Source organism: Microbacterium sp. AG1240, assembly GCF_003635115.1.
Classification (GTDB): Bacteria; Actinomycetota; Actinomycetes; order Actinomycetales; family Microbacteriaceae; genus Microbacterium.
Window position 1 is genome coordinate 57,349 of record NZ_RBXJ01000004.1, and the last position, 109,760, is coordinate 167,108.

Annotated in this window: 120 protein-coding genes and 1 pseudogene (2 of these 121 only partly in view); 71 read left to right on the plus strand and 50 right to left on the minus strand. The window is 69.6% G+C overall.

The window, feature by feature from the left end:
- Both DEU34_RS15100 and DEU34_RS15105 read left to right on the plus strand, forming a co-directional pair.
- Positions 1-234: the end of a cellulase family glycosylhydrolase gene (locus DEU34_RS15100; protein WP_121151716.1), read on the plus strand. 1,422 nt of this gene lie to the left of the window's left edge; only the last 234 of its 1,656 coding nucleotides appear in the window; its start codon lies beyond the left edge, outside the window; its stop codon occupies positions 232-234.
- Between the two features lie 52 nt (positions 235-286).
- Positions 287-997 (plus strand): NAD(P)H-hydrate epimerase, encoded by a 711-nt coding sequence (locus DEU34_RS15105; protein ID WP_121151718.1) that lies wholly within the window; start codon positions 287-289, stop codon positions 995-997.
- A 4-nt stretch (positions 998-1,001) separates the two neighbouring features.
- Here DEU34_RS15105 and glgP read toward each other — a convergent pair whose 3' ends face one another.
- The gene (gene glgP, locus DEU34_RS15110; protein WP_121151720.1) at positions 1,002-3,548 is read right to left on the minus strand and encodes an alpha-glucan family phosphorylase; all 2,547 of its coding nucleotides are present in this window, start codon (positions 3,546-3,548) and stop codon (positions 1,002-1,004) included.
- 77 nt (positions 3,549-3,625) lie between these two features.
- Here glgP and DEU34_RS15115 point away from each other — a divergent pair, with 77 nt between their 5' ends.
- From DEU34_RS15115 to DEU34_RS15130, 4 genes and pseudogenes are all read left to right on the plus strand, one after another.
- Positions 3,626-3,853, plus strand: coding sequence for a response regulator (locus DEU34_RS15115; RefSeq protein WP_116648915.1), 228 nt, complete (start codon positions 3,626-3,628; stop codon positions 3,851-3,853).
- The gene (locus DEU34_RS15120) at positions 3,850-4,485 is read left to right on the plus strand and encodes a CYTH domain-containing protein (protein ID WP_121151722.1); all 636 of its coding nucleotides are present in this window, start codon (positions 3,850-3,852) and stop codon (positions 4,483-4,485) included. The genes DEU34_RS15115 and DEU34_RS15120 overlap by 4 nt, the downstream gene beginning before the upstream one ends.
- 54 nt (positions 4,486-4,539) lie before the next feature.
- Positions 4,540-4,668 (plus strand): annotated as a pseudogene (locus DEU34_RS16530) (bleomycin resistance protein); the annotation flags it as partial.
- 47 nt (positions 4,669-4,715) lie between these two features.
- Positions 4,716-5,162 (plus strand): hypothetical protein, encoded by a 447-nt coding sequence (locus DEU34_RS15130; RefSeq protein WP_147424084.1) that lies wholly within the window; start codon positions 4,716-4,718, stop codon positions 5,160-5,162.
- Here the strand turns inward: DEU34_RS15130 and DEU34_RS15135 are convergent.
- Positions 5,149-5,328, minus strand: a complete 180-nt coding sequence (locus tag DEU34_RS15135) for a hypothetical protein (protein WP_121151725.1) — start codon at positions 5,326-5,328, stop codon at positions 5,149-5,151. The two genes, DEU34_RS15130 and DEU34_RS15135, sit on opposite strands and share 14 nt — an antisense overlap.
- Before the next feature lie 164 nt (positions 5,329-5,492).
- Between DEU34_RS15135 and DEU34_RS15140 the strand changes: the two genes are divergently transcribed.
- Entirely contained in the window at positions 5,493-5,885 is a 393-nt protein-coding gene (locus DEU34_RS15140) for a hypothetical protein (protein ID WP_121151727.1), read from the plus strand.
- A 328-nt stretch (positions 5,886-6,213) separates the two neighbouring features.
- Positions 6,214-6,933, plus strand: coding sequence for a hypothetical protein (locus tag DEU34_RS15145; protein ID WP_147424085.1), 720 nt, complete (start codon positions 6,214-6,216; stop codon positions 6,931-6,933).
- Positions 6,934-7,293: 360 nt separating this feature from the next.
- On the opposite strand, the gene DEU34_RS15150 is transcribed toward DEU34_RS15145, so the two are convergent.
- The 3 genes from DEU34_RS15150 to DEU34_RS15160 all read right to left on the minus strand — a co-directional run bounded on the left by DEU34_RS15150 (position 7,294) and on the right by DEU34_RS15160 (position 9,223).
- On the minus strand, positions 7,294-7,635 hold the full coding sequence (locus DEU34_RS15150) for a hypothetical protein (protein WP_220659965.1): 342 nt from the start codon (positions 7,633-7,635) through the stop codon (positions 7,294-7,296).
- A complete protein-coding gene (locus DEU34_RS15155) occupies positions 7,635-8,072 on the minus strand; it encodes a hypothetical protein (RefSeq protein ID WP_121151730.1) in 438 nt (145 codons plus the stop codon). Before DEU34_RS15155 ends, DEU34_RS15150 begins: the two co-directional genes overlap by 1 nt.
- A 518-nt stretch (positions 8,073-8,590) precedes the next feature.
- Positions 8,591-9,223: a molecular chaperone DnaJ gene (locus tag DEU34_RS15160; protein WP_121151733.1), complete on the minus strand. Its 633-nt coding sequence runs from the start codon at positions 9,221-9,223 to the stop codon at positions 8,591-8,593.
- A gap of 27 nt (positions 9,224-9,250) precedes the next feature.
- Here DEU34_RS15160 and DEU34_RS15165 point away from each other — a divergent pair, with 27 nt between their 5' ends.
- Both DEU34_RS15165 and DEU34_RS15170 read left to right on the plus strand, forming a co-directional pair.
- The gene (locus DEU34_RS15165; RefSeq protein ID WP_147424086.1) at positions 9,251-9,571 is read left to right on the plus strand and encodes a hypothetical protein; all 321 of its coding nucleotides are present in this window, start codon (positions 9,251-9,253) and stop codon (positions 9,569-9,571) included.
- A gap of 80 nt (positions 9,572-9,651) precedes the next feature.
- Entirely contained in the window at positions 9,652-11,052 is a 1,401-nt protein-coding gene (locus DEU34_RS15170; RefSeq protein WP_121151737.1) for an HNH endonuclease signature motif containing protein, read from the plus strand.
- Positions 11,053-11,189: 137 nt separating this feature from the next.
- On the opposite strand, the gene lpdA is transcribed toward DEU34_RS15170, so the two are convergent.
- Both lpdA and DEU34_RS15180 read right to left on the minus strand, forming a co-directional pair.
- Entirely contained in the window at positions 11,190-12,587 is a 1,398-nt protein-coding gene (gene lpdA / locus DEU34_RS15175; protein WP_121151739.1) for a dihydrolipoyl dehydrogenase, read from the minus strand.
- A 9-nt stretch (positions 12,588-12,596) separates the two neighbouring features.
- On the minus strand, positions 12,597-13,259 hold the full coding sequence (locus DEU34_RS15180; protein ID WP_259460196.1) for a copper resistance CopC family protein: 663 nt from the start codon (positions 13,257-13,259) through the stop codon (positions 12,597-12,599).
- A gap of 82 nt (positions 13,260-13,341) precedes the next feature.
- Between DEU34_RS15180 and DEU34_RS15185 the strand changes: the two genes are divergently transcribed.
- The 3 genes from DEU34_RS15185 (at position 13,342) to DEU34_RS15195 (ending at position 15,185) form a co-directional block, all read left to right on the plus strand.
- Positions 13,342-13,842: an FHA domain-containing protein gene (locus tag DEU34_RS15185; protein WP_121151743.1), complete on the plus strand. Its 501-nt coding sequence runs from the start codon at positions 13,342-13,344 to the stop codon at positions 13,840-13,842.
- Positions 13,842-14,531, plus strand: coding sequence for a MerR family transcriptional regulator (locus DEU34_RS15190; protein WP_121151745.1), 690 nt, complete (start codon positions 13,842-13,844; stop codon positions 14,529-14,531). The genes DEU34_RS15185 and DEU34_RS15190 overlap by 1 nt, the downstream gene beginning before the upstream one ends.
- A gap of 108 nt (positions 14,532-14,639) precedes the next feature.
- Positions 14,640-15,185 carry a MerR family transcriptional regulator gene (locus DEU34_RS15195; protein WP_116648396.1) on the plus strand — a complete coding sequence of 182 codons (546 nt, stop codon included), beginning with the start codon at positions 14,640-14,642 and terminating at the stop codon, positions 15,183-15,185.
- Between the two features lie 190 nt (positions 15,186-15,375).
- Here the strand turns inward: DEU34_RS15195 and DEU34_RS15200 are convergent, their stop codons facing one another.
- Complete coding sequence (locus DEU34_RS15200; RefSeq protein ID WP_121151747.1) at positions 15,376-16,185, minus strand: ParA family protein; 810 nt, start codon at positions 16,183-16,185, stop codon at positions 15,376-15,378.
- A gap of 74 nt (positions 16,186-16,259) precedes the next feature.
- Here DEU34_RS15200 and DEU34_RS15205 point away from each other — a divergent pair, with 74 nt between their 5' ends.
- The 3 genes from DEU34_RS15205 to def are packed head-to-tail and all read left to right on the plus strand — an operon-like array spanning position 16,260 to position 22,054.
- Positions 16,260-19,667, plus strand: coding sequence for a pyruvate carboxylase (locus tag DEU34_RS15205; protein WP_121151749.1), 3,408 nt, complete (start codon positions 16,260-16,262; stop codon positions 19,665-19,667).
- 48 nt (positions 19,668-19,715) lie between these two features.
- A complete protein-coding gene (locus tag DEU34_RS15210; protein WP_259460197.1) occupies positions 19,716-21,560 on the plus strand; it encodes a MinD/ParA family protein in 1,845 nt (614 codons plus the stop codon).
- Positions 21,561-21,562: 2 nt separating this feature from the next.
- Positions 21,563-22,054, plus strand: a complete 492-nt coding sequence (gene def / locus DEU34_RS15215; protein ID WP_121151753.1) for a peptide deformylase — start codon at positions 21,563-21,565, stop codon at positions 22,052-22,054.
- A gap of 90 nt (positions 22,055-22,144) precedes the next feature.
- On the opposite strand, the gene DEU34_RS15220 is transcribed toward def, so the two are convergent.
- Positions 22,145-23,971: a long-chain fatty acid--CoA ligase gene (locus DEU34_RS15220; RefSeq protein ID WP_121151755.1), complete on the minus strand. Its 1,827-nt coding sequence runs from the start codon at positions 23,969-23,971 to the stop codon at positions 22,145-22,147.
- A gap of 138 nt (positions 23,972-24,109) precedes the next feature.
- Between DEU34_RS15220 and DEU34_RS15225 the strand changes: the two genes are divergently transcribed.
- From DEU34_RS15225 to DEU34_RS15235, 3 genes are read left to right on the plus strand one after another with little or no spacing between them, the layout of a single operon-like run.
- Entirely contained in the window at positions 24,110-25,045 is a 936-nt protein-coding gene (locus DEU34_RS15225) for an ROK family glucokinase (RefSeq protein WP_121151757.1), read from the plus strand.
- A gap of 2 nt (positions 25,046-25,047) precedes the next feature.
- Complete coding sequence (locus DEU34_RS15230) at positions 25,048-25,761, plus strand: 1-acyl-sn-glycerol-3-phosphate acyltransferase (protein ID WP_121151759.1); 714 nt, start codon at positions 25,048-25,050, stop codon at positions 25,759-25,761.
- Positions 25,762-25,770: 9 nt separating this feature from the next.
- Entirely contained in the window at positions 25,771-27,108 is a 1,338-nt protein-coding gene (locus tag DEU34_RS15235) for a class II 3-deoxy-7-phosphoheptulonate synthase (RefSeq protein WP_121151761.1), read from the plus strand.
- A gap of 123 nt (positions 27,109-27,231) precedes the next feature.
- Here the strand turns inward: DEU34_RS15235 and pknB are convergent, their stop codons facing one another.
- Both pknB and DEU34_RS15245 read right to left on the minus strand, forming a co-directional pair.
- A complete protein-coding gene (gene pknB, locus DEU34_RS15240) occupies positions 27,232-29,184 on the minus strand; it encodes a Stk1 family PASTA domain-containing Ser/Thr kinase (RefSeq protein ID WP_121151763.1) in 1,953 nt (650 codons plus the stop codon).
- Between the two features lie 85 nt (positions 29,185-29,269).
- A complete protein-coding gene (locus DEU34_RS15245) occupies positions 29,270-30,172 on the minus strand; it encodes a LysM peptidoglycan-binding domain-containing protein (RefSeq protein ID WP_259460198.1) in 903 nt (300 codons plus the stop codon).
- Between the two features lie 142 nt (positions 30,173-30,314).
- On the opposite strand from DEU34_RS15245, the gene DEU34_RS15250 reads away from it, so the two are divergent.
- Positions 30,315-30,656: an Rv2175c family DNA-binding protein gene (locus DEU34_RS15250; protein ID WP_121151767.1), complete on the plus strand. Its 342-nt coding sequence runs from the start codon at positions 30,315-30,317 to the stop codon at positions 30,654-30,656.
- A 13-nt stretch (positions 30,657-30,669) separates the two neighbouring features.
- Here DEU34_RS15250 and DEU34_RS15255 read toward each other — a convergent pair whose 3' ends face one another.
- Positions 30,670-31,767 (minus strand): polyprenyl synthetase family protein, encoded by a 1,098-nt coding sequence (locus tag DEU34_RS15255; RefSeq protein WP_259460199.1) that lies wholly within the window; start codon positions 31,765-31,767, stop codon positions 30,670-30,672.
- 63 nt (positions 31,768-31,830) lie between these two features.
- On the opposite strand from DEU34_RS15255, the gene DEU34_RS15260 reads away from it, so the two are divergent.
- From DEU34_RS15260 to DEU34_RS15305, 10 genes are all read left to right on the plus strand, one after another.
- Positions 31,831-32,217 carry a DUF3040 domain-containing protein gene (locus DEU34_RS15260; RefSeq protein WP_121151769.1) on the plus strand — a complete coding sequence of 129 codons (387 nt, stop codon included), beginning with the start codon at positions 31,831-31,833 and terminating at the stop codon, positions 32,215-32,217.
- A gap of 255 nt (positions 32,218-32,472) precedes the next feature.
- A complete protein-coding gene (gene mraZ, locus DEU34_RS15265) occupies positions 32,473-32,904 on the plus strand; it encodes a division/cell wall cluster transcriptional repressor MraZ (protein ID WP_121151771.1) in 432 nt (143 codons plus the stop codon).
- 101 nt (positions 32,905-33,005) lie between these two features.
- Positions 33,006-33,959, plus strand: coding sequence for a 16S rRNA (cytosine(1402)-N(4))-methyltransferase RsmH (gene rsmH / locus DEU34_RS15270; protein WP_121151773.1), 954 nt, complete (start codon positions 33,006-33,008; stop codon positions 33,957-33,959).
- Positions 33,956-34,528 carry a hypothetical protein gene (locus tag DEU34_RS15275; RefSeq protein ID WP_121151775.1) on the plus strand — a complete coding sequence of 191 codons (573 nt, stop codon included), beginning with the start codon at positions 33,956-33,958 and terminating at the stop codon, positions 34,526-34,528. The genes rsmH and DEU34_RS15275 overlap by 4 nt, the downstream gene beginning before the upstream one ends.
- Positions 34,529-34,532: 4 nt before the next feature.
- The gene (locus DEU34_RS15280; RefSeq protein WP_121151777.1) at positions 34,533-36,317 is read left to right on the plus strand and encodes a penicillin-binding protein 2; all 1,785 of its coding nucleotides are present in this window, start codon (positions 34,533-34,535) and stop codon (positions 36,315-36,317) included.
- A gap of 20 nt (positions 36,318-36,337) precedes the next feature.
- Positions 36,338-37,750, plus strand: coding sequence for a UDP-N-acetylmuramoyl-tripeptide--D-alanyl-D-alanine ligase (gene murF, locus DEU34_RS15285; protein WP_121151779.1), 1,413 nt, complete (start codon positions 36,338-36,340; stop codon positions 37,748-37,750).
- A 64-nt stretch (positions 37,751-37,814) separates the two neighbouring features.
- Positions 37,815-38,918 carry a phospho-N-acetylmuramoyl-pentapeptide-transferase gene (gene mraY / locus DEU34_RS15290; RefSeq protein WP_121151781.1) on the plus strand — a complete coding sequence of 368 codons (1,104 nt, stop codon included), beginning with the start codon at positions 37,815-37,817 and terminating at the stop codon, positions 38,916-38,918.
- Positions 38,915-40,471 carry a UDP-N-acetylmuramoyl-L-alanine--D-glutamate ligase gene (gene murD / locus DEU34_RS15295; RefSeq protein ID WP_121151784.1) on the plus strand — a complete coding sequence of 519 codons (1,557 nt, stop codon included), beginning with the start codon at positions 38,915-38,917 and terminating at the stop codon, positions 40,469-40,471. Before mraY ends, murD begins: the two co-directional genes overlap by 4 nt.
- Positions 40,422-41,627, plus strand: coding sequence for a putative lipid II flippase FtsW (gene ftsW / locus DEU34_RS15300; RefSeq protein ID WP_121151785.1), 1,206 nt, complete (start codon positions 40,422-40,424; stop codon positions 41,625-41,627). The genes murD and ftsW overlap by 50 nt, the downstream gene beginning before the upstream one ends.
- Positions 41,628-41,667: 40 nt before the next feature.
- Complete coding sequence (locus DEU34_RS15305; protein ID WP_121151787.1) at positions 41,668-42,741, plus strand: glycosyltransferase; 1,074 nt, start codon at positions 41,668-41,670, stop codon at positions 42,739-42,741.
- 7 nt (positions 42,742-42,748) lie between these two features.
- Here the strand turns inward: DEU34_RS15305 and DEU34_RS15310 are convergent, their stop codons facing one another.
- Positions 42,749-43,102: a GntR family transcriptional regulator gene (locus DEU34_RS15310; protein ID WP_121151789.1), complete on the minus strand. Its 354-nt coding sequence runs from the start codon at positions 43,100-43,102 to the stop codon at positions 42,749-42,751.
- Positions 43,103-43,202: 100 nt separating this feature from the next.
- Here DEU34_RS15310 and murC point away from each other — a divergent pair, with 100 nt between their 5' ends.
- The 9 genes from murC to DEU34_RS15355 all read left to right on the plus strand — a co-directional run bounded on the left by murC (position 43,203) and on the right by DEU34_RS15355 (position 50,768).
- Positions 43,203-44,615, plus strand: a complete 1,413-nt coding sequence (gene murC, locus DEU34_RS15315) for a UDP-N-acetylmuramate--L-alanine ligase (RefSeq protein ID WP_121151791.1) — start codon at positions 43,203-43,205, stop codon at positions 44,613-44,615.
- Positions 44,616-44,621: 6 nt separating this feature from the next.
- Positions 44,622-45,560: an FtsQ-type POTRA domain-containing protein gene (locus tag DEU34_RS15320; protein WP_121151793.1), complete on the plus strand. Its 939-nt coding sequence runs from the start codon at positions 44,622-44,624 to the stop codon at positions 45,558-45,560.
- 158 nt (positions 45,561-45,718) lie between these two features.
- Positions 45,719-46,882: a cell division protein FtsZ gene (gene ftsZ / locus DEU34_RS15325; RefSeq protein WP_121151795.1), complete on the plus strand. Its 1,164-nt coding sequence runs from the start codon at positions 45,719-45,721 to the stop codon at positions 46,880-46,882.
- A gap of 47 nt (positions 46,883-46,929) precedes the next feature.
- On the plus strand, positions 46,930-47,619 hold the full coding sequence (locus tag DEU34_RS15330) for a YggS family pyridoxal phosphate-dependent enzyme (RefSeq protein ID WP_259460200.1): 690 nt from the start codon (positions 46,930-46,932) through the stop codon (positions 47,617-47,619).
- Between the two features lie 31 nt (positions 47,620-47,650).
- A complete protein-coding gene (locus tag DEU34_RS15335) occupies positions 47,651-48,127 on the plus strand; it encodes a cell division protein SepF (protein WP_121151799.1) in 477 nt (158 codons plus the stop codon).
- Between the two features lie 6 nt (positions 48,128-48,133).
- Positions 48,134-48,433, plus strand: a complete 300-nt coding sequence (locus DEU34_RS15340) for a YggT family protein (RefSeq protein ID WP_116648424.1) — start codon at positions 48,134-48,136, stop codon at positions 48,431-48,433.
- Between the two features lie 146 nt (positions 48,434-48,579).
- Complete coding sequence (locus DEU34_RS15345; RefSeq protein WP_121151801.1) at positions 48,580-49,203, plus strand: DivIVA domain-containing protein; 624 nt, start codon at positions 48,580-48,582, stop codon at positions 49,201-49,203.
- A gap of 9 nt (positions 49,204-49,212) precedes the next feature.
- Complete coding sequence (lspA, locus tag DEU34_RS15350) at positions 49,213-49,845, plus strand: signal peptidase II (RefSeq protein WP_121151803.1); 633 nt, start codon at positions 49,213-49,215, stop codon at positions 49,843-49,845.
- Between the two features lie 2 nt (positions 49,846-49,847).
- A complete protein-coding gene (locus tag DEU34_RS15355; RefSeq protein WP_121151805.1) occupies positions 49,848-50,768 on the plus strand; it encodes an RluA family pseudouridine synthase in 921 nt (306 codons plus the stop codon).
- Positions 50,769-50,920: 152 nt separating this feature from the next.
- On the opposite strand, the gene DEU34_RS15360 is transcribed toward DEU34_RS15355, so the two are convergent.
- Complete coding sequence (locus tag DEU34_RS15360; RefSeq protein ID WP_121151807.1) at positions 50,921-51,394, minus strand: NUDIX domain-containing protein; 474 nt, start codon at positions 51,392-51,394, stop codon at positions 50,921-50,923.
- Between the two features lie 104 nt (positions 51,395-51,498).
- Here DEU34_RS15360 and dnaE point away from each other — a divergent pair, with 104 nt between their 5' ends.
- From dnaE to DEU34_RS15385, 5 genes are all read left to right on the plus strand, one after another.
- Positions 51,499-54,969, plus strand: a complete 3,471-nt coding sequence (gene dnaE / locus DEU34_RS15365) for a DNA polymerase III subunit alpha (RefSeq protein ID WP_396652138.1) — start codon at positions 51,499-51,501, stop codon at positions 54,967-54,969.
- 144 nt (positions 54,970-55,113) lie between these two features.
- Positions 55,114-56,274: a hypothetical protein gene (locus DEU34_RS16535; protein WP_259460201.1), complete on the plus strand. Its 1,161-nt coding sequence runs from the start codon at positions 55,114-55,116 to the stop codon at positions 56,272-56,274.
- Positions 56,275-56,306: 32 nt separating this feature from the next.
- Positions 56,307-57,608: a histidinol dehydrogenase gene (hisD, locus tag DEU34_RS15375; protein ID WP_121151811.1), complete on the plus strand. Its 1,302-nt coding sequence runs from the start codon at positions 56,307-56,309 to the stop codon at positions 57,606-57,608.
- A gap of 12 nt (positions 57,609-57,620) precedes the next feature.
- Entirely contained in the window at positions 57,621-58,106 is a 486-nt protein-coding gene (gene nrdR, locus DEU34_RS15380) for a transcriptional regulator NrdR (RefSeq protein WP_121151813.1), read from the plus strand.
- A gap of 23 nt (positions 58,107-58,129) precedes the next feature.
- Entirely contained in the window at positions 58,130-59,152 is a 1,023-nt protein-coding gene (locus tag DEU34_RS15385; RefSeq protein ID WP_121151815.1) for a quinone-dependent dihydroorotate dehydrogenase, read from the plus strand.
- Positions 59,153-59,158: 6 nt separating this feature from the next.
- Here the strand turns inward: DEU34_RS15385 and DEU34_RS15390 are convergent, their stop codons facing one another.
- A complete protein-coding gene (locus DEU34_RS15390; protein ID WP_121151817.1) occupies positions 59,159-59,731 on the minus strand; it encodes a DUF3043 domain-containing protein in 573 nt (190 codons plus the stop codon).
- Between the two features lie 45 nt (positions 59,732-59,776).
- Here DEU34_RS15390 and DEU34_RS15395 point away from each other — a divergent pair, with 45 nt between their 5' ends.
- The 6 genes from DEU34_RS15395 (at position 59,777) to DEU34_RS15420 (ending at position 65,713) form a co-directional block, all read left to right on the plus strand.
- Entirely contained in the window at positions 59,777-61,171 is a 1,395-nt protein-coding gene (locus DEU34_RS15395) for a dipeptidase (protein WP_121151819.1), read from the plus strand.
- Between the two features lie 69 nt (positions 61,172-61,240).
- Positions 61,241-61,606 carry an iron-sulfur cluster insertion protein ErpA gene (gene erpA / locus DEU34_RS15400; RefSeq protein ID WP_116648436.1) on the plus strand — a complete coding sequence of 122 codons (366 nt, stop codon included), beginning with the start codon at positions 61,241-61,243 and terminating at the stop codon, positions 61,604-61,606.
- A 207-nt stretch (positions 61,607-61,813) separates the two neighbouring features.
- A complete protein-coding gene (gene coxB, locus DEU34_RS15405) occupies positions 61,814-62,716 on the plus strand; it encodes a cytochrome c oxidase subunit II (RefSeq protein ID WP_259460202.1) in 903 nt (300 codons plus the stop codon).
- 5 nt (positions 62,717-62,721) lie between these two features.
- Entirely contained in the window at positions 62,722-64,488 is a 1,767-nt protein-coding gene (gene ctaD, locus DEU34_RS15410) for a cytochrome c oxidase subunit I (RefSeq protein ID WP_121151823.1), read from the plus strand.
- Entirely contained in the window at positions 64,489-64,920 is a 432-nt protein-coding gene (locus DEU34_RS15415; protein WP_121151825.1) for a cytochrome c oxidase subunit 4, read from the plus strand.
- Between the two features lie 4 nt (positions 64,921-64,924).
- Positions 64,925-65,713 (plus strand): PP2C family serine/threonine-protein phosphatase, encoded by a 789-nt coding sequence (locus DEU34_RS15420; protein ID WP_121151827.1) that lies wholly within the window; start codon positions 64,925-64,927, stop codon positions 65,711-65,713.
- On the opposite strand, the gene DEU34_RS15425 is transcribed toward DEU34_RS15420, so the two are convergent.
- The 5 genes from DEU34_RS15425 to DEU34_RS15445 all read right to left on the minus strand — a co-directional run bounded on the left by DEU34_RS15425 (position 65,683) and on the right by DEU34_RS15445 (position 70,714).
- Positions 65,683-66,132, minus strand: a complete 450-nt coding sequence (locus tag DEU34_RS15425) for a rhodanese-like domain-containing protein (protein WP_121151830.1) — start codon at positions 66,130-66,132, stop codon at positions 65,683-65,685. The two genes, DEU34_RS15420 and DEU34_RS15425, sit on opposite strands and share 31 nt — an antisense overlap.
- Before the next feature lie 148 nt (positions 66,133-66,280).
- A complete protein-coding gene (locus DEU34_RS15430; protein WP_121151831.1) occupies positions 66,281-68,092 on the minus strand; it encodes a cytochrome bc complex cytochrome b subunit in 1,812 nt (603 codons plus the stop codon).
- A gap of 44 nt (positions 68,093-68,136) precedes the next feature.
- The gene (locus DEU34_RS15435; protein WP_116648442.1) at positions 68,137-69,216 is read right to left on the minus strand and encodes a ubiquinol-cytochrome c reductase iron-sulfur subunit; all 1,080 of its coding nucleotides are present in this window, start codon (positions 69,214-69,216) and stop codon (positions 68,137-68,139) included.
- Between the two features lie 45 nt (positions 69,217-69,261).
- Positions 69,262-70,065, minus strand: coding sequence for a c-type cytochrome (locus DEU34_RS15440; RefSeq protein WP_121151833.1), 804 nt, complete (start codon positions 70,063-70,065; stop codon positions 69,262-69,264).
- 19 nt (positions 70,066-70,084) lie between these two features.
- The gene (locus DEU34_RS15445; protein WP_121151835.1) at positions 70,085-70,714 is read right to left on the minus strand and encodes a heme-copper oxidase subunit III; all 630 of its coding nucleotides are present in this window, start codon (positions 70,712-70,714) and stop codon (positions 70,085-70,087) included.
- Positions 70,715-70,884: 170 nt separating this feature from the next.
- Here DEU34_RS15445 and trpD point away from each other — a divergent pair, with 170 nt between their 5' ends.
- Positions 70,885-71,952, plus strand: coding sequence for an anthranilate phosphoribosyltransferase (gene trpD, locus DEU34_RS15450; RefSeq protein WP_121151837.1), 1,068 nt, complete (start codon positions 70,885-70,887; stop codon positions 71,950-71,952).
- Positions 71,953-71,979: 27 nt separating this feature from the next.
- Positions 71,980-72,972: a PHP domain-containing protein gene (locus DEU34_RS15455; protein WP_183042520.1), complete on the plus strand. Its 993-nt coding sequence runs from the start codon at positions 71,980-71,982 to the stop codon at positions 72,970-72,972.
- Positions 72,973-72,983: 11 nt separating this feature from the next.
- Here DEU34_RS15455 and DEU34_RS15460 read toward each other — a convergent pair whose 3' ends face one another.
- The 6 genes from DEU34_RS15460 to DEU34_RS15490 all read right to left on the minus strand — a co-directional run bounded on the left by DEU34_RS15460 (position 72,984) and on the right by DEU34_RS15490 (position 77,744).
- Positions 72,984-73,301, minus strand: a complete 318-nt coding sequence (locus DEU34_RS15460) for an SHOCT domain-containing protein (protein ID WP_121152058.1) — start codon at positions 73,299-73,301, stop codon at positions 72,984-72,986.
- Positions 73,302-73,430: 129 nt separating this feature from the next.
- Positions 73,431-74,093 carry a response regulator transcription factor gene (locus DEU34_RS15465; protein WP_121151841.1) on the minus strand — a complete coding sequence of 221 codons (663 nt, stop codon included), beginning with the start codon at positions 74,091-74,093 and terminating at the stop codon, positions 73,431-73,433.
- Positions 74,090-75,259, minus strand: coding sequence for a sensor histidine kinase (locus tag DEU34_RS15470; protein ID WP_183042521.1), 1,170 nt, complete (start codon positions 75,257-75,259; stop codon positions 74,090-74,092). The genes DEU34_RS15465 and DEU34_RS15470 overlap by 4 nt, the downstream gene beginning before the upstream one ends.
- Before the next feature lie 97 nt (positions 75,260-75,356).
- Positions 75,357-76,286, minus strand: coding sequence for a 5'-3' exonuclease (locus tag DEU34_RS15475; protein ID WP_121151845.1), 930 nt, complete (start codon positions 76,284-76,286; stop codon positions 75,357-75,359).
- Between the two features lie 157 nt (positions 76,287-76,443).
- Positions 76,444-76,935 (minus strand): hypothetical protein, encoded by a 492-nt coding sequence (locus DEU34_RS15480; protein ID WP_183042522.1) that lies wholly within the window; start codon positions 76,933-76,935, stop codon positions 76,444-76,446.
- Positions 76,936-77,213: 278 nt separating this feature from the next.
- A complete protein-coding gene (locus DEU34_RS15490) occupies positions 77,214-77,744 on the minus strand; it encodes a hypothetical protein (RefSeq protein WP_147424087.1) in 531 nt (176 codons plus the stop codon).
- Positions 77,745-77,837: 93 nt separating this feature from the next.
- Here DEU34_RS15490 and DEU34_RS15495 point away from each other — a divergent pair, with 93 nt between their 5' ends.
- Positions 77,838-78,428, plus strand: a complete 591-nt coding sequence (locus tag DEU34_RS15495; protein ID WP_121152060.1) for a nucleoside deaminase — start codon at positions 77,838-77,840, stop codon at positions 78,426-78,428.
- Between the two features lie 31 nt (positions 78,429-78,459).
- On the opposite strand, the gene DEU34_RS15500 is transcribed toward DEU34_RS15495, so the two are convergent.
- On the minus strand, positions 78,460-79,560 hold the full coding sequence (locus DEU34_RS15500; RefSeq protein ID WP_121151852.1) for a DUF4190 domain-containing protein: 1,101 nt from the start codon (positions 79,558-79,560) through the stop codon (positions 78,460-78,462).
- A gap of 88 nt (positions 79,561-79,648) precedes the next feature.
- Between DEU34_RS15500 and DEU34_RS15505 the strand changes: the two genes are divergently transcribed.
- The 5 genes from DEU34_RS15505 (at position 79,649) to DEU34_RS15525 (ending at position 83,246) form a co-directional block, all read left to right on the plus strand.
- Positions 79,649-80,071, plus strand: coding sequence for a YchJ family protein (locus DEU34_RS15505; protein ID WP_121151854.1), 423 nt, complete (start codon positions 79,649-79,651; stop codon positions 80,069-80,071).
- A 50-nt stretch (positions 80,072-80,121) separates the two neighbouring features.
- Complete coding sequence (locus DEU34_RS15510; protein WP_259460203.1) at positions 80,122-81,246, plus strand: NAD(P)/FAD-dependent oxidoreductase; 1,125 nt, start codon at positions 80,122-80,124, stop codon at positions 81,244-81,246.
- Positions 81,247-81,273: 27 nt separating this feature from the next.
- Positions 81,274-81,657, plus strand: coding sequence for a PPOX class F420-dependent oxidoreductase (locus tag DEU34_RS15515; protein ID WP_121151858.1), 384 nt, complete (start codon positions 81,274-81,276; stop codon positions 81,655-81,657).
- 3 nt (positions 81,658-81,660) lie between these two features.
- On the plus strand, positions 81,661-82,302 hold the full coding sequence (locus DEU34_RS15520) for an SDR family oxidoreductase (protein WP_121151859.1): 642 nt from the start codon (positions 81,661-81,663) through the stop codon (positions 82,300-82,302).
- A 167-nt stretch (positions 82,303-82,469) separates the two neighbouring features.
- A complete protein-coding gene (locus tag DEU34_RS15525) occupies positions 82,470-83,246 on the plus strand; it encodes an isocitrate lyase/phosphoenolpyruvate mutase family protein (protein ID WP_121151861.1) in 777 nt (258 codons plus the stop codon).
- 6 nt (positions 83,247-83,252) lie between these two features.
- On the opposite strand, the gene DEU34_RS15530 is transcribed toward DEU34_RS15525, so the two are convergent.
- From DEU34_RS15530 to DEU34_RS15540, 3 genes are read right to left on the minus strand one after another with little or no spacing between them, the layout of a single operon-like run.
- Positions 83,253-83,888: an LON peptidase substrate-binding domain-containing protein gene (locus tag DEU34_RS15530; RefSeq protein ID WP_121151863.1), complete on the minus strand. Its 636-nt coding sequence runs from the start codon at positions 83,886-83,888 to the stop codon at positions 83,253-83,255.
- Entirely contained in the window at positions 83,885-84,955 is a 1,071-nt protein-coding gene (locus DEU34_RS15535; RefSeq protein ID WP_121151865.1) for an FUSC family protein, read from the minus strand. Before DEU34_RS15535 ends, DEU34_RS15530 begins: the two co-directional genes overlap by 4 nt.
- 50 nt (positions 84,956-85,005) lie before the next feature.
- Positions 85,006-85,224, minus strand: coding sequence for a DUF2945 domain-containing protein (locus DEU34_RS15540; RefSeq protein WP_121151867.1), 219 nt, complete (start codon positions 85,222-85,224; stop codon positions 85,006-85,008).
- A gap of 117 nt (positions 85,225-85,341) precedes the next feature.
- Here DEU34_RS15540 and DEU34_RS15545 point away from each other — a divergent pair, with 117 nt between their 5' ends.
- Both DEU34_RS15545 and DEU34_RS15550 read left to right on the plus strand, forming a co-directional pair.
- A complete protein-coding gene (locus tag DEU34_RS15545; RefSeq protein WP_121151869.1) occupies positions 85,342-85,680 on the plus strand; it encodes a TraR/DksA C4-type zinc finger protein in 339 nt (112 codons plus the stop codon).
- Between the two features lie 19 nt (positions 85,681-85,699).
- Complete coding sequence (locus DEU34_RS15550) at positions 85,700-85,915, plus strand: SCO4848 family membrane protein (RefSeq protein ID WP_121151871.1); 216 nt, start codon at positions 85,700-85,702, stop codon at positions 85,913-85,915.
- A gap of 6 nt (positions 85,916-85,921) precedes the next feature.
- On the opposite strand, the gene DEU34_RS15555 is transcribed toward DEU34_RS15550, so the two are convergent.
- Positions 85,922-86,761, minus strand: coding sequence for a helix-turn-helix transcriptional regulator (locus DEU34_RS15555; protein WP_121151873.1), 840 nt, complete (start codon positions 86,759-86,761; stop codon positions 85,922-85,924).
- Between the two features lie 101 nt (positions 86,762-86,862).
- Between DEU34_RS15555 and DEU34_RS15560 the strand changes: the two genes are divergently transcribed.
- A complete protein-coding gene (locus tag DEU34_RS15560; RefSeq protein WP_121151875.1) occupies positions 86,863-87,627 on the plus strand; it encodes an SDR family NAD(P)-dependent oxidoreductase in 765 nt (254 codons plus the stop codon).
- 58 nt (positions 87,628-87,685) lie between these two features.
- Here the strand turns inward: DEU34_RS15560 and DEU34_RS15565 are convergent, their stop codons facing one another.
- Together DEU34_RS15565 and DEU34_RS15570 are read right to left on the minus strand one after the other, a co-directional pair.
- On the minus strand, positions 87,686-88,108 hold the full coding sequence (locus tag DEU34_RS15565; RefSeq protein WP_121151877.1) for an organic hydroperoxide resistance protein: 423 nt from the start codon (positions 88,106-88,108) through the stop codon (positions 87,686-87,688).
- 17 nt (positions 88,109-88,125) lie between these two features.
- The gene (locus tag DEU34_RS15570) at positions 88,126-88,566 is read right to left on the minus strand and encodes a MarR family winged helix-turn-helix transcriptional regulator (protein WP_259460204.1); all 441 of its coding nucleotides are present in this window, start codon (positions 88,564-88,566) and stop codon (positions 88,126-88,128) included.
- A 254-nt stretch (positions 88,567-88,820) separates the two neighbouring features.
- On the opposite strand from DEU34_RS15570, the gene DEU34_RS15575 reads away from it, so the two are divergent.
- Positions 88,821-89,471 carry an SGNH/GDSL hydrolase family protein gene (locus DEU34_RS15575; protein ID WP_121151879.1) on the plus strand — a complete coding sequence of 217 codons (651 nt, stop codon included), beginning with the start codon at positions 88,821-88,823 and terminating at the stop codon, positions 89,469-89,471.
- A 168-nt stretch (positions 89,472-89,639) separates the two neighbouring features.
- Here DEU34_RS15575 and DEU34_RS16540 read toward each other — a convergent pair whose 3' ends face one another.
- The 5 genes from DEU34_RS16540 to DEU34_RS15595 form a co-directional block, all read right to left on the minus strand.
- Positions 89,640-89,765 (minus strand): hypothetical protein, encoded by a 126-nt coding sequence (locus tag DEU34_RS16540; protein WP_259460205.1) that lies wholly within the window; start codon positions 89,763-89,765, stop codon positions 89,640-89,642.
- 14 nt (positions 89,766-89,779) lie between these two features.
- Entirely contained in the window at positions 89,780-90,019 is a 240-nt protein-coding gene (locus DEU34_RS15580) for a hypothetical protein (protein ID WP_121151881.1), read from the minus strand.
- Between the two features lie 94 nt (positions 90,020-90,113).
- Positions 90,114-90,686, minus strand: coding sequence for a hypothetical protein (locus DEU34_RS15585; protein WP_121151883.1), 573 nt, complete (start codon positions 90,684-90,686; stop codon positions 90,114-90,116).
- The gene (locus DEU34_RS15590; protein WP_121151885.1) at positions 90,683-91,513 is read right to left on the minus strand and encodes an endonuclease/exonuclease/phosphatase family protein; all 831 of its coding nucleotides are present in this window, start codon (positions 91,511-91,513) and stop codon (positions 90,683-90,685) included. The genes DEU34_RS15585 and DEU34_RS15590 overlap by 4 nt, the downstream gene beginning before the upstream one ends.
- Entirely contained in the window at positions 91,510-92,325 is an 816-nt protein-coding gene (locus tag DEU34_RS15595; RefSeq protein WP_259460206.1) for a glycosyltransferase family A protein, read from the minus strand. The genes DEU34_RS15590 and DEU34_RS15595 overlap by 4 nt, the downstream gene beginning before the upstream one ends.
- A gap of 111 nt (positions 92,326-92,436) precedes the next feature.
- On the opposite strand from DEU34_RS15595, the gene DEU34_RS15600 reads away from it, so the two are divergent.
- The 4 genes from DEU34_RS15600 to DEU34_RS15615 all read left to right on the plus strand — a co-directional run bounded on the left by DEU34_RS15600 (position 92,437) and on the right by DEU34_RS15615 (position 94,513).
- On the plus strand, positions 92,437-92,745 hold the full coding sequence (locus DEU34_RS15600; RefSeq protein WP_121151887.1) for a biopolymer transporter Tol: 309 nt from the start codon (positions 92,437-92,439) through the stop codon (positions 92,743-92,745).
- Positions 92,746-92,846: 101 nt separating this feature from the next.
- Positions 92,847-93,329 (plus strand): pyridoxamine 5'-phosphate oxidase family protein, encoded by a 483-nt coding sequence (locus DEU34_RS15605; RefSeq protein ID WP_121151889.1) that lies wholly within the window; start codon positions 92,847-92,849, stop codon positions 93,327-93,329.
- A 54-nt stretch (positions 93,330-93,383) separates the two neighbouring features.
- Positions 93,384-94,124, plus strand: a complete 741-nt coding sequence (locus DEU34_RS15610; RefSeq protein ID WP_121152066.1) for a sulfurtransferase — start codon at positions 93,384-93,386, stop codon at positions 94,122-94,124.
- A complete protein-coding gene (locus tag DEU34_RS15615; RefSeq protein WP_220659966.1) occupies positions 94,121-94,513 on the plus strand; it encodes a DUF3054 domain-containing protein in 393 nt (130 codons plus the stop codon). Before DEU34_RS15610 ends, DEU34_RS15615 begins: the two co-directional genes overlap by 4 nt.
- Positions 94,514-94,705: 192 nt before the next feature.
- Here the strand turns inward: DEU34_RS15615 and DEU34_RS15620 are convergent, their stop codons facing one another.
- The 6 genes from DEU34_RS15620 to msrB all read right to left on the minus strand — a co-directional run bounded on the left by DEU34_RS15620 (position 94,706) and on the right by msrB (position 98,992).
- Complete coding sequence (locus DEU34_RS15620) at positions 94,706-94,909, minus strand: cold-shock protein (RefSeq protein WP_116648472.1); 204 nt, start codon at positions 94,907-94,909, stop codon at positions 94,706-94,708.
- 31 nt (positions 94,910-94,940) lie between these two features.
- Positions 94,941-95,261, minus strand: a complete 321-nt coding sequence (locus tag DEU34_RS15625; RefSeq protein ID WP_121151891.1) for a hypothetical protein — start codon at positions 95,259-95,261, stop codon at positions 94,941-94,943.
- A 190-nt stretch (positions 95,262-95,451) separates the two neighbouring features.
- Positions 95,452-96,729 carry an NAD(P)/FAD-dependent oxidoreductase gene (locus DEU34_RS15630; RefSeq protein ID WP_121151893.1) on the minus strand — a complete coding sequence of 426 codons (1,278 nt, stop codon included), beginning with the start codon at positions 96,727-96,729 and terminating at the stop codon, positions 95,452-95,454.
- Between the two features lie 62 nt (positions 96,730-96,791).
- Positions 96,792-97,871 carry a DNA polymerase IV gene (locus DEU34_RS15635; protein ID WP_183042523.1) on the minus strand — a complete coding sequence of 360 codons (1,080 nt, stop codon included), beginning with the start codon at positions 97,869-97,871 and terminating at the stop codon, positions 96,792-96,794.
- 93 nt (positions 97,872-97,964) lie between these two features.
- A complete protein-coding gene (msrA, locus tag DEU34_RS15640) occupies positions 97,965-98,519 on the minus strand; it encodes a peptide-methionine (S)-S-oxide reductase MsrA (protein WP_121151895.1) in 555 nt (184 codons plus the stop codon).
- On the minus strand, positions 98,516-98,992 hold the full coding sequence (msrB, locus tag DEU34_RS15645; protein ID WP_121151897.1) for a peptide-methionine (R)-S-oxide reductase MsrB: 477 nt from the start codon (positions 98,990-98,992) through the stop codon (positions 98,516-98,518). Before msrB ends, msrA begins: the two co-directional genes overlap by 4 nt.
- 131 nt (positions 98,993-99,123) lie before the next feature.
- Between msrB and DEU34_RS15650 the strand changes: the two genes are divergently transcribed.
- Entirely contained in the window at positions 99,124-99,867 is a 744-nt protein-coding gene (locus tag DEU34_RS15650) for a Type 1 glutamine amidotransferase-like domain-containing protein (protein WP_121151899.1), read from the plus strand.
- Here DEU34_RS15650 and DEU34_RS15655 read toward each other — a convergent pair.
- Complete coding sequence (locus DEU34_RS15655; RefSeq protein WP_121151901.1) at positions 99,830-100,969, minus strand: zinc-binding alcohol dehydrogenase family protein; 1,140 nt, start codon at positions 100,967-100,969, stop codon at positions 99,830-99,832. The genes DEU34_RS15650 and DEU34_RS15655 overlap by 38 nt on opposite strands.
- Positions 100,970-101,042: 73 nt before the next feature.
- Here DEU34_RS15655 and DEU34_RS15660 point away from each other — a divergent pair, with 73 nt between their 5' ends.
- Entirely contained in the window at positions 101,043-101,606 is a 564-nt protein-coding gene (locus tag DEU34_RS15660; protein WP_121151903.1) for a TetR/AcrR family transcriptional regulator, read from the plus strand.
- Positions 101,607-101,690: 84 nt separating this feature from the next.
- Here the strand turns inward: DEU34_RS15660 and efeB are convergent, their stop codons facing one another.
- The 4 genes from efeB to DEU34_RS15680 all read right to left on the minus strand — a co-directional run bounded on the left by efeB (position 101,691) and on the right by DEU34_RS15680 (position 106,498).
- Positions 101,691-102,995, minus strand: coding sequence for an iron uptake transporter deferrochelatase/peroxidase subunit (gene efeB / locus DEU34_RS15665; RefSeq protein WP_121151905.1), 1,305 nt, complete (start codon positions 102,993-102,995; stop codon positions 101,691-101,693).
- A 1-nt stretch (position 102,996) separates the two neighbouring features.
- Positions 102,997-104,226 carry an iron uptake system protein EfeO gene (gene efeO, locus DEU34_RS15670; protein ID WP_121151907.1) on the minus strand — a complete coding sequence of 410 codons (1,230 nt, stop codon included), beginning with the start codon at positions 104,224-104,226 and terminating at the stop codon, positions 102,997-102,999.
- Positions 104,223-105,215 carry an iron uptake transporter permease EfeU gene (gene efeU, locus DEU34_RS15675; RefSeq protein ID WP_121151909.1) on the minus strand — a complete coding sequence of 331 codons (993 nt, stop codon included), beginning with the start codon at positions 105,213-105,215 and terminating at the stop codon, positions 104,223-104,225. The genes efeO and efeU overlap by 4 nt, the downstream gene beginning before the upstream one ends.
- A gap of 185 nt (positions 105,216-105,400) precedes the next feature.
- Entirely contained in the window at positions 105,401-106,498 is a 1,098-nt protein-coding gene (locus tag DEU34_RS15680) for an SDR family oxidoreductase (RefSeq protein WP_121151911.1), read from the minus strand.
- A 124-nt stretch (positions 106,499-106,622) separates the two neighbouring features.
- Here DEU34_RS15680 and DEU34_RS15685 point away from each other — a divergent pair, with 124 nt between their 5' ends.
- Genes DEU34_RS15685 through DEU34_RS15695 form a run of 3 tightly spaced genes read left to right on the plus strand, consistent with a single transcriptional unit; the run spans position 106,623 to position 109,047 of the window.
- Entirely contained in the window at positions 106,623-107,444 is an 822-nt protein-coding gene (locus tag DEU34_RS15685) for an SDR family NAD(P)-dependent oxidoreductase (RefSeq protein ID WP_121151913.1), read from the plus strand.
- Between the two features lie 5 nt (positions 107,445-107,449).
- Entirely contained in the window at positions 107,450-107,605 is a 156-nt protein-coding gene (locus tag DEU34_RS16565) for a DUF2256 domain-containing protein (protein ID WP_121151915.1), read from the plus strand.
- Positions 107,602-109,047 carry a cryptochrome/photolyase family protein gene (locus DEU34_RS15695; protein WP_183042524.1) on the plus strand — a complete coding sequence of 482 codons (1,446 nt, stop codon included), beginning with the start codon at positions 107,602-107,604 and terminating at the stop codon, positions 109,045-109,047. The genes DEU34_RS16565 and DEU34_RS15695 overlap by 4 nt, the downstream gene beginning before the upstream one ends.
- 41 nt (positions 109,048-109,088) lie before the next feature.
- On the opposite strand, the gene DEU34_RS15700 is transcribed toward DEU34_RS15695, so the two are convergent.
- On the minus strand, positions 109,089-109,760 hold the 3' portion of the coding sequence (locus tag DEU34_RS15700; protein WP_121151919.1) for a response regulator. 27 nt of this gene lie beyond the right edge of the window; only the last 672 of its 699 coding nucleotides appear in the window; the start codon falls outside the window, past its right edge; it ends in the stop codon at positions 109,089-109,091.

Genomic DNA, 109,760 nt, shown 5'->3' on the forward strand with positions numbered 1-109,760 from the left:
ACGGTGACGGCGGCTCGGAAGGTCGATCGTTGGACGGTCAGCTGGTCGTCGCCGGGAGCCACGTCGATCGTCAGCGCGTGGGGGATGGACTGCCGGCTCTCCGGATCGACCATCACCTGCACCGGCGCCGGATGGGCCGCGGGCCTCGCCCCGGGGCAGACCGTGAAGGTCGGTCTGCAGGTGGCCGCCACCCGCGCCCCCGCGGCACCCGCGCTGAGCTCTACCTCCTCCTGACCGAGACGGCAACCGCCGGACTCGGACGCACGGGCGCGACTAGCGTGACCCCATGAGCTCGTCAGAAGTGCGCGGCGCCTATACCGCCGCCGCCGTGCGGGCCGCCGAGGCTCCTCTGCTGGCCGCGGGGGAGCCGCTCATGCTCGAAGCCGCCGCAGCGCTGGCAGAGATCGCCCGGGAAGTGCTCGCCGAGCGCCCCGGGCGCGTGCTCGTGCTGGCCGGTGCCGGCGACAACGGCGGCGATGCCCTCTTCGCTGCGGCCGAACTCGCGCCGCTCGTACCCGTCGAGATCGTACTCACCTCCGACAGGGTGCACCGCGAGGCGCTCGGCACGGCCCTGGGTGCTGGTGCCGCACTGCGCGCCGTGGCCGACGTCTGCGCCCGACCGGGGGAGTACTCCGTCATCCTCGACGGCATCCTCGGTATCGGCGCGGCGGCCGACCCCCGGCTGCGCGGTGCCGCCCGAGCGGTGGTCGAATCGCTGGCACCCGCGAGCGCCGCATCCGACACCGTCGTCATCGCGGTCGATCTCCCCAGCGGCCTGCACCCCGACGACGGCACCGCCGACTCCGCGGTGCTGCCCGCGTCGATCACCGTCACGTTCGGGGCGGTGAAGGCGGGTCTCGTGAGGGGGCGGGGGCCCGCGGTGGTCGGCGAGATCCGGGTCGTCGATCTCGGGCTGGAGCCGGCGCTCGCGCGCGTGCGGCCCGCGGTGACAGGCGTCCTCGACGTGGTGCGCGTTCCTCGCCGCACCCGCGTCTGATCGATCAGGTCGCGACGGCGACGAGGCCGAGCTCCACGGCCGACACGAGACGATCGTGGCGAGGGACCACGCGCACCGCGTAACCGAACGGACCGGTCGCCTCGAGGGCGAGGCTCCCCTCGAACACGGTCGCCGAGTCTTCTTCTCCGGCATCCGACAGCGCGCTCGTCGTCCGTTCTCCGGCCAGTGTCCCGTCAGCGTCGATCGCACCGGAGATGAGCTGCACCGAGACGTCGTCGGGGGTCAGGCCGTCGAGGTCGACGATCGCCCGCACCGAGATCCGGTCGCCCGCCCGAGCCTGGGCGGAGATGGCCGTCGCATCGACCGCCCGCACCGACACCCGCGGCCACGCATCGCGCACCCGGGTGAGGAACGCCGCGAACTCCCGTGCACCGGCGAAGCCGCCGGTGCTCAGAGCGTGATCGTTGGCCGAGGCGGGCGCGTAGAGCCTGGTGACGTAATCGCGCACCATGCGATCGCTCGTGGCCTTGCGTCCGAGGTCGGTCATCGTGTGTCGCACGCGCTCGAGCCACCCGACGGGGATGCCGCCCTCCCGCTCGTAGAAGGTGGGCACGAGCTGGTGCTCGATCAGGTCGTAGAGGGCGGATGCTTCGGCGTCGTCGCGCTCGTCGTCGTTCGCCGCGGTGTCGGCGGTGGGGATCGCCCAGCCGTTGCGACCGTCGTACCACTCGTCCCACCAGCCGTCGAGGATGGAGAGGTTGAGCGATCCGTTGAGCGCCGCCTTCATGCCCGACGTGCCGCTCGCCTCGAGCGGGCGCACCGGCGTGTTCAGCCAGACGTCGCACCCGGGGTAGAGCTTCTTGGCGAGGGTGATGTCGTAGTCGGGCAGGAAGACGATCCGCTCGCGCACCTTCGGGTCGCGGCTGAAACGCACGAGCTGCTGGATGAGGGTCTTCCCGGAATCGTCGGCCGGGTGCGACTTCCCTCCGATGACGATCTGCACCGGACGGTCGGGATCGGTGAGCAGCCGGGTGAGGCGCTCGGGATCGCGCAGCATCAGCGTCAGGCGCTTGTAGGTCGGCACGCGGCGCGCGAATCCGATCGTGAGCACCTCGGGGTCGAGCACCTTCGCCGTCCACGCCGCGGGCGACGAAGACGCGGCGGCCCCGAGCCTCCGGCGGGCCTCTGCCACGAGCTCCTGCTTCATCTCGACGCGCACTCCCCAGAGCTCGGCGTCGGTGATGGCCGCGCGATCGCGCCAGTCGTGGTCTGCGGTGAGGGCGTCGCCGAACCCGCGCTCGCTCAGCGCCTTCAGCGACGGGTGCACCCAGGTCGGCGCATGCACGCCGTTCGTGATCGACGTGATCGGCACCTCGTCGGGGTCGATCCCGGGCCAGAGGGCGCCGAACATGCCGCGGCTGACCGCGCCGTGCAGCAGAGAGACGCCGTTGGCGTGCTGGCCGAGATGGAGCCCGAGCACGGCCATGTTGAACACGTGCGGGTCGCCGCCGTCGTAGTCCTCGAGTCCGAGCGCGAGGGCGCGGGCGCCGTCGATTCCCGCGAGCAGACCGCCGGAGAGGTAGTCGGCCACGAGCGTCCGCGGGAAACGGTCGATGCCGGCGGGCACCGGGGTGTGGGTCGTGAAGACGGTCGACGCCCGCACCTGCGCCAGCGCGACCTCGAACGACAGGCCGTCGCGAGCGATGAATTCCGACATGCGCTCGAGGCCCTGGAATCCGGCGTGGCCCTCGTTCGTGTGGAAGACGTCGGGGTCGGGCCGGCCCGTGATGCGGCACCACGCCCGCACCGCGCGGACGCCTCCGATGCCGAGCAGCAGCTCCTGGTGCAGCCGGTGCTCGCCCCCGCCGCCGTAGAGACGATCGGTGACGCGACGCAGCTCCTCCGAGTTCGACGGGGTCTCGGCGTCGAGGAGCAGCAGCGGAACGCGCCCGATGTCGGCCACCCAGACGCGGGCGAACAGGGTTCTGCCTGCCGGCAGCTCGAGCGAGATCTCGACGGGTGATCCGTCGGGCTCCTGCAGCTGCCGAAGTCCGAGGCCGTAGGGGTCGAGCACCGGGTAGCTCTCGTGCTGCCAGCCGTCGTCGCCGATCGACTGGCGGAAGTACCCGGCGCGATAGAAGAGTCCGACGCCCGTCAGCGGCACGCCCAGGTCGGACGCGCTCTTGAGGTGGTCGCCGGCGAGGATGCCGAGGCCTCCCGAGTACTGCGGAAGCGATCCGTCGACACCGAACTCGGGGGAGAAGTACGCGATGTGCGCGGGCTTGGGATCGGCGAGACCCTGGAACCAGCGCTCACCGGTGAGATAGGCCTCGAGGCGTTCGTCTTCGGCCCGCACGCGGGCGACGAACCCCTCGTCCGACGCCAGCTCGTCGAGACGCGCTTGGCCGATGGTGCCGAGCAGTCGCGAGGGGTTCTCATCGACCCTGGCCCAGAGATCGTGGTCCATCGAGGCGAACAGCGACGACGTGGCGCGGCTCCACGACCATCGCCAATTCGTCGCGAGACGGTCGAGCGGCGCCAGCGCGGGCGACAGGACGGGACGGACGGTGAACGTGCGGAGAGCCTTCACGCGAGTGATCTTAGGTCATCGCCCTCTGCGCGGAAGGGTCGTCTCCACAGCGGATGCTTCGGACTACGCTGGGCGACATGGCACTTGCACGACTGACTGGCGGGCCGCTCGACGGCCAGGTGATCCCCCTCGAAGACGACGTCGACGACTCGCTCATCGTCCCCTACGGCGAGGGCCAGCTGGTCTACCGCCGCGGCGGCGACCTCGAGAACACCGGCGACAGCGACGGACCCACCGAGGCGGTCTTCACCTACGCCGAAGCGACCCAGGACATCAACCCGAACGAAGACGGACGAGACGATTGAGCGCGCCGGCCTCGCCCGAACCCACGCGTTCGATCGAGGTCGAGCGCACGTACGACGTCTCGGCCGAGACACCGCTCCCGGATTGGTCTCGCCTGCCCGGGGTCTCTCGCGTCGGTGACGCCGAGATCCGCGAGTTGGACGCGCGTTACTTCGACACCGCGGGCCTCGACCTCGCCCGAGCTCGAGTCGCCGTCCGTCGTCGCGAGGGCGGTCCGGATGCCGGATGGCACGTGAAGGCATCCGTCGCCGACGGGCGCTCGGAGTGGGGCTGGCCGTTGGGTGACGGGGACGACACCTCCGTTCCGCCGGCGATCGTCGACGCGGTGGCACCGTGGGCCGCTCCGCCGTTCGCGCTCCTCGCACGCATCCGAAACACGCGCACCGCCTACGCCCTTCACGACGCCGAGGGCGGGCTGGTGGCGGAGTTCGTCGACGACCACGTGCGCGGCCGTGACGAGCGCGGTGAGCGCGACACCACCTGGCGGGAGTGGGAGATGGAGCTCGGCCCCGCCGCCCCCGATGCTCCCGCCGACCGCGAGGCGTTCTTCGCCGCGGTCGACGCGGCCGTGGCGGCCGTCGGCGGTCGGCCCGCAGCATCCGACTCCAAGCTCGGCCGCGTCCTCGGGCACTGATCCGATCCGGGGTTCGGGACGGGCGCGTCGGGGTCGGCTCGCTAGGCTGCCGCCGTGGCCGATCACGCGATCCCCAACCTCCCGTCACGCGACTTCGACGCGACCGCGGCCTTCTACGGCGCGTTCGGGTTCGATGTGCACTTCCGCGACGACGGATGGTTGATCCTCCGCCGGGGTTCGTTGCAGGATTGCTGCCGGGGTGAGGTCGCACGAGTGGGTAGCTTGTCATCGTGGACGAGAACGTAGTTGCATTGCTGGTGGCTGGCATTCCCGCGGCAGTTGCAGCAGGCACCTTTCTTGGGGCGGAGATCATCCGCGCTCGCAACGCACGAGGCGATCGTGTGTCCGCCGCGGTGCACGAGCTGGTGGACGCTCTAGTCGAGGTGGTCATCGTTGAGGGGCGCCCGCTGCCTATCCGGTGGTTCCGTTTCACTTCAGTGGTCGCCCGTGCGACGGCAGCTTCGACTGCTTTCCTCGCTGCGGTGGAAGAGAAGGACCGGGACTTCGCACTATGGGTCGTACTGCAGTCGCAGACGCTGATCGGTGATCGTGGCGAGCGTGTCGTGTGGTCGTCGAAGCTGCTCGCGTCGGTTCGCCTGTGGCAGATCCGTCCGGCGCAAATGAGGGCACAAGCCACCGCGGAGCTACCCGCGCTGCGCGCGCTCACTGCTGAATAACCGGGCCGTCGAAGATGCGCCGGGTAATGCAAGCGAGGACATAGCCGTAAGTGTGCGCACGGTTCGGTGACTCCCACCATGGAAGCTGCTCGCGGATGCGGTCAAACCGTTCGGCGGCGCGGCATCCGTCGTCGGCGTAGAGGCCCGAGGTGACGGCGTCGGCCATGCGTTCGCAGTCGACGCGCTTCTCGTACCCTTGGCCGCCGTCGGTCGCGATGATGGCGCCGTTGTCGGCGCGGAGTCGTCAGGCAAATCGGCCGTCGGCGCGACGATAGGTCTCGGGGTTGGGCATCGCGTGACCTCCGGCCGTAGCTGTGGGAGCATCGGGGCATGCCGCGCTTCGTCGACAACGACCAGTACTCGAACGTGAATGAAATCGCCGACCGCAACGGGCTGATTTGGGATGGGCAGTACGGGTCGCCGTACGACATCGAGTCCCTCATCGAGAAAGCCCTACGGGACCGCGACGAGATGCAGCGCTACTCGCGCCTCTTCGACCACACGAAGCGTTTCAAGCCACGCGGGTCGGGGAAGAAGGCGCCTGTCATGGCGATCAGTTCGCCTTACCTAGCTGACAATGATGAACTTCGATCGGCTGTCGCTGCCTTCGCGACACGCTTCGGGCTGGACGCGGTAGTCAACGACTCGCAGTACCGCGTCTACGCGGAGAATGGCACTATCCCGATCGTCTTCTGGCGACCGGACCTGCACACACTCGCTTGATCACGCCCACTGGCGGGACGGAACGCCCAGGTCGGCAATCGGGGCACCGTTGCCGCGCTCCCGATCACAGCCCGCGTGGCTGGCCTTCTTGTTCGTCGGGTCTTCCTGCAGTTCGGGGTAGGCGGACACAGGCTAGAAGTGATCCTCTTGGAACCGGTCGTCGTTGCCCCTGTCGTTCCATCGGCGCCCTAATCGACCGCGAGGCCGCAAATCCAGCACGGCTCGTCGTTCTCCTTGCATTCAGCCCGGAATTTCTGGCGCTGCGTGTTCTGTCGACGGGTATTGGTACGTGTCACGAGCAATCCTCCCGAATCGGTAGCCTGCTCGGATGACGAACCCCGCGGCCGAACTCGCTTCGCTCCTGACAAGCTGGCGGCGAATGCCGAACGCGAAGAGCATCTACGGCGTTCGCGGCATGGACGCTCAGACGAGGGAGGAATGGCGTACCCAGGTGCGAGCTGTGGAACTACTCGCCCAGGTGGATCGCGCACTGGATGCCCTTGAGAGTTCCGGCCGCAGCGTCGGCCATTACCGCAGTTACTACGTCGCATGGATGAAAGCGATCATTGTTCCCGAGTACAACTGGGCTGCAGGAAACAATGGGACGACGAACCTGTTTGACGAGCACGTCATCGACATGCTCAAGGCGACGGCCGATCTGCTGACAAGCACCGAAGCCCCAGTGACAGTGACGTCTGAGTCGAAGACCGAAAGTCTTGACGCCCTCGATCAAATCCTCGAGGCCATTCGGGACGCCCCCGTGGCGGACCCCGTGCGGCGCTACCTGTTCGAGTTGATCAGCTCGTGCCGAACAGTGCTGAACGAGGCCAGCACCTTGGGCTCTGTGGATTTGTTCGGTCGGATCCACGAACTTGTCGGCATGCTGACGTTGATCACCGACTCGATGAACGAAAATCCCGAGGCATCGACGTGGGTGGCGAAGGTCAATGAGCTGGCTCGGCGTTTGGTGCCGTATTACTACGCCGGCAAGGCGACCTCATTCGCGCTCGACGCGGCGGCCAATTTCAAGGCGCTCGGCGAAGGGTAGGAGCTGGCGCTCCCGCAGTTGAGGAATCCCGATGAGGGGATGCTCACCCGCCCGCGGGAGTAGCTCAGTCGTCGGACCCTGGTCCGGACAGGCGAAAGGCCGGTCTCCACGAGCACGTCCACGGGAAGAGTTGGGGACGAACGCTCAGGACGGCGCGGCCGATCATGCCGGTCCCGGCGAAGAGCTTGCCCGACAGCGGGGTCATGCTGAGACCATTCGGAGAGCGGCGTCGACGACGTCCTCCGGGACTCGGCCGAGGCCGAGACCGCCTCGGTGGGCGATCGGCTCAGCGAGCGGTCGCGGGTTCTTGAGCACGAGGTGGTGCAGCCATCCGGTGTCAGACGGTCCTTTTGCCGACGGTTAGCAGTGGTCGCGGCAGGTGCCGTGCTCGAGGCAGTCGTGACGGATCCGACCGCACCCGCCGATCACGCTCGTACTGTGCACCTCGACGAGGTCGACGACGCCGAGGATCGCGCCGCGTACGCTCATTGCCTTTCGCGACTCCGGGGGCGCGGTGTGCATGGCGTCGCGGAAGAGGTCGGCGTTCCAGAGCACGTCTTCGTTGTCGACGGCGGTGAGGCCGGCGTGGATGAGGACGGGCCCGCGGTAGAAGCCGGCGATGTTGCGGCTCCGGTTCTCGACGTTTTTGCCCGCGTGGATGATCGCCCACGCCCAGGGCTGCCGCACGGTGAGGATGCGCATCACAGACCTCCGACGAGGCGGGTTTCGAGCTGCAGGATGACGGTCGCGTACGCCATGAGCGCGCCGACGCAGTCCTGCACTTCACCGCGATCGCGGAGCGCGGCCATCACCCCGGCGATGCCGGAGTAGTCGCTGTTCAGGGTCATGCTGACGATCAGCTCGGCGTCGCGTTCGGCCGCAGTGAGACTCTCGTCTCGGGCGGGGGCGAAGATGATGGATCCGCCGAGCGCGGCGGTCGCGGTCGTGGGGAGCTGGTGCTGCATGTGGGTCCCGAGGGCGGCGACCGCGACCGCGAACGCGTCCCACGCGAGGTCGGATCCGTCGAGGTGGTGGTTCATCCAGGACTGAGCGGCGTCGCGGTCGCCGGTCGTGAGGATGTTGCCGAGGGCGTGCACGCAGTGGGTGGGCCAGGGAACGGTGGAGCAGTATTCGGTCATGATGCGTTCTTCTGGGGTTCGGGGTGGTCTTCCCGCCAGGCGGTGACGATGCGGTCGATCTCGGACGGCATAAGCCGGGAACCGCGATGCCGCCGTGCTCGGTGATGGGCGCGGACGAGTAGCCGAGGCCCTTGAAGTGCCCGAGGTCTTTCTCGCTAGACGGCGCGGTGAGGTCTTCCTCGATGTACGGCACGCTGGCCGCGTCGAGACGGAACTTGACCATCCGGCACTGCTGGCAGGAGGGCTTCGTCCACACGATGACGTCGCTCATGCCTGTAGCCGATCTGCGATAGGTCGCGTGCCGTTGAGGCAATGAATCACGGCGTTCAGCTCCGCAACCTGCGCCTCTTTGGCAGCGACCTTGTCTCGTGCCACGCGCTCCAGACCGTCCGCGTCGGCGGCAGCCTTTCGGGCGTCACGCGCTCGGTCTTGGAGACATCGCACGTCCGCTCGGTCGTACTCACCGAGCTCGTGTAGGAGCTTGTTGCGCTCACGGGTCAGGGCATCGACTGCGACGCTCACAGCAGGCCCCGCTCTCGAAGCGTCGCCTCGGCGAGCGAGACGCGTTGGAAGGTCGCCGCGTCCCCACCGACATCCGGATGGGAGATTCGCTGCGCCTTGCGGAGCACCATCGCGGGAGCCGGCGTGCCGTGAATCGCCAGGTCGTCGGCGCCGATTAGTTTGACCAGCCAGCGATATGCCGCGTCCGCGTCGGCGAACCCGGCAGGCGCAGCGGTCGCGTCGAGCGCGAGGAAGCCTCGGTGCTGCTCGCCGTGGGCAGTGACGCCGTAGCGGTCGACCTTGCGCAGCGCCTCGAGCGCCGGTGCGATCGCGCGGAGGTTGTCCTCCCACCGGTCGAACGTGTCGCACGGGTAGGACAGCGGGCCATGTTCCGAGCCGAAGCTGAGCACGATGCCCGGGTGAGCCGCGACGCGGCTGGCGCGCGGGAGCCCGTCGAGACGGAAGTCCTCGGGGCGGAGAGCGATGAGCAGGGTCGGGTTCTTCGCGCCGAGCTCGCGCAGCTCGCGGCTCAGGCGCGCGGGGGTGGCGAAGTGGGTCGACTCGAACTGCGATCGACGACGGCGCGCGGTCATGGTGCCGGGCCACTCGCGCATCGGTGCGACGACGAATCCGGAGGGCCAGTAGGTCATGGGGCGGCCCCCATCAGGGTGTGCTTCGTGGCCGCGCATCCGCAGTCCACGATCTTCGACTCGTCGGACTCGGTGATGAGGATGGCCTCCCCGTTGCACGCGCCGTTCGTGCAGCTGGAGTTCTTCCCGTTCGCCGGGCTGCTGCCCGAGCAGAGCTCGTTCATGTGCAGCGTGCGCGTCGACGACGTCGACGCGCTGTACCGCGCGATCCGTGCGTCGGGCGTCGCGGAGGGGAGCATCGGGGCGCCGCGGTTGACACCCGTGCGGATGCAGCCCTGGGGTCTGCGTGCGGGGGCGTTGATCGATCTGGACGGGACGCTGCTGCATCTCATCGAGAATGCGGTGTGACGCGACCGACTCGCGGTCGGTGTTATCCACAGAACGTGGCTTCCTGGTCGAGTGTCGTACGTTTGTTCTAGAATGTAGGCATGCTTCAGGACGGCGATACTCCGACAGGCGGTGAGGCGCCGCACGATGGCGATGCGCTCCCGGTGGACGGTGCGGGTGCGTCGTGGGCGGGCGGGTTCGACGACGAGTGGTCCGAGGAGCACGAGTGGTTCGACGTCGACGGTGATCCGGTCGCGGCGGGGCGTGATGGGTTGGATGCGGTGGCGGATGTGTCGACGTTGATGTCGGTGTTCGCGGCGCAACGGTTCGAGCGGGTCGAGGGCCTGCGGCGTGAGGCGGTGGCGGAGGCGGCGGTGTTCCGGGGGACGACGACGGAGATCGTGATGCGGTCGCTGCGGCTCGAGCTTGCGACGGTGTTGCAGGTCACGGAGCACATCGCGGAACGGATGCTGGGCACCGCCGATGGTCTCGTGAACCGGTACCCGGTGATGCTCGACGCTCTGTCGCATGCGCGGACGACGGAGCGGCACGCGGACGTGTTCGTCGAACTCGTCGACCAGGTCGAACCCGAGTTACGTGACCAGGTCGTGCCGCTGGCCGTCGACCTCGCGACGACCCACGCGCTCGGGTCGTTCCGCCGGTTGCTGCGGAAACTGGTCGACACGGTCCGGGCCGCGACGCTCAGCGACCGGCATGCGGAGGCGGTGCGGGAGCGGCGGGTGGTGGTGCAACCGGCGGAGGACGGGATGAGCTGGGTGATGCTCTACACCTCCGCCGTGAAAGCACACGCGATCCAGCACCGTGCGACCGCGATCGCACACGCCCTCGCCGACCAGGACGGCGAAGAACGCTCTCTCGACGAACTGCGCGCCGACGTGATGGTCGATCTTCTCGTCGACGGGGATGTGCCCGCCCACCCCGACGCGGCACGCGGGGTCCGCGCGACGGTCGCGGTGACGGTGCCGGTGTTATCGCTGCTCGATGACGACCACGCGCACACGGCCCCGGCGGTGGTGGAGGGGGTCGGGCCGATCCCCATCGACCAGGCCCGGGAACTCTGCGGTGGCGCGGACGGGTGGATGCGGGTGCTCACCCACCCCGAGACCGGGATGGTGCTCTCCGTCGGCCGTGACCAGTACCGCACCCCGGCTCCGCTACGACGGCTCGTGGAATGGCGGGCGGCGACCTGTATGGCCCCCGGATGCGGAACACCCGCCCGAAGGTGCCAGATCGACCACCACCTCGCGTGGGAACACGGCGGCACCACCGAACTCGCCAACCTCGGCCCACTATGCGTGGGGCATCACACGATCAAGCACCACGGTGGGTGGCGAGTCACACCGATCCCCGACAGCGGGGGTGCACTCGAATGGGCATCCCCCGGCGGCAGACGATTCGTGGTGCGACCCGAACGGAAAGTCCCCGTCTTCCGACCCGCACCCGACCACGATCACCCAGCCGAGAGCACCGCGCCCTTCTAACCCGCGCCCTCTGACCCACGCTTCCGACCCGCGCCCCTGACCTGCGCGCGGGCTCACCTCGCCGTGCGTGCGGGCATGAAACACCGCGACGCCGCCCCCGGCTTCGAATCGGGGCGGCGTCGCGGTTGTGTTCAGTGTCAGATATTGATCATGTGTCCCGCAAGACCGTGGAACGCTTCCTGCACCGCCTCCGACAGGGTCGGGTGGGTGTGCACGTTGCGGGCGGCCTCGAGAGCGGTGAGATCCCACTTCTGCGCGAGCGTGAGCTCGGGGAGCAGCTCCGACACGTCGGGTCCGATGAGGTGGCCTCCGAGCAGCTCGAGGTGCTCGGCGTCGGCGATGAGCTTCACGAACCCGATGGGTTCGCCGAGGCCGTTCGCCTTGCCGTTCGCCGAGAAGGGGAACTTGGCGACCTTGACGTCGTGACCGGCGTCGCGGGCCTGCTGCTCGGTGAGCCCGAAGCTCGCGACCTGCGGGGAGCAGAACGTGGCGCGCGGCATCATGCGGTAGTCGCCGAGCGTCTGGGTCTCGGCCTTTCCGATGGTCTCAGCGGCCACGACACCCTGCGCCTCGGCCACGTGCGCGAGCTGCAGCTTCGCGGTGACGTCGCCGATCGCGTAGATGTGCGGCACGTTGGTGCGCATGTAGTCGTCGATCGCGATCGCTCCGCGCTCGGTGAGCTCGACACCCGTCTTGTCGAGACCGAAGCCCTCGACGCGGGGCGCGAAACCGATCGACATGAGCACGCGGTCGGCGTCGATGGAGCCCTGGGCTCCGTCTTTCCCGGTGTAGGTGACGGTGACCTTGTCGCCGGAGTCGACCACGGTCTCGACCTTGGTGGAGGTGAGGATGTCGACGCCGTACTTCTTGTACTGCTTCTGGATCTCCTTCGAGACCTCGACGTCCTCGTTGGGGAGGGCTCGGTCGAGGAACTCGATGATCGTGACCTTGACGCCGTAGTTCGTCAGCACGTAGGCGAATTCCATGCCGATCGCGCCGGCGCCGACGACGACGATCGATTCGGGCAGATCGCGGTTGAGGATCTGCTCCTCGTACGTGACGACGTTCTTGCTGAGCGTCACACCGGGGAGCAGGCGCACGGTCGACCCGGTCGAGATGATGGCGTTGTCGAAGGTGACCTTCTCGGTCGACCCGTCGGCCTTCGCGACCTCGATGCTGTTCGCGTCGAGGAAGGTGCCGCGGCCCTCGTACTCGGTGACCTTGTTCTTCTTCATCAGGTAATGGATGCCCTTGACGTGGGTATCCGCGACCTTGCGGCTGCGGTCCCAGGCCACGCCGAAGTCGAAAGAGACATCGCCGGAGATCCCGAACAGATCCGCCTGCGAGTGGAAGGTGTGAGCGAGGTCGGCGTTGCGGATGAGAGCCTTCGAGGGGATGCAGCCCACGTTGAGGCAGACACCGCCCCAGTACTTCTCTTCGATGATCGCGGTGGACAGTCCGAGCTGGGCGCTTCGCACTGCCGCGACATACCCGCCGGGGCCCGCGCCGAGGATGACGACGTCGTAATGAGGCATGGTTCCAGCCTAGTCGTCGGTCGTCGGCCGGTCGCCCGTCGAGCCCCCGTCGTTGCGACCCCGGGGGCGCAGCACGAGCAGGTACAGCACGACGCCGATCACGGCGAGCACGACGACGACCCCGACGATCCAGGGGAGGGGGCTCGAGTCGGATGCTTCGCTGTCGGGCGCGGTCGTCGTCGGTTCGTCCGTCTCGGGCGGCGTCATGGTCGTCATGGTCGGCTCGGGAGTCGCGGACGCCGTGGTCTCGGTGGGCGCGGACGTCGGGGTCGCGGGTGCGTCCACCGTGAACGCGAACTCGCCGGAGATGGGGTGCCCGTCGCTGGAGACGACGCGCCAGATGACCGAGATCGCACCGGACGCCGTGCCCGTGAGCGCCTGGGTCACGTTGACGCCGTCGACGACCGCCGTGCCGTCGACGAGCGACGTGCCCGCAGCATCCGTCACCTCGACGACGTTCGATGCGCCGTCGCCGAGCAGTTCGGCGCTGTACGACAGGGTGATCTCCGACGGCAGCGCCGTCAGCACCGCATCAGCCGCCGGGTCGGTCGAAACGAGCTGGTCGTGAGCGGAAACGGGCGACGCGGGCCCGAAGACCGCGAACAGGGCGAGGAGGGCCGCGGCCACCGCGAACGGTGCGCGGCGACGGGTGCGCATAGGGGAGGAAGTCACCCGTCCAGCGTATCCGGGGTGCTCGCGCGGGTCTGTGGACACTACTGTCATCGGATAAGGTTTGGGGAGCGAAGGAGGACCTGTGGACGAGACCCGTCGACCTGAGCCGGAGGACGTGCGCCGCGGCTCTGACGAGAGCGCTTCCGAGCGACTCCCGCACGACATGACGCAGACGTTCGGACACGATTCCGACCTGTCGTTCATCCCCTTCGGCGCCGACCTCAGCGAGGCCGAGCTCGAGGCGATCGGGGCGTTGCCATCGCGAGCCGCCCTGCTGATCGTCCGCTCCGGTCCGACGGCGGGGGCGCGCTACCTGCTCGACACCGACGTCACGACCGTCGGGCGCCACCCCGAGGCCGACATCTTCTTCGACGACGTCACCGTCTCGCGTCGGCACTCCGAGATCACCCGGGAGGGCACCCGATTCGACATCGTCGATCAGCGCTCGCTCAACGGCACCTACGTGAACGGCGAACGCGTCGACCGCGCAGCGCTGGTGAACGGCGCCGAGGTGCGCATCGGAAAGTTCCGTCTCAACTTCTTCGTCTCGCCCGCCGACCTGCAGCAGGCGGCCGACGCCTGATGCCCGCCGCATCCGCCCGTGGCAGGTCCACGGCGACCGCGGGCCTCCTCAGCATCGGCCAGGTGCTCGCGCGTCTGACTCCCGACTTCCCGGCGCTCACCTCGAGCAAGCTGCGTTTCCTCGAGGTGCAGGGGATCATCACCCCGACGCGCACCGAATCGGGCTACCGCAAGTTCTCGGCCGCCGACCTCGAGCGGTTGCGCCTCGCTCTCACCCTGCAGCGCGACCACTACCTGCCGCTGTCGGTGATCCGCGACTATCTCGCCGACGTCGATGCCGGTCGCGAGCCCGCCTCGCCGTCGTCGGTGCCCTCGATCGTTCCCGCGCCGCGTCGATACCGCCGCGACGAACTGCTCTCCGCGGCAGGAGCCGCCCCCCAGCTGCTCAACGACGCGATCTCGACCGGCGTCATCGTGGGTGCCGACTCCTACACCGAGCAGACGGTCACGCTGCTGAGGGCGCTCGTCGCGCTCGACCGCCACGGCATCGAGCCCCGGCACATGCGGTCGCTGCGCCAGAGCGCGGAGCGCGAGGCGACGCTGATCGAATCGGCCCTGTCCGCGCTCCTGCGCCGCCCCGACACGGCGTCGCGAGCGCGAGCGAACGAGCTCGCGCCCGAGCTCGCCAAGCGCCTCGACGAGGTGCGTGCGATCTTCGTCCGCGGGGCGATCGATCGCCTGCTGTCGTGATGTTCCCGTGACCTTTGCGACACGCCGGGGCCCGGCGAGCGGATGTCATTGCCGGAGGGTCGGGGCTGTTCTAGCGTGGGGAGAGATCACATGAGGAGGCACGACGGCATGAACGCTGGCGACGCTGTCGGAGAACCTGGTTTCTCGGCGGAACTCCTCTTCACCGACGGTCTTCCCGGTCTCGACGACGAGGTGGGGTACCGCGGAGCGGTAGCCGCCCGCGCCGCGGGCATCACCTACCGTCAGCTCGACTACTGGGCGCGCACCGAACTCGTCGAGCCCACCGTCCGCGGTGCGAGCGGCTCCGGTTCGCAGCGGCTCTACGGCTTCCGCGACATCCTCGTTCTGAAGCTCGTCAAACGCCTTCTCGACACCGGTATCTCGCTCCAGCAGATCCGCACGGCCGTCGAGCAGCTCCGCGCATCCGGCATCCGCGATCTCGCGGGCACGACGCTCATGAGCGACGGGGCCTCCGTCTACCTGTGCACCTCCAACGACGAGGTCATCGACCTCGTCAGCCGAGGCCAGGGCGTCTTCGGCATCGCCGTCGGCAAGGTGCTGCGCGAGGTCGAGACGACGCTCATCGACTTCGATGCCACCGTGATCGACCCCGTCGACGAGCTCGCCGCCCGCCGCACCAAGCGCACCGCGTAGACCTCCGTCTCGCGCGTCCGCTCCACCGACGACCGGTCGCGGACGTCATCCCGTCGATGCGGGCGTTCGCTGAGCGCGCCGTGCGGCGCTCAGCGCCCGTCAGGACGTGTCCGCGAGGTCGTGCTCGTCAGGGCATGGGTGCCGAGACGTGTCCGTCGAGAGACGTCACCGCCGGGTGAAGCCGTCGCCCTCAGGCGCGGGTGTCGCCCGGTACGGGGATGCGGCCGGTGCGCATGATGCGGTCGAGGAGGGCGTCGAAGTCGGCCGCGAGTTCCTGCGCCGAGTCGCCCGGCCAGACGTGCAACGGCTTCGCCGCGCCCTGAGCCTGCTGCAGCGACGTGCGCTCGGGCAGCTGCGGGTTCAAAACGAGGGGGCCGAACATGTCTCGCAGTTCCTTGATGCGGAACTGGTGCTCGATCGACTGGGGGCGCACGCGGTTGACGACGACACCGAGCGGCTGGAGACGGGGGGAGAGGCCCCGGCGGATCTCTTCGATCGCGCGCAGCGCGCGGTCGGCGGCGGCGACGGAGAAGAGCCCGGGCTCGGTGACCACGATCACGCGGTCGGATGCCGCCCACGCGGTGCGGGTCAGGGCATTGAGAGATGGCGCGCAGTCGATGAGCACGAGGTCGTAGTCGGCCTCGATCGTCGCGAGCGCCTCCTCGAGCTTCCACACGTCGCGCACGCTCGGGTGCGGTCCGTCGAAGTTGATCGCCGAGGGGCTGCCGATGAGAACGTCGATCGTTCCCGGGTGGACCTTCGCCCACCCCGACGAGGTGATCGCCTGACGCACGACCTTCTCCCGCGGATTGGCGAGGACGTCGGCGATATTGAGGCGCCCCGCCACCTGGATGTCCATGCCGGTGGAGACATCCGATTGGGGATCGAGATCCACGACGAGGGTGCGGACACCACGCGCGAACGCTGCTGAGGCGAGCCCGAGCGTCACGGTGGTCTTGCCGACCCCACCTTTGAGCGAGCTGACCGAGAGAACGTGCACGATCCCCTACGTTACCGTCCCCTAGGCTGTGAGCACACTTTGCCCCCTTAGGTCGTCTGCTCAGTGAGGTGCGAATGTTCCGAAAAATCCTCGTCGCGAACCGTGGGGAGATCGCCATCCGTGCGTTCCGCGCGGCGTATGAAGTGGGCGCCCGCACCGTCGCGGTGTTCCCCTACGAAGATCGCAGTTCCCTCCATCGGCTCAAGGCCGACGAGGCCTACCTGATCGGCGAACGGGGCCACCCCGTGCGTGCCTACCTCGACGTCGCGGAGATCATCCGCGTGGCGAAGGAGTCGGGCGCCGACGCGATCTACCCGGGCTACGGCTTCCTCTCCGAGAACCCCGACCTCGCCGAGCAGGCCGCCGCCAACGGCATCGCCTTCATCGGTCCGCCGGCCGCGGTGCTCGAGATGGCGGGCAACAAGGTCACCGCGAAGCACCACGCCATCTCGGCGGGTGTTCCCGTGCTGCGATCGACCGAAGCATCCGATGACATCGACGCTCTCGTCGCTCAAGCCGGCGACATCGGATTCCCGCTGTTCGCGAAGGCGGTCGCCGGAGGTGGCGGTCGAGGGATGCGCCGTGTGGCGGATGCGGCGGAGCTCGCACCGGCGCTGGCGGAGGCCATGCGCGAGGCGCAGAGCGCGTTCGGCGACGCGAGGATGTTCCTCGAGCAGGCCGTGCAGCGGCCCCGCCACATCGAGGTGCAGATCCTCGCCGATCAGGCGGGCGAGACGGTGCACCTGTTCGAGCGCGACTGCTCGGTGCAGCGGCGCCACCAGAAGGTCATCGAGATCGCTCCCGCCCCGAACCTCGACGAGGGCGTCCGCGACGATCTGCACCGGTACGCCGTGGCTTTCGCCCGGTCGATCGGCTACCAGAACGCCGGCACGGTCGAGTTCCTGCTCGAGACGGCCGGCCCCCGCACCGGCGAAGTCGTCTTCATCGAGATGAACCCGCGCATCCAGGTCGAGCACACCGTGACCGAGGAGGTCACCGACGTCGACCTCGTGCAGTCGCAGATGCGGATCGCCGCCGGCCAGACCCTCGTCGATCTCGGCCTCACGCAGGGTGAGATCCGCCTGCGCGGCGCCGCTCTCCAGTGCCGCATCACGACGGAAGACCCCACGCAGGGGTTCCGCCCCGACACCGGCAAGATCACGACGTACCGCTCGCCCGGTGGCGCCGGCATCCGCCTCGACGGCGGCACCACGGCGGCCGGATCGCAGGTCAGCCCCCACTTCGACTCGATGCTGGCGAAGCTCACGTGCCGCGGGCGCGATTTCGGCGCCGCCGTCGCCCGCGCGCGTCGCGCCCTCGCCGAGTTCCGCATCCGCGGCGTCTCCACGAACATCCCCTTCCTCCAGGCGGTGCTCGATGACCCGGCCTTCGTGGCCGGCGACGTGAGCACGTCCTTCATCGATGAGCGCCCCGAACTGCTGCGCGGCCGCGAGTCGAAAGACCGCGGCACGAAGATGCTCAACTGGCTCGTCGACGCCACGGTCAACCGGCCGAACGGGCAGAACCCGCTGTCGGTCGACCCCCGCTCCAAGCTCCCTGCCCTCGACCTGCTGGCCCCGGCCCCCGTCGGATCGCGCCAGCGTCTGCAGGAGCTCGGCCCCGAAGGATTCGCGCGGGCGCTGCGCGAACAGACCGCCCTCGCCGTCACCGACACCACGTTCCGCGACGCCCACCAGTCGCTCCTCGCGACACGGGTGCGCACGAAAGACCTCGTCACCGTCGCGCCCTACGTCGCGCGACTGACCCCCGAGCTGCTCTCGGTCGAGGCGTGGGGCGGCGCGACCTACGACGTGGCACTGCGCTTCCTCGGCGAAGACCCGTGGGAGCGCCTCGACGCCCTGCGCACGGCGCTGCCGAACGTCGCTCTGCAGATGCTGCTGCGCGGCCGCAACACCGTCGGTTACACGCCGTACCCGTCGGAGGTCACCGACGCGTTCGTGGCCGAGGCCGCAGCATCCGGGGTCGACATCTTCCGCATCTTCGACGCCCTCAACGACGTCTCGCAGATGCGCCCTGCCATCGACGCGGTGCTCGCCACAGGCTCGGCCGTCGCCGAGGTCGCCGTCTGCTACACCGGCGACCTGCTCGACCCCGCCGAGTCGCTGTACACGCTGGATTACTACCTCGGCCTCGCCGAGCAGATCGTCGACGCGGGCGCCCATGTGCTCGCGATCAAGGACATGGCGGGGCTCCTGCGACCCGCCGCGGCATCGCGTCTGGTCACCGCGCTGCGCGAGCGCTTCGACCTGCCCGTGCACGTGCACACGCACGACACGGCCGGCGGACAGCTCGCGACTCTCCTGGCGGCATCCGCGGCCGGGGCGGATGCTGTCGACGCGGCCGCCGCGCCCCTGTCGGGAACCACGAGCCAGCCGTCGCTGTCGGCGCTCGTGGCGGCGATGGCCCACACCGAGCGCGACACGGGGTTGAGCCTGGAGGCCGTCTCCGACCTCGAGCCGTACTGGGAGGCCGTGCGTCACCTGTACGGGCCGTTCGAGTCGGGCCTGCCCGGCCCTACCGGCCGCGTGTACCGCCACGAGATCCCGGGCGGTCAGCTCTCCAACCTCCGCCAGCAGGCGATCGCGCTCGGCCTGGCCGACGACTTCGAGCTGATCGAGGACATGTACGCGGCCGCGAACGCGATCCTGGGCCGCGTGCCGAAGGTGACCCCGTCGTCGAAGGTGGTGGGCGATCTCGCTCTGCACCTCGCGGCCGTGCGGGCCGATCCCGCCGACTTCGAGGCGAACCCCGAGAAGTACGACGTGCCCGACTCGGTCGTGGGCTTCATGGCCGGCGAACTCGGCGATCTGCCGGGAGGCTGGCCCGAACCGTTCCGCACGAAGGTGCTCGCCGGACGCGACGTGAAGATCGGCGTCACCCCGTTGACGCCCGAGCAGTCCGCCGATCTGGAAGGCGCGTCCGCCGAGCGGCGCGCGGCGTTGAACACGTTGCTCTTCCCCGGTCCGACGAAGATCTTCCGCGAGATGCGCGACGCCTACGGCGACCTGAGCGTTCTGGACACCCCCGACTACCTCTACGGTCTCGTACCCGGGGCGGAGCACGTCGTCGAGATCGAGAAGGGCGTCCAGCTCTTCGTCGGACTCGAAGCCATCGGCGAGGCCGACGACAAGGGCATGCGCACGGTCATGACGACCCTCAACGGGCAGCTGCGCCCGGTGTTCGTGCGCGACCGTTCGATCGAGGTCGACGTGAGGCAGGCAGAGAAGGCCGACACGACTCGACCGGGTCAGGTCGCGGCTCCCTTCTCGGGCGTCGTGACGCTGAAATCCGCGGAGGGCGACAGGGTCGAGGCGGGCCAGGCGGTCGCGTCGATCGAGGCCATGAAGATGGAGGCCGCGATCACCGCACCGGTCTCGGGAGTGGTCGAACGCCTCGCCGTGGGGTCGCCTCAGCAGGTCGACGCCGGAGACCTTTTGGTCGTGATCCGTCCCGCGCAGTAACCTGAGGGGATGGGCGCTCGCGCCCGATCCCCGTTTGGAGTACCCGCAGTGACGCTCGATCGACACGACGAGAACCCGCCAGAAGACGCCGAACACGGCGTCCTCTCCGATACCGGCAGTCTCGACTCCGCCGGAATCGGCCTTCTCGGAACCCCCACGGCGCAGTTGCGCGTCGTCCTTCCCGTCGGCTCCGGCGACGACGATCTCGACGACGACGACGTCATCGGCGACGAGATCCGGATCGACGAGATCCCGACCGGCGAGATCGTCGAGGGGGAGCTGCCGGCCGCCGAGACCGCCGACGACGAGGAGATCCACGACGCGGAGGACACCTCGGACGCCGAGGACATCTACGACGCCGAGGTCATCGACGACGAGGTCATCGACGAGCACGGTGCTGTCGAAGCATCCGGTCCCGCCGACGTCGCCGACGCCGAGAACCGGTCCGAGGTGCCCGAGCCGGAGACCGGGGAGTCCGAAGCGGCGGGCGAGTCCGACGAGGTCTACGTCGATGTCGAGCTCGACGACGTCTCCGACACCGCCGACGGCGACGACGGTGCCGACGTCGTCGCCGAGACGGAGGGGTCGGAAGCGGATGCTGCCGAGGCGCCCGTCGAGCGGGAGCCCGAGGTCATCGATCCCGCCGACGATGCCGAGGAGCGCGCGAAGCCGAACGCCGGAGCCGACGAGTCCGCCACGAGCGCGGCATCCGCCGCTGCCGCCGCGGCGGGTGCGCCCGTCACGACGGCGACGTCCGTCGCCGCCGTCGCGGTCTCGGCCGCGCCGCTCGCCCCGCGTACCGGGAGCGTACCGACGACCCGCCGCGAGGCGAACAACACCGGTGCCCACCAGCGCATCGACCGGGATCGCGCATCGGAGCGCGTCGTCACGCGTGACCCCGAGGTGACGATGGCCTCGAAGCGGCTGGGCGAGTTCGACGGCAGTCGCGAGAGCTCCGACCTGCTGACGCCCGACCGTCTGCTCGACCGCTCCCAGCTCTCGCGGCCCGAGCCCGAGGGCCTCTGGCAGCAGCTCGTCTACTCGATCTCGGGCCACCGCATCAACCTGGGCGACGGGCAGAAGGCCCGCGCTCGCAAAGAGCTGGACCGCCTGATCTCCGCGCCGCTGTCGGGTGGGGCCCGCTTCGTCCCCGTGCTCTCGCGCAAGGGCGGAGTCGGTAAGACGACCATCACGGCGCTCCTGGGAATGGCCCTCGCCGACGCCCGCGACGACCGTGTCATCGCCGTCGACGCGAACCCCGACCGCGGGACGCTCGCCGACCGCATCTCGCGCACCAGTTCGCGCACGGTGCGAGACCTCGTGCGCGGCCGGGCCGATGTCACCGGCTACGCAGACATCTCGGCCCTCGTCGCCCGCGACGAGACGCGGCTCGACGTGCTGTCGTCCGACGCCGACCCGCGTGTCTCCGAGGCGTTCAACGACCGCGACTATCGCGATGTCGCGGAGCTGGCCGCCCACTACTACTCGCTCGTCCTGACCGACACGGGTACGGGCATCGTGCACTCCGTCATGGGGGCGACCCTCGATCTGTCCGACCAGCTCGTGATCGTGGCCGGTCTCAGCGTCGACGAGGCGCGCCTGGCATCGGAGACGCTCACCTGGCTCGAGACGAACGGCTACGCGCGTCAGGCGCGCGAGGCGGTCGTCGTGCTGAACAACGCCCGCCCCGGTGCGCCGCTGGTGCGCGAGAGCGAGCTCGAGGGGCACTTCCGCACCCGCGTACGTTCGGTGGTGCGCGTTCCGTACGACACCGCCATCGGCACGGGCAGCGCCATCGTGTTCCGCGACCTGCAGCCCGCTACCCGCAAGGCGGCCCGCGAGCTCGCAGCCGCCGTCATCGGCGGCCTCCGCGCCGCCCCCGAGGCCGCCTGACGATGCCCATCCGCACGATCCGCCTCTTCGGCGACCCCGTTCTGCGCGCCCCGAGCGCACCCATCGACGAGATCGACGACGGCATACGCGCCCTCGTCGACGACCTGGTCGAGGGGGTGGCCCTGCCGAACCGTGCGGGTCTCGCCGCCCCGCAGATCGGAGTCGGCCTTCGCGCGTTCAGCTACAACGTCGACGGCGAGATCGGCTACATCCTCAACCCGGTGCTCGTCGAGACGCGCGGCGAGCCCGATCTCGTCGGCGAAGGGTGCCTGTCGATCCCGAACGTCTGGCACGAAGCACTCCGCCACCCGTACGCCCGTGTCGTCGGCATGGATGTCAACGGCGACGAGCTCGTCCTGGAGGGCGAGGGGCTCATGGCCCAGGCGCTCCAGCACGAGACCGACCACCTCGCGGGCATGCTCTTCATCTCCCGGCTGCCCCCCGAGACGCGCCGTCAGGCGATGCGCGAGATCCGCGAATCCGACTGGTTCTGACCCGCCGCGCGCGAGACACCAATTCCGGCCGAGACACCCCGCCTGGCGGTGGGTCTCGGCCGGAATTGGTGTGTCAGCGGGTGCGGACGCTCACGCCAGCGAGATGTTCGTGGTGTTGACGGGCGTGGCGTAGAGGTCTTCGATCTCGTCGGCGAAGTCCGCGACGATGACGTTGCGCTTGATGCTCATCTTGGGCGTGAGGTGCCCGCTCGCCTCGGTCCACTCGATGGGCAGGATCGTGAACTTGCGGATCGACTCGGCGCGCGACACGTGCGCGTTTGCCGCGTCGATCGCCCGCTGCACCTCGGCGCGGACGGCCTCGTGCCGCGCCGCATCCGTCAGAGCCATGTCGGCGGGCAGCCCGTTGTTGCCGAGCCAGGTGGGCAGCATCTCGGGGTCGAGGGTGATGAGGGCGGAGATGAACGGCTTCTGATCGCCGACGACGACGACCTGGCCCACGATCGGGTTGGCTCGGATGGGATCTTCGAGAACGGCCGGTGCGACGTTCTTTCCGCCGGCGGTGACGATGATCTCCTTCTTGCGGCCGGTGATGGTGAGGAATCCGTCGTCATCGAAGGCGCCGATGTCGCCGGTGCGGAACCAGTCGCCGTCGAACGCCTCGGCGGTCGCCTGCGGGTTGCGCCAGTACTCCTTGAACACGTTGATGCCGCGCACCTGGATCTCACCCTCGTCGGTGAGGCGCACGCCGACGCCCGGAAGCGCGGGGCCGACGGTGCCGATCTTCGAGCGGGTGGCGAGGTTCACCGTCGCGGGCGCGGTGGTCTCGGTGAGGCCGTAGCCCTCGAGGATGACGACGCCCAGGCTGTGGAAGAAGTGCCCGAGGCGCGGTCCGAGCGGGGCAGACCCGCTCACCGCATAGACGACGCGGCCGCCCATGGCCTCGCGCAGCTTGCTGTACACGAGCTTGTCGAAGAGGGCGAAGGTGATCTTCAGTCCGAGCGGGATGCGCTTGCCGTCCTGCAGCAGCTGCGAGTGCTGCACGGCGGCCGCCGCGGCGGCGCGGAAGATCTTGCCCTTGCCTCCGGCCTCGGCCTTCTGCTCGGCGGAGTTGTAGACCTTCTCGAAGACGCGGGGGACGGCGAGGAGGTAGGTCGGCTTGAACGACCCGAGCGCGGGAAGCAGCTGCTTGGTGTCGGGCTGGTGGCCGGTCTTCACGCCGGCGTGCACGTTGAGGATCGAGATGAAGCGCGCGAAGACGTGCGCCGTGGTGATGAACAGCAGCGTCGACGCTCCGGGGACGTCGACGACCTCGCGAAGCGCCTTGCCCGAGTTGCGCGACAGCTCGACGAAATTGCTGTGGGTGAGCACGCAGCCCTTCGGGCGGCCGGTCGATCCCGACGTATAGATGAGGGTCGCGATGTCGCTGCCGATCGCGAGGTTGCGGCGGCGCTCGATCTCGTCGTCCTCGACGGTCGCGCCCTGTGAGACGAGGCGGTCGAGGTCGCCGCCCTGCATGGACCACACGTTGCGCAGGAGCGGGAGCTCGCCGCGAACCTCCTCGAGACGTGCCGAGTGGTCGGGCGACTCCACGATGATCGCGATCGCGCCGGAGTCGGACAGGATCCACTGGATCTGCGCCGGCGAGCTCGTCTCGTAGACGGGCACCATGACCGCCCCGGCGAAGAAGAGCGCGAAGTCGACGAGGGTCCAGTCGTACGTCGTGCGTGCGAGGAAGGCGACCTTGTCGCCGGGCTGGATACCGACCGCCGCGAATCCCTTCGCCAGCGACACGACCTGGCGGTGGAACTCCTTGGCCGAGATGTCGCGCCACCCCGTGCCGTCGGGCACGGCGAACAGGGCACGGTCGGGGCTGGCGGCCACACGGTCGACGAGCAGGTCGCTCACGTTCGCTTGCGGGTCTGCAGGGACGACGGGGGGTGCGTCGAACTGGATCACGGCAACTCCTTTGGTACCGGGCGGGTTTCGCTGGACGTTTCGAGTCTATCCGGAGGGTCTCGGGCATCATCCGGGGCCGCGCGCCTTGGCTAGACTTCACACGCCGTCGCGAGGGCGTCGGCCGGAAGGGACAACGAGGTGCTGAACGTCGGAATCGATATCGGCGGGACGAAGATCGCCGGAGGCGTCGTGGACGCCGAAGGCCGGATCGTTGAAAAACTCCGCGTCGACACCCCGATCGACGGCGAGGCTCTGCTGGATGCCGTCGTCGACATGGCCTCCCACTTCCGCCGTTCCCACCGCGTCGCCGGCATCGGCGTCGCCGCGGCGGGTTTCATCGACCGCGCGCGCCGCACCGTGATCTACGCGCCCAACATCGATTGGCGCAACGAGCCGCTGCGCGCCCGCCTCGAGGCCCGCCTCGAAGCGCCCGTCACGATCGAGAACGACGCGAATGCCGCCGGCTGGGGCGAGTTCCGCTTCGGAGCCGGGCGGGGCGTCTCCGACATGGTCATGCTCACGATGGGCACGGGCGTCGGGGGAGCGATCGTTGCCGAGGGCAGCCTGTACCGGGGCGGCAACGGCATCGCCGCCGAACTCGGGCACATGAGATTCATCCGCGGCGGTCACCCGTGCGGTTGCGGGCAGAGCGGATGCTTGGAGCAGTACGCGTCCGGCAGGGCACTGCAGCGCGAGGCACTCGAGATCGCCGACGACCCCGTGATCGGAGCCGGTCTCGCCGCCCTCCGCGACGAGCAGGGAACGATCGAGGGTCCGTCGATCTCGCGGCTGGTGCTCGCGGGCGACCCCGGTGCCGTCGAAGCGCTTCGCCGCGTGGCGACGGCGCTCGGCGAGGCCTGCGGCGGTTTCCAGGCGGTGCTGGATCCCGAGCTGTTCGTCATCGGCGGGGGAGTGGCCCAGCTCGGCGACGACCTTCTCGAACCGGTGCGTCTGGCCTACGAGACGTCACTGCCGGGATTCGGCGACCGGCCCGTCGCCGACTTCGTCATCGCCCGACTCGGCAACGACGCGGGGCTGATCGGCGTGGCCGACCTCGCGGGACGGGATCGCTGACGATGTTCTATTGGCTCATGAAGTACATCGTCATCGGACCGGTTCTGAAGGCGATCTTCCGGCCCTGGATCATCGGACGCCGCAACATCCCGGCCGAGGGCGCGGCGATCCTGGCAAGCAACCATCTCTCCTTCGCCGACTCGATCTTCCTCCCGCTCATGATCGACCGGCCGATGGCCTTCCTCGCCAAGAGCGACTACTTCACCGGCAAGGGGCTCAAGGGCTGGGCGACGCGCATCTTCTTCAAGGCCACCGGGCAGATCCCCATCGACCGGTCCGGGGGCAAGGCGTCCGAGGCCTCGCTCAACACCGGGCTGGCCGTCCTCGGCCGCGAAGATCTGCTGGGCATCTACCCCGAGGGCACCCGCAGCCCCGACGGCAAGCTCTACCGCGGCCGGACGGGTCTTGCCCGCATGGCGCTGGAGGCGCGCGTGCCGGTCGTGCCCGTCGTCATGGTCGACACCGACACGATCCAGCCGATCGGACAGCGCATCCCGCGCATCGGTCGCGTGGGGATCGTCATCGGCGAGCCGCTGGACTTCTCCCGCTTCGCGGGCATGGAGGGCGACCGCTACATCCTGCGCTCGGTGACGGACGAGATCATGGTCGCTCTCCAACGACTGGGCGAGCAGGAGTACGAAGACGTCTACGCCTCGACGGTGAAGGACAGACTCGCCGCCGCCCAGGCCGCAACGACCGCCCTCTCGTCTCGCTAGACTTCAGGGATGCTCCCTCAGCTCGACGCACTCGATCACTGGCGTTCTCTGCCGATCAAGCAGCAGCCGCAGTGGTATGACGCCGACGCCGCCGCCGCAGCATCCGAAGAACTCGCCATCCTCCCTCCCCTCGTCTTCGCGGGCGAGGTCGACCAGCTCCGCGAGCGCCTCGCGCGCGCGGCGTCGGGCAAGGCGTTCCTCCTTCAGGGCGGCGACTGCGCCGAGACCTTCGCCGGCGCGACCGCCGAGCAGATCCGCAACCGCATCAAGACGGTGCTGCAGATGGCCGTGGTGCTCACCTACGGCGCCTCGATGCCGGTCGTGAAGATGGGGCGCATGGCAGGTCAGTTCGCCAAGCCCCGCTCGAGCGACACCGAGACGCGCGGCGAGGTCACCCTGCCCGCGTACCGCGGCGATATCGTCAACGGGTACGACTTCACCGAGGCGTCGCGCCGGGCCGATCCCGCGCGACTGCTGAAGGGGTACCACACGGCCGCGTCGACGATCAATCTAATCCGCGCGTTCACCCAGGGCGGCTTCGCCGACCTGCGCGAGGTGCACAGCTGGAACCAGGGCTTCGCGAAGAACCCCGCCAACCAGCAATACGAGCGCCTCGCGGGCGAGATCGACCGTGCCATCAAGTTCATGGAGGCGGCGGGTGCCGACTTCGACGAGCTCAAGCGCGTGGAGTTCTACACGGGCCACGAGGGTCTGCTGATGGACTACGAGCGCCCCATGACGCGTATCGACTCGCGCACCGGGACGCCGTACAACACCTCGGCGCACTTCGTGTGGATCGGTGAGCGCACGCGCGACCTCGATGGCGCGCACATCGACTACTTCTCCAAGATCCGCAACCCCATCGGTGTGAAGCTCGGTCCGTCGACGACGCCCGAGACCGCACTCGCTCTGATCGACAAGCTCGACCCCGAGCGCGAGCCCGGGCGTCTGACGTTCATCACGCGCATGGGTGCCGGCAAGATCCGCGACGCCCTGCCGCCGCTGCTCGAGGCCGTCCGCGACTCCGGCGCGACGCCGCTGTGGGTCACCGACCCGATGCACGGCAACGGCATCACCACGCCCACCGGCTACAAAACGCGTCGCTTCGACGACGTCGTCGACGAGGTGCGGGGATTCTTCGAGGCGCACCGCGCGGCGGGCACGTTCCCGGGCGGAATCCACGTCGAGCTCACCGGCGACGACGTCACCGAGTGCCTCGGAGGTTCGGAGCACATCGACGAGGCGACCCTCGCGACGCGCTACGAGAGCCTCTGCGACCCGCGCCTGAACCACATGCAGAGCCTCGAGCTCGCGTTCCTCGTGGCCGAGGAGCTCGCGAAGATCTGACGCACACGCCGAGCAGGAAACGGCACGGAGGTAGGACGATACCGCGAGGATCGTCCTACCTCCGTCACATTTCCTGCACCGGGAACGGCGAAAGGATGCTTCGCGCTCGGCGTGCGCCGTCGCTCAGAGCGAGGCGGCGATCCGGATCGACACCTCGGTGCCCTTGACCCGCTGCGCCTCGGCGGCGGGCGTCTGCGACTCGACCTTGGTGAACGGGTCGGGGAAGGCATCCCAGCGGGTGTCGTACTCGAGGGTGAAGCCCGCGTTGGTCAGCGCGGCCTTGGCCTGATCACGGGTCATGCCGACGACGTTCGGGACCGGGAAGAGGGGCGGCCCCTTCGACACGATGAGCGTGACCGTCTCGCCCGGGCGCCAGTTGCCGCCGTCGGTGCGCCCCGCCATGTCGATGACACGACCCTCGTCGACCGAGGTGCTGAAGTCTTCGCGAGTGTCGCCGGAGACGACGAGACCGGCCTGCGTCAGCGCCGAGGTGGCGTCTCCGATGCTGAGGCCGCGGACGTTGGGAACGGGGCCCTTCGAGACGAGGAGCGACACGGTGTCGCCCTCGAGCGCGGAGCATCCGTCGGTGCACGGCACGGCCTCCCCGCCCGCGCGCGGAATGAGGGTGGCGCTGAGCACCGTGCCCGCGTCGGCGTCGGTGAATTCCTCCGCCCGGTCGCCGACGGAGAGGTTCAGGGCGGTGATGATGCCGCTCGCTTCGTCGGCGGTGCGTCCGTTCAGCGGCTCGACCTGCTGAGGCCGAGGCCCCTGCGAGACCTGCACCGACACCGTCGACTCCTTGTCGACGCGCGCGCCCGCACCGGGGTCGCTGCCGACCACGACGCCGGCGGGGATGTCGAGGTCGTAGACGTCTTGCTGCACGGCCACGAGCGATTGCGCGGCGATCGCCGCCTCGGCGTCGGCGAACGATCCGCCCTCCACGAAGGGCACGGCCACGAGAGAGCCCGGCCCGGAACCGAACCACCACCCCGTGCCGGCGGCGAGCCCCGCGAGCAGGATCACGAGGGTGAAGAGCCAGGCGCCGCGCGCCGTGCGCCGTCGCGTCTTGCCGCGCAGGCGAGCCGCGTTGTCGATCTCGTCCACCGTGGCGGTCGGTCCGGTGGGCGTGGCGGCGTTCGCCGGCAGCACCTTCGTGTACCCGCCGGAGTCGAAGGCCTCGTCGTCGACGGCGGTGCCCACGGAGACGGCTCGGGCGACCTGCGGGGCGACCCCGAGCTCGCGCTCGATGTCGCGGAGCCGCTGCAGCATGACGGCGGCGTCGGTCGGACGATCGTCGGGAACCTTCTCGGTCGACCACAGCACGAGCTCGTCGAGCTGCTCGGGAACGCTGGGGTTCTTCGCGCTCGGGCGGGGGACCGAGTCGGTCGCGTGCTGGAAGGCGATCTGCATGGGCTGCTCGCCCTTGTAGGGCTGCTCGCCGACGAGCATCTCGTACAGGAGGATGCCGAGGGAGTAGATGTCGCTGCGCGCATCGGCGGTGCCGCGGGTGACGAGCTCGGGTGCGAGGTAGGCGATGGTGCCCATGAGCATGGCGCCGCTGGCGGTGTTCGCTGTCGTGGCACGAGCGAGTCCGAAGTCGCCGATCTTGATGCGGCCGTCTTCGGCGAGCAGCACGTTCTCGGGCTTCACGTCGCGGTGGACGATTCCGGCCCGGTGGGCAGCAGCCAGACCCGAGAGCACGGCGTCCATGATCGTGATGGTCTGCGGAACCGTCAGGCGTCTCTGCTCGCGCATGAGCTCGCGCAGCGTGATGCCGGGGAGGTACTCCATGACCAGGTAGGCCATCTCGCCGTCCTGGCCCTGGTCGAAGACGTTCACCACGTGCGGGTCGGCCAGCCGCGCGGCCGAGCGCGCCTCCTGGATGAACCGGCTCTGGAACACGGTGTCATCGCTCAGGTGGCCGTGCATCACCTTCAGCGCGACCCTGCGCTCGAGCCGCATGTCGGTGGCCACGTACACGGTAGCCATACCGCCGCGCGCAATACGCGCGCGCACCCGGTATCGGCCGTCGACGAGACGGCCGATCAGCGGGTCGGTCTGCTGACTCGTGCTCACGCTCAGAGTCTACGGAGCGGCTCCTGTGAGCCGGGGGAGCGGCTCACCTCCGTTATCCACCTGTGCCCGAAGCGGATGCTGCGCATCACCGCAGCGCGGCGAGCCACAGGGCGGCGGGTGCCTCCCACTGCGCATACCGCTCGGGGTAGGCCGAGATCTGCACGGCCTGCGCCGCGTCGGCGTAGCTCATGGCCTCCCACCCGGGGATATCGAGCAGTCCTCGCGTGCGCGTTCCGTTCGGATCGGAGGAGCCGCCGTAGAACACGCGCACCGAGCGCGTCGGGTCGCTGACCTCGGCGGCCGACCCCCAGCCCATGCTCGGTCGCTGCTGGAACAGGCCGAGCGAGTCGCGGTCGCCCCAGTCGAGGTTGCGCAACCACGACTCCTGCATCGCCGTGCCCAGCGCGATGGCGATCCCGCGGTCGGGGACGCCGAGCTCATGTCCCACCCGCACGATGACCTGCGCGTTGGCGACCTGCTCGGCGTCGAGTCCGTCGACGACCGGTGCCGCGGATACGGACGACACCGTTCCCGCGGGTACGGCGATGACCTGCCCGGGGTAGATGATCGACGAGCGGTCCAACCCGTTCGCGGCGAGGACCGCGTCGATGGTGGTGCCGTGCGTGCGGGCGATCCCGCTGATCGTGTCGCCCGCGCGGATCGTGTAGCCCGTCGCAGCGGGCGGCGCGGGAGCAGGGGACTCGGGCGCGGGGGCGGGCGCAGCATCCGTGGCGCCGAGCTGGATCTTCTGGCCGGGGCGGATGATCGACGACCACCCGAGCCCGTTGGTGCGAAGCACGTCGGCCGTGGACAGGCCGTGGCGTGCGGCGATACCGCTGACGGTGTCGCCGGGGGCGACGGTGTACTCGGCGGCGTGGGCCGCCTCGGGCGCGCCGGCGAGGGCCAGGGCACCGACGAGGGCGACGGGCAGGCCCGCGAGGGTGCCCTTCGATCCGCGAAGGGCAGGGGGAGCGACAGGTCGACGCATGGGGGGGACATCCGTTCTTCCGACTCCGGGTACCGTGTCACGGATGTGTACAGGTGTCAACGGAAGTGACGGATGGGGCTGATGTGAAAACCGGGCCTCATGCGCGGCCGAAGACTCGGCGTACGGATGAGATAGTGGCATCGTGAGCGGTGCGACCTACGAGACGACCTGGCTGTCCCTTCCCGAGCTGGTGGAGGCGACGGGCGAGACGCTCAGCCGCGTCCGTCGGATGCTCGACGAGCGTCAGCTCGTCGGCACGCGGCGTGACGGCAAGCTGCTCGTCCCCTCGGTGTTCCTCGTCGACGGCGAGCCGCTCGGATCGCTGCGCGGCACGCTGATCGTGCTGCACGACCGCGGATTCACCGACGACGAGGCGATCGAGTGGTTGCTCTCCCCGGAGGAGTCCATCGGCGTCCCGCCGATCGAGTCGCTGCTCGCGGGGCGCAAGAGCGAAGTGCGACGCGTCGCGCAGTCGCTCGGCTGATCCCGGCGGCGGTTCAGGCGGACCGGGTCGTGGCCGCGCGGGCGAGATCGCGCAGCTCGCCGACGGCGGCGTTGCCCAGGCGCGCACCCGACAGTGCGCGGTCGGCCGTGCGGGCGTAGTCGGCGATCAGTTCTTCGACGCGGTCGAGCGCCCCGGTTTCGACGATCGTCTGCTGCAGCGAGGCGATCTGCCCCTCGTCGAGCGTCGGGTCGCCGATGAGCTCGTCGAACACCCGACGCGAACCCGCGGAAAGGCCTTCGCGGGCGTAGGCCACGAGCACGGTGCGCTTGCCCTCGCGCAGGTCGTCTCCCGACGGCTTGCCGGTCACGGCCGCATCGCCGAAGACGCCGAGCACGTCGTCGCGCAGCTGGAACGCCATCCCCACCGGGTGGCCGAACGCCGAGAGCGCGTCGTGCTGCGCCTCGTCGGCTTCACCCAGTGCGGCGCCGATGAGCAGCGGCTGCTGGATGCTGTACCGCGCCGACTTGAACGATGCGACGCGCAGTGCGCGCTCCGCGTGGTGCTCGTCGGGCTGGCGCACGAATGCCGATTCCTCCGCGATGTCGAGGAACTGCCCGATCGTGACGTCGCGGCGCATGCGCGCGTACTCGGCGCGGGCCGATGCCGCGGCGACGGGGGGCCGCGTGGCGAGGCCCTCCTCGAGCAGGTCGTCGCTCCACGCCACGAGCAGGTCGCCGAGCAGGATCGCACCGGAGCGGCCGAAGGCTGCGGCGTCGCCGTGCCAGCTCGATTCGCGGTGCACGGCTTCGAGGGCGCGATGGGTCGCGGGGCGTCCGCGACGGGTATCGGAGTTGTCGATGATGTCGTCGTGCACTAGGGCGGCCGCGTGGAAGATCTCCAGCGATGCGGCGGCGGCGATGATGCCGTCGGGGGCGGATGCGGCGGGGCGCCCGCCGGCCTCGACGACGGCCCGCCAGCCGGTCAGGCAGAAACGGGCGCGGAGGCGCTTGCCGCCGCGGAGCGCGTCGGCGGCGACGGCGACGAAGCGGCCCGCTTCGTCGCCCATCTCGTCGGAAGAGCGGGTCTGCGAACCCACGAAGTTGTCGAGTCGCTGGGAAACAGCCTCGATGGGATCCGGGGAGGGCAGCACGGGCCTAGCCTAGTGATCAGCGGCACGCGTACAATCGATGCCACGAGGACAAGAGGGGGATGCATGCCACTGTCAGAGCAGGAGCAGCGTCTGCTGGACGAGATGGAACGCCATCTCATGCGAAACGACGCCGATGTCGTCACTGCCCCCGGGCGTGCCCTCAGTTATCGGAACATCGTCTACGGCACGATCCTCGTGCTCGTCGGGATCGGCGCCCTCATCGCGGGGGTCGCGATCAACGTGCAGGCCGCGAGCATCGCGGTGGGCGTGATCGGCTTCGCCGTCATGCTCGGCGGCGTAATCCTCGCCTTGACGCCGCTTCGTGGATCGGCCCCGTCGCCGACGTCTCCGACGACCGCCCCGTCGGCGGGCGCGTCGAAATCCCGCGCCGGCTCCTCCTTCATGGACCGGATGAACGACCGCTGGGACCGCCGCAACGATCCCTCCTAATCCACCCTGAGAAACCCCGACTCCGCGGAGTCGGGGTTTTTTCTTTGCCCGGATCTCCCTCCACAATCCTCCCCGGGCCTCCCGCCACGAACCCCCGCCCCGGAACGGCGGGGGTTCGTCGCGTTCACGCGTGCGCGGCATCCGCCTACCACATGGTCGAACTTCCCCGGAATATCGCTGTACATGATGGTGAAGTGGAGGAGAGTGGAGTAAAGTGGGGAACACTTCGCAGGCCGGACGAAGGGGGGGAAGCGGATGCTGCTCGGCACGCACACCCCCAAGCTCGACGACAAAGGGCGCGTCATCCTTCCGGCGAAGTTCCGCGACGACCTCAGCGGCGGCGTGGTGGTGACGCGGGGGCAGGAGCGCTGCCTCTACGTGTTCAGCGAGGCGGAGTTCGAACGGGTGCACGAGCGCATCCGCGAGGCACCCCTCAGCAACAAGCAGGCTCGCGACTTCCTGCGCATGTTCCTCTCGGGGGCGAGCGCCGAGAAGCCCGACAGCCAGAACCGGATCACGGTGCCGCCGGCACTGCGCACCTACGCCGGGCTCGAGCGCGAGCTCGTCGTGACCGGAGTCGGCGCGCACGCCGAGATCTGGAACGCCGACGCGTGGAACGCCTACGCCGAAGCCAACGAAGACACGTATTCCGAGATGGAGCAGGAGGTGATTCCGGGCTTGTTCTGATCCTCGGCCGTGATTCCCAGCCGCTCGCCCTGACGCACTTCCCCCGCGCCAGGTCGATGCGGAGGGGGATCAGGGTCCGGGATCACGAAGCCCCTCCTGTCATGGAAGCTCGCGATCTCCACACCCCCGTCCTCCTCGACCGCTGCGTCGAGCTCCTCGCCCCCGCCCTCGAGCGCGACGGAGCCGTCTTCGTCGACGCCACCCTCGGCATGGGAGGGCACTCCGAGGCGTTCCTCGAGCGTTTCCCGGGTGTTCGGCTCATCGGCCTCGACCGCGACACCGACGCCCTGCGCATCGCCGGTGACCGCCTCGCGCCCTTCGGCGACCGTGTGACCCTCGTGCACACGGTCTACGACGGCATCGCAGAGGCGATCGCCTCGGCGGGCGTCGACCGCGTGGACGGGATCCTCTTCGACCTCGGCGTCTCGTCCCTGCAGCTCGACCTGGCCGACCGCGGTTTCGCCTACGCGCAGGACGCCCCGCTCGATATGCGGATGGACCAGAGCGGGGGAGTGACGGCGGCCGAGATCCTCGCGACCTACGGCGAGGGCGCGCTCCGACGCATCTTCGAGCGCTACGGCGAGGAGAAGCTCGCCGCGCGCTACGCCCGGGCGATCATCGCAGCGCGTCAGCAGGAGCCCATCCTCCGCTCGGGGCGCCTCGTCTCGATCCTCCACGACGCGACCCCCGCGGCCGTCCAGCGCGCGGGACACCCCGCCAAGCGCGTCTTCCAGGCGCTGCGCATCGAGGTCAACCAGGAGCTCTCCGTGCTCGAGCGGGCGATGCCCGCCGCGCTCGACTCGCTCGCGGTGGGCGGGCGCATCGTCGTCATGGCCTACCAGTCGCTCGAAGACCGGCTGGTCAAGCACGTGCTGGCGGATGCTGCGGCCTCGACCGCCCCGCGCGGACTCCCCGTCGAGCTCCCCGAGCACACCCCCCGTTTCCGCGTGCTGGTCAAAGGTGCGGAGATCGCGAGCGACGAGGAACGCGCACGAAATCCCCGAGCCACACCGGTGCGTCTACGCGCCGCCGAACGATTGAAGGAGGCCGCATGAGCGATCTCGCCTACGAGCTCTTCCCGGCCTCACCGCGCCGCGTCGAGAACCCCGAACGACGTCTCCGCCCGCTCGATGCGCCGCAGCGTCGCCGTCGGCCCAAGCTCGCGTACGGCATCATCGCCGTCGCCGGCGCCGTGGCGATCGCACTGGCGCAGATGACCTTCTCGATCCTCACCACCCAGGGCACGTTCGAGGTCGCCGCGCTCAACCAGCAGCAGCGCGACCTGAACTACGAGAAGCAGATGCTCTACGACGAGGTCGCCGGCCTCGGCTCGCCCCAGTACCTCGCCGCGAACGCGTCGGCGCTGGGCATGGTCGTCGCCGACACCCCCTCCTACCTCCGACTCAGCGACGGTGCACTAATCGGGGCGGGTCAGCCCGCGTCGGGCACCTCGTCCGTCGACGCGATCGGTCGCGGGGCGGTGCAGAACGCCCTCATCGCCGACACCCCGCTCGTCACCGCGCCCGACGCCACGATCCAGGGAGCGCCCATGGCCGAATCGACGGGCGATTCCGCGACACCCCCGCCCATCGCCGACGGTCTGCCGACTCCGGCGACACGCTAGCTCCATGACGACGCGCAGCACTCGCAGTTCCCGCCGTCGCACGGTGGTCGCCCTCTCGGTCGTCCTCGCCGTGCTCATCGTCTTCGTCGTGCGACTCGTCGACATCCAGGTCGTCAACGCGCGCGAGCACATCGACGACTCGCTCGCCCTCGGTTTCGGCGCCTCGCAGACCCTCTACGGCGCCCGGGGCGAGATCGTCGACGAGAACGGCGACACGCTCGCCGGCAGCATCCTGCTGTACGACGCCCAGCTCGACCCGATGCTCGCGCAGGACGGCATCAAGCGGAAGGACGAGAACGGGAAGAGCGTCACGGTCTCCTGGCGCGACCTGGCCGCGCAGATGGCTCAGATCACCGGGCAGACGGGCGAGGAGGTCGAGAAGATCGTCACCGACGCCCTCGCCGTGAACGAGGAGTCTCGCTGGGCCTACCTCAAGCAGGGCATCACGACCGAGCAGCGCCTCGCGCTGGCCGACCTCGGTGCCCCGTTCCTCACCTTCGTCACCCACCCCGCGCGGACGTACCCCGACGGTGCGGTCGGCGGCAACCTCGTCGGCTTCGTCGGCCGCGACGGTGAAGCTCTCGCCGGCCTCGAACTGGCGCAGAACGACTGCCTCAGCTCGACCGACGGCACGCGCAAGTACCAGCGCGGCAAGGACGGCGTCATCCTCCCGGGCACCCAGGTGGACGACCCCGCGGTGGACGGGGGCACCCTCCAGCTCACGATCAACCGCGACCTGCAGTGGTACCTGACGCAGCTGATCGCCGAGCAGGCGCAGAACGTCGGAGCGAAGTCGGGAACCATCACCGTCGTCGACGCGAAGACCGGCAAGGTGCGTGCCGCCGCCGAGTGGCCGACCGTCGATCCGAACGCCTACGACGCCTCCGCCCCCGAGGACCGCTACAGCCGCATCTTCTCGGGAACGTTCGAACCCGGCTCGACGTTCAAGGCGCTCACCGCCGCGATCGCCATCGACGCGGGGGGACAGAACCCCGGCTCGACGGTGACGGCCGCCAATCGCGAGACGTTCCCGAACGGCGCGACCGTGCGCGACCCCACGGCCCACCCGGTGAACAACTACACCCTGACCGGGGTCCTCATCGACTCGTCCAACGTCGGCATCTCGAAGTTCGGCGACACCGTGTCGGCGCAGACGCGCTACGACTACCTCAAGAACTTCGGCATCGGCGGGAGCGAGAACTTCGGGCTCGGCCAGGGCGTCGGCGAGCTGCGGACGCCTGACACCTGGGACAACCAGACCTTCTACAACACGAACTTCGGTCAGGGCCTCACCACGACCGTCCCCGAGCTCGTCGGCGCATACCAGACCCTCGCGAACGGCGGGATGCGCATGCCCCTGTCGATCGTCGAGGGGTGCACCGCCTCGGACGGCACTGTCACCGACGTGCCGGATGCGACCGGTCAGCAGGTCGTCTCCCCGACGGCCGCGGACGACGTCTCGCTGATGCTGGAGAACGTCGCCACCCAGGGCTCGCTCGCCAAGCAGGTGGCCGTACCCGGATACCGACTCGCGGTGAAGACCGGAACCGGCGAGAAGAGCGATGGCATGGGCGGCTACAAGGCCGGCGCATACTTCACGACGATGATCGGATTCGCCCCCGCGGAGGACCCGCAGTACGTCGTCGCCGTCACCCTCGACGAGCCCGTGACGGTAAAGTCGTCTGCGGCCAACGCGCCCGCATTCCAGAAGGCCATGACGCAGGTCCTCAAGACCTACCGCGTCATGCCGTCGGAATCGGAGACCCCCGAACTGCCCAAGTTCGGCTGACCGCTGCGGACCGCGCACCTATGATCTCCCTCACTCTCTCCCAGCTCGCCGACGCCGTCGCGGGCGACCTCCACCTCTTCGGCGACGACACGCCCGAGACGCTCGTCTCCGGCCCCGTCGACACCGACTCCCGAGCCATCGTGAGCGGCGGTGTCTTCGTCGCCAAGCCGGGCGAGCACACCGACGGCCATCACTTCGTCGACGCCGCCGTGGCCTCCGGTGCGGCGCTCGCGATCGTCGAGCGCACGGTCGACGCGGCCGTGTCGCAGATCGTCGTGGCCGACGCGGTCGCCTCTCTCGCCGACCTCGCACGGTTCGTCGTCGCGCGCGTGCGCGAGCGCGGCAACCTCCGCATCGTCGGGATCACCGGCTCCAACGGCAAGACGACCACGAAGAACCTCCTCGCGCGCATCCTCGAGGACGACGGCGAGACGGTGTCGCCGCACGCCTCGTTCAACAACGAGGTCGGCGCTCCGCTGACCATGCTGCGGGTGACCGAGGACACCAGATACCTCGTGAGCGAGTTCGGCGCGAGCGGCCCCGGTGAGATCGCGCGGCTCGCCGGTCTCGTCACCCCCGACATCGGGGTCGTCCTGATGGTCGGCATGGCCCACGCGGGCGGCTTCGGCGGGATCGAGGCCACCTTCCAGGCGAAGTCCGAGCTCGTGCGGGCCGTGCGCGCCGGCGGCCTGGCGATCTTGAACGCCGACGATCCCCGGGTCGCCGCCATGGCCCCGATCGCCGCCGAGAGGGGCATCGACGTCCGCTGGTTCGGACGAGGCGAGACCGCCGAGGTGCGGGCCGTCGACGTCGAGGTCACCGCCACCGGCACGCGCGCCGAACTCGTCGTCGACGCAGAGCCGCTGACCCTGCACCTGCGCGTGCTCGGCGAGCATCACGTCATGAACGCCCTCGCCGCGCTGGCAGCGGCGACGGCGCTCGGCATCGACGCGGCGACCGCGGTCGCGCGCCTCGAGACGGTCGAGCTGGCCGAGCGGTGGCGCATGCAGCCTCTCGGCTCCGAGCGCGTGCGCATCATCAACGACGCCTACAACGCCAGCCCCGACTCGATGGCGGCAGCCCTGCGCACCCTCGCGCAGATCACGGGTGCGCAGGAGCGCACCGTCGCCGTCCTCGGCGCGATGAGCGAGCTCGGCGAATACGCCGAGGAGGAGCACGACCGTGTCGGACTCCTCGCGGTGCGTCTCGGCATCCAGCGCATCGTCGTGATCGGCGCCGACGCGCGGCGGATGTTCCTCGAAGCCGTCGCCCAGGGCTCCTGGGACAGTGAGGCGGTGTTCTTCGCGACCGCCGATGAGGCCTACGACTACCTGGTGACCGAGCTGCGCGACGGAGACCGCGTGCTGGTGAAGTCCTCCAACTCCGCGGGGCTGCGCTTCCTCGGTGACCGGCTCGGGGAGTTCTTCGCATGATCTCGTCATCCATGAAGACCGCGCACCTCGGGGCGCTCGGCGATCGTCTGGGAGAATCGTCCTCGTGAGATCACTCCTGACTGCAGCGGCGATCTCGCTGGCGTTCACTCTCTTCCTGACCCCGGCGTTCCTGCGCCTGTTCCGCGCGTGGGGATGGGGCCAGGTCATCCGCACCCCCGAGAACATCCACAACCCCTCGCACGGGGCCAAGCGCGGCACCCCCACCATGGGCGGCACGATCTTCATCGCCGGCACGATCGTGGGGTACCTGGTCGGATCGTTCACCGGGAACAACCCGCCCACGATCTCGGGCATCCTCGTGCTCTGGATGATGGTCGGTTTCGGAGCCGTCGGCTTCATCGACGACTACATGAAGCTGCGCCGACAGCGCAGCCTCGGTCTCGAGGGCTGGCCGAAGGTCATCGGCCAGGTGCTGGTCACCGTTCCGTTCGCGATCGTCGCGCTGAACCTCCCCAACTCCGTGGGGCAGACCCCCGCCTCGGCGTACATCTCCGTCTTCCGAGACGTTCCCGGCCTGTGGTTCATGGCGCTCGGCCCGATCATCGGCTGGCTGCTGTACCTCGCCTGGATCTCGCTCATCGGCGTCGCGTCGTCGAACTCGGTCAACGTCACCGACGGTCTCGACGGTCTCGCCGCGGGCTCGGGCATCTTCGTCGTCGGCGCCTACAGCCTCATCGCCTTCTGGCAGGTGCAGCAGGTCTGCACCAACGTGGCATCGGCGGTGCAGTCGGCCTGTTACGGAACGCGGGATCCGTTCGACCTCGCGATCATCTCGGCGTCGTTCGTCGGCGCCCTCGTCGGGTTCCTCTGGTGGAACGCGCCCAAGGCGAAGGTATTCATGGGCGACGTCGGGTCGATGGCCATCGGCGGCGTCGTCGCGGCCATGGCGATCCTGACCCGCACCGAACTGCTCCTGGTGCTCGTCGCGGGCGTCTACGTGATCGCCTCCGGCTCGGTCATCCTCCAGCGCGTCTACTTCAAGCTCACCCGCGGCAAGCGGTTGTTCCTCATGAGCCCGCTGCACCACCATCTCGAGATGCGCGGGTGGTCGGAGATCACGATCGTCGTGCGCATGTGGATCATCGCGGGGCTCCTCGCCGTATCGGGCGTCGGCTTCTTCTACGTCGAATGGCTCACGCGCGCATGAATTCGGCCCGACTCGATCCGCTCACCAGCTGGCACGCCGACTGGCGGGGGCTCCGCGTCGCCGTGCTGGGCCTGTCGGTCACCGGCTTCTCGGTCGCCGACACCCTCGCCGAGCTCGGCGCCGACGTCCTCGTCGTGACCGAGTCGGCCGACGGCGAGTACGCGCGACTGCTCCCGGTGATCGGGGCGGGCCTGCACGTCGGTCCTCTCGACGCCGTACCCACCGAGCTCGTCGACTTCGCTCCCGAGGTGGTCATCGCCTCACCCGGGTTCTCGCCGCAGCATCCGCTCGTCCTCTGGGCGCAGGAGTCGGGCGTGGCCCTCTGGGGCGACGTCGAGCTCGCGTGGCGCGTGCGTGACAAGGTCGTGCGCGCAGACGGCACGCCCGCTGACTGGGTGCTCGTCACCGGCACGAACGGCAAGACCACGACCACCCGACTCGCCGCGACCATGATGGTGCACGGCGGCCTGCGCGCGGCGCCGTGCGGCAACATCGGCGTACCGGTGCTCGACGCGGTGCGCGATCCGGCGGGCTTCGACGTGCTGGTGGTCGAGCTCTCCAGCCACCAGCTCTGGTACCTCGGTCTGCAGACGGGGCCCGAGCCCCTCTCCCCGCACGCCGCCGTCTGCCTGAACCTCGCCGACGACCACCTCGAGTGGCACGGGTCGTTCGAGGCCTACCGCGACGCGAAGGCCGTCGTCTACGCGAACACGCGCGTCGCGTGCGTCTACAACAAGGCGGATGCGGCGACGCGGGCGATGGTCGAAGACGCCGAGGTGGTCGAAGGCGCCCGAGCGATCGGTTTCGACCTGGGCGTGCCCGGACCGAGCGATCTCGGGCTGGTGGACGGGATCCTCGTCGATCGCGCCTTCCTGGAGGAGCGCGGGACGTCGGCGCTCGAGCTGACGACGGTCGCCGATCTCGCGGCGCGCGGCCTCGCCGCCCCCCACGTCGTCGCGAACATCCTGGCGGCATCGGCGCTGGCGCGTTCCGTCGGAGTGGAGCCTTCCTCGATCCGCGAGGCGCTCGAGGAGTTCGCCCTCGACCCGCACCGCATCCAGGTCGTGGCCGTCTCCGGCGGCATCACCTGGGTCGACGATTCCAAAGCCACCAACCCGCACGCGGCGGCCTCCTCGCTCGCGGCGTACCCCGGCGCCGTGTGGGTCGTGGGGGGCCTGCTCAAGGGCGTCGACATCGGCGGGCTGATCGCCTCTCGAGGATCCATCGCGAAGGCGGCGATCGTCATCGGGGTCGACCGCGGCGAGATCGTCGCGGCGTTCGCGCGACACGCCCCCGGGGTGCCGCTGTTCGAGGTCGACCACGCCGAGACTGAAGACGTCATGGCACGGGTCGTCGAACTGGCGGCGGGTGTCGCCGCGGACGGAGACGTCGTTCTCCTGGCTCCCGCGTCGGCATCGTTCGATCAATTCGACTCCTACGCAGACCGCGGCCGGCGCTTCGCCCGGGCCGTGAACGATCGGATCGACAACGGGAAGGCACCGCGTGACAGCGATCATCCCGCCGAGGACGCCCCCGAGCAGTCCGGCTCCTGATCCGGCCGGACGACGCGGACTCTCCGCCCGGGTCTCGCTCGGCAAGGTGTTCGCCCCCGTCCCGAGCGAGTTCCTCCTCATCGCCTCCACGGCGCTCCTGCTCACCGGCTTCGGGCTGGTCATGGTGCTGTCGGCGACATCCGCGCTCAACGGCGGCACCGACCCCTACGACCACGTCATCAAGCAGGGCATCTTCGCGGTGCTGGGCATCCCGCTCATGTTCGTCGCGAGCCGCATGCCGGTGAGCTTCTGGCGCAAGATCGCGTGGGTCGCTCTGATCGGTGCGACCGCCTTCCAACTCCTGGTCTTCGTGCCCGGTCTCGGCGTCAACGCCAACGGAAACCGCAACTGGGTGCAGATCCTCGGTTTCCAGTTCCAGCCCGCGGAGTTCCTGAAGCTCGCCCTCGCCCTCTGGATGGGCGCCGTTCTGTACCGCAAGCGCACGCTGCTCACGTCGTGGGGTCACGTCTTCATCCCCGTCGTCCCGGTCGCGATGATGGTCATCGCCACCGTGCTCGCGGGGCAGGACCTCGGCACCGCGATGATCCTGGTGCTGCTCGCCCTGGCCGCGCTCTTCTTCGCGGGGGTGCGCCTGCGCATCTTCATCCTCCCGGCGATCGCGGCGGTGGTCGTGGTCGGTGCGATGGCGGTGACCAACCCGAACCGTCTCGCCCGCATCATGAGCTTCCTCAACGCCGGCACGCTCGACTGCTACTACGACGACTGCTACCAGGCGCTCCACGGCGTCTGGGGTCTCGCGGGCGGCGGAGTGTTCGGTCTCGGGCTCGGCAATTCGCGGGAGAAGTACGACTGGCTCCCCGCGGCGGCGAACGACTACATCTTCGCGATCGTGGGGGAGGAGCTCGGCCTCATCGGCTGCGCTGTCGTCCTCGCCCTGTTCGCCCTCTTCGCCGTGGGCGCCTTCCACATCATCCGCAAGACCGACGACCCCTTCGTGCGCATCGTCGCGGGCGCCATCACGATCTGGGTCGTCGGCCAGGCACTGATCAACATCGGCGTCGTTCTGCGGGTGTTCCCCGTCCTCGGTGTGCCGTTGCCCTTCATGTCGCAGGGAGGCACCTCGCTGCTGTCGGTGCTGCTCGCGTGCGGTGTGCTGCTGTCGTTCGCGCGCTCGCTCCCGGTGAGGGCCCGCTGACGCACCCGTCGGTTCCGGCCGCGCCCGTTAGGGTCGATAGGTGACGACGTACCTTCTCGCCGGCGGTGGCACCGCCGGTCATGTCAACCCGCTGCTCGCCGTCGCCGACGGGCTCCGCGCGCGTGATCCCGAGGCTGTCGTGCGGGTGCTCGGCACGAAGGAGGGGCTGGAGGCGCGTCTCGTCCCCCAGCGCGGCTACGAGCTGCTGGTCGTCGACAAGGTCCCCTTCCCGAGGCGAGTGGATGCTGCGGCCGCGGCCTTCCCGAATCGGTTCCGGCGAGCGATCGCCCAGGTGCGTCGACACATCGTCGACCACGGCGTCGACGTCGTCGTCGGGTTCGGCGGCTATGCCTCGGCACCGGCCTACATCGCCGCCCGCCGCGCAGGGATCCCGTTCGTCGTGCACGAGGCCAACGCCAAGCCCGGTCTGGCGAACGTGCTCGGAGCCCGCGCGGCCGCCGAAGTGGGCGTCGCCTTCGACGGAACGCCGCTGCGCCGATCCACGGTGGTCGGCATGCCGTTGCGCCGCGAGATCGTGGACCTCGACCGCGCGGCCCTGCGCGCGGAGGCCGCCGCTCATTTCGGGCTCGATCCCGAACGTCCCACGCTGCTGGTCTTCGGAGGGTCGCTCGGCGCCCTGCGGCTGAACGAGGCGTTCGGCGGTGCGTGGCGCGACGTGCTCGACGCCGGATGGCAGCTCCTGCACGTCACGGGCGAACGGTCCGAGCTGCCCGATCCGGGTGTCGACGGATACGCGTTGCGTCGCTACATCGACCGGATGGACCTGGCCTTCGCGATCGCCGATCTGATCGTCTCGCGCTCGGGCGCGGCGACGGTCAGCGAGATCAGCGCTCTGGCAATCCCCGCCGTCTACGTGCCGTACGCGGTCGGCAACGGCGAGCAGAGCCTGAACGCCGCCTCCGCCGTCCGAGCCGGCGCCGCCTTCGTCATCCCCGACGTCGAATTCACCCCCGAGCGCGTGCGCGCCGAGGTCGTGCCGCTCCTGGCCGACAGCGCCCGCATCGCCGCGATGCGGGACGCCGCCGCATCCGTCGGCACGCGCACCGGAACCGAGAACGTCATCGCCCTGATCGACCGCGCGCTCGCGCGCTGACGCGGGGTCACGCCTTCAGCGCCGAGGCCGCCAGGGCGAGGGCATCGGCGGTGTCGATCCGCAGGGTGCGCATCTGGTCGGCGAACACGGCTGCGGCCCGCTGAGCCTGCTCGCGGGCCGGATCGTCGGAGAACGACACGTAGGTGCCGTTTCGTCCTCGGGTCTCGACGATTCCGGATGCCTCGAGTTCGCGATACGCGCGGGCGACCGTGCCGGGGGCGACCCCGATGTCTTCCGCGAGGCGACGCACGGTGGGCAGTCGGTGCCCCGCAGCGAGGACACCCGTCGACACGGCCGCGACGATCCCGGCGCGCAGCTGCTCGTACGGAGGGACGGAGGAGGCGGGGTCGATGTCGATCACGCCTTCGATTGTGCGGTGTTCTCGCCCGATGCGCGACGCGCCCGTCGTCCCGCGTGCCGCCGGTCCCCTCCCAGGAGCCCCGACTTAGGATTGACGCGCCATGATCAGACCCGACCTCAGCCTGCCCATCCCCGAGAACATCGAGGCGGCCCACTTCATCGGGATCGGTGGTTCCGGCATGTCGGGTCTCGCCCGGATGTTCCTCGCCCGCGGCATCCGCGTCTCGGGATCCGATCGCGCCGACAGCCCGGGCCTGCGCGAACTCGCCGCCCTCGGCGCCACGGTCTTCGTCGGCCATGATGCGGCGCACCTGGGCGATGCCGACACCGTCGTCCACACCGGCGCGATCTGGCCGGAGAACCCCGAGTTCGTCACCGCCAAGGCACGCGGCCTCGCCGTGATCCATCGCTCCCAGGCGCTGCACTGGCTGATCGGGGGCCGCCGACTCGTCTCGGTCGCCGGCGCTCACGGCAAGACCACCTCGACGGGGATGCTCGTCACCGCTCTGCGCTCTCTCGACGCCGACCCGACGTTCGTGAACGGCGGCGTCATTGCCGACCTGGGCGTCTCCAGCGGCACCGGCTCGGACGAGCTCTTCGTCATCGAGGCCGACGAGTCCGACGGCACGTTCGAGCTGTACGGCACATCCATCGCGCTCATCACGAACGTCGATCCCGACCACCTCGACCACTACGGCTCCGACGACGCGTTCTACGCCGCGTTCGCGCGGTTCGCCGACGGTGCCAGCGAGGGCGTCGTGATCTCCGCCGACGACACCGGTGCGCGTCGGGTGCGCGAGGCGATGCGGCATCCGCGCGTGCTGACCTTCGGCGAATCGGATGCGGCCGACCTCCGCGTGGCCGACATCCGCACCGTCGGACCGGTGCGCTTCACCGTGACCCACGAGGGCCGTACCGTCGACGCGTCGCTGCGCGTCCCGGGTGCGCACAACGCCATCAACGCCGCCGGTGCGGTCGGCGTGCTGCTGCAGCTGGGGTTCGAGCTCGAGCCCGCCGTCCGGGCGGTCGAAGGGTTCGGCGGCACCGCGCGGCGTTTCGAACTGCACGGCGTCGAACGCGGGGTAAGCGTCTACGACGACTACGCCCACCACCCGACCGAAGTGGCCGCCGCACTGTCGGCTGCGCGCACGGTCGTCGGCGAGGGGCGCATCATCGCCCTCCACCAGCCGCACACCTACTCGCGCACGGCGGCCATGTACCGCGAATTCGCGAGGGTGCTCGAGTCGCACGCCGACCACACCGTCGTGCTCGACGTCTACGGCGCGCGCGAAGATCCGATCCCCGGGGTGACCGGCGAACTCGTCAGCGACGCGTTCGCCGATCCGTCGCACGTGCACTTCGTGGCCGACTGGCAGGACGCCGCCGACTACGCCGCCGCGACGGCGCGTGCGGGCGACTACATCGTGACGCTGGGATGCGGCGACGTGAACCTCATCATTCCGCAGGTGGTGGAGGCGCTCGGCCGGATCGAGCCCGCTGACGGCGGGAGCTGACCCAGGGTGCGCCGGCCGACCCCGCTGCCCCCACCGCCCGAGCCGCGCCCGCCCGCGCCGCGCGAGCCGTCCGTCGTCGACCCCGAGGACGACACCACCCCGGTGCTCCCGTTCGAGGCCGAGCGCCGACGCCCGGCACCGATCGGGGACTTGGCCGCCGCGCCCTCGGCCGAGGCGGCCGACCTCGGTGTGCGCGACGTGTGGCGCGCCGCTCGCGCCCGCCGTCGCGCGCTGCGTGCCGAGGTGCGGCGATTCACCGTGCGCCAGCGCCGTCGACGCATGGTCTGGCTGGGCGTGCTCGGAGCGTTCGTGGTGCTCGTGGCGGGCAGCTTCGGCGTCGCGTACAGCCCCCTGTTCGCCGTGCAGCGGATCGAGGTCATCGGCACCGCGCAGCTCGACCCCGCGGCCGTCGCCGCCGCCCTCGACGATCAGGTCGGCACGCCGCTCCCGCTGATCGACGACAGCGAGATCAAGGCCGCCCTGGTGACGTTCCCGCTCGTCGAGTCGTACAGCCTCGAGGCCCGCCCGCCGAACGACCTGGTGGTGCGCATCGTCGAGCGTCAGCCTGTCGGCGTGGTGCAGTCGAGCGCGGGCTTCACGGTCGTCGACGCGGCCGGCGTCGCGCTCTCGACGAGCCCTGAGGCGCCCGTGGGGCTCCCGGCGTTCGACATCACCGGTGGCACGGGCTCCGACGCGTTCCGTGCCGCGGGCCAGGTGATCCGTACGCTGCCCGACAGCATCCGCGCGCAGGTGACCGCCGTGACCGCCTCGACGCCCGACGACGTCTCGTTCGTGCTCGGTGCGACGAACACCCGGGTGGTGTGGGGGAGTGCGGAGCAGTCGGCTCTCAAAGCCGAGACGCTCCTGAAGGTCATGATCAACCGACCGCCCGACGGCGTGCGCAGCTACGACGTGTCGTCGCCCGAGGCCGTCGTCGTCAGCTGATCGATCCGTTCGACGGAATTTGTCGCGACACGCCCGCCGCCTGGCGGCACGGCGGGGAGGCGCGGCTTACCTTCGGAATCAGGAATTGCATACCGGGCAATTCTTTAACCCTTTAGCTGAGGTTGAGGGTTTCGGGGTTCGATACAACGGAGGCCGGCATGAGCCAGAACCAGAACTACCTCGCCGTGATCAAGGTCGTCGGCGTGGGCGGCGGCGGCGTCAACGCGGTCAACCGCATGATCGAGCTCGGACTGCGCGGGGTCGAGTTCATCGCGATCAACACCGACGCGCAGGCGCTGCTCATGAGCGACGCCGACGTGAAGCTCGACGTGGGCCGAGAGCTCACTCGCGGACTCGGCGCGGGCGCCGACCCCGAGGTGGGCCGCCGTGCTGCCGAAGACCACGCCGAGGAGATCGAAGAGGCCCTCTCGGGCGCCGACATGGTCTTCGTGACCGCCGGAGAAGGCGGCGGCACCGGCACGGGCGGCGCGCCGGTCGTGGCCCGCATCGCGAAGTCGATCGGTGCGCTCACCATCGGTGTCGTCACCAAGCCCTTCTCGTTCGAGGGACGTCGTCGCCAGAGCCAGGCCGAGGCGGGTGTCACGAAGCTCAAGGAAGAGGTCGACACCCTCATCGTGGTCCCCAACGACCGACTCCTCGAGATCAGCGACCGCGGCATCTCGATGATCGAGGCGTTCGCCACCGCCGACCAGGTGCTCCTGGCCGGTGTGCAGGGCATCACCGACCTCATCACGACCCCCGGTCTCATCAACCTCGACTTCGCCGACGTCAAGTCGGTCATGCAGGGGGCGGGGTCGGCCCTGATGGGCATCGGCTCGGCCCGGGGCGCCGACAGGGCGATCAAGGCCGCCGAGCTCGCCGTCGAATCGCCTCTGCTCGAAGCGTCGATCGAGGGTGCGCACGGCGTGCTGCTGTCGATCCAGGGCGGTTCGAACCTCGGCATCTTCGAGATCAACGACGCCGCGCAGCTCGTCAAGGAGGCCGCGCACCCCGAGGCCAACATCATCTTCGGAACGGTCATCGACGACACCCTCGGCGACGAGGTGCGTGTGACCGTGATCGCCGCCGGTTTCGACGGGGGAGAGCCGTCGTTGCGGATCGACCCGGTCGTCGCGCAGCGCACCCCGGTGCCGCCGGCGCTGCCCAGCGTCCCCGCCGCCGACGAGGCGTCGCGCGAGCGCGACACCGTCGTGGAGGAGAAGAAGAAGGAGACGGTCCCGGTCACCGCCAACGTTCCCGAGCCGGCGTACGACTCGGCGTTCGGCGACGACGACCTCGACATCCCCGACTTCCTGAAATGACCCCGGCGCCGCGGGTGCGAAGCCCGCGGCGATCGAGAAGGAGTGACGTGGACGATCAGCTCGCCGAGCGGCTCGCCGCCGTCGACGCGCGAATCGCCGACGCCGCGCGCGCGGCGCATCGTGATCCGGCGGGGATCACCCGCATCGTCGTGACGAAGTTCCACCCGGCGAGCCTCGTCGAGGAGCTCCATGCCCTCGGGGTGCGCGACGTCGGAGAGAACCGCCAGCAGGAGCTCACGTCGAAGCGGGGCGAGGTCGGTCCGCTCGACGGGCTCTCCTGGCACTTCATCGGACAGGCTCAGACGAACAAGGCGCGAGCCGTGCGCGAAGCGGCCTCCGTCGTCCACTCGGTCGATCGCGCGCGGATCGCCGACGCCTTGAATGCTGCGGGCACCCCGGGGCGCGAGGTGCTCGACGTCCTCGTGCAGGTCAACCTCACCGACGACGTCGGCCGGGGCGGAGTGTCTCCCGATGGCGTCGTCGAGCTGGCCGACTACGTCGCCGGTCTCGCCGGGCTCCGCCTCAGGGGAGTGATGGCCGTCGCCCCGCTCGACGAGGAGCCCGCTCGTGCGTTCGAGCGTCTCGCCGAGGCCAGTGCGAGGCTGCGCTCGATCGTTCCCGACTCCGACTGGATCTCAGCCGGAATGACCGCAGATTTTCCCGAGGCGATCTCGATGGGTGCGACACACCTACGGATCGGCTCGGCAATAACGGGTCCGCGCCCTACTCGCGGATAGCCTCAAACCACACGAGCGAACGGAGGATGCGATGTCGAACCCGCTCAAGAAAACCATGGTGTACCTGGGCCTCGCCGACGAGGAGGAGACGTTCGATGAGCCGGCACCGCAGCCCACGAGCCGCAAGCAGCAGCCCGCAGCCGTCGAGAAGACGGCGACGGTGACCCCGTTGCACCGGCCGACCGTCGTGCGCCAGCCCACCGCCGGACCAATCAGCGAGATCCTGACGGTGCACCCCAAGCAGTACCGGGATGCCCAGACGATCGCCGAGAACTTCCGCGACGGCATCCCCGTGATCATCAACCTCTCGCAGATGTCGGACGCCGATGCGCGTCGTCTCATCGACTTCGCGAGCGGTCTGTCCCTGGGCCTCTACGGTCGCATCGAGCGCGTCACGAGCAAGGTGTTCCTGCTGTCTCCCGAGAACGTCGCCGTCTCCGGCGAAGGTGCGGTCGCGCAGGCCGACCCCGAGGCGACGCCGTTCGCCCCGGCGTCGTTCACCCCGTAATCCACGGTGAACGTCGTCGGCCTCGTCGCCTCGATCCTCAACGTCCTGCTGTTCCTCTACGTGCTCGTGCTTCTTGCACGACTCGTGCTGGAGTACATCCCGATGTTCAACAGATCGTGGCGGCCGACCGGAGCCGGTCTGGTGGCGGCGGAGCTCGTGTACACCGTCACCGACCCGCCCATCAAGCTGTTCCGCCGGTTCATCCCGCCCCTGCGGGTGGGGCCGGTGGCCATCGATTTCGCCTTCATGCTGACGATGCTGCTCTGCTTCATCCTGCTCAGCGTCACCCGCGCGCTCGCGTCGTGAACTGACGCGTCGCCGACGCGCCGCAACCCGGATCGGCACTTCGACATGCCGTTGAGGCTGAGACTATGCTGGTCCGAAGCGGCACGCGGCGGTGTGCCACCCCCGACATCGGCCCCGCGACCAGATCTCTCGGAAGAGGAACCACCATGGCATTGACACCCGATGACGTCGTCACGAAGCAGTTTCAGCACGTCCGCTTCAAAGAGGGTTTCGACCCCGACGAGGTCGACGACTTCCTCGACGAGATCGTCGTCGAGTGGCGCAAGACGATCGCCGAGAACGAAGAACTGAAGGCGAAGCTCGCCGCGTTCGAGTCCGGCGAGTCGGCCCCCGCTGCCGCCCCCGAGGCCGTCGAGGAGCCCGCCGCGGCGGAGCCCGTCGCCGAGGCGGAGGTCATCGAAGAGGTTCCCGCACCGGCGCCCGCAGTCTCGAACGAAGGCCCCGCCGCAGCATCCGCCGGAATCATCGAGCTGGCCCAGCGCCTGCACGACGAGCACGTCGCCGAGGGCAAGGCTCAGCGCGACCAGCTCATCTCCGACGCGCAGTCGCAGGCCGCGAGCATCGTGAACGAGGCCGAGGCGAAGGGCCGCGAAGAGATGGCACGCCTCGACCGCGAGCGCGCCACCCTCGAGACCCGCATCACCGAGCTGCGCACGTTCGAGCGCGACTACCGCACGCAGCTGCGCAGCTACATCGAGGGCAAGCTCCGCGACCTCGACACCACCGCCACGCCGTCGGGTTCCACCCCGGTTTCGGCGATCGGTCTCTAGGCCGGCTCGGTGCCACGCCGAGACCCCCTGCGTAAGGCGGCGGCCGGCGCCATCATCGCGATCCTCGCGGTGGTGGTGCTGGCCGCCGACCAGTTCGCGAAGTACCTCGCGATCGAGAACCTCCCGCCCGAACGGGTGGTTCCGGTACTGGGCGACTTCCTGCAGCTCTACCTGATCCGAAACCCCGGAGCGGCGTTCTCGCTGGGCGAGGGCGTCACCTGGATCTTCACCATCGCCCTCGCGGCCGTCGCCGTGGCGATCGTCTGGATCGCGGTCACCCGCCTGCGTTCGCGGGCATGGGCGATCGTGCTCGGTCTGCTGCTCGGCGGTGTGCTGGGCAATCTGACGGATCGGCTCTTCCGCGAACCCGGATTCGCGGTCGGTCACGTCGTCGACTACATCTCCACCCCGTGGATGATGCCGGCGATCTACAACATCGCCGACATGTTCATCGTCACGATGATGATCGGCGTCGCCATCATCGTTCTCGTCGGTCTGCGCTTCGACGGCACCCGTGAGCCGCGTCGCGGGTCGGACGACGCCGAGGCCGACGCATCCGACCCCGCCTCCGACACTACGGCGGCCGGAACCGGCGCACCGGCGCCCGGCGCCGTCGAACCCGGCGACCCGGCCGGGCGCTGACCGTGGAGTCGCGCTCGCTCCCGGTTCCCGACGGGCTCGACGGCACGCGCGTCGACGCGGCCCTGGCAAAGATGCTCGGCTTCTCGCGCACGTTCGCCGCGGAGGTCGCCGACGCCGGCGGGGTGACCCAGGACGGCCGGGCGGTCGAGAAGTCGGACCGCCTCCGCGCGGGCGCCTGGCTGAGCGTCGAGTGGACGCCCCGGCGCGAACCCGAGATCGTCCCCACCGCCGTCCCCGACCTCGGCATCGTGTACGACGACGACGACATGGTCGTGGTGGACAAACCGGCCGGCGTCGCGGCGCACCCGTCGGTCGGCTGGGAGGGGCCGACGGTGCTGGGCGCCCTCGCGGCGGCGGGCTTCCGCATCGCCACGACCGGTGCCGCCGAGCGGCAGGGCGTCGTGCACCGCCTGGACGTCGGCACGAGCGGGCTCATGGTGGTCGCGAAGAGCGAGAACGCCTACACCGCTCTGAAGCGTGCCTTCAAAGAGCGTGAGGTGGAGAAGATCTATCACGCGATCGTTCAGGGGCACCCCGACCCGCTCTCGGGCACGATCGACGCGCCCATCGGCCGTCACCCCACGCACTCCTGGAAGTTCGCGGTCACCCCGTCGGGCAAGGACTCCGTCACGCACTACGAGACGATCGAGGCGTTCCCGGGGGCCTCGTTGCTCGAGATCCACCTCGAGACCGGTCGCACCCACCAGATCCGCGTGCACATGGCGGCCCACCGGCATCCGTGCGTCGGCGACCCGTTGTACGGCGCCGACCCCACGATCTCCGCCCGCCTCGGGCTCACCCGGCAGTGGTTGCACGCCCATCGTCTCGCCTTCGCGCACCCCGCGACCGGCGAGTGGTCGACCTTCTCCTCCGACTACCCCGCGGATCTTGCCCGCGCGCTCGAGATCCTCCGCGCCGACTGACCCGCCCTCTCGCAGGAATGTGGCGCATTCCGGCGAATGACCGCAGCGGACGCTGGGGTCATACGCCGGAAAGTGGCGCAGTCGCTCGTCGAAGGGCCGGACGGATGCTGCGCACGGCGACGACGTCGTCGGATCGAGGTCGTCGGAGGCGCTCAGGCGCCCTGCTCGAACCGCGCCTCGGGGCGGTCGTCGAGGGCCGACGCGATCCGGGCGCGCATCTCGTCGCCGACGTCGGTGGGGTCGTCGAGGCGGTACCAGCCGACCTCGGTCATCTCGCCGTCCGCCGGGTACGGATCACCCGAGACCCAGCTGCAGCGGAAGGTCAGATCGAGGTAGTCGCTCTGGTCGCCGTTGTCGTAGGTGACCCGAGGGATCTGGTGCACCCAGCTCAGGCGATCGGCGCGGATCACGACGCCCGCCTCCTCCAGAGCCTCCCGGCACGCGGCATCGGCGGGTTCCTCTCCCGGGTCCACGATGCCGGTGACGGGCGTCAGTGCGCCGTTGTCGGACCGGCGGCCGAGGAGCACCTCGTCGGCGCGGACGATCACGGCGGTGACGCCGACGAGGGGGAGCGGGCGCGTGCCGACCAGCTCACGCAGTTCGAGCACGAAATCGGGGGTGGGCATGCCACAACGGTAGCGGGGAGGGCGACCGTGTCTGAGCCCGAACGTAGACTCGGGACGTGGCAGCAGACTCCTTCGTTCACCTCCATGTGCACAGCGAGTACTCGATGCTCGACGGCGCGGCCCGGATCGGGCCCATGGTCCAGGAGGCGGCCCGGCTCGAGATGCCGGCGATCGCCGTCACCGACCACGGCAACACCTTCGCGGCCTACGAGTTCTACAAGACCGCGAAAGACGCCGGCATCAAGCCGATCATCGGCATCGAGGCCTACGTCACCCCGGGCACGCACCGCTCCGACAAGGCCCGCGTGCGGTGGGGCAGCCCCGAGCAGCAGAGCGACGACGTCTCGGGTTCGGGTGCGTACACCCACATGACCCTGCTCTCCGAGACCACCCAGGGCATGCACAACCTGTTCCGGTTGTCGTCGAAGGCGAGCATGGAGGGGTACTACTTCAAGCCCCGCATGGACCGCGAACTGCTCCAGACCTACTCCAAGGGGCTCATCGCCACCACCGGCTGCCCCTCGGGCGAGGTGCAGACCCGCCTGCGCCTCGGCCAGTACGACGCCGCGAAGGCCGCCGCCGCCGAGTTCCAAGACATCTTCGGCCGCGACAACTACTTCGTCGAGATGATGGACCACGGCCTCTCGATCGAGCGGCGCGTCATGGGCGATCTGCTGAAGATCGCGAAGGAACTCAACATCCCGCTCGTCGGCACGAACGACCTGCACTACACGCACCAGCACGACGCGACGAGTCACGCCGCGCTTCTCTGCGTGCAGTCCGGATCCACCCTCGACGACCCGAAACGCTTCAAGTTCGACGGCGACGGCTACTACGTCAAGACCGCCGCCGAGATGCGGCAGGTCTTCCGCGACCACCCCGAGGCCTGCGACAACACGCTCCTCATCGCCGAGCGCTGCGACGTCGAGTTCGACACCTCGGCCAACTACATGCCGCGTTTCCCCGTGCCCGCGGGCGAGACCGAAGAGTCGTGGTTCGTCAAAGAGGTCGAGAAGGGCCTCGAATACCGCTACCCCGAGGGCATCTCCGACGAGGTGCGCAAGCAGGCCGAGTACGAGACCGGCGTCATCGTGCAGATGGGCTTCCCCGGTTACTTCCTCGTCGTCGCCGACTTCATCAACTGGGCGAAGGAGAACGGCATCCGCGTCGGGCCCGGGCGAGGCTCCGGTGCGGGATCGATGGCGGCGTACGCGATGCGCATCACCGACCTCGACCCGTTGCAGCACGGTCTGATCTTCGAGCGCTTCCTCAACCCCGACCGCGTCTCGATGCCCGACTTCGATGTCGACTTCGACGACCGCCGCCGCGGCGAGGTCATCCAGTACGTCACCGAGAAGTACGGCAGCGAGCGGGTCGCCCAGATCGTGACTTACGGCACCATCAAGGCGAAGCAGGCGCTGAAAGACGCCGGGCGCGTGCTCGGCTTCCCGTTCAGCATGGGGGAGCGGCTCACCAAGGCCATGCCGCCGGCGGTGATGGGCAAAGACATGCCCCTCGGCGGCATGTTCGACAAGAACCACCCCCGGTACAAGGAGGCGTCGGAGTTCCGCACCGTCATCGAGACCGATGCCGAGGCCAAGACGGTCTTCGACACGGCGGTCGGCCTCGAGAACCTGAAGCGCCAGTGGGGCGTGCACGCGGCCGGTGTCATCATGTCGAGCGAGCCGCTGATCGACATCATCCCGATCATGCGCCGCGAGCAGGACGGTCAGATCGTCACGCAGTTCGACTACCCCGCGTGCGAGTCGCTCGGCCTGATCAAGATGGACTTCCTGGGGTTGCGCAACCTCACGATCATCAACGACGCGCTCGACAACATCGAGGCGAACCGGGGTCACCCGCTCGTTCTCGAAGACCTGCCCCTCGATGATCGCGGCGCCTACGACCTGCTCACGCGCGGTGATTCGCTCGGCGTGTTCCAGCTCGACGGCGGCCCCCTGCGGAGCCTCATGCGGCTCATGCGGCCCGACAACTTCGAAGACATTTCAGCCCTCATCGCGCTGTACCGTCCCGGTCCCATGGGCGCGAACTCGCACATCAACTACGCGCTCCGTAAAACGGGCCAGCAAGAGATCACGCCGATCCACCCCGAGCTCGAAGAGGCGCTGTCCGACATCCTCGACACGAGCTACGGCCTGATCATCTACCAGGAGCAGGTGATGGCGATCGCGCAGCGCGTGGCCGGCTTCACCCTCGGCGAGGCCGACATCCTCCGCCGGGCGATGGGCAAGAAGAAGAAGTCCGAGCTCGACAAGCAGTACGCGGGCTTCGAGGGCGGCATGAAGAAAAACGGCTTCAGCGAAGCGGCCGTCAAGACCCTGTGGGACATCCTGCTGCCGTTCTCCGACTACGCCTTCAACAAGGCGCACTCGGCCGCCTACGGCATGATCTCGTACTGGACCGCCTACCTGAAGGCGCACTATCCGGCCGAGTACATGGCAGCGCTGCTCACGAGCGTCGGCGACTCGAAAGACAAGATGGCCGTCTACCTCAACGAGTGCCGTCGCATGGGCATCAAGGTGCTGCCGCCCGACGTCGGTCAGTCGATCCGCTACTTCGCGGCCGTCGGCGAAGACATCCGCTTCGGACTCGGCGCGGTGCGCAACGTCGGCGCGAACGTGGTCGACGGAATCGTCGCGGCCCGCGCCGACGGACCCTTCACGTCGTTCCACGACTACCTCGCCCGCGTACCCGGGCCTGCAGCGAACAAGCGCACGGTCGAGTCGCTCATCAAGGCGGGTGCGTTCGACTCGATGGGTGCGACGCGCCGTGCGCTCCACGAGATCCACGAGGATGCTGCAGAAGCGGCGGTCGACGTGAAGCGGAAGGAAGCGACGGGGGCCATCGGCTTCGACTTCGACAGCCTGTACGACGAGGCCGAGGAGGCCGTCCCGGCCAAGGTTCCCGACCGTCCGGAGTGGACGAAGAAGGACAAGCTGGCCTTCGAGCGCGAGATGCTCGGCCTCTACGTGTCCGACCACCCGCTGGCCGGCCTCGAGGTGCCGCTCGCCAAGCACGCGTCGACCAGCATCCACGACCTTCTGGCGTCGGAGAGCATCGAGGACGGCGATCAGGTGACCGTCGCGGGCCTGGTGACGAGCGTGCAGCACCGCGTGGCGAAGGCCAGCGGCAATCCCTACGGCATGATCACGGTCGAGGACTTCGACGGCGAGGTCACCGTCATGTTCATGGGCAAGACCTACCAGGAGTTCTCGCCCGTCCTCCAGCAGGACTCGATCCTCGTGGTGCGGGGGCGCGTGTCCCGGCGCGACGACGGGCTGAACCTGCACGCGCAGTCGGCGCTGTCGCCCGACCTGGGCGCCGTGGATGCCGCCGGGCCGCTCGTGCTGCTGATGCCCGAGCAGCGTGCCACCGAGGTGCTCGTGAAAGACCTCGCGGAGGTGCTGGAGCGCCATCGCGGCGAGACCGAGGTGTCTCTCCGACTGCACCGGGGAGGCATGGCCAAGGTCTTCGAGGTGCCCCTGCCCGTGCGAGTCACCGCCGATCTGTACGGCGAGCTGAAGGGACTGCTGGGTCCGAACTGCCTCGGCTGACATCCCGCCCGCGCGCAGCCCGTGAGCGTCTCGATCGTCGTCGCCGAGAGTGACGCCGAACGTCGCGCCGCGCAGGGATTCGACACGACGCGCGACTAAGATCGGACGGCGCGCACCCCCGGCGCAACAGCGGAGAGGACCATCGTGACCGACGAGAATCTGAACGACAAGAACCTGGGCGCCACCTCCGTGGACGAACCCACGGCGCAGTCGGACGACCAGGTCGTGGCGACCGAGAGCGCCAGCGGCGAGCCCGAGGCCTCGTCGTCGACGGATGCGGATGACGCGAAGGCCGCGGGTGCTCCGCCGCAGTACGGCGTCGGACCCTTCTCGGTCCGCGAGGTCGCCCTGGGCGGAGTGTGGCTCGTCGCGTTCGTCGTGTCGTTCTTCCCCGTGAACCTCCTCGTCGGGGCGCCGGCCGCGCTCGTCGGCGGACTGAACGTGTGGGTGTCGGGCCTGGCCTGGATCCTCTCGATCGGCGTGCCGACGGTCGCCGTCTTCCTCGTCTTCCTCCGCCGGCTCTCGCCGCAGGGGATCCCGCGTGTCGGGTCGCTCGGCATCGATCAGTTCGCCTCGGTGGCCTTCTCCGTCGCCGCGATCTACTGGCTCCAGTCGGTGTGGGAGACCGTCGCGATCTCGATCGAGACGGGCGCCTGGGTGCGTTCGTGGGTGATCTGGGTCGAGCTCGTCCTGATGCTCGCCGGCGTCGTGCTCACCGTCTTCGCCCCCTTCATCCCTTCCCTCGAGCAGGACTTCCAGGACCGCCGCGAGGTGCCCGCGCACCGCAATGCCCGTCCGATCCGCGGAGTCGTCGCCCGGCCGAAGACCCCGCGCCCGGAGCGCCCCGCACCGGCACCCGCCGAGCAGCACGCGGCTCCGGCCTACGTTCCGCCGGTAGCGCACGACACCGGTTCGTATGACTCCGGCTCCCAGCCGGCCGCTGCCGATCAGTCCGACACCGGCGCTTTCAGCAGCCCGACCGCCGACACCGGCGCCTACGGCACCGACGTCTTCGCCCCGCTGCACACCGGTGAGACCACGCAGACCTCCGACGACGACTGGGCACCCGCGAACGACGACACCGTCCGCACCACCCAGATCCCCGCACAGGCGCAGACGCAGGCCTTCTGGGCGCTCGTGCCGGTCGAGCGCGACGTCGTCGACGACTACGGCAACCCGCTCTTCCGCATCGGCCCGACAGCCTGGGCGCTCGTCATCGAAGACCGGGGCGAAGCCTTCGTCGTCCGGCACGAAGACGGTCGCGTGGGCTATCTCCACGACGTCACCGGCGTCACGCGCGGCTGAGGGTCACCGGCTCCAGCCGGTAGCCTGGACGGATGCTTCGAACCATCGATCTGCGCGGTCGCGTCCTGTCACCGGCCGAGTTCCTCGCCGCCGTTCCGCGTGCCGAAGGAGCCCGCGACGAGGCGTTGAGCGTCGCCTCGGAGATCGTCGCCGACGTCGCGGAGCGCGGTGAGGCCGCGCTCCGCGAACAGGCCACCGCGTTCGACGGGGTCAGCGACCACGACCTCCGGGTTCCGGCATCCCACCTCGTCGAGGCACTCGGCCAGCTCGCCCCCGATGTGCGAGCCGCTCTCGAGGAGGCCGTCGCGCGGGTGCGCCGGGCGTCCGCTGCGCAGGTGCCCGCACCGGTCGTGACCGAGCTCGCGCCGGGCGCGCGGGTGGCGCAGCGCTGGCAGCCCGTGCGCCGCGTGGGCGTCTACGTTCCGGGCGGCAAGGCCGTATACCCGTCGAGCGTCGTGATGAACGTGGTTCCGGCGCAGGTCGCGGGCGTTTCCCAGGTCGCCCTCACGTCGCCGCCCCAGCGCGAGTTCGGCGGGCGGGTGCACCCCACGATCCTCGCGGCCGCCCACCTCCTCGGCGTCACCGAGGTCTACGCGCTGGGCGGCGCCGGCGCGATCGGTGCGCTCGCCCATGGCGTATCGGCCATCGGCCTCGAGCCGGTCGACGTCGTGACAGGCCCGGGCAACAACTTCGTCGCCGCCGCCAAGCGCGTTGTCGCCGGGCGGGTCGGCACCGACTCGGAGGCCGGTGCCACCGAGATCCTCGTCGTCGCCGATGCCTCGGCCGACGCCCGGTTGGTCGCCGCCGATCTCGTCAGTCAGGCCGAGCACGACGAACAGGCCTCCGCGGTGCTCGTGACCGATTCGCCCGAGCTCGCCCTCGCCGTCTCGGCCGCCGTCGACGTCCGCGCCGCCGCGACCCGCCACAGCGAACGGGTAGCGGCGGCCCTCACCGGGCCGCAGTCGGCGATCGTCCTCGTCGACGACATCGCTGCGGCGACCGCGTTCAGCAACGCCTACGCACCCGAGCACCTCGAGCTGCAGCTGGAGAACGCCCGCCCGGAGGAGTTCGTGCACGCCGGAGCGATCTTCGTCGGCCCGCACACCCCGGTCAGCCTGGGGGATTACCTGGCGGGCAGCAATCACGTGCTCCCGACGGGCGGTCAGGCGCGCTTCCAGCCGGGTCTGTCGGCCGCCACCTTCCTGCGTCCGCAGCAGGTCATCGAGTACGACCGCGCCGCTCTCGCGACCGTGCGCGACGGAATCGTCGCCCTCGCCGAGGCCGAGGCCCTGCCGGCGCACGGCGAGGCCGTCGTGGCCCGGTTCGAGGCGTAGTCTTTCGGTGCCATGCACTGCCCCTTCTGCCGCCACCCCGATTCCCGTGTCATCGACTCCCGAACGAGCGATGACGGCCTCAGCATCCGTCGTCGACGCCAGTGCCCCCAGTGCGGCGGCCGGTTCTCCACGGTCGAGACCGCGAGCCTGAACGTGATCAAGCGCTCCGGCGTGATCGAACCGTTCAGTCGGGAGAAGGTCATGTCGGGCGTTCGCAAAGCCTGCCAGGGCCGCCCCGTGACCGACGCCGATCTCGCGATGCTGGCGCAGTCGGTCGAAGAAGCCGTTCGTCAGACCGGATCGTCGCAGATCGACGCAAACGAGATCGGTCTCGCCATCCTCGGCCCCCTGCGTGAGCTCGACGAGGTGGCGTTCCTGCGCTTCGCCAGCGTCTACCAGGCGTTCGAGTCGCTGGAGGACTTCGAGACGGCCATCGAGCAGCTGCGCGTGGATCACCGCGATCGTCGCCGCGTGCGCGACGCGGCGCAGGTCGACTGACACGGTCCAGTAATCTGGCGGGGATGTATCCCCTTCTCTTCCGGCACGTGCTGTCGCGCATCGACCCCGAGCGCGCCCACCACCTCGCCGTGCCGGTGATCCGGCTGTTCGGTGTCCGCCCGTTCTCCCGGGTCGTCCGCGCCATGACCGCGCCCGCTCCCGAACTGCGCACGCGGGCCCTCGGCCTCGAGTTCGACTCGCCGTTCGGTGTGGCCGCCGGGTTCGACAAAGACGTGCGCATGGTTCGCGGTCTCGAAGCGCTCGGTTTCGGACACGTCGAGGTCGGCACGCTCACGGCTCTCGCGCAGCCCGGCAACCCCCGTCCGCGCCTGTTCCGGCTCGTGGCAGACCGAGCGGTCATCAACCGGATGGGGTTCAACAACTCGGGTGCCGCCGCGGCCGCGGAACGCCTGCGGCGCCTGCGACGGCGCGACGGGCGCACCGTCGTCGGTGTGAACATCGGCAAGAGCCGCGCGGTCGACGTCGAGGTCGCGACCGCCGATTACGTGCGCAGTACCGAACTCCTCGCGCCGTTGGCCGACTACCTGGTCGTCAACGTGTCGTCACCGAACACCCCCGGCCTGCGCGGTCTGCAGGCCGTCGAGACGCTGCGTCCTCTGCTGGAGGCGGTGAGGGATGCTGCGGGCGGCACGCCACTGCTGGTCAAGATCGCCCCCGATCTCCCCGACGACGAGGTGCACGCGGTCTCGCGTCTGGCGGTGGACCTGGGCCTCGCCGGCCTGATCGCCACGAACACGACGATCTCGCGAGAAGGCCTCGCCACGCCCGCGGGTGTCGTCGAGGCGGCGGGAGCGGGCGGGCTCTCGGGGGCGCCGCTGAAGGAACGAGCCCTCGCGGTGCTGCGTCTCGTGCGCGAGGTCGTTCCGGCGGAGTTCGCCGTGATCTCGGCCGGAGGGGTCGAGACGGCCGACGACGTGCGAGAGCGCCTCGCCGCGGGCGCGACCCTGGTTCAGGGGTACACGGCGTTCCTGTACCGCGGACCCTTCTGGGCCCGCCAGATCAACCGCGGACTGCGCCGCGGGTGAGTCGGATCAGACCGGGTAGCCGCCGCGCTTGACCTGCGGCTTCGGCAGACGCATGAAGCGCATCTGCACGGTGCGCATCGCCGCGTACCAGCCCAGGCCCTTCTCCATGCGGGCCTCGCCGAACTTGGCGCGGGCTTCCTTCTTCACGCGGCGCCCGGTGAGCACCATGTCACCGATCGTCAGCAGGACGAAGACCATCAGCACCGGGTAGGCGAACAGCTGGATGTAGACGTTCGGGATCAGGGTGAACAGGATCACGAGGATCGCCATCGGCATGAGTGCCTCGCCGAGGTGCCAACCGGCGTCGACCCAGTCGCGGGCGAACCGGCGCTGCGGACCCTTGTCGCGCAGCGGGAGGTACTTGTCCTCACCGGCGGCCATACCGGCCCGAGCGCGGTCGCGGGCGACGGCCAGTTCGGCGCGGGCGCGAGCGCGGGCTTCCTTCGTGTCGGCCACCAGCGGGCGCTTGCGCGCGGCCTCCTGCTCGGCGCGCGTGGGCGTTGCGCGGCCCTTGCCGCTGCCGGGAGCGAACTCCTCTTCGGGAGCTTCGTTCGATGCGGGGGCGGGGGACTTGGCCACGGTGAACCTCGAAAACGTCGTTGCGGGAGCCTTAAGATTACCCGCATGACCCCCGAAACTTCCCGACAGGACGCTGTGCGCTCCGCCGCGACCGAAGGTATCCCGACCGCTCTCGCCGATCTCGGCGCCCTGGTGCGGATCCCGTCCATCGCCTGGCCGGCTTTCGACCAGACGCAGCTGGAGCGCAGCGCCGAGGCCGTGGCGGATCTCGCCCGTGAGATCGGGGTGTTCGATTCCGTGGAGGTCGCCCGCGCGGCGATCCCCGGAACCGACGAACTCGGCCAGCCCGCCGTCCTTGCGGTCCGTCGCGCGCGCAACGGGCGCCCGACCGTCCTGCTCTACGCCCACCACGACGTGCAGCCCCCCGGAGACGAGTCGCTCTGGGAGTCGCCGCCGTTCGAGCCGACGGTGCGCGGCGGCCGCCTCTACGGTCGCGGCGCCGCCGACGACAAGGCGGGCGTCATGGCGCACCTGGCCTCCCTCCGCGCACTCACCGCCGCCCTCGGCGACGACTTCGACCTCGGCGTCGCACTCTTCATCGAGGGGGAGGAGGAGTACGGCTCGCGCTCGTTCGCGACGTTCCTCTCCGACCACGCCGACGTGCTGCGCTCCGACGTGATCGTCGTCGCCGATTCGGGAAACTGGGACGAGAAGACGCCGGCTCTCACGGTCTCCCTCCGCGGCAACGCGCGGTTCACGCTGCGCGTGCGCACGCTCGACCACGCCTCGCACTCGGGCATGTTCGGCGGGGCCGTCCCCGACGCGATGCTCGCCACGGTCAAGCTCCTGTCAACCCTGTGGGATGACGACGGCGCGGTCGCGGTCGAGGGATTGCAGGAAAGGGATGCTGCCACGCCCGACTACACGGAGCAGACCCTCCGCTCGGAGACGGGGCTCCTCGACGGCGTCTCGCCCATCGGCACGGGCTCGTTCCTCGGACGCATCTGGAACAAGCCGTCCGTGACGATCACCGGCATCGACGCCACGAGCGTGGAGGCGGCGTCCAACACCCTCGCGCCCGAGACCTCGGTCGTCATCAGCGCGCGCGTCGCCCCCGGGCAGCGCGCCGAGGACGCCTATGCCGCGATCGAGGCGCACCTGCGCGCGCACGCCCCTTTCGGAGCGCAGCTGGAGTTCACCGACGTCGACTGCGGTGACGCGTTCCTCGTCGACACGAGCGGGTGGGCCGTCGACGACGTGCGCGACGCCTTCCGGGAGGGCTACGGCGTCGAGCCGGTCGACGTGGGCGTGGGCGGTTCCATCCCGTTCATCGCCGACCTGGTCCGCGAGAACCCCGGCGCGCAGATCCTCGTCACCGGGGTGGAGGACCCGCACTCCCGGGCGCACAGTCCGAACGAGTCGCTGCACCTCGACACCTTCCGCAAAGCCGTGGTGTCGGAGGCCCTCCTGCTCGAGAAGCTCGACGCGCGCACGATCTGATCGAGCCCGCTCCGCCGGGGGCGGCGTACAATTGCAGCATCCGTTCGCCCCACACGCCCGAGGAGAGTCATGACCGACACTGCCCTGTCGACCGAGCCGACCGTCCGTGACCACGGTGTGTCGCTGACCGATACCGCCGCCGAGAAGGTCAAGAGCCTGCTCAGCCAGGAGGGTCGCGACGACCTCCGTCTGCGCGTGGCGGTCCAGCCCGGCGGCTGCTCCGGACTCATCTACCAGCTCTACTTCGACGAGCGCTTCCTCGACGGCGACAAGGCCGTGGACTTCGACGGCGTCGAGGTCATCGTCGACGACATGAGCGTCCCGTACCTCGACGGCGCGAAGATCGATTTCAAAGACACGATCTCCGAGCAGGGCTTCACCATCGACAACCCGAACGCTGCCGGCAGCTGCGCCTGCGGCGACTCGTTCCACTGAGACGAGCCCGCGGCCGTCAGGCCGTTCGACGTCGAGAGATCTCGACGGCCCGTCGATCGCAGACGACACGCGCAGACCCGCGGAAGTGACCGGAAATCCGGTGGCTTCCGCGGGTTTCGTCGTTTCGTACCTGAATGCTTGGCCCGAGAACCATAAGAGGTTGCTCTAGACTGAGACAGCAATATTCTCGACCCGGAAAGGTGCACTGTGCCCTTGAAGACAGCGCCCTCCAGACGACGCCTCCGCCTGGCCGCACTTCCCGTCGGGATCGCCACGGCGCTCGTCCTGGCCGGCTGCACGACGACCGAGCTCAACGGGTTCCTCCCCGGCTTCACCGACGACGGTGTGCAGGCGACGAACCACACCGAGATGATCTCGGGCCTGTGGGTGAACTCCTGGCTCGTCCTCCTCGCGGTGGGCATCGTGACCTGGGCGCTCATGCTCTGGTCGGTCATCGTCTACCGCCGCCGCAAGGGCCAGACCGGCCTTCCCGTGCAGTTGCGCTACAACATGCCGATCGAGATCTTCTACACCGTCGTGCCCCTGATCCTCGTCGTCGGCTTCTTCGCGTTCACCGCGCGTGACCAGACCATCCTCGAGACGCAGTACGACGACCCCGACGTCTCGATCACCGCGTTCGGCAAGCAGTGGGCATGGGACTTCCAGTACAACGGCGACCGCGAGGACAACTCCGACGCCGTGTGGACCATGGGCGTCCAGGCCGAGCCCGCCTCGAACGGCGACGTCGACCAGGATGCACTGCCGACGCTGTACCTCCCGGTGAACAAGACCGTGAAGATCGAGCTGCAGTCGCGCGACGTGATCCACTCCTTCTGGATCATCGACTTCCTGTACAAGAAAGACATGTACATCGGTCGCGACAACTACATGTCGTTCACGCCGACGCGTGAGGGAACCTACGCCGGCAAGTGCGCCGAGCTCTGCGGCGAGTACCACTCGGCGATGCTTTTCAACGTCAAGGTCGTCAGCGAGACGGAGTACGAGAGCTACCTCTCGACCCTCCGTTCGGACGGACAGACCGGCGACATCGATGACGCCTACGACCGGTTGCAGAACAACACCGGCTTCGGCACTGCTGTGGAAGGTTAAGGCTGATGACGACCACACTTCCCCCGGAAGAGGCGACGGGCGCCTCGCGTCCGACGACCCTTCCTCCTCGGCAGGCGGCGCTGCTCACCTCCTCGCGCATCGAGCAGAAGGGCAACGTCTTCGTCAAGTGGATCACCTCCACCGACCACAAGACCATCGGGTACATGTACCTGATCGCCTCGGTGATCTTCTTCTGCCTCGGCGGCGTCATGGCGCTGATCATCCGTGCCGAGCTCTTCGAGCCCGGCATGCAGATCGTGCCCACGAAAGAGCAGTACAACCAGCTCTTCACCATGCACGGCACGATCATGCTCCTCATGTTCGCGACACCGCTGTTCGCGGGCTTCGCGAACGCGATCCTGCCGCTGCAGATCGGTGCACCCGACGTGGCGTTCCCGCGTCTGAACTCCTTCGCGTTCTGGCTCTTCCTCTTCGGCTCGACCATCGCGGTCGCCGGCTTCCTCACCCCGGCCGGTGCCGCAGGCTTCGGATGGTTCGCGTATCAACCGCTCGCGAACGCCAGCTTCTCGCCGGGCGTCGGGGGAAACCTCTGGATGCTCGGCCTCGGCATGAGCGGCTTCGGAACCATCCTCGGTGCGGTGAACTTCATCACCACGATCCTGACGATGCGCGCCCCCGGTATGACGATGTGGCGCATGCCGATCTTCACGTGGAACACGCTGATCACCAGCATCCTGATCCTGCTCGCGTTCCCCGTGCTGGCCGCCGCGATCTTCGCCGCCGCCGCCGACCGCGTTCTGGGTGCGCACATCTACGATCCGCAGAACGGCGGTGTTCTGCTCTGGCAGCACCTCTTCTGGTTCTTCGGGCACCCCGAGGTCTACATCATCGCTCTGCCGTTCTTCGGCATCGTGTCGGAGATCTTCCCGGTCTTCAGCCGTAAGCCGATCTTCGGATACAAGACGCTCGTCTACGCGACGATCGCGATCGCCGCCCTCTCGGTCGCCGTCTGGGCCCACCACATGTACGTGACGGGTGCGGTGCTGCTGCCGTTCTTCGCGCTGATGACGATGCTGATCGCGGTGCCGACGGGTGTGAAGATCTTCAACTGGATCGGCACGATGTGGCGGGGCTCGGTGACCTTCGAGACGCCGATGGTCTTCGCGCTCGGCTTCCTCCTGACCTTCGTCTTCGGTGGTCTGACCGGCGTCATCCTCGCGTCGCCGCCGCTCGACTTCCACCTGTCCGACTCGTACTTCGTCGTCGCGCACTTCCACTACGTGGTGTTCGGCACGGTGGTGTTCGCGATGTTCGCCGGCTTCTACTTCTGGTGGCCGAAGTGGACGGGTCGCATGCTGAACGAGCGCCTCGGCTTCGTGCACTTCTGGATGCTGTTCATCGGCTTCCACATGACGTTCCTCATCCAGCACTGGCTGGGCGTCGACGGCATGGTGCGTCGTTACGCCGACTACTCGGCAGCCGACGGCTGGACCTGGCAGAACCAGGTCTCGACCGTGGGCGCGATGATCCTCGGTGCCTCGATGATCCCGTTCTTCCTCAACGTGTGGATCACCTCCCGGAAGGCTGCCCGCATCACGGTCAACGATCCGTGGGGTTACGGCGCGTCGCTCGAGTGGGCGACGTCGTGCCCGCCGCCGCGTCACAACTTCACGTCCATCCCGCGCATCCGCAGCGAGCGGCCCGCGTTCGACCTGAACCACCCCGAAGCCGGCATCCCGGTCGGTGTGGGTCCGGCGAAGGACGCACCCGAAGCGCCGGTCGTCGATGCGGACCAGGGAAAGGTCAAGTAAGTGCGTACCAACGTCGGTCTCTGGTGGATGCTGTCCGCCTTCTTCCTCCTTCTCGCGGTCGTCTACACGGTCTGGTCACTGCTCTACTACCAGGGTGACTTCGTCAACCGCATCGAGTGGGTCGGTTCGACGGCGCTGCTGTTCACGTCGATCATGTCGGCGCTCATCGCGTACTACGTCCAGCACGTGCACCGCGCGCAGGGTGGCGAGCTGCCCGAAGACGTCCTCACCGCTGACATCGACGACGGCGACCCCGAGCTCGGCGAGTTCAGCCCGTGGTCGTGGTGGCCGCTCGTGCTGGCCGGATCGGCCGCGGTCGCGATCCTCGGTCTGGCCGTCGGCACGTTCCTGATGCCCATCGGGCTTGCTCTGTTCGCTGTCGCCATCGTCGGCTGGGTGTTCGAGTACTACCGCGGGTACTTCGCGCGCTGACCTCGTGCCCATCCGGCTGAGAGCGGCCGCCGTCTCCGATGTCGGCATCCACCGCGAGACGAATCAGGATGCGGCTTTCACCGCACCCTGGGGAGCAGCGGTCGCCGACGGCGTCGGTGGTGGCCCGTCGGGCGATCTCGCCTCGGCTGCCCTCATTCACCGGTTGGTGGCCGAAGGTGCGATGATCCCCGATCCCGAGACGCTCGTCGTACGGATCCGCGAGGCGAACTGGGACATCCGCGCGCACGTCGAGCGTGACCCCGCTCTGCGGGGTATGGCGACCACGTTCACCGGTCTGTTCCTGGGAGCGGCGGGTGACCTGTTGGTGGCTCACACCGGCGATTCGCGTGCGTACCTCCTGCGAGACGGCTGGTTCACGCGCGAGACCCGCGATGACTCGTACGTGCAGGCGCTCGTGGATCACGGGCTTCTCGCCCCCGAGGCCGCGGCATCGCACCCGCGACGCAACATCATCACGGCATCGCTCGGGGGCGGTGAGGACGACACGATCTCGGTGCTCGAACGTCAGCCGGTCGTCGGCGACCGGTGGCTGCTGTGCAGCGACGGCCTGACCGACTACGTACCCGAGCTCGACATCGTCGAGCTGCTGCGTTCAGCCGGCACCGCGGTCGATGCCGCGGCCGACATCGTCGCTCTCGCCCTCGAAGCCGGCACGCGCGACAACGTGACCGCCGTCGTCTGCGATGTCGTCGACACCGAGGCGGGGGCGGAGCATCCGGTCTTCTACGGCTCCGCCGGCCGCTACTTCACCGAGGACGTCGAAACGGCCTGAGCGCGGTCTTGGCGCGTGTTCCTCACGATGGTGACGAGCGGGTCGAAGATGCGGGGGAGCGGCCCGTCGTCGTCTTCAGTGGGGTATCCCTCGCGAACCCAGTACTCGTATCCGCCGATCATCTCTTTCACGGTGAATCCGAGTAGAGCGAACGCGAGCGCCCCGCGCACGCCGCCGTTGCAGCCGGGGCTCCAGCAGTACACGACGACGGGGACCGCCGGGTCGAGCTCGTCGAGCGCGCGCGACGCGATCTCGGCGTGGGGGAGGTGCACGGCCCCGCTGATGCGTCCCTGGCGCCACGCCTCTGCGTTGCGGACATCGACGAGGACGAACCCACGGGCGGCGCGCTGGTCGGTGTAGACGTCGGCGGGATCGGTTTCGTGCGCGAGCCGGGTGGCGAAGAAGGCGGGGTCGGTCATGGTTCGACGCTAGGGCCCGGGCGAGAGCGGCGCGAGCGGTCGAGGCGTCACGCGACGAAGGATTCCTGACACGGAGGAGGGGCCAAAACGGTTGATGCCCCGGCCCGCACCTCGCAAGAGGCGGGCCGGGGCATCCGGATCGGGAGGACTACTTCTCGTCGTCCTTCTGAGGGTCGTTCCGCTCGGACGAGTTGGTCTCGTCGAGGATCTTCGGGGCGCGCATCTCCACGTCGGCACGCTCGTCGTGCGGCGCCATGACGGGACGACCGTCTTCAGCCGCCCGCTCGCGAGCGCCCTCGATCTCGAGAGCCTCTTCCTCGGCGAGGTGCTCGATCTCGTGGTGCTGGTGCGCGGCCGCGGCATCGAGTTCCGCCTGCGAGAGCGGAGCGAGACGGTCTTCGAAGAACCAGCGCGAGACGCCGGCGCGAAGGTTCTCGTGCCACGGGATCTGGCCCTTGGCGTTCGGCCGCACGACGAGCGGCTCGTACCCATCGTTCGAGACGAGCTTCCAGCGGTCGAACTCGTCGACCGGCTGGTGCACCTCGATGTACTCGCCACCGGGGAGGCGCACGATGCGGCCCGACTCGTAGCCGTGGAGAACGATCTCGCGGTCCTTCTTCTGCAGCGCGATGCAGATGCGCTTGGTGACGAAGTAGGCGATGATCGGCCCGAGGATCAGCAGGGCCTGCAGGGTGTGGATGACGCCCTCCATCGTGACCCAGAAGTGCGTCGCGATGATGTCGGACGATGCCGCCGCCCACAGCACGGCGTAGAAGGTGACGCCGGCGGCACCGATGGCGGTGCGGGTCGCGGCGTTGCGCGGACGCTGAGCGATGTGGTGCTCGCGCTTGTCGCCCGTGACCCACGCCTCGATGAAGGGGTAGATCATGACGAGCACGATGAACAGACCCAGGATGGCGAGCGGCAGGATGATGTTCCACGAGAAGGTGTGGTCGAACAGCACCGTCTCGAGGTGCGGCGGCACCAGACGCAGCGCGCCGTCGGCGAAACCGATGTACCAGTCGGGCTGCGTACCCGCCGACACCGGCGACGGGTCGTAGGGGCCGTAGTTCCAGATCGGGTTGATCGTGAACATCGCGGCGATCGTGACGATCACACCGAAGACGATGAAGAAGAATCCGCCCATCTTCGACGCGTACACCGGGAGGATCGGGTAGCCCACGACATTGCTGTTCGTGCGGGCGGGGCCGGCGAACTGCGTGTGCTTGTTGACGATCATCAGCATGAGGTGCACCGCGAGCAGCGCCACGAGGATCGCGGGGAGCAGCAGGATGTGCAGCGTGTAGAGGCGACCGACGATCGCCGTTCCCGGGAACTCGCCACCGAACAGGAGGAACGAGATCCAGGTGCCGATGAGCGGGATGCCCTTGACCATGCCGTCGATGATGCGCAGACCGTTGCCGGAGAGCAGGTCGTCGGGGAGCGAGTAGCCTGTGAAGCCCTCGGCCATGGCCAGGATGAAGAGGATGAAGCCGATGACCCAGTTGAGCTCGCGGGGCTTGCGGAACGCGCCCGTGAAGAACACGCGGAGCATGTGCACGCCGATGCCGGCGATGAACGTGAGGGCCGCCCAGTGGTGGATCTGCCGGACGAGCAGACCACCGCGCATGTCGAACGAGATGCGCAGGGTCGAATCCATCGCGGCCGACATGGCGATTCCGCGCATCGGCTCGTACGCGCCGTCGTAGTGCGTCTCGACCATCGAGGCCTGGAAGAAGAACGTCAGGAACGTTCCCGACAGCAGCACGACGACGAAGCTCCACAGAGCGACCTCACCGAGCATGAACGACCAGTGGTCGGGGAAGATCTTGCGTCCGAGCTCCTTGACGAGGCCCGAGATGCTCGTGCGCTCGTCGAGATAGTTGGCTGCGGCGCCGACGAAGCGGCCGCCCAGCGGCTTGCCGTCGCGCCCGGCCTCGGGCTTCGGCGTTTCGGTCACCGCCGGCTCGAGGGTGACGTTATCGGTGGGGTGAGATCCGGTACTCAATGACGCTCCCAGAAGCTCGGTCCGACGGGTTCGGTGAAGTCGCTACGAGCGACGAGGTAGCCCTCGTCGTCGACGGTGATGGGCAGCTGCGGCAGCGGACGCGCGGCGGGCCCGAAGATGACCTTCGCGCCGTCGGCCACGTCGAACTGCGACTGGTGGCAGGGGCACAGCAGGTGGTGGGTCTGCTGCTCGTAGAGGGCGACGGGGCAGCCGACGTGCGTGCAGACCTTGGAGTACGCGACGATGCCGTCGTACGACCAGTCCTTCTTGTCATCGGCCTCGGTGAGCTGCTCGGGGAGCATGCGCATGAGCAGCACGATCGCCTTGGCCTTCTCCTCGAGGTACCCCTCGTCGTGGCCGAGGTCGGCGAGCTCTTCGGGGATGACGTGGAACGCGGAACCGAGGGTGACGTCCGCAGCGCGGATGCGACGACCCGACGGGTCGTGGGCGAGGTGCGAGCCCTCCTTCCACATGGTGTGGCTGAGGAGCGCCACCGGGTTTCCGGCGATGGGGTTCTCGGGGGAGTTCTCCGGTGCGAGGCCGCGGAAGAGCGTGATGCCGGGGATGACCGAGGCGACCAGTGCGGCGAAGAGGGAGTTGCGGATGACCTCGCGGCGTCCGAAGCCCGACTCCTCGTTCGCGTCGACGAAGACGTTGATGGCGCCTTCACGCGTCGCGTCGCGACCGCGCGTCGCGTGACGCGGCTCGATGTACTCCTTGTCGGACATGACGGCCTTCGACCAGTGGATCGCGCCGATGCCGATGGCCAGCAGGGCGAAGCCGATGCCGAGTCCGATGAAGAGGTTGTTGTTGCGGATGTCGATCATCTCGCCCGACTCGATCGGGAAGATCATGTAGGCGATGCTGGCCCAGAGGCTGGCGGCGACCGACAGGTAGAACAGCGTGTAGACCGTGCGGACCGCGCGGCGCATGGCCTTGGGGTCCTGGTCGGTGACGCGGTGACGGTGGGGAGGCAGTTCCGTCCCCTGCACGGGGTCGGGCACCACGACAGCGAGCCCGGAGGCGGGCTTCCATGAAGCCCTCTCGTGCTCGAGCGCGTCTTCCTCGTGTGCCATGTTGCTCCTCGTGCGTGTGATGTGTCGTGCGGGCGTCGGTCGAAGCTAGTTCGACTTCGCCGTGATCCAGACGGTGAGGGCGATCAGCGAACCGATGCCGAACACCCAGATGAACAGGCCCTCGGAGACGGGGCCGAGCGAACCCAGCGTGAAGCCGCCGACCGACGGGCTCTCCTGGTTGTAGAGCAGGTAGGAGATGATGTCGCGCTTGTCTTCGACGGTCAGGTTCAGGTTGTTGAAGACGGGCATGTTCTGCGGGCCCGTGACCATGGCGGCGTACATGTTGACCGGGGTCGTGGTGTGCAGGTTGGGGGCGTACTTGCCCTCGGTCAGCGCACCGCCGGCGCCGGCGACGTTGTGGCACATCGCGCAGTTGATGCGGAACAGCTCGGCGCCGTTGGCCAGGTCGCCTCCACCGTCGAGGGTCTCCTCGTCGGGGAATGTGGGGCCGGGGGACGTCGACTGGACGTACTTGCCGATCGCGTCGATCTGCTCCTCGGTGAACTGGACGGGCTTCTGCGGCGCCTGCGGAGCCTGCGCCTGCAGGGGCATGCGCCCGGTGGAGACCTGGAAGTGCACCGACAGCTCACCGGCGCCGTAGAGCGACGGCCCGGCTTCGGACCCCTGCAGGTCCATGCCGTGGCAGGTCGCGCAGTTCGCCTGGAACAGCTTCTGTCCGTCTTCGACCGTCAGCGTGGACGTCGTCGCGGAGGTGTCGTCGGTCGCGGCCATCGCGGCGGACGCACCGGCGTAGATGCCGCCGGTGAGGAGCAGGCCGATGCCGATGAGTGCGGCCGCTGCCAGGGGGCTTCGGCGGCCGTTGGAGCGGCGCTTCTTCTCTCGTGCCATGTCGGGGTGCAGCTCCGCTCTATTTCAGGAAGTAGATGACAGCGAACAGGGCGATCCAGACCACGTCGACGAAGTGCCAGTAGTACGACACGACGATGGCGGTGGTCATCTCTTTGCGCCCGAAGTTCTTCACGGCGTACGCGCGTCCGATGACGAGGAGGAAGGCGATGAGGCCGCCCGTCACGTGCAGGGCGTGGAAGCCGGTGGTCAGGTAGAAGGCCGACGCATATGCGTTGGCGGTGATGGGCATGCCCTCGGCGACGAGCTGGGCGTACTCCCACACCTGTCCGGAGACGAAGATCGCGCCGAGCGCGAAGGTGAGGAAGAACCACTCGACCATGCCCCAGCCGAGCATGCCGCGCTTCTTCGTCGAGTAGGGCTGGTACCGCTCGGCGGCGAACACGCCCATCTGGCAGGTCACCGATGACAGCACGAGGATGATCGTGTTGCCCAGCGCGTACGGAACGTTCAGTAGCGCGCTCTCCTGCTCCCACAGACCGGAGGAGGTGCTGCGCAGCGTGAAGTAGATGGCGAACAGGCCGGCGAAGAACATGACCTCGCTGCCGAGCCAGACGATGGTGCCCACGGCAACCGGGTCCGGCCGCTTCACGGAGCGCAGAGCCTGGGAGTATGTCGCTGGGGTCGTCACCTGACCATTATGGACGATTTCGGCGTCGTAGTTTCGCACCGCCGACCCAACAAACTGCTTCGTCTAACTAAGCAATGCCTAAGAATCGTCCGCGAGTTCACTGGATGCCGGGTGGGATGCGGGCGCCAGAACCGCACGGTCATGCGGGCGGCCCTCACTAGGATCGAATCATGGCGGAGCGGTATTCCTGGCCCGAAATTCTCACGATGCTCCTCGACGGGCGCGACCTCAGCGTGTCGGAGTCGACCTGGGCGATGCAGCAGGTGATGGCGGGCGACGCCACGCCGTCGCAGTTGGCGGCCTTCCTCGTGGCGCTGCGGGCGAAGGGCGAGACGGTCGACGAGATCGTCGGCTTCCGCGACGCGATCCTCGAGGCCGCCGTCGGGTTGCCGGTCAAGGCCGACGTGCTCGACATCGTGGGTACCGGTGGCGATCGTCACCGCACGGTCAACGTCTCGACGATGTCGGCGATCGTCGCGGCCGCGGCGGGCATCCCCGTCGTCAAGCACGGCAACCGTGCGGCCAGTTCGGCCTCCGGGTCGTCCGATGTGCTGCGCGAGCTCGGCATCGACCTGACGCTCTCGCCCGAGGCGGTCGCCGAGACGCTCGAGCGCACCGGCCTCACCTTCGCTTTCGCGACGGCGTTCCATCCCGGATTCCGCCACGCCGGTCCGACGCGTGCCGAACTCGGCATACCGACGGTGTTCAACTTCCTCGGCCCCCTCTGCAACCCGGCGCGCGCCGAAGCGAACGCGGTGGGTGTGGCCCACCTCGACCGCGTCCCGTTGATCACGGGGGTCTTCCGCACCCGCGGCGCGACCGCGCTCGTCTTCCGCGGCGACGACGGTCTCGACGAGCTGACGACGACGGGCCACAGCCGCCTGTGGGAGGTCAGCCGCGGCGACGTGCACGAGCACGACCTCGATCCTCGAGACCTGGGTATCCGCTTCGCCGACCTCGACGACCTCCGCGGCGGGTCGCCCGCCGACAATGCCGAGGTCGTCCGTCGCGTGCTCGCCGGCGACACCGGTCCGGTGCGCGACATCGTGCTCCTCAACACGGCGGCCGGCATCGTCGCGTTCCGGCTCTTCCAAGACCCGACGCAGGTGCAGCGCCCGATCGTCGAGCGTCTCGCGGAGGGAATGGCTGCCGCTGCCCAGGCCATCGACGACGGCCGCGCGGCGGCGAAGCTCGACGACTGGGTCGAGACGAGCCGGTCGCTCGCGACGCCGTCGTAGGGCCTGAACCGAGGAGGGGAGATCGACGTGGATCCGCTCGACGCGCTGAACGAGATCGCCTACCTGCTCGAGCGGGAGCGCTCCTCTCGCTACAAATCGAAGGCGTTTCGCACGGCAGCGGAGGTCATCGCCGACCTCGATGACGCCGCCCGGCGCGACCCGGCGCTCCGCCGTCGCAAGGGCATCGGCGACTCCACCTTCGCCGTGATCACCCAGGCGCTCGACGGGCACGTGCCCGACTACCTCGTCGATCTGAGGGAGAAGACGGGTGTCGCGGCCGGCTCCGAGCTGCGGGGGCTCATTCGGGGAGACCTGCACAGCCATAGCGAGTGGTCGGACGGTCTGACCCCCATCGAGCTCATGGTCGATGCGGGGCGCCGGCTCGGGCACGAGTATCTGGCCCTGACCGACCATTCCCCGCGCCTGCGCGTCGCGAACGGTCTGTCGCCCGAGCGGCTCCGTGAACAGATGGGCATCGTCGCGTCGTTCCGCGGGGGCGGCTTCACCCTCCTCACCGGTATCGAGGTCGACATCCTCGACGACGGTGCGCTCGACCAGGAGGACGACCTGCTCGCTGAACTGGACGTGGTCGTCGCATCCGCCCATTCCCAGCTCCGCATGGAGAGCGGTCCGATGACGCGTCGGCTGGTCGGCGCGGTCTCCCACCCGAGGGTCGACGTGCTCGGTCACGTCACCGGGCGCCTCGTCGAGGGGGCGCGGGGAACGCGGCCCCCCTCGACGTTCGACCCGCACGCCGTGTTCGAAGCGGCCGCGGCGCACGGGGTGGCGGTCGAGATCAACTCGCGGCCCGAGCGCCAGGATCCTCCCGACGAACTGATCGCGATCGCGCTCGAGGCGGGGTGCCTGTTCTCGATCGACTCCGACGCGCACGCGCCGGGCCAGCTCTCCCTCATCGACTACGGCGCCGCCCGGGCGGAGCGGGCGGGTGTGCCCGCCGATCGTGTCGTCACCACCTGGTCGCTCGACCGCCTGCGGGACTGGCTCGACCGCCCGCGGTGACCGCCCGCGGGTCAGCCGGGCTGCGCGTTGGCGCGCAGCACCTCGAGCCGCGCGCGGTACTCGGTCTCATCGATGTCACCCTTGGCGAACCGCTCGGCAAGCGTGGCCTCGGCCTGGTGCGCCGGATTGCGCCGGCCGCCGGGCCCGAAGCCGCCGGCTGCGGCGGCGCGGCGCCACCGACGGCCGAACACGGCGAAGAACACGCCGATCAACATGATCCAGAACAGGGGGATCAGCAGGAACCACCAGCCGAAGCCGGGGCCGCCCCACCCTCCGGGGTGATGGGCGGACAGATGAGCGGCCGCCGCGGCGACCAGGGGTGCGGACATGGGGTTCCTCTCCGTCGGGTCGCGGAAGATCGCGACCGGATGCGTCGAGTCCACTCCCATCGCGGTCGCCGCGAATCCTCCCGGGGGAGGCACTTCGCGTGCATCCGGCGCAGTAGCTTCGGCCGGCGTCTACTGCCACCCGGGCGCGACAAGACCGGACTCGTACGCCAGCACGACCAGCTGGGCACGATCGCGCGAGTGCGATTTCTGCAGGATGCGCGAGACGTGCGTCTTCGCCGTCAGGGGAGACAGCACGAGCCGCTCGGCGATCTCGTCGTTCGTCAGACCCTGCGCGACCAGGCGCAGCACCTCGCGCTCGCGGTCGGTCAACGCGGCCAGCAGCACAGGATCCGGACTCGCGCGCAGCCCGTCAGCGGCGCGCTCGAGCAGCCGCCGCGTCACGCCGGGTGAGAGCAGCGCGTCTCCGGCGACGGCCACCCGCACGGCGCGGATCAGGTCGGCGGGTTCGGTGTCCTTGACGAGGAAGCCGCTCGCCCCTGCCCGGATCGCCCGGCCGACGTACTCGTCGAGCTCGAAGGTCGTCACGATCACGACGCGCACGTGCTCCAGCGCGGTGTCGACCGCGATCTGCTCGGTCGTCCACAGTCCGTCTCCGTCGGGCATGCGGATGTCCATCAGCACGACGTCGATCGGTGTGGCGCGCAGCATCCGGAGCAGTTCCTCGCCCCCCGATGCTTCGGCGACGACGACGATGTCGGGCTCGGAGTCGAGCAGCGCCCGGAACCCGGCGCGCACGAGCTGGTGGTCGTCGGCGAGGGCGACGCGGATCACGGGGCGCCGCGCCAGGGGAGCCGGGCGGCGATGACGGTGCCGTGACGCGAGTCGGACGAGATCACGAGCGTGCCGCCGGCGAGCTCGGCTCGTTCGCGCATGCCGCGGATGCCGCCGCCGGCGACGTGGTCGGGAACCATCCCGGTGCCGTCGTCGCCGACCGTGGCGACGAGGTCGTCGGCGTCGCGTGCGAGCGTCACGGTGGCGGTGGTCGCTCCCGAGTGCCGCACGACGTTCGTGAGCGCCTCCTGCACGATGCGGTAGGCCGTCGTCTGCACGACGCTCGGCGGGGTCTGTCCGCGCAGTTCGTCGTCGAGCCTGACGTCGAGTCCGAGTCCCGACCGGTCGCGCGCGAGCAGCGACAGGTCGGCGAGCTGGGGTTGAGGAGTCAGCGGCGCGCTGGTCGCGTTCCGTTCGTCACCGCGGAGGAACGACAGGACGCCGCGCACTTCGTCGAGCCCCGTGGCGCTGAGGGCACGGATGCTTCTGAGCGCCTCGCGGGCGCGCTCCGGGTCGCGGTCGAACAGATGCAGCCCCACGCCGGACTGCACCGAGATCTGGCTCAGCGAGTGGGCGAGAACGTCGTGGAGCTCGCGGGCGATGCGCGCTCGTTCGTCCTGTTCCGCGGTGCGGCGTCGTTCGTTCAGCTGCGCCCGGCGCTCGTCGACGGCCGCGCGGCGGGCGCGGATCCCCTCGCCGATGGCGAAGCAGACGCCGAGCCCGACCGTCACGACCGCGACACGCAACGGGTGCCACGACGTGTCGGCGAGCACGCCCGCGATCGCGATCGCGACCACCCAGCCCACGCCGACGGCGCCGAGGGCCCAGAAGCGGGCGCCGCGCACGACGGCGCCGATGATCGCGAAGGCGAGGGCGAACATCGGCGGCCCCGCATCGGGGCGGACGAGCAGACCGGCCACGGTGAGGGCGGTGACGGCGACCACCGTCGGCCCGGGGAAGCGGCGGGCTCCGAGCAGGGCGAGTGCGGATGCGGCCGCAAGAGCGATCGCCAGCGCTGCGTTCGGTCCCCACGAGCGCCCGGCGGCGGTGATCGCGATCGTTGCGGGCACCTGGAGCACGAAGGCGACGATGACGGGCACGAACAGGGTGACCCCGGGCGGCGGGCGGAAGCGGGGCGCGCCGTCGTCCCAGGTGGTGCTCGGCATGCGCTCGATGCTACGCCGCGCCGGTGGGCCCGGCGTCGGCCGCACGGACCGCTGCGGTGTACTCCCGGGGGAGTACACGGATGCTGCGCGCGGCTCGTCAGCGCGCGAGCGCGGCGATCGCGCGGCCCATCGGGCCGGTGAGGTTCCATCGCTCGGCGAGCGCCTCCGCCGCATCCGTCTTCTCGGCGTCGAGCGGCACGATGGCGGTCGGAACCTCGGCGAGCGGCAGGTCGCGAACGACCTCGACCACCGTCGGAGCGACGGCGATGTAGTCGAGCGCGGCCAGGATCTTCGCCTGCTGACCGGCGGGCATGCCTCCGCCGGCACGTGCTGCCGCGACGATGCCGTCGAGGTCGCCGTGCGCGGCCAGGAGCGACGCGGCCGACTTGTCGCCGATGCCCTTCACACCGGGCAGGCCATCGGAGGAGTCGCCCCTCATCGACGCGAAGTCGGCGTACTGGCGGGCGTGCACCCCGTACTTGGCGAACACGACGTCGTCGGTGATGATCTCGAGGTTGCTCATGCCGCGTGCGGTGTAGACGATGCGCACGGCCCGGTCGTCGTCGACCAGCTGGAACAGGTCGCGGTCGCCGGTGACGATGTCGACGGGCATGTCGGCCGTCGTCGCGAGCGTGCCGATGACGTCGTCGGCTTCGTGCTCGGCCGCGCCCACGATCGCGATGCCGAGAGCGTCGAGCGTCTCGCGGATGACCGGCACCTGCAGCTCGAGCGGATCGGGCACGACCTCGACGTCGGGTGCGTTCTCGACCGGCTCGGCGACACGGTGGGTCTTGTAGCTCGGGATCAGGTCGACGCGCCACTGCGGGCGCCAGTCGTCGTCCCAGCAGGCGACGATGTGAGTGGGCTCGTAGGTCGTGACGAGCTTCGCGATGATGTCGAGGAAGCCGCGCACCGCATTGACCGAGGTGCCGTCGGGCGCCTTGACGGTGTCGGGCACGCCGTAGAACGCACGGAAGTACAGCGACGCGGAATCGAGCAGAAGCAACTTCTCGGGGCGTGGTGCCATGTGCTCAGCGTAGTGACGCGGGGTGGCGCGCGAGCGGCGCCGCTCGGCGTCGTCGGGGGCAGGTTGTGAGCATAGGAGACGGCTCCGGCGTAGGACGATTCGCGCCGGTACGTCCTACGACGGCGCCACGTCTTACGCCCGACACGGATGATGCGGATCAGCAGCCGGGGCCGGAGGGGTTCTCGGCGCAGGTCTTGTCGACGAGCGCCGTGCGCGCTTCGAAGATCTCGACGCGCTGACCGGCGCCGGCCGCGGTGACGACCCCGATCACCGGGCGCCAACCGGTGCCGAAATCGACGGCGGCTACATACTCGACCGACACGACGGCGACGTAGACGCCTCGGGAGCCGTAGGCGTGGCTCGTCGGGGTGGCGGTGAACTGCGGTTGACCCAGCGCGGTCCATGCCGCGCCGCCGGACGCAGACCGCGCGGACGAGCCGTCGCCGTAGGAGAAGACGTAGGCCGACGGGGTGAAGCGCACGGTCACCGGCCTGTCGAAGAGCGTGCCGGTGAGGGTCTGCGTCGACGCGGAGGCGACGAAGTTGGTCGGCATGCCGACGATGCCGGCACCGCCCGGTTCGGCGTCGAACGACGGCTTCGCGGGTGCGAACGACGCGAGATCGGATGCTGTCACATCGGGCAGCGACACCACCCCGAAGCCGCCGCCCCGGCACAAGACGTCGGCCGGCCCGCAGTCCCGCGGCGCGGACGCCTCCGAACCGGTGTCGGGGGAGGAACCGGTGCTCGGAGGCGCACTACCACCGGCGGAGGCGTTCGAGCCGCCGGAACCGACCGTGCCGCCGACGGTGACCTGCGAGCCGTCTGTCTCCGAACATGCAGAAACGAAGACGCTGGAGGACGTGCAGTGGGGAGACGAGTGCAACGTAGCGGCGCCGCTCAATGCGACCGCTATGAGTAGGGTGGCGGCTAACATACGAGCTCTACACGTGGGTGGATACTCGAAATCTGGAGTCCCTGGGCTGCGGGGCCACGGACTAGGGTCACTTCCAGTCTCTGCATCGCAGGACGGCTTGCCTCCACCACGGATCGCCCAGCGTCGTCCAGGACGTTGACGTCCTCGACGTTGTAGCATGCGCCGATTTTTGCTTCTCGACCACCCTCAGGTAGGTCGGTCGAGATGGTTTCGATCAGCTCGACGAATGACTGACCGCTGAGCGAGTACCCGTCCGCGTGCCATGCAGAGAAGTTTGTGCGGTCGGATTCGTTGAGCTCGCCGGTGGTGAGGGCGAAGACGGGCTCGAAGGTCTCGGGGTCGCTCAGATCCACCTGGTTGAGCGCGTCGACGTAGGCGCGGTAGGTCTCCTCCGCTGCGGCGAACGCTTCTTCTTCGGTGGTGAACGCGGGGGTGGGCTCGTTCGGTTCGGGGGTGACGGAGCATCCGCCCATCAGAAGGACCATCGTGGCAAGTGCGGCGGAGGCGACGTGGCGAGCGTTCACCCGATCAGGGTACGAGGCGGGCGCCTACCCCGCCGGGGTTGTCCACAACGCCGCTGTAACAAGCGGTTCACACGGATGGGCGAGGATGTCGGCATGACACTTGCGACCGGCTTCTCCGTCTCCCTTCCCGAATGGCTGCGGGGCGAACTCGACCAGCTGCCCGACGCGCTCGAAACGGCGGAGGAGCGCATGGACCTCGTCAACGCGCTCGCCGACCGCAACTGGCGCGAGGGCAACGGCGGACCATTCGCGGCGATCGTCGTGGAAGCCGCCACCGGTCGCCTCGTCTCGGCCGGCGTCAACGTGGTGCTGAGCTCGGGTCTGAGCTCGCAGCATGCGGAAGTCACCGCCCTCGGGCTCGCGCAGACCGCCCTTGGCCGGTGGGATCTGGGTGCCGACGGCGCCGACCTCGAGCTCGTCGTCAACTGGCGTCCGTGCGTCATGTGCTACGGCTCGACCATGTGGAGCGGTGTGCGCTCGCTCGTGATCGCCGGCGATGGTCCGGAGCTCGAGGAGCTCAGCGGCTTCGACGAGGGGCCGATGGTCTCCGACTGGGCGGAGCAGTTCGAGGCACGAGGGATCCGGGTGCGCATCGGGGTTCGCAACGCCGAGGCGGTCGAGGTATTCCGGGCCTACGGCGCGTCGGACGCCACGGTCTACAACGCGCGCGGCGCCGTCGACTGACGGGCGTCGCCGACGGGTCGTGCGCCGCGCGTCAGAGCGTGGCCGCGCCCCAGAACACGGTCTGACCCGAGTCGAGGTCGAGCACGAAGGAGCCCGAGCCGACGGCATCGGGCGCGAGGTCGTACACCTCGTAGAACGTGACCGTCTCGCCCGGCTCGACCACTTCGACGTCCCACGCGCTGGGATAGGTCTCGATGTCGGAGAGGAAGCTCAGCTGCGCCTCGCCACCGTCGGCCGTGAGGAAGCGGGTGTACGGCAGGTAGGCGTAGTCGACCGCCAGATCGATGGTGTCGTCGGTGACGTTCGTCAACTGCACGGGAACGCCGACGTAGGCGCCGAATGCGGGCGCGGCGTCGCCGGTGGCCGCGGCGGCGGCCGTCAGATCCTCGAAGGGGAGGACGGTCAGTTCCCACACGTCCTGCGAGACGTTGTCATCGGTGATCGTGATGGTGGAGCCCGGCACGAGCGGGGCGGAGAGCGTGTTCCCGTCAGCGCCGACGTCGGGGGTGCCGAGCATCGGATAGGAGTAGTACTCGTCGTCGGGCGCGGGGGAGTATTCCGACCCCGAGCTCGACCCCGACGAGAGGGCCGAACCGAACGCGCCGATGGCGAACAGGACCACGGCCCAGACGATCGACAGGAGGAATCCCGCACCGGTGATGATGAGTGCGGCGATCGACATCCCCTTGCCGGGGGTCTTCTTCACCAGGGCGATGATGGCGAGCACGACCGCGGTCGCGAAGAGCGCCCAGGCGAGTATTGACCCGATGAAGGGGACGAAGGAGATCAGCACCCCGAGGATCGACGCGACCAGGGCGAGCACGGCGAGCACCGACGAGCCGCCCCGCGGCGGACCGGGATTCCACGGTGCGCCGGGCGCGGAGCTGCCCGCCGGCGGGCCCCACGTGGGCGGGGCGCCCGGGTAGTCCTGCCGCGGTGCGCCGTATCCCGCGGGGGCACCGGGCGCGGCCTGCGCGGCATAGGGCGGCAGGGGAGCGGGGTAGGTCGGCAGCGTCGGAGCACCCTGGGGCTGCGGGGGCGGTGACGCGGGCGACGGACCGGCGGCATGGGGCGGCGCGGGAGGCGATGCAGCGGCTCGCTCGTTGTCGTTCGGGCGGGTGCCGTCGGTCATGGCTGCTCCTGTTCGGTGATCCGCCCATGCTACGGAACATGGCCGACACGTCGGAGGCCCTTGCGGGCGCGGCGGTACAGTGACGAGCGTGTCGTTCGGAGCCGCGTCTTCGCGAAGGGGGTTCCCCCGGTTCGCGGCGGGCGACCCGTGCCCGTGCGGAGCCGGGCAGTACGGCGGATGCTGCGGTCCGATCCTCGGCGGTGAACCCGCGCCCACCGCGGAGAAGCTGATGCGCTCGCGGTACACGGCGTTCGTCGTCGGTGACGCGGAGCACCTGCGGCGCACCTGGCATCCGCGCACTCGTCCCGCCGATGTCGGGCCGGACTCCTCCACGGCATGGACCGGCCTCGAGGTGCTCGCCACCGACGCCGGTGCACCGGCGGACCTCGAGGGCACGGTGGAGTTCCGCGCCCACTGGAGCGAGGGGGCAGCGCGCGGCGGTCTGCACGAACGCAGCCGCTTCGCGCGCCGAGGCGGTCGATGGGTGTACGTCGACGGCGAGATCCTCTGACTCGACCCGTCGCGCGGAATACCGCCGCGCCATCGGTGGTTCTGGAGGCCGTGAGCATCACCGCGCGCACGGTCGACGTCGTCGTCATCGGCGCGGGCCAGGCGGGGCTGTCGACGGCCTATCATCTCCGTCGCCGCGGCTTCGTCCCCGACGGCGCGGCGCACGCATCCGCCAGATCGTTCGTCGTGCTCGATGCGAACTCCGCGCCCGGTGGAGCGTGGCAGCATCGATGGGCCTCGTTGCGCATGGCGACGGTGAACGGCATCCACGAGCTGCCGGGGTTCGATGTGCCGGCGGCCGACCCGACGGCGCGGGCGCGTGATGTGCTGCCCGCGTACTTCGCGGACTACGAACGCGAATTCGACCTGCGGGTACGTCGGCCGGTCACCGTGAAGGCCGTCCGTCGCGAGGGCGCCGGGCTGCGCGTCGAGACCGACGCGGGCGACTGGCACGCAAGGTTCGTCGTGTCGGCGACCGGAACCTGGACGCGCCCGTTCTGGCCCCGCTACCCGGGCCAGGAACGTTTCCGCGGGCGCCAGCTGCACACGGCCGACTACGTCTCGGCCGAGGAGTTCGCGGGTCGCCGGGTGCTGGTGGTCGGTGCGGGGGTGTCGGGCGTACAGCTTCTGGACGAGATCTCGCACGTCGCTACGGTGTTCTGGATGACGCGCCGCGAGCCCGTCTGGATCGAGTCCGACTTCGACGTGCCCGCCCGGGTCGCCGCCATCGCCGGCGTCGAAGACCGCGTGCGTCGCGGTCTACCGCCGGGCAGCGTCATCTCGGTGACCGGTATGCACTGGACGCCGTGGGCACGCGCGGCGCGCGAACGGGGCGTGCTGGAGCGGCTGCCGATGATGGCCGGCATCGAGGAGGACGGGGTACGCATGCCCGACGGGTCGTTCCTCGCGGTCGATGTGATCCTGTGGGCGACGGGGTTCCGTCCCGCCCTCGAGCACCTGACGCCCCTGCGCCTGCGCACCGCGGACGGCGGGTTCCGCGTGGACGACTCGCGGTCGCTCGACGAGCCGCGTCTGTTCTTCGTCGGATACGGTCCGTCGGCATCGACGGTCGGGGCCAATCGGGCCGGGCGCTCGGTCGCAGCCCGCATCGTGAAGGAGCTCGCCCCCGACGCTTCGGCGTCAAGCCCCGCCGATCGGGTCGGGGCCGGTGCGTAACGTGGAGACCCCACGGAAGGAGTGCGCGTGATTCCCGACGACCTGCGCGATCTGCTCGACGAACCGAACTACGGCGCCCTGGGCACGGTGAGACCCGACGGCTCGGTACAGGTGAACCCGATGTGGTTCGAGTACGACGGCGAGCGCCTCCTCTTCACCCACACGACCACGCGGCAGAAGTTCCGCAATCTCGAGGCGAACCCGTCGATGAGCCTGATGGTCTTCGACCCCGACAACCCCTATCGCTACATCGAGGTGCGCGGGCGCCTCGTCGAGGCGACCCCCGACCCCGAGGGCGCCTTCTACGTGCGGCTCGGCCAGCGCTACGGCAACGCCGATCAGCAGCCGCCGCCCGACAGCGCCGACCGGGTCGTCCTCAGCATGTCCATCGAACACATCGGAAGGCACTGATTCATGAAGGTTCTCGTTCTCGGCGGTCACGGCAAGGTCGCCCTCCTGCTCGCTCCGCTCCTCGCCGCACGCGGCGATGACGTCACATCGGTCATCCGCAACCCCGATCACGCGGGCGACGTGACCGCCGCCGGTGCCGCGCCGCTCGTTCTCGACGTCGAATCGGCCGACGAGGCCGCGCTGCGAGACGCCGTCGCCGGGTACGACGCCGTGGTCTGGTCGGCGGGTGCGGGAGGCGGCAGCGCCGAGCGCACCTACGCGGTCGACCGCGACGCCGCGATCCGCACGATGGATGCTGCTGCCGCAGCCGGCGTGCGCCGGTTCGTGATGGTGTCGTGGATCGGCTCGACCCACGACCACGGCATCTCGCCCGACGACGCGTTCTTCGCCTACGCCGACGCCAAGCTCGCCGCTGACGACCACCTGCGCGCCACGGCTCTGGACTGGACGATCCTCGGCCCGGGCACGCTGACGCTGGGCGAACCGACCGGCAAGATCACGCTCGACCCCGAGGGCAAGGGCGAGGTATCTCGTGCCGACGTCGCAGCCGTCATCGCGGCGACGCTCGAGGACGACCGCACCGTGGGCCGTTTCATCCGCTTCGGAGGCGGGGATACGCCGATCGCGGAAGCGCTCGCCGCCTGAGGTCCTGCCGCGAGCGCACGGGTTGCAACCCCGCGCACGGCCTGTGCCCGCGCCCTGGTCGTGCGCTCGGAGCAAACCCGTGCGCTCGCGAGGTAAGCGGCTAGTGCAGACACGGACCGGTCGCAAGGCCGGGACCGCGTACCTTGTCGGCCCGTAACGTGTGGAGCATGAGCACCCAGATCGAGAAAGCCCAGAGCTTCGCGCAGCTGCACACCGCCCCCGAGATCCTCCGCGTCGTGAACGTGTGGGACGTCGTCTCGACGAAGGCCATCGCCGCCCTCCCCGAGACGAAGGCCATCGCTACGGCAGGACACTCCATCGCCGCCACGTTCGGCTACGAGGACGGCGAGAACATCCCTCTCGACGTGATGCTCGACATGGTGCGCCGCATCGCCGAGGCCGTCGATCTGCCCGTCACCGCCGACCTCGACGCGGGGTACGGCAACGCGGGCGAGACCGTGCGCAAGGCGATCGGCGCCGGCGCGGTCGGCGCGAACATCGAAGACCGCCTCAAGCCGCTCGCCGAGTCGGTGGCCGTCGTCGAGGCCGCCATCGCCGCCGGTGAGGCGGAGGGCGTGCCGTTCGTGCTCAACGCTCGTACCGACGCGTTCATGCGCGGCGGCGACCGCCCCGCCTCCGAGTCGATCGCCGACGCGATCGAGCGCGGGCGGGCCTTCCTCGACGCCGGGGCGACCTCGGTCTTCGTGCCCGGACTCCTCGACGCCGACACCACCCGCCAGCTGGTCGAGGGCATCGGCGACCGCCGCGTGAGCGTCATCGGTATTCCGGGAGCCCTCACCGCGGCGGAGTACGAAGCGCTCGGCGTGGCGCGCATCTCGTACGGACCCACGACGCAGCGGGTCGCACTCACCGCCCTGCAGGACGTCGCGAAAGACCTCTACGCGAACGGCGTCATCCCGTCCAGCATCCGCGCCCTGAACTGAGCGCGTCTACTCGAAGGGCTCCTCGTCGACACCCCGCACGGCGAGGAGCTCTTCGGCCGCGAGCGTCAGGTCGATGACCTCGCGAAGGAGCCCGCCCACGCTCGTCGCGCCGAGAAGCGCGAGCTGATCGATCGGCCCGAGCGGCGCTATCGCGGCGATCTGCCATGCCCGCGCGAGCGGTTCCTCGGCGAGCTCGATGTCGGGTTCCCATCGGGTGTCGCCGTACTCGCCGGCGCGAGCGAGCACGCGCCGCACGATCTTCTCCGCTTCCGAAGAGAGGGGAGTGAGAGCGTCGTTCCAGTCCAGGTCGGGCAGCATGCGCACGCGGGCGCGCGGGTAGGGCGCGTCGTCGAGCCACTCCTCCACCTCGAAGCGGCTTCCTCCGCGCGCGAGCACCGAGATGACACCCTGTTGCGGCAGCACCCGTTCGAGTCGCGCGACCGCGCCCCGGGCGAACCGCTTCTCTCCGCCGCCGACCTCGTGACCTCGTTCGATCAGCACGACACCGAACTCGGCGGGTTGTTCGTCGAGGAGCGTTCCAAGCATCTTCAGGTAGCGCTCCTCGAAGATGCGTGCCGCGAGCGGCGTGTGGGGGAACAGCACCATGCCCAGCGGGAACATCGCGATCGTGCGGTCGGTCATGGGTTCGCCGTCTCTCCGAGAGCTTCGTGGATGCGGTGCAGGTCGACCAGCAGTGAGCCGACGAGAACCCAGTGGCCCTCCGACGGTGCGCCGATGTCGAGCGGTCGCGTGAGGGCCGGGGGTTCGAGGGGCGAGGATGCGGCGTCGCCGGTGGCGCGCGACGCCGGGGTCGCATCGGGGGCCCGGTGCCGCAGAACCGCGAGATGCACGTCGTGCGACGCGCGACGCAGCTGCTCGGCGATCGCACGCACCGACGGTTCATCCACGATCGACGGGTCGTATCTGTCATATGCCGCCCGGGTCATGCCGATCACCTGCGTGAGGATCGGGGTGAAGACGTCGAGCAGCCGCTCGAGCCGGGCGAGGTCGTCGCGGTGGCGGCGGCCCCGCGGGTTGAGGGCGAGCGAGTCGCGAGCGTCCGAGACGGCTTCGTCGGCCGCGTCGCGCATCGGCCGCATGAGGCGTGCCTCGAGCAGGAGTTCTTCGAGAGACGCGGGTGTCTGGGGCGTCGCGAGCGCGTCGGCGAGGCGATCGAGCGCGGCGGACAGCTCGTCGCCGAGCGCCTCGATGCGCTGCCGGGCCGGGGCGACGGCCACCGGGGGCACGAGCGCCACGTTCACGATGAGACCGACGAGCGCGCCGATGAGCGTCTCGATCACGCGATCGACGGCGTAGAGCGGCGTGGCGGTGCCGAGCGCGAGCACCAGGATCGCGCTGATAGCGACCTGGTTGGCAGCCCCCGGGGTCAGCTTCAGCGCCCAGGCGGCGAGAAGAGCCACGGCGGCCGCGATGAGGATCACCCAGGTCGACGAACCGAGCGCGATCCCGAGCGCGGAGGCGACGATAACCCCGGCGATGACCCCCACGCTGCGTTCGACCGCCCGCGTCAGCGACTGATTCAGACTGGGCTGCACCACGAGCAGCGCGGCGATCGCCGCGAAGACGGGCAACGGACCGGGCACGAGCCACCCGGCGAGCAGCCACGCGGCGATCGTCGCGATCGCCGACTTCGAGACCTGGAGGAACGGGGTTCGGCGCGCGGAGCGGAAGGAGGCGGTCACACGCATGCTTCGAGAGTAGGCCCGCAGCGTCCGCCCGCGGCTGTCAGGCGCCGCGCTCAGGCGTCTTTGAGTCTGCGCAGAGCAGATCCCTTGTGCGCCGCCCGGTTGCCGCTCTTCTCCGACTCGACGACGAAGGCGGGTTCGTCCGACGACGCCGTGAAGTGCTGCCCGTCGAGGGTGAAGTCACTCGTCTTCTTCTCCACGATGCTGCCCTGCGTGCGACCCTGCGGGGTGTTCCAACTGACCCGGTCACCGGTCGATAAGTCCTTCGCCATGAGAGCCTCCCTGATTCGTATGACCCGATCGTGCCCGCACGGCGTACACGATCGTGCGGGATTGACAGCCGCCCGACGGCCCTTCCCACGTCCGCGCGGGCGTAGCCTGGAGCGCCCATGAGCACCGACCACGCCGCTGTCCTGCGCACACTGCTGCGCGAGGCCGAACTGCGTCTCGCCCATCTCGACGACGACGAGCGCAGTCTTCTTCGCGACCGCGCCGACGCGACGGCCGACGACGAGCACGATCCCGAGGGGTCGACGCTGTCGGGGGAGTGGAGCCGCGTCGACGCGCTGCGGCGCGGCGCCGAGCAGGACCGCGCGGATGCTGCGGCAGCGCTCGACCGCGTCGCCGGTGGCACGTACGGTGCCTGCGTCGTCTGCGGCGGCCCGATTGCGCCGGGGCGGCTGGAGGCGCGTCCGACGGCAGCCACCTGCATCGGATGTGCGCGCTGAGTCCGCTTAGGCTCGGGGTGTGGAGACTCTGCTCGTCGTGCTTCTGTTCGTCAACGCCGCCTTCAACGTGATCGTCTGGCCGCGGTTCTACACGCGCGTCGCGAAGGACGCCCGCGCGCGTGATGCTGCCGGGAAGCCGACGACTTTCCTCATCGTGCACGCGGTTCTCATCGCGCTGGCCCTCGTCATCGCGCTCGCGTCGATGATCGCCGGCGTCGCCGCACTCACTGTCTGAGCCTCCTCAGACCGTCATTCGCTGCGTGCCCAGCACGCACAGGAGGGCGAGCTTGTCGGCATCCTCGGTACCCGGCCGGGCGGTGAAGACCAGCAGGCGCTGGTTCGTTTCGGTGTCGAGCAGCGTCTGGCACTCGAGCGTGAGTTCGCCGACGCCGTCATAGGCGAACCGCTTCGACCGAGAGTGCTTGTCCGCGACGTCGTGCGCGGCCCACACCTCCGCGAACTCCGGGCTGACGCGCAGCAGATCTGCGACGATGGCGCCGGCCGGGGAGTCGCGCCCGAGGCGGGCGTAGGCCGTGCGCAGTTCGGCGGTGAAGATGCGGCCCCGCATCTCGTGGTCGTCGGCGGGGTAGATGCGACGCGACTCCGGTTCGGTGAACCAGCGGTGCACGGTGGTGCGTGACATCCCTTCTCGGCCGGTCAATTCTCCGAGGAGGGCTCTGGCCGGTTCTGTCTGCAGCAGCACCTCGCCGAGCTCGGTGACCACCTGCGCCGGGGTATCGTGCAGTCGGTCGACGATGCGAAGAAGACCGGGGGAGATGTGGTCGCTGGCACCGACCCTGTCGGGTGCGGGGTGTCCGGCGAGCCGGAAGAGGTGATCGCGCTCATCGAGGTCGAGATGCAGGGCGCGGGCGATGGCGGCCAGCATCTGCACGGACGGTTGGGGGCCTCGCTGCTGCTCGAGGCGGTTCAGATAGTCCGTCGACATGCCCGCGAGCTGCGCCACCTCCTCGCGTCGCAGGCCCGGCGTGCGTCGCCGGGATCCTCGCGAGAGGCCGACGTCCTCGGGTTGCAACGCCGCACGCCGGGTGCGGAGGAACTCGGCGAGCTGAGCACGGTCCATGGATTCATTCTGCGCGAGCGCGGCGGTCGCAGCCAGGGAGTGCGGATCCTCCGATGAGTGCGCCCTGGCTGCCGCGAGCGGGGCCGCCGACAGTAGATCCCATGACGAATTCACGCATCATCCTCATCACAGGCGGCTCTCGCGGTCTCGGCCGCGCCGCCGCCCTGGCGCTCGCCGACGGCGGCGACGATCTCGTCGTCACCTATCGGAGCGAGCCCGCCGCCGCCGCATCCGTCGTCTCGGAGATCGAGGCTCGCGGACGACGGGCGGTGTCGATGCGGCTGGACACGACCGCACCGGAGACCTTCCCCGCCTTCGCGCGCGACCTGGCCGAGACCCTGCGAGCGACGTGGGGTCGCGGCGACCTCGACGGGCTGGTCAACAACGCGGGTTACGCCGGGGACACGCCCTTCGGTGCGATCGAGAGGGCCGAGATCGACGCGCTCGTCGCCGTGCACTTCACAGGTGTGGTGCTCCTCACGCAGGAACTCGCCCCGATGATCGCGGACGGCGGGCGCATCCTGAACGTCTCGACGGGGCTCACCCGGTTCGCCGTCGCCTCCGGCCAATCGGTCTACGCCTCGATGAAGGCCGCGATCGAGACGTGGACGGTGTATCTGGCGAAGGACCTGGGTGCTCGCCGGATCGCTGTGAACGTCCTCGCTCCCGGAGCGACGGCGACGGACTTCGCCGGCGGCGCCATCCGCGACAGCGAGGACTACCGCGCGATGATCCTCCCTGCCGTCGCGATGGGACGCATCGGCGAACCCGACGACATCGGGATCGCGGTGGCCGCCATCATGGATCCGCGCCTGGGGTGGGTCACCGCCCAGAGGATCGAGGCCTCCGGGGGGCAGCAGCTCTGACCGCGCGCGAAAGGACCGCCGTCCCGTGGGGCGGCGGTCCTTTCACGGAAGTGGGGGATCAGTCGTCGGAGACGGTGACCGTGACGTCGATGTTGCCGCGGGTCGCGTTCGAGTAGGGGCAGACCTGGTGGGCGGCGTCGGCGAGAGCCTGCGCCTCGTCGTGCGGGAGGTTCGGGATGACGACCTCGAGCTCGACCGAGAGCTGGAAGCCGCCCTCGCCGTTCGGTCCGATGTGCACGCGCGAACCGACGCTCGTGTCTTCGAGCTTGACCTTCTGGCCCCGCGCGACGGCCTGGAGCGCGCCGTGGAAGCAGGCCGCGTATCCGGCGGCGAACAGGGCCTCGGGGTTCAGGCCGCCACCGGGGCCGCCCATCTCCTTCGGGATGCGCAGGTCGGTGTCGAGCAGTCCGTCCTTCGTGGCGACGTGGCCGCCGCGCCCTTCGCCGGTTGCGAGTGCTTCTGCGGTGTAGATGACGTCCATGGGGATGTCCTTTCGGTTCAGGAGGCGGATGCCTCGGAGGAGGCCTGCACGCTGCGGGTGAGGCTGTGCAGGGAGTCGAGGAGCCGGCGTGCGGCGTCGATGTCTATGCCCATGCAGGTGGCGATCTGGGCGGAGACCCCGCTCATACGTCCACGGAGATCGAGCCCGAGCGTGGTGAGGGAGACCTCGACGACGCGTTCGTCGTCGGAACGGCGCGTGCGGGTCACGGTGCCCGCGCGCTCGAGCCGCCGCAGCAGGGGTGACAGCGTACCGGAGTCGAGGTCGAGCGTCTGGCCGAGCTCGCTCACGGTGCGTGGGCCGTCGGTCCAGAGGGTCACGAGCACGAGGTACTGCGGGTAGGTCAGGCCCCAGGGCTCGAGCACGCGCCGGTAGGCCTGCGTGGTCGCGCGGCTCGCCGAGTACAGGGCGAAGCACACCATGTCGTCGACTGCGGGCATGCAAGAAGCATTGCACGCAATCGAATTGTGCGCAACGTAACCCTCTCCGCCACCGCCGCCGCCGGGGTCTGATGTGCCGCGTTCTGGGCTGTCAGACGGTGCAGAGAGCCCTAATCGCGGCACCTCACCGACGGGTGTCGCTCAGGAGGACGACGCCCGAGCGCGCATCACGAGACCGGCGCTGACGAGGAAGAACAGTGCAAACCGGAGCCGGGTGCGGCTCCGAAGAGGACGAGACAGAGGAGGATGGTCGGATGCGTCGAATACTCGCCGCCACACTGGCGGCCGTGGGTCTCACCCTCGCGGGCTGCGCCCCGCAGCAGGCAGCACCGCCGGATGACGACGGTCGTCCGCTCGTCGCCTTCTACGGCGACTCGTACACGCTCGGTACGGGCGCCAGCTCTCCGGACGTGCGGTGGTCGACCCGTCTCGCCGACGACCGCGGCTGGCGGGAGTACAACCCGAGCGTGAACGGGCTCGGGTTCGTGAACAACCGCGACGCGCGCGGCGCCGACCTGCCCGGCGACATCATCGACGCCCGGCCCGACATCGTCGTCATCACCATGGGGCTCAACGACGCCTTCAGCTTCGACGCGCGGGGCACCGAGATCCGCGACCGCATCGACGAAGACGTCGACCGCCTGACCGGCGCCCTCCCCGATGCCCGCTTCGTGGTCGTCGAACCGTTCTGGTACACCGCCGAGCGCACCGACGGCCTCGAGACCATCATCGGCTGGGTGAAGGACGCCGCGGAGCGCATCGATGCCGACTACATCCCCGGGGCTTCGTCGTGGATCCAGGGTCGCGACGGCGAGATGGCGAAAGACGGACTGCATCCGAACGACGCGGGTTACGACGAGATCTACCGGCACATGGATGCGGCGTTCGCCGAGATCGGCCTCTAGGAGTGCTCGGAAGTCTGTGCGGCGGGGCCTGACCCGGTCGCACAGGCGATAGGCCGTCTCGGCACTCGGCAACGACCGGCCGGGGATCGTCCGCGAGGTGGCGACGACGCTGACCCGACGCGGATTCGGCACCGAGCGGATGACGACCAGGTGCGTGGCGTGCCGGGGTCAGCCCGAGGGGTTCTCGACCGGGGTGCCGTCCTGTTCGGTGGTCTCGACGTCGTCGACGTCGCCGCCCGTCGCCGTCGCGTCGTCGATGTCGGTGCCGTCGTCGTGCGGGTTCTTCTCGCTCATGGTGATGTTCCCTCTCAGCTCTTCACGGCTTTGCGTGCGGCCTTCTCGGTCTTGCGGGCGGTCTTCTCGGCCGACTTCCGCGCCTTCTTGAGCTGTTTCGCGGCACGGCGGCGGATCTTCTTGACGTCGGGGTCGTTCCACAGCGCGACGACAGCGGCGGCCAGCGCCCCGTACTTCGCGACGACGAGGCGGACGCCGACGAAGACACCGGCGGCGGCGCCGAGGACGAGGAGAAGTTTGGCGAATCGGTTCATGACGGGTCCTCCGGGTGTTCGGCTTCGGGTGCTGTCCCATCACACCCCGCATCGGTCGCGACGCGCCCTCCCTTGCGCACGGGCGCGGGGTGTGTCACGAGCGGGTGGGTCGCGTGCGCGCGAGCAGGCACCCCGCCAGGAGGGCTCCGAGGCCTCCGACGGCCATATCGCCAATGGTGTCGTCGTAGGTGACGAAGATCTCCGCGGTGACGAAGGTCTTCCCGAGCCACTCGATCATCTCCCACACTGCGCTGAGGGCGAGGCCGAACGCGGTGACGAGCACGATCGCCGCGGGGCCGGTGAAGTGCTCCGTGCGCGGGGCGGCGACGATACCGGCGTAGCCGCAGAGCACGTACAGGAGCACCGCGAGCACGCCCGTGCAGACGAGGTGGATGACGATGTCCCACCAGGCGACACGTGTGTAGAGGTCGAAGACGTTGCTCCACGCCGCGATGAGCACTGTCAGGGACGTCAGGATGTCGAAGGTCGGGCGCAGGCCCAGGAACCGGGGCGCCACCAGCGCCGGGAGGGTCAGCGCGACGATGCCGGCGTCGGTGGCCGAGAACCAGAGGGCGGCCGCGACGACACTCAGGGCGCCGATCAGTCGTACGGCATCGGCGGCGTAGTCGCCGATCGAGCGAGGCGGCCGGAGGAAGTTCTCGATCATCGGATCGTGGCGTCGAGGTCGACACGGACGACGGCGTGCACGGGGAGGTGGTCGGAGGGCCATCGGCCGTCGACGGGCTCGCCGTCGATGGCGGCGCGAAGCACCCGCACGTCTTCGGTTACGACGATCCAGTCGATGCGGGGAGCGTCGGCCCGAGGCCGGCCGTAGTTCACGAAGGTGCCCCACCTCGGGGTGAGGTGCATCCCGGCGCTCGCCCACGCGTCACGCAGGATGCCGCCCGACAGCAGCACGCGCAGCGCCGGCGAGGACGCCGCGGCGTTCAGGTCGCCCATGACGAGCACGGGTTCCTCCGCCTCCTCTGCTGCGCGCCGCACGATCTCGCTCGAGCGAACCCGCGCGGCCGCGGAGAAGGGGTCGAAGTGCGTGTTCATGACCCGGAAGCGCGCGTAGGTCGCACGGTCGCGGAAGAGGGCCGACACGACGATCCGCGGGACGACGGACCCCCACGAGCGCGACCCGGGCTCGTGGGGCTGCGACGACAGGGCGGTTTGCTCGGCGTCGATCAGCTCGAGCCGTTTCGCGTCGTAGAACAGCGGGCAGGCCTCACCGCGTCCATCGCGGTTGCGGCCGCGACCGATCGAGCGATAGCGCGATCCGAGTGCGGCCGCCACGAACGCCGCCTGATCGGGCATCGCCTCCTGCACGCCGAGAACCGTGGGCAGTTCCGCGGCGAGCAGGGCACGCAGGGGTTCCCGCCGCCGTGACCACCGGTCGGCCGGACGAGGATCGATGCCGAGGCGTCGGCGGATGTTGTAGGTCATGACGTGCAGCTCGGGTGCGTCGACCCGTCCGACCACGCCCGTCATCGGGCTCTCACCGGCACGGCCCGGCCGCGACGTGCCGTTGCCCGGTTCAGCGCGACGCGAACCCAGCGGTGAGGAGGGAAATCGTGGGGCCAGTGCACGGTCACCGTGCGGAACCCCCGGTCGATCCGCCGCCGGAACCCCGAGAGACTCGAGAAGGGACGCATCGACATGCCCATGGCCGCGGTCGGGAGCCGCCCGATGCGGTGGCGCTCGCCGAGGTGGAACGCGAGGTCGACGTCGTCGTGCAGCATCGCGTCGTGCCGGTGCACCGCAGAGCGAACGTCGATCCACGCTTCCCGCCGCAGCGCCACGTTCGAGCCGAAGAGCGGAAGGTGCCCGAGAGCCGGAGCGGTGACGAGGATGTAGGCGAGGAGGTAGGCGAAGGCGAGCGGACGGCGCAGCATCCGTGGTCCGTCGATGAAGCGTGCGCCACCGGTGAACGCCGCAACGTGCGGCTGACGGGAGAACGCGGACAGGACCATCTCGATCCACGTCGCGTCGGGGACGCAGTCGGCGTCGAGACGGAGGATGATCTCGCCGGTGGCGGCGTCGTAGCCGAGAGCGCTGGCCGCGGGTATGCCCGGACGCACGCACGGCACGACGCGCGCACCGGCACGGCGTGCGACCTCTGCCGATGCGTCGACCGAGCCGTTGTCGACGACGATCGTCTCGTCGGCGAGGCGCGTCTGGCCGGCTAGGGCGGTGAGGCACCGTGCGAGCGCAACGGCGTCGTCTTTCACGGGGATCACCACCGATACGGTCACGTAGACGGACGACGCCCGGGGGCTGCGTCGTTCGGGGATGGTCGTCACGGCGTCTCCTCGGCGGCTGACCAGCCACGCTACCGCCGTCCCGCTGCGGCCTCGGGCCGTTGACACGCTGCACGTCGCGGCATAGCTCTCCGATGCGATGATGGGCCGACCATGACCGACGACGAACGCTGGCTGGTCATCGACGGACGTCGGTGGCGCCGCACCGACCCCTGCCTGCCCGACGACCTCGCCGCGGCCCTGCGCTCCCACCTCGGGAAGGGGCGCTCGGGCGTGGGAGTGGCCAAACGCGCCGGCGATGATGCTGCTGTCGCCGCGGCCCGGCATCGCGTCGGACTCGCGAAGCACGGACTCGGAGAACGCGGTCCGTACTGGTGGGACGAACCCGAGCACGACCGCGTCGCACGCGCTCGCGCGGCCCTCGCCGAACTGGACGGCCTCGAATCCGCGGCGGGACGGTGAGCCTGTCGCACCGTTCACGCCCGGTGTCAACGGCGTGCGTCGGCGCGTGCGGGGGCGTTGCATAGGGGCATACCTCGACCCACCCCTGGAAAGGCCGCGTCATGATCGCAACCCCCTCCGAACTCGAGAAGCTCAACAGCCTCCTCAAGGACTTCCGCTTCGCGATGCTCACCAGCCGTGATGAGGACGGCAAGCTGACCGCGCACCCGCTCACCGTGCAGGAGAGCGAGTTCGACGGCGACCTGTGGTTCATCATCGGCCGTCACGCGTCAGCGGTGGAGCACGTCTCCCGTGACGCGAACGTCGGCGTCTCCTTCAGCTCGAACGACTCGTGGCTGTCCCTGGCGGGCACGGCCAGTATCGTCGACGACGGTGCGAAGCTGCGCGAGCTGTGGAACCCGGCCGTGGAAGCCTGGTTCCCCGAGGGGCCCGAAGACCCCGATGTCACCCTCCTCAAGGTGGACACCGTCAGCGGCGAGTACTGGGACAGCCCCGGCGGCAAGGTCGCCACGATCGTCGCTCTGGTGAAGCACAAGGTCACGGGTGAGAAGTACGAGGGCGACAACGAGAAGTTCGATCTCTGACGCGACCACACGCGCGGATTGGAGGGGGGCGCCGAGCTTGCGTACGCTGAGCCGGTGCCCTCCGTCCTGAACGTCTCGGCGTACCTGTTCACGCCCATCGACGATGCGGGCGCTCTGCGCCCGGTGCTGCGAACGCGTGCCGTCGATGCGGGGCTGAAGGGCACGATCCTCCTCGCCGAGGAAGGTATCAACCTGTTCCTCGCCGGCGAAGAGAGGCACCTGCGCGCATTCCTCGCGCAACTGACCGCCGACGAGCGATTCGCCGCGCTCGCGCCGAAGGAGAGCTGGTCGAGCGCGCAGCCGTTCCGCAAGATGCTCGTCAAGGTCAAGCGCGAGATCATCCGCATGGACCGCCCCGCAGTCCGCCCTGTCGCCGGCCGCGCCCCGGCCGTCGATGCCGAGACGCTTCGTCGTTGGCTCGATCGCGGTCACGACGATCGCGGGCGCGAGGTGGTGCTGCTCGACACGCGCAATGCGTTCGAGGTCGACTACGGCACCTTCGACGGCGCGCTGAGCTGGGGTATCGAACGCTTCACGCAGTTCCCGGATGCTGCGGTCTCCCACCGCGACGACCTGACCGGCAAGACGGTCGTGAGTTTCTGCACCGGTGGCATCCGCTGCGAGAAGGCCGCCATCCATCTCCGGGAGGAGGGGGTGGACGCCTACCAGCTCGACGGGGGCATCCTCGGCTATTTCGAGCGGGTCGGACGCGCCCACTGGAGCGGCGACTGCTTCGTCTTCGACGAGCGCGAGGCATTGACGCCCGGGCTCGCGCCGCGCGAGGTCGACGCGTGACGGACCGCGCGACCTCGGGCCGGCCGACGGGTCTGAGGGTGGCGGCGGCGTTCGCTCTCGACGCCGCGCTGGTGGTCGCCTTCGCCGCGACCGGGCGTGCGACGCACGACGGCGACGTGTGGAGCGGGCTCGCGGCGACGGCGTGGCCGTTCCTCGCCGCTCTCGCCCTGGGGTGGCTCGTCACTCGCGCGTGGCGGGGGCCGGCCGCGCCCGTCCGGGTCGGAATCGGCGTCTGGGTGACGACGGTCGTGGGAGGGATGCTGCTGCGGGCGCTGTCAGGACAGGGGACCGCGGTCGCCTTCGTGGTCGTAGCGACGCTGACCCTGTTCGCAGCTCTCGTGGGCTGGCGGTTCATCGCGGCGCTCGTTCGGCGTTCGCGGTCGCGTTGACGGGCCGCACTCTCCGAGTGTTCGCGCCTGCGGAGTGGTCACCGAGAGGGCGGCGATGAGCTCGGCCGGGTTCTCGATCCAACTGACCCACGGGGTCGTACTGCCGGCCCTCGGAGTCTCCGCAACGACGGAGGAGGCGCGAGGGCCAAGACCGACCGGCCGGACAGCTCGCGCTGCCCGGCCGGAGAAGTCTCAGAGGGGGCGAATGTTCGCAGCCTGCATACCCTTGGGTCCGCGCTCAGCGTCGAACTCCACCTTCTGGTTCTCCTGGAGCTCCTTGAAGCCGCTGCCGGCGATCGCGCTGAAGTGCGCGAACAGGTCGGCGGAGCCGTCATCGGGAGCGATGAAGCCGAAGCCCTTTTCGGAGTTGAACCATTTCACGGTGCCAGTGGCCATCGTGTTCTTCCTTTTTCTTTTCGGGCCGCATTCAGCGACCGTGTGTGCCGCTCCGACGTGTGCGGAGCGGACGGATGAGGCTCAACGAACGCGACCGGCGCGGGGTGACCCGGCGCGTGGCGATCGTTGCGCGAGCTTCTTCTACCGTGGTCTGCGCGAGTGCGGCAGACGCGTGGCGACCGAGGTCTTCTCCGACGGGGCCGTGCGCGTCGTAGCCGTCGGCTGCGGTGGCGACGAACCCGGCGTACTCACCGGCATCGGTGGCGACGAGGATGTCGGCATCGGCCTGGCGCCAGTGAACGGATGAAGAGGAGGAGCGGGGTGTGAAGGGAGGTACGGTGACGAGCGTCAAAACAAGCTTTCAGCAGGGCGGAGGAGGCGACACGATGGTGCTCTCACTACGCAAAATCTAGGGGTTATATGAGCCGTCTCAGACGGGGAAGAACGTCGGGGTTGCTGTTCTCTACATTGAGGCAGAGGGTTTCGACGCGGGGCCCCGGATCGGGACATGGCCAACGCTACCACGCCCCTCGACCGCTCGGCTAGGGGCGATCGTCGATCGCTCTCTCGCGGCCGGCGGCCAGGATCGCGCGCGCGGCCCGCTCTCCGGAGGCGAGGGCGCCCTGGATCGACGCGGTGGCGCGGTGGTCGCCCGCCACGAAGACCGCGTCGGCGATCCTCGCGCGCGTCGTCGCGCGCAAGGGAGCCGCTTGCGCGGGGAGGGCGAAGGGGATGTCGTCGCGACGTAGCAGGGTCCACGACGCCGCACCCGTCTGCCAGATCTCGCCGAGCTGACGGCGCACATCGGTTTCCGTCGCCTGTTCGACGCCGTCGGCGCGCAGCAGACAGGTCGCCTGCACGAGGTGGCGTCCGCGCGGTGCGTACGACGCGATGGAGTTCGACATCACCGCCGTGTTCACGATCGGACCGCGCCTGCGGGCGTCGACACTGATCATCGCGGACGCTGCGGGAGCGGTGTCGGTCGCGAACCACCACGTCTGCAGTCCGCGCATCGGCGGGCGAGGCAGATCGATGAGGTCGGAGACCGCGTCGGGTCCGACCGCGACGACGACGAGAGCGGCGGAGATCGCGTCACCGCCGTCGACGTCGACCTGCACCCCGCCCGAGTCGGGCCGCAGGCGCGATACCCGCTGGCCGAGTCTGATGCCGACCCCCTCGGCGGTCGCGGTGAGTGCGAGCTGCGCGGGAAGCGCGCCGATTCCGCGCTCGGGGAGCCCCGGGCGTCCGAGGACGAACATGCGCATCAGCAGACGGACGAAGGCGTCGGATGTGGTCTGCGAATCGTCGGCGAGCACCCCGGTGAGAAACGGCGCGAGCACCTCGGTGCGAAGCGTGCCGAACAGTCGTGCTCGATCCCACCCCTCCCGCAGCGTTCGGTCGGGCGCAGCCATCATGGTGCGCGGGCCCAGCAGTGCCGGTGCCAACCAGCGGGCGAGGGCAACAGCATCCGCCCCGCCGATCAGGCCGCTTCGGAGGGTCTCGAGGATGCTCGCGGGGTGCCGCAGCGGGTGGGCGATCTCTGCGACGGTGCGCTCCCGGCGCACGCGCACGCCGACCGGGAAGCGCTGCAGGCGGAGGGCCGCGATGTCGACCCCGCGCTGCATCGCCGGGTAGGCGGGGTTGAGCACGTGGAACCCGCGGTCGAGAAGGAAGCCGTCGACCTCGTCGGTGCGCTGGCGCCCGCCCACGGCGTCGCCCGCCTCGAGCACGACCACGTCGCGACCGGCTCGAGCGAGGTCTGTCGCGCAGCGCAGACCCGCAAGGCCCGCGCCGATCACGATCACGTCGTGCGTGTGCATGCCGCGAGCCTAGGCGCGCCGCTCGGATCGCGACGAGGGCTTGCCGGTCGGCGCGCGAGGACTCACCAGCCGCCGCGTGTCGGCGTGTGGCCCTCTCTCGCGTCGTCGGGCATGGCCATCTCGGCGCGCACACCGAGCAGACGCACCGCACGATCCGGGTCGATCTTCGCCACGAGCGCCATCGCCTCCGCGATCACGGCCGCGCGGTCGTCCGTCGTCGCCACGCGGCGCGTGAACGTCTTCGTGGCGAAGGGGGCGTATCGCACCTTCAGGCCGAGGCCCACGACGGGGCGCTGCTCGGCGGCGACGTCATCCAGCACCTGGTCGAGCATCGAGCTCACCGCGCGCTCGATGTCGGCCCGGTCGACGAGGTCGATCTGGAACGTCGTCTCACGGCTGTGACCGCGCGCCACCCACGGAGTGTCGTCGACCTCGGTTGAGCCCTCGCCGCGACCGAGCTGCCGGTACCAGAGCCCCATCTTCGGCCCGAATTCGGCGGTGAGAAGGTCTGTCTCGGCGTCGGCGAGCTGCGAGACGGTGAGGATGCCGTGGGCGGCGAGTCGGCGCGAGACCTTCGAGCCCACACCCCAGAGCTCCCGGGTCGGAAGGTCGCCCATCACCGACGACCAGTTCTCGGCCGTCAGGCGGAAGACACCGCGGGGTTTTCCGAAGTCGGTCGCGATCTTCGCTCTGACGAGGGTGTCGCCGATCCCCACGCTGCAGTGCAACAGGGTGCGTTCGAGCACGGCGGCCTGGATCGCGCGCGCGTAGGCCTCCGGTTCGGCGGTGTGGATCCCGACGAACGCTTCGTCCCACCCCAGCACCTGCACGGTGGCACCCGGTTGCGCGCGCAGCGTCGCCATGACCTGCTCGGACGCCGCGGTGTAAGCCGGAGCGTCGACCGGGAGCAGGACGGCGTCGGGCGCCTTCCGCGCGGCGATCCGCAGCGGCATCCCCGAACCGACGCCGAACGCGCGCGCCTCGTACGACGCCGTCGACACGACGGCGCGCTCCGTGGGGTCGCCTCGCCCGCCCACGATGACGGGCTTTCCGGCGAGCTCGGGTCGCCGCAGCACCTCGACGGCGGCGATGAACTGGTCGAGGTCGACGTGCAGCACCCAGGATGCGGCGTCACCACTCATGAGGCCAGTGTGCTCCGCACCGACGACATCCGCACGCCGCATACGACGAGAGCCGCGACCCCTGCGGGATCGCGGCTCTCGTTCGCGCTCGGGTCAGGCTGACGCCTCGGCGCGCTTCGGCAGCACCCAGCCGGGGCGCACGAAGTGGCACGTGTAGCCGTGCGGGATGCGGATGAGGTAGTCCTGGTGCTCCGGCTCGGCCTCCCAGAACGGACCCTCGGGCTCGATCGTGGTGACGGTCCTGTTCGGCCAGAGCCCGGATGCGTCGACGTCGGCGATGGTGTCGCGGGCGACCTGCTCCTGCTCGGGGGAGAGCGGGAAGATCGCCGAGCGGTAACTCGTGCCGACGTCGTTGCCCTGACGGTTCAGGGTCGACGGGTCGTGGATCTGGAAGAAGAACGCCAGGATGTCGCGGTACGTGGTCTTCGTGGGGTCGAAGACGATCTCCACCGCCTCGGCATGGCCGTCGTGGTTGCGGTAGGTGGCGTGGTCGTTCGTGCCGCCGGTGTAGCCGACGCGCGTGTCGAGCACGCCCGGCTGGCGGCGGATGAGGTCCTCGACGCCCCAGAAGCACCCGCCGGCGAGAACCGCCGTTTCGGTGCCCGGGGTGCGGGTGATGGCTCCGGTGTCGCTGGGTCCGCTGGTCATGATGCGATCTCTCCTTCATTGTCACTGAGCGTGTCGAAGTGTGTCAGGTAGGCGCCGTAGCCCTGCGCCTCGAGCTCGGCGACGGGCACGAACCGCAGTGCGGCCGAGTTCATGCAGTAGCGCAATCCTCCCGCATCACGGGGGCCGTCGTCGAAAAGGTGCCCCAGGTGGCTGTCGGCGCCGGCCGATCTCACCTCGGTGCGCTTCATCCAGAGCGAGCGGTCGGTCTTCTCGGTCACGACGGACGGGGCGATGGGCTTGGTGAAGCTCGGCCATCCCGATCCGCTCTCGAACTTGTCGGATGACGAGAAGAGCGGCTGGCCGGAGACCACATCGACGTAGATGCCGGCTTCGTGGTTGTCCCAGTACCGGTTGCGGAACGCGGGCTCCGTGGCGTCCTCCTGCGTGACGCGGTATTCGTTCGGGGTGAGGCGGCTCAGCGCCTCGGGAGTCTTTCGGTAGTCGGTGCTCACGGTGTCCTCCTCGGATCGCGCCCGCTGGCTGCGGCGTCACTGGAGAGAACGGACGCGGCCCCGGTTTTGGTCCCTCGAACCTGGGAGCGAGGTGTGAGTTCGCCAGGCCCGCGACGAAGGAGGATGGTCGCATGGGCGACTCCGGCACGCGGCGAACGGGCAGCATCCATCTGATCGGCGGCGGACGCGACGCGGGGCGCCTGGCACCTTTGTTCGCCGCATTCGTCGAAGACGCCGCGCAGCGGAGGGCGGATGCCGCGGCGCGGCCGCGCATCCATCTGCTGATCGTGCGCGAGCCCGGCGACGAGGAGACCGCCGAACGGTTCGCGGCGCCGCTGCGATCCGCCGGGGCCGACGTCGTCATACGTGCGGTGGACGAGGGGGAGGCCTTCGCCGCCGACGCCCTCAACGGTGCGGACGGGATCGCCGTCGGCGGCGGACTCACCCCGGCCTACCGCGACGCGTGCGGGGCGCTCGCCGCATCCATCCGCTCCCTCGTCGCGCGTGGCGCACCGTATCTCGGGTTCTCGGCGGGCTCGGCGATCGCCGCCGGCCGCGCACTGCTCGGCGGCTACCGACTCGACGGCGTCGAGGTCGGCGACGAGGGTGCGTCGGAGGAGCTCGACGAGCTCGAGGTCGCCGACGGTCTCGGCCTCGTGCCGTTCGCGATCGACGTGCACGCCGCGCAGTGGGGCACGCTGTCGCGGCTCGTGGCAGCGGTTGACGCCGGTCTCGTGCCGGAGGGCTACGCGATCGACGAGCACACCGTCGTCGTCGTCCGCGACGGGGTGATCGATGTCGTGGGCGCGGGCGCCGCCTGGCATGTGTCGCCGGGCGTCACCGTTCGGCGGGTGCGTCCTCGCTCAGCGCGATGACGAGTTTCTCCGCCGAGGTGCCTGCACGCAGTCGGTCGACAGCGGCCTGCACGTCGTCGAGGCGGTGGCCGACGATCCGTGCCGGGGGGAAGGCGACGTGGCGTCCATCGGCGAGCGCCGAGGGCAGGTAGTCGGTCCACAGCATCCGGCCCACCTCGTTGTCCATGAGCGAGCTGCCCCACACGAACCGGGCGCGCACACCCCTCAGCGCGCATCGCACCTGAAGAACGGCGTTACCGGTGACGAGGCGGCCGATGATGCGCGCTCGAGCGGCGGAGAGTCCGCCGCGGCGGGGCTGGTCGTAGAACGAGACGGAAGGGCTCGCCAGAGCCACCCTCTTCGCGCCGGTCGCGATGGCGATCGCGACGCACGGCTCGGCCGACCCCGTCGCGACCGCCAGCACGCCGACGGTCGAGGTTCCCCGAGTTGCCGCCACCACCTTCTCGACCACGTCGGGGTCGCGATAGTCGACGACGTGTGCCGCGCCCAGTTCGCGCAGCCGCGCATGGTTGCGGGGTGACGCCGTCGCGATGACGCAGTAGCCGGCGGCGCGGGCGAGCTGAATCGCGTTCGCCCCGACGCTGGTGGCCCCGCCCCAGATCACGACCGTCTCGTCGCGGCTCGGAGCGTTGCGCGAAGGGTGTGCGAGCGAGAGGTTGTCGGCCTGGAACAGGGCGGATGCTGCCGTTGACACCGCGAGGGGGAGTGCGACCGCATCGGCGTACGCCATGCGCTCGGGGAGCGGTGCCGCCAGGCGTTCCTCGACGGCGACGAATTCCTGGAACCCCCCTTCGGCGATGTGATCGCGCCCTTTCTCCATCCCGACGGCGTAGGCGGTGATCCGATCGCCCGGCCGGAACCGGGTGACCTGGCCCCCGACCGATACGACGACGCCGGCGACGTCTTCGCCGAGGACGACGGGATAGGTCAGCCAGCGATACATCAGTCGTCCGTTCGACTGCGTGATCGCGTCGAGCGGATTCACCGCGACGGCTCGCACGTGCACGATGATCTGCGTCGGGGATGCGGCGGGGTAGGGGGAGTCTCGAACGGTGAGATCGGCGTAGGGCTCGTCGATCCACGCGGCGGTGTTGGTCGGCATCTGTGGTCCTCTGATCGCGTGATGGCACGTCGTGTCATGACCATGATGACACGAAGTGTCGTAAGGTGGCTGCATGAGTCGATGGGCGCCCGACGCGGCACTGCGTCTGGAGAACGCCGCGGTCGATCTCTTCGAGAAGCAGGGCTACGGGCCGACGACGGTTCCGCAGATCGCGGCTCGTGCGGGCCTCACGACCCGCACGTTCTTCCGGCACTTCGCCGACAAGCGCGAGGTGCTCTTCCTCCGCGACCGGGAGTTCCCCGACGTCGTCGGCGCCGCGCTCACCGGCCTGCCGGGTGACCTGGGCCCGTCGGAACTCGTCGAGCGAGCACTCGCCTCCGCGGTCGAACCTCTCGAGCGGTGGCGCGAGGCCATCGGACGCCGCAGAACGCTCATCCAGACCGACGACCGTCTGAAGGAACGGGAGCTGCTCAAGTCGGCGCGTCTCTCCGAGGCCGTGGCGAGTGCGCTGAGTACGCGCGGGCTCGCCCCTCTCGACGCGCGACTGCTCGCGGCGATGGCGGTCTCCGTCTTCGACGTCGCCCTCGATGGGTGGCTCGACTCCGCCGACGGCACGACTCTCGCCGACCACCTGGCGGTCGTGTGGGATCGGATGCGCGCCGTCCACAGCGCGTGACGGTGCGGTTCGGGGCGCGTTTCTCGCCGCGGGGCGCGACATTTCGCGCCCCGAGCGGAGAAACCCGCCCCGAAACGGCGCAGGTCAGGCGAACAGCCCCGCGCCGACGTACGAACCCGGCGCGGCCCCCGGGGGCACGGCCCACAACCCCGAACCCACGTGACGGATGTACTCGCGCATCGCGTCGGTCGACAACGCCCTCTGCAGGCTGATGAACTGCTCGGGACTGCGCTGGAACGACAGGAAGAACAACCCCGCGTCGAGCCTGCCGAGGTCGGTGTTGCCGTCGACAAAGTTGTACCCGCGGCGAAGGATGCGGATGCCGCCGTTGTTGTCGGGGTGGGCCAGATGCACGTGGCTGGTGCGGTCGATGCGAGGCGCGCCCGCCGCATCCGTCGCCGAGAAATCGGGCTCGGTGAACTCGTCGCCGCCCGACAGGGGTGCTCCCCGTCCCTTGTCGCGGCCGACGATGCGGTCCTGCTCGCTGAGGCGCACGCGGTCCCACGTCTCGATGATCATCGCGATCTTGCGTGCGACGAGGTACGAGCCGCCCGCCATCCACGCCGGTTCGTCGCCCGCACCGACCCACACGTTCTCGTCGAGGGCGGCCGTGTCGTCGGCGAGGATGTTCGCCGTGCCGTCCTTGTATCCGAAGAGGTTGCGCGGGGTCGCGGCCCCCGTGGTCGTGCGCGAGGTGCGGCCGTAGCCGAGCTGCGACCAGCGGATCCGCGCGCGTCCGAACGCGATGCGGCTCAGGTTGCGGATCGCGTGGACGGCCACCTGGGGGTCGTCGGCGCAGACCTGGATGCAGAGGTCGCCGTCGGATGCTGCGGGGTCGAGATCGTCGCCGAGGAACGCGGGCAGGCGCTCGAGCGCCGTGGGGCGCGCACCGGCGAGTCCGTAGCGGTCGTCGAACAGCGACGGACCGAAGCCGAACGTGATCGTCAGACCGTTCGCGGCGAGTCCCTGCGCTTCTCCGGTGTCGTCCGGCGGGGCCTCGGGGGAGCCCCCGACCGCTCCGGTCGCACTGACTTCGAGCCCTCGCGACATCCGCGCCGAGGCGTAGGTCCAGTCCTGCAGCAACGAGATGAGGTCATCGCGGTCGGTGCGCGCCATCATGTCGAACGCGGCGAAGTGCAGGTGCTCCTGCACGGGGGTCGTGATCCCCGCCTGGTGCGTGCCGTAGAACTCGTACGCCGCCGTCGCCGGGTCGACCGTGGTCGCCGCGGCGGCGGTGCGCTGGGCCACGACGCCGCCGCCGGCTCCCATCACGAGGCCCGCGGCGCCCGCCCCGAACGCCCAGCCGAACAGCCCGCGGCGCGAGACGCCGGTTGCGGGGTCAGCCGGCGGGGCGTCGGCGCGCGGCGTCTCGTCGAATTCGGTGGTCACATCACTCCAGGACGGTCACGGTGAGCTGAGAGAGCGGCTCGGCCAGTGCGTTGATGAGGTCGGTGAACTCGCGCTTGTCGGCCTCGGTGAGCTGGCTGTAGCCGACGAAACCGTCGGTGAGCGAACCGTGCGCGGCCAGAGAGGCCTCGAGGTCGGCATAGCCGGCGTCGATCTCGTCGACGAGGGTGGCACCCTCGTCGCCCTTCGAGGCGGCGAAGTCGGACACGAGCGAGAACGCCATCTTCGACCCCTCCACGTTCGCGGCGAAGTCGGAGAGGTCGGTCCCCGACCACCAGTCCTCCTCGCCGCTGATCTTTCCCGTCGCGACCTCGTCGAGGAGCGCGATCGCGCCGTTCGAGATGCCCGCGACGCCCTGTGCGTCGAGTGCCGTCTGGAACTCGGCCGAGTGCACGTAGTCGTACAGCTCCTGCACATCGGTGATCAGCTGGTCGCCGTAGGAGGCGCGTTCCTCGGCCGTCGACGGCGCCCAGTCCTGCCAGGCGGGCGTCTCGCCGTCGGCGTTCAGGGCATCCTGAGCCGGAACCCAGAGATCCTTCTCGATGCGGTGGAACCCGGTCCAGTCGAGCCCCTCGGCGACAGCGTCGACCTCGCGGTAGTCGATGCGGGGATCGAGGTCGCCCAGCGCTTCGGCGACGGGCTCGATGCGCTCGTAGAACGCGCGCACCTGCGGGAACTGCGCCTGCGCCGCCGCATCGTCGCCCGATTCGTAGGCGGCGACGAACGCGTCGACGGCGGGCACGAGCTGGCCGACCTGATCTTTGACGAACGCGGCGTAGAGGTCGACGGCCTGCTGCTTCTGCTCGGCGTCGGGTCCGTCGATCGCGACCGTGTCGCCGCTGACGGAGAAGCCGGCCCGGCCGACGCCGTCGCCGATCATGCCGGGCTTGCAGAGCGTGAAGTAGTCGCCGGGCTGCGCGACGACGGTGAGGGTGCGCGACGCGCCCGGGGCGATGTTCTCGACCTCGCCCACGATGCGCAGGCCGTCGTCGGCGAGCAGGTAGAACTCCGTCACCTCGTCACCGCTGTTCGTGACGTCGAACGCGAGGGTGCCGCTCGTCGCGCTCGACCCCGACACCGCGCACCCGTCGGCGGTCGACGTCACGGTGAGGGCATCGGATGCGGCGACGTCGGCCTTCGCGACGCAACCTGCCAGGACGACGGTCACGACCCCGAGGGCTGCTGCCGCCCCGACGAGACGAGAGGTGTTCATACTGCTCCTTGCTGTGTGGTGGGCGCGCCGGCGGCGGGAACGCCGGCGCCGTTCGAGGGGATCCCGGTGCCGCGGGCGGAGTTCGTCGGCGCTGCGGGGGCGGATGTCGCTCGAGCGGTGCGCCCCGATGCGCCGCGGACGAAGAAGAAACCGACGACGGCGATGTACAGGCACCACGCGATGACCTGCAGCCACGTCATCCGCGGCATGAAGCCGATCGTGGCCTGGAGGATGGCGGCGAGCGGTCCGCCCGGAGGCACGGCCACGGAGAGGTCGAAGGCCCACCCGAGGGGGAGGGCCGCCCACCCGGTCGCGACGGCGCCGTTCGCGGTGTCCAGCGGGGCGCCGGCGGTGAAGGGGCCGGGAAGGGCGCCGGCCTCCTGCAGGTCGTGGATCGCGTAGGCCAGCACGCCGGCGGCGACGATGACGAGGAACGCGCCCGTCCAGGTGAAGAAGACCCGCAGGTTCAGGCGCAGCATCCCCCTGGCCACCGCCCACCCGAGCACGACCGCGCACGCGAGACCGAGGAGTGCGCCCAGGAGCGCATCGGGCGCGTTGCCGAACGACTGCACCATCGACCACAGCAGCAGGGTCGTCTCGATCCCCTCGCGGGCGACCGAGACGAAACCGATCGCGATGAGAGCCCAGACGCTGCCGGCGACCAGCGCGCGCTGCACCCCGCTCTCGAGATCGTTCTTCAGCGTGCGGGCCGTGCGCTGCATCCAGAAGATCATCCAGGTCACCATCGCGACCGCGACGAGCGAGAGGAGTCCGCCGATGAGCTCCTGCGCCTCGAACGTCAGGGAGTACGCGCCGAAGGTGAGGATCGCCCCGATGCCGAGTGAGAGGGCCACGGCGAGCGCGACCCCGGCCCAGAGTCGGGGAAGCGCGTCGCGATGGCCGGATCTCGACAGGTAGGCGACGAGGATGCCGACGACGAGGGCAGCCTCCAGGCCTTCGCGCAGGCCGATGAGGAAGGTCGCGAACACGGGCGGACGTCCTTGCATGGGGAAACGGGAACGAGGGGCGCCCCATCAGGTCGGCCTCGTGAGGTAAGGCTTGCCTCACCGATCCGAAACAGTACGCCCATCGAGGCCATCCCGTCCACACGACGCATCGACATCGAGTGACATCGCCCGATGACACCACGTCGTTCCGCGGAGACCGCCTCCGCTCAGGGGATCAGGCGCTCCGCCCGGTAGCGGTCGAACAGTGCGGTGAACGAGTCGACGGTGCGGTGGTGGAGGGTGAACCCCGCGAGGCGCGATTTGCTCATGTCGGTGACGACCTCGATCTCGCGGCCGAGGTCGGCGTCGGTGTGCCACCACGACGCGATGCGGGTGACGTCGGGCTCGACGAGTCCGTTTGCCGCGACCACACGGTCCCAGACCTGCTGCGCGTCGACCATCCGCTCCGCCAGAGGCTGGGGGTTCTCGCCGGGGCCGACGGGTGTGACACCGAAGTACGCGGCCAGCCGCGGCCACATCCAGCGCCACCGGAAGACGTCGCCGTTCACGACGTTGAAGGCCTCGTCGCGACCCGCCTCGGATGTGGCCGCCCACACCATCTGCTCGGCCAGCACGGTCGCGTCGGTCATGTCGGTCAGCCCGTTCCACTGCGAGAGCGACCCCGGGAAGACGAATGGCGCGTCGAGCTCGCGGCAGATCGATGCGTAGACGGCGAGGGTCAGGCCCATGTTCATCGCGTTGCCGACCGCGTGGCCGATCACCGTGTGCGAGCGGTGCACCGACCAGGTGAACCCGTCGCGCGCGGCGGCGGCGAACAGCTCGTCCTCCTGGGTGTAGTAGAAGTTCGGGGCGTCCAGTCGCGGTTCGTCCTCGTGGAACGGCGTATCGGGCATCGCTCCCTGCCCGTACGCCTCGAACGGTCCGAGGTAGTGCTTCAGCCCCGTCACGAGCGCGACGTGGGCGACCGGTGCGGCGGAGAGGGCGAAGAGGAGGTCGCGGACCATACCGCCGTTGACGGCGATGTTCTCCTCCTCGGTGGACTGACGCGACCATGCCGTGAAGAACACGTGCGTGGGGCGTTCATCCGCGAGCACCCGGGCGAGGTCGTCCGCCGATCGCAGATCCGCAGACAGCGCTCGCACGCCGGCGCGCGGTGCACCGGGGCGTCGGGAGAGCGCGGTCACCTGCCATCCGCTCTCGGCGAGCAGATCGACCAGGGCCGAACCACCGATCCCGGTCGCGCCCACGACGAGCGCGCGGCGATTCGGAGCGGACGGGGAGGAGGTGTTCGTGGAGGAAGTCATCCCCCGGCCCAACGCGGACGGGCGGGAGGCATTCCCCCTGCGGAGTGCGCGTTCGCCGCGCAACCCCCGGTGAACGCGAAGCATCCGCGTTTACGCTGACCCCACCCGCAATCGAGGAGGACCCGTGCCGCGCACCATCGTCATCACCGGAGCAAGCGACGGCATCGGCGCCGCATCCGCCCGTCAGCTCACCGACGCCGGCGAACAGGTCGTCGTCGTCGGCCGCAACCCCGAGAAGACGGCCAAGGTCGCCCGGCAGCTGGGGGCTCCCTCGCACGTGGCCGACTACAGCGACCTCTCTCAGGTGCGCGACCTGGCCGCCGAGCTCCTGGAGACCTACCCCCGGATCGACGTGCTCGCCAACAACGCGGGGGGAGTGTTCGGCGAGCGCACCGTGACGAAGGACGGGTACGAGCTGACGTTCCAGGTCAACCACCTCGGCGGCTTCCTGCTCACCACCCTGCTGCTCGACCGGCTCATCGAGAGCCGGGCGTCGATCGTACAGACCTCGAGCTTCGCCGCGCGGGGATTCTCCCGCTTCGACATCGACGACCTCCAGGGCGAGAACCGCTTCTCGGCCACCACCGCGTACGGCAACGGCAAGCTCGCGAACGTGCTGTTCACGAAGGAGATCAACCGCCGCTACGGCGATGCCGGTCTCAGCGCCGTCGCGTTCCACCCCGGGGCCATCGCGAGCGGGTTCGCGGCGGCGTCGACGGGTCCGTGGCGGTTCATGTACACCAACCCGCTCGCGGCGCGCCTGCTCACCTCCACCGAGGTCGGCGGAGCCCGTCTGACGTGGCTGGCGCTCGGCAAACCCGGCGTCGACTGGCAGCCGGGGGAGTTCTACTCGAACAACCGTCCGTCGAAGACGAGCCGCATCGCCGACGACCCGCTCATCGCCAAACGCCTCTGGGACGAGAGCGCCGAGATGGTCGGGCTGTAACCCCGATGGCCGCGACCCCGCGGCAGACGAAGCCGTGCGCGCACTGCGGGCGCCCGTTCGCCGACCGTAAGCGGTGGGCCGGGCGCGAGCAGTGGGACGAGGTGAAGTACTGCTCACGTGGATGCCGCGCTGCAGCCGCCCGCGAGAGGCGCCGGGCATGAAGGCGGCGCTCATCCTCGGCACGCAGCTGTTCGCGCAGCATCCGGCCTTCGACGATCCCGACATCGATGCGTTCTTCTTCGTGGAGTCGGCGCCGCGGTTCGAGAAGATGCCGTACCACCAGCACAAGATCGTGCTGGTGCTCGCGGCGATGCGACACGCCGCAGCGCGACTCGAGGCCGACGGCCGGGCGGTGCACCGCGTCGAGCTCTCCGACGGGCTGTCGTTCGCGAAGGGCGTCGAGCGGCTCGTGGGCGAGACCGGTGCCGACGGGCTCGCCTGGATGAGTGCGACCGATCGCGGCGTCGACGAGCGCCTCGACCGGTTGTGCGCCCGACTCGGGCTGCGCACCCGCGTGTACCCCGATGACCTGTTCCTCACGCCCGCGGATCTCGTCGATGAATGGTTCGCCGAGCATCCCACGCCCGTCATGGAGGACTTCTACCGGTGGCAGCGCCGCCGCACGGGCGTGCTCATGGATGGAGACAAGCCCGTCGGGCGTCGCTGGAACTTCGATGCCGACAACCGCGAACCCCTCCCCAAGGGCGGCCTGCCGATTCCCGCGCTCCCGACCGTCGAGCGCGACCCGATCCTCGAGCGCACCATCGCCGAGGTCGCCGACCGGTTCGCCGGGCATCCGGGCGACGCGACGCAGTTCTGGCTGCCCGTCACGCCCGAGGCGGCGCGCGGCTGGCTCGACACGTTCGTCGCCGAGCGACTGCAGGACTTCGGCCGGTACGAAGACGCGATGGCGCACGACGAGGCGTTCCTGTTCCATTCCGTGGTCTCGCCGATGCTCAACATCGGGCTCGTGACGGTGCAGGACGTGGCGGATGCGGCGCTCGCCGCCGTCGACGACGTGCCTCTCGCCTCGATCGAGGGGTTCTTGCGGCAGGTGGTCGGGTGGCGGGAGTACATGCGCGGGATGTATCGGGCTCACCCGGTGCTGGAGCGGACGAACTTCCTCGGCCAGGAGCGCCGACTCGAGGGCTGGTGGTACACGAACGAGGACGTCCCCGACGACCTGCCCGAACCCGTCCGCACGGTGCTGGCTCGGGTTCACCGGTGGGGATACGCCCACCACATCGAACGGCTCATGGTGCTCGGTAACTGGTTCCTGCTCGAGGGGTACGAGCCGCGCGAGGTCACGCGCTGGTTCTCGGCCCTCTTCGTCGACGCGTACGAGTGGGTCATGGTGCCCAACGTGATGGGCATGAGCCAGTACGCCGACGGAGGGCTCGTCGCGACCAAGCCCTACATCTCGGGCGGTGCCTACCTGCAGCGCATGGGGTCGTGGTGGTCGTCGGGCCGAGAGGCAAAGGAATCGGCCTTCACCGACGCGTACTGGCGCTTCCTCGACGAGCACGAAGACCAGCTGACCGGGAACCACCGTCTCGCCCGGCCGCTCGCCCAGATGCGTTCGCGCCGCGAGGCCGCCGAGTAGATCGGGCTCCGAGAGCCCGTGCGGCATCCGTTCTCCGGGGGTTACGCCACCCGGCGGTACAGCACCTCGGGGCGGCCGCGTGCGCCGAAGCGGTGCGAGACGGCGGCCCGCCCGGTGTCCGTGAGGTAGGCGAGGTAGCGGCGCACCGTGGCGCGCGAGGCGCCCGAGGCGTCGGCGATCGCCTGCACGGTGGCGGGTGTCGTCGGGTGCAGCGCCGCGAGGATCGTCTGCAGCGTGGAGTCGGCGAGGCCCTTCGGCAGGGCGGTCGGGACCGACGGGGCGGCGGCGGCGCGCGGTTCGACGAGCCGGTCGATCTCGCCCTGGGCGAGCCCGATCGGCGTCTCGGCCGGGCGCGCACCGCGCTCGTCGCGGTACTCGGTGAGCCGGGCGACGAACGCCTCCTTCGTGAACGGCTTGACCAGGTATCCCACGACGTGGGCCGCCAGGGCCTGGCGCACGGTGAACCCGTCACGCGCCGAGCTGATCACCATGACGTCCACACCCCACTCGCGCACCAGCCGCAGCCGGTGCAGCACCTCGATGCCGCTGAAGTCGGGCAGGTTCATGTCGAGCAGCACGAGATCGATGCTCGTGTCGGCGGCCATCCGCGCCCCCTCCGTGCCGGTGCGGACGGCCGCGACGAGCTCGAACCCCTCGACGTCGCGCAGATACGCCGAGTGCAGGCGCAGTACGGCCGGGTCGTCGTCGACGAG

What these genes read in the sequence shown, in the direction of transcription:
- DEU34_RS15105 (WP_121151718.1), top strand. Translation starts at nt 287, where the DNA reads ATGAGCTCGTCAGAAGTGCGCGGCGCCTATACCGCCGCCGCCGTGCGG.
- DEU34_RS15115 (WP_116648915.1), top strand. Translation starts at nt 3,626, where the DNA reads ATGGCACTTGCACGACTGACTGGCGGGCCGCTCGACGGCCAGGTGATC.
- DEU34_RS15135 (WP_121151725.1), bottom strand. Translation starts at nt 5,328, where the DNA reads ATGGCCGACGCCGTCACCTCGGGCCTCTACGCCGACGACGGATGCCGC.
- DEU34_RS15140 (WP_121151727.1), top strand. Translation starts at nt 5,493, where the DNA reads ATGCCGCGCTTCGTCGACAACGACCAGTACTCGAACGTGAATGAAATC.
- DEU34_RS15145 (WP_147424085.1), top strand. Translation starts at nt 6,214, where the DNA reads ATGACGAACCCCGCGGCCGAACTCGCTTCGCTCCTGACAAGCTGGCGG.
- DEU34_RS15150 (WP_220659965.1), bottom strand. Translation starts at nt 7,635, where the DNA reads ATGCGCATCCTCACCGTGCGGCAGCCCTGGGCGTGGGCGATCATCCAC.
- DEU34_RS15155 (WP_121151730.1), bottom strand. Translation starts at nt 8,072, where the DNA reads ATGACCGAATACTGCTCCACCGTTCCCTGGCCCACCCACTGCGTGCAC.
- DEU34_RS15160 (WP_121151733.1), bottom strand. Translation starts at nt 9,223, where the DNA reads ATGACCTACTGGCCCTCCGGATTCGTCGTCGCACCGATGCGCGAGTGG.
- DEU34_RS15170 (WP_121151737.1), top strand. Translation starts at nt 9,652, where the DNA reads ATGCTTCAGGACGGCGATACTCCGACAGGCGGTGAGGCGCCGCACGAT.
- lpdA (WP_121151739.1), bottom strand. Translation starts at nt 12,587, where the DNA reads ATGCCTCATTACGACGTCGTCATCCTCGGCGCGGGCCCCGGCGGGTAT.
- DEU34_RS15190 (WP_121151745.1), top strand. Translation starts at nt 13,842, where the DNA reads ATGCCCGCCGCATCCGCCCGTGGCAGGTCCACGGCGACCGCGGGCCTC.
- DEU34_RS15195 (WP_116648396.1), top strand. Translation starts at nt 14,640, where the DNA reads ATGAACGCTGGCGACGCTGTCGGAGAACCTGGTTTCTCGGCGGAACTC.
- DEU34_RS15205 (WP_121151749.1), top strand. Translation starts at nt 16,260, where the DNA reads ATGTTCCGAAAAATCCTCGTCGCGAACCGTGGGGAGATCGCCATCCGT.
- def (WP_121151753.1), top strand. Translation starts at nt 21,563, where the DNA reads ATGCCCATCCGCACGATCCGCCTCTTCGGCGACCCCGTTCTGCGCGCC.
- DEU34_RS15230 (WP_121151759.1), top strand. Translation starts at nt 25,048, where the DNA reads ATGTTCTATTGGCTCATGAAGTACATCGTCATCGGACCGGTTCTGAAG.
- DEU34_RS15235 (WP_121151761.1), top strand. Translation starts at nt 25,771, where the DNA reads ATGCTCCCTCAGCTCGACGCACTCGATCACTGGCGTTCTCTGCCGATC.
- DEU34_RS15245 (WP_259460198.1), bottom strand. Translation starts at nt 30,172, where the DNA reads ATGCGTCGACCTGTCGCTCCCCCTGCCCTTCGCGGATCGAAGGGCACC.
- DEU34_RS15260 (WP_121151769.1), top strand. Translation starts at nt 31,831, where the DNA reads ATGCCACTGTCAGAGCAGGAGCAGCGTCTGCTGGACGAGATGGAACGC.
- mraZ (WP_121151771.1), top strand. Translation starts at nt 32,473, where the DNA reads ATGCTGCTCGGCACGCACACCCCCAAGCTCGACGACAAAGGGCGCGTC.
- rsmH (WP_121151773.1), top strand. Translation starts at nt 33,006, where the DNA reads ATGGAAGCTCGCGATCTCCACACCCCCGTCCTCCTCGACCGCTGCGTC.
- DEU34_RS15275 (WP_121151775.1), top strand. Translation starts at nt 33,956, where the DNA reads ATGAGCGATCTCGCCTACGAGCTCTTCCCGGCCTCACCGCGCCGCGTC.
- DEU34_RS15280 (WP_121151777.1), top strand. Translation starts at nt 34,533, where the DNA reads ATGACGACGCGCAGCACTCGCAGTTCCCGCCGTCGCACGGTGGTCGCC.
- murF (WP_121151779.1), top strand. Translation starts at nt 36,338, where the DNA reads ATGATCTCCCTCACTCTCTCCCAGCTCGCCGACGCCGTCGCGGGCGAC.
- murD (WP_121151784.1), top strand. Translation starts at nt 38,915, where the DNA reads ATGAATTCGGCCCGACTCGATCCGCTCACCAGCTGGCACGCCGACTGG.
- murC (WP_121151791.1), top strand. Translation starts at nt 43,203, where the DNA reads ATGATCAGACCCGACCTCAGCCTGCCCATCCCCGAGAACATCGAGGCG.
- ftsZ (WP_121151795.1), top strand. Translation starts at nt 45,719, where the DNA reads ATGAGCCAGAACCAGAACTACCTCGCCGTGATCAAGGTCGTCGGCGTG.
- DEU34_RS15335 (WP_121151799.1), top strand. Translation starts at nt 47,651, where the DNA reads ATGTCGAACCCGCTCAAGAAAACCATGGTGTACCTGGGCCTCGCCGAC.
- DEU34_RS15345 (WP_121151801.1), top strand. Translation starts at nt 48,580, where the DNA reads ATGGCATTGACACCCGATGACGTCGTCACGAAGCAGTTTCAGCACGTC.
- DEU34_RS15360 (WP_121151807.1), bottom strand. Translation starts at nt 51,394, where the DNA reads ATGCCCACCCCCGATTTCGTGCTCGAACTGCGTGAGCTGGTCGGCACG.
- dnaE (WP_396652138.1), top strand. Translation starts at nt 51,499, where the DNA reads ATGCTCGACGGCGCGGCCCGGATCGGGCCCATGGTCCAGGAGGCGGCC.
- hisD (WP_121151811.1), top strand. Translation starts at nt 56,307, where the DNA reads ATGCTTCGAACCATCGATCTGCGCGGTCGCGTCCTGTCACCGGCCGAG.
- nrdR (WP_121151813.1), top strand. Translation starts at nt 57,621, where the DNA reads ATGCACTGCCCCTTCTGCCGCCACCCCGATTCCCGTGTCATCGACTCC.
- DEU34_RS15385 (WP_121151815.1), top strand. Translation starts at nt 58,130, where the DNA reads ATGTATCCCCTTCTCTTCCGGCACGTGCTGTCGCGCATCGACCCCGAG.
- DEU34_RS15395 (WP_121151819.1), top strand. Translation starts at nt 59,777, where the DNA reads ATGACCCCCGAAACTTCCCGACAGGACGCTGTGCGCTCCGCCGCGACC.
- erpA (WP_116648436.1), top strand. Translation starts at nt 61,241, where the DNA reads ATGACCGACACTGCCCTGTCGACCGAGCCGACCGTCCGTGACCACGGT.
- ctaD (WP_121151823.1), top strand. Translation starts at nt 62,722, where the DNA reads ATGACGACCACACTTCCCCCGGAAGAGGCGACGGGCGCCTCGCGTCCG.
- DEU34_RS15425 (WP_121151830.1), bottom strand. Translation starts at nt 66,132, where the DNA reads ATGACCGACCCCGCCTTCTTCGCCACCCGGCTCGCGCACGAAACCGAT.
- DEU34_RS15435 (WP_116648442.1), bottom strand. Translation starts at nt 69,216, where the DNA reads ATGGCACACGAGGAAGACGCGCTCGAGCACGAGAGGGCTTCATGGAAG.
- DEU34_RS15440 (WP_121151833.1), bottom strand. Translation starts at nt 70,065, where the DNA reads ATGGCACGAGAGAAGAAGCGCCGCTCCAACGGCCGCCGAAGCCCCCTG.
- trpD (WP_121151837.1), top strand. Translation starts at nt 70,885, where the DNA reads ATGGCGGAGCGGTATTCCTGGCCCGAAATTCTCACGATGCTCCTCGAC.
- DEU34_RS15460 (WP_121152058.1), bottom strand. Translation starts at nt 73,301, where the DNA reads ATGTCCGCACCCCTGGTCGCCGCGGCGGCCGCTCATCTGTCCGCCCAT.
- DEU34_RS15470 (WP_183042521.1), bottom strand. Translation starts at nt 75,259, where the DNA reads ATGCCGAGCACCACCTGGGACGACGGCGCGCCCCGCTTCCGCCCGCCG.
- DEU34_RS15475 (WP_121151845.1), bottom strand. Translation starts at nt 76,286, where the DNA reads ATGGCACCACGCCCCGAGAAGTTGCTTCTGCTCGATTCCGCGTCGCTG.
- DEU34_RS15495 (WP_121152060.1), top strand. Translation starts at nt 77,838, where the DNA reads ATGACACTTGCGACCGGCTTCTCCGTCTCCCTTCCCGAATGGCTGCGG.
- DEU34_RS15500 (WP_121151852.1), bottom strand. Translation starts at nt 79,560, where the DNA reads ATGACCGACGGCACCCGCCCGAACGACAACGAGCGAGCCGCTGCATCG.
- DEU34_RS15520 (WP_121151859.1), top strand. Translation starts at nt 81,661, where the DNA reads ATGAAGGTTCTCGTTCTCGGCGGTCACGGCAAGGTCGCCCTCCTGCTC.
- DEU34_RS15525 (WP_121151861.1), top strand. Translation starts at nt 82,470, where the DNA reads ATGAGCACCCAGATCGAGAAAGCCCAGAGCTTCGCGCAGCTGCACACC.
- DEU34_RS15530 (WP_121151863.1), bottom strand. Translation starts at nt 83,888, where the DNA reads ATGACCGACCGCACGATCGCGATGTTCCCGCTGGGCATGGTGCTGTTC.
- DEU34_RS15535 (WP_121151865.1), bottom strand. Translation starts at nt 84,955, where the DNA reads ATGCGTGTGACCGCCTCCTTCCGCTCCGCGCGCCGAACCCCGTTCCTC.
- DEU34_RS15540 (WP_121151867.1), bottom strand. Translation starts at nt 85,224, where the DNA reads ATGGCGAAGGACTTATCGACCGGTGACCGGGTCAGTTGGAACACCCCG.
- DEU34_RS15545 (WP_121151869.1), top strand. Translation starts at nt 85,342, where the DNA reads ATGAGCACCGACCACGCCGCTGTCCTGCGCACACTGCTGCGCGAGGCC.
- DEU34_RS15555 (WP_121151873.1), bottom strand. Translation starts at nt 86,761, where the DNA reads ATGGACCGTGCTCAGCTCGCCGAGTTCCTCCGCACCCGGCGTGCGGCG.
- DEU34_RS15560 (WP_121151875.1), top strand. Translation starts at nt 86,863, where the DNA reads ATGACGAATTCACGCATCATCCTCATCACAGGCGGCTCTCGCGGTCTC.
- DEU34_RS15565 (WP_121151877.1), bottom strand. Translation starts at nt 88,108, where the DNA reads ATGGACGTCATCTACACCGCAGAAGCACTCGCAACCGGCGAAGGGCGC.
- DEU34_RS15570 (WP_259460204.1), bottom strand. Translation starts at nt 88,566, where the DNA reads ATGCCCGCAGTCGACGACATGGTGTGCTTCGCCCTGTACTCGGCGAGC.
- DEU34_RS15575 (WP_121151879.1), top strand. Translation starts at nt 88,821, where the DNA reads ATGCGTCGAATACTCGCCGCCACACTGGCGGCCGTGGGTCTCACCCTC.
- DEU34_RS16540 (WP_259460205.1), bottom strand. Translation starts at nt 89,765, where the DNA reads ATGAGCGAGAAGAACCCGCACGACGACGGCACCGACATCGACGACGCG.
- DEU34_RS15580 (WP_121151881.1), bottom strand. Translation starts at nt 90,019, where the DNA reads ATGAACCGATTCGCCAAACTTCTCCTCGTCCTCGGCGCCGCCGCCGGT.
- DEU34_RS15585 (WP_121151883.1), bottom strand. Translation starts at nt 90,686, where the DNA reads ATGATCGAGAACTTCCTCCGGCCGCCTCGCTCGATCGGCGACTACGCC.
- DEU34_RS15590 (WP_121151885.1), bottom strand. Translation starts at nt 91,513, where the DNA reads ATGACGGGCGTGGTCGGACGGGTCGACGCACCCGAGCTGCACGTCATG.
- DEU34_RS15600 (WP_121151887.1), top strand. Translation starts at nt 92,437, where the DNA reads ATGACCGACGACGAACGCTGGCTGGTCATCGACGGACGTCGGTGGCGC.
- DEU34_RS15605 (WP_121151889.1), top strand. Translation starts at nt 92,847, where the DNA reads ATGATCGCAACCCCCTCCGAACTCGAGAAGCTCAACAGCCTCCTCAAG.
- DEU34_RS15620 (WP_116648472.1), bottom strand. Translation starts at nt 94,909, where the DNA reads ATGGCCACTGGCACCGTGAAATGGTTCAACTCCGAAAAGGGCTTCGGC.
- DEU34_RS15630 (WP_121151893.1), bottom strand. Translation starts at nt 96,729, where the DNA reads ATGCACACGCACGACGTGATCGTGATCGGCGCGGGCCTTGCGGGTCTG.
- DEU34_RS15635 (WP_183042523.1), bottom strand. Translation starts at nt 97,871, where the DNA reads ATGAGTGGTGACGCCGCATCCTGGGTGCTGCACGTCGACCTCGACCAG.
- msrA (WP_121151895.1), bottom strand. Translation starts at nt 98,519, where the DNA reads ATGACCAGCGGACCCAGCGACACCGGAGCCATCACCCGCACCCCGGGC.
- DEU34_RS15650 (WP_121151899.1), top strand. Translation starts at nt 99,124, where the DNA reads ATGGGCGACTCCGGCACGCGGCGAACGGGCAGCATCCATCTGATCGGC.
- DEU34_RS15655 (WP_121151901.1), bottom strand. Translation starts at nt 100,969, where the DNA reads ATGCCGACCAACACCGCCGCGTGGATCGACGAGCCCTACGCCGATCTC.
- DEU34_RS15660 (WP_121151903.1), top strand. Translation starts at nt 101,043, where the DNA reads ATGAGTCGATGGGCGCCCGACGCGGCACTGCGTCTGGAGAACGCCGCG.
- efeO (WP_121151907.1), bottom strand. Translation starts at nt 104,226, where the DNA reads ATGAACACCTCTCGTCTCGTCGGGGCGGCAGCAGCCCTCGGGGTCGTG.
- DEU34_RS15680 (WP_121151911.1), bottom strand. Translation starts at nt 106,498, where the DNA reads ATGACTTCCTCCACGAACACCTCCTCCCCGTCCGCTCCGAATCGCCGC.
- DEU34_RS16565 (WP_121151915.1), top strand. Translation starts at nt 107,450, where the DNA reads ATGGCCGCGACCCCGCGGCAGACGAAGCCGTGCGCGCACTGCGGGCGC.
- DEU34_RS15695 (WP_183042524.1), top strand. Translation starts at nt 107,602, where the DNA reads ATGAAGGCGGCGCTCATCCTCGGCACGCAGCTGTTCGCGCAGCATCCG.